Source organism: Streptococcus australis, assembly GCF_015553625.1.
Lineage (GTDB): Bacteria > Bacillota > Bacilli > Lactobacillales > Streptococcaceae > Streptococcus > Streptococcus australis_B.
Genome location: NZ_JADNGY010000006.1, coordinates 2,288 through 117,630, shown reverse-complemented (window position 1 = coordinate 117,630; position 115,343 = coordinate 2,288). Strand labels below are relative to the sequence as shown.

Below are 115,343 nucleotides of genomic sequence, written 5' to 3'. Positions count from 1 at the left end.
GTCTTAGAAAACACCATTGTCGCTCAAACAACTGTCCTAAAACGGGACAGAGAAACGGCAGAGAAGATTGCTAAAGCGAATTTAGAGAAAGTTGGTATGGGAGAACCTTATTGGGCTGCTCGTCCAAAACAACTTTCAGGAGGGCAAAAACAACGGGTCGCTATCGCTCGTGCTCTCTCTATGGATCCTGATGCCATTTTGTTCGATGAACCAACCTCTGCTCTGGACCCTGAAATGGTCGGAGAAGTGCTTAAAATTATGCAAGACTTAGCCAAAGAAGGCTTAACCATGATCGTGGTCACCCACGAAATGGAATTTGCACGAGACGTCTCAAGTCGTGTTATCTTTATGGACAAGGGGGTCATCGCTGAACAAGGTGATCCTAAAGAAATCTTTACCAATCCAAAAGAAGAACGGACCAAAGAATTCTTACAACGTTTCTTAAACTAAAACAAACTCCCTCACTGGAAATCCTTCCGATGAGGGAGTTTTTAAATACCATCAATTGAAAGCTCGATTCCACACATAAACTTGTTGAAATCCTTTGATAGATATGAAGAAATCTAGTGATACTTTCCTACGATATCCTGATTTATACTATATAAAAAGAAGGGAAGCTTTTTCCCTTCTTTTTTATATCTAAGTTTAATTTTCGAATTTTTGATGATTCTTATCATAAAAATCGATCAAGCCAAGCGCAGTTTCAAACGAAATGTTTTTCACTTTTGCACGACCTTGCGCAAGTGCAATGATAGACATTTCACGGGCGTTCGTTTCTTTACTGATACGATAGCCAGTGATCTTTTTATCACGTACCCAACCAACAACTGATTCCACTTTTTCGAAGTTCGATTTAGCCATGATTCTTCTCCTATATTATTATTTCCAATACTAATATAAAATTTTTTGCATATTTTGTCAACCATAATAGCTGAAAATACGAACAATTTTAAAAAAGTCAGATATTTTGTTATTTAGCTTTTAAAGCTGAGAGGATTTGGGTGCGAATATTCTCTACGCCATCCGGATTTGCTGGTAAGAAGAGGGTATTGGTACCTTGTTTTTCTGCAAAATTATTCAAAGTATCCAAATATTGGTTGGTCAAGAGAATCGACATAATCTGTTCTTCTGTCAAATTCACATTGGTGTCTTTCAATTCCTTGATAGAATCTGCCAAACCATCTACAATGGCCTTCCGTTGCTCTGCAATCCCGACCCCGTGAAGGCGATCTTTTTCAGCCTCCGCTTCGGCTGCGGTAACAATTTTAATCTTGTCCGCTTCAGCCAATTCTTGAGCAGCCACACGTTTCCGTTGAGCAGCGTTGATCTCATTCATTGACTGCTTGACTTCCGCATCTGGTTCAACCTTGGTAATCAAGGTTTTTACAATGATATACCCGTAGGTTGACATTTCTTCAGCTACTTGTTTTTGAACCTCAAGGGCGATTTCATCCTTTTTCTCAAACAATTCATCCAAGGTCAACTTTGGAACAGATGAGCGCAGAGCATCTTCGATGTAAGATTTGATCTGAGCTTCTGGGCGCATCAATTTGTAGTAAGCATCCGTTACATTGTTTTCATTTACACGGTATTGTGTTGCGACATTCATGGTAACGAATACGTTATCTTGTGTCTTAGTTTCGACCACAATCTCGCTTTGCAAGAGACGCAATTGCACACGTGCAGCAATTTTATCGATACCAAATGGTGCACGGACATGAATCCCACTGTTGCTGATCTTTTGGTAGCGTCCAAAACGCTCAATAATCGCAACAGATTGTTGTTTCACCACATAGAGTGAGCTAATGAATACAGTAGCTCCAACTACTAGAATAGCCAATAGAAAAATCCAAATCATTTCCTGATTCTCCTTTATATTTTATTACTTTTTTGAAGTGACTCTTTGTTAAAGAAGCCATCATACCAACATGTTATAGAGGGTTTCATTTCCATTTAGGTTAATGAAAGAAGGGTCAAATTGTTCAATCCGATTGATCAGACCTGCATAGTCATGCTTATCTGCCAAAGCAACCCCAATCAAGACTGGGCCAGTCCCCTTACTTGCTCGTTTGATGTACTCAAACCGCGTGATATCGTCATTTGGTCCTAAGATATCATTTACAAATTCTCGAAGAGCTCCTGGACGTTGCGGGAAGTTGACGATAAAGTAGTGTTTGATACCATCATAGATCAAAGCTCGCTCTTCCATCTCTGGCATCCGGTTAATATCATTGTTCCCCCCAGAAATCACACAGCAAATGGTCTTTCCTTTGATATACTCTCTCAACACTTCTAAAGCCGCTACACTGGCAGCTCCAGCTGGTTCTGCAACCAAGCCTTGCTTAGAATAAAGATCAATCAAGGTCTCAGAGATCAAGCCCTCGTTGACGCCAATCAAGGTCTCAACATTTTTTTTCGTTGCCTCATAAGTCAACTGGCCTACCTTTTGAACAGCAATCCCATCCGCAAACTTATCAATCTGTTTGAGTTTTACCGGGCCTCCAGCTTCAAAGGCTGCCTTCATCGACCGAGCCCCATCTGCTTCAATTCCAATAACCTCGATGTCCGGCGCTTGTTCCTTGATATAGGTAGATACTCCGGCGATGAGGCCACCTCCACCAACTGGTACTAACACCGCATCGAAGTCGATGGACTCTTTTTTAGCTTCCTCTAGAATTTCGTAGGCTACAGTTCCTTGACCTGCTTGGACATTGGCATCATCAAATGGATCAATGAAGGTACAGTTTTTAAGCTCGGTATATTCCTGCGCAGCCTTAGAAGAAGCATCAAAAGTATCTCCTACTAATTTAATGGTCACATATTCTCCACCGAAGAAACGAACCTGGCTAATCTTTTGCTGAGGTGTCGTAATCGGCATAAAGATGGTCGCTGGGATTTTCATCTCCCGGCAGGTGTAGGCAACTCCTTGAGCGTGGTTGCCCGCTGAGGCACAGACCACTCCTCGTTCTCTCTCTTTCGCATGTAACTGAGAAATCGCGTAGTAGGCTCCACGAATCTTAAAGGAACGAACCCGTTGCGCATTTTCCTTCTTTAAATAGATTTTTGCTCCATACTTTTCGGATAAATAATGATCATAATCTAAGGGAGTCTCAACAACCACACCCTTTAAGACCTTGTGGGCTTTTATGATATCTTTCGATGTTATCATGGTCTTCCTCTTCTTCTCCTTATTTCATCTAATTATATCAAAAGACTGCAAAAATTTCAGCGTGTTTTCCAAATTTTCAGAAAAATCACCCAAAATGTTCGATATGCCACGTCTCTTCATACAGATTCTGCTAAATGGTTGAAAATACCTTCCAATCCATCTCTGCTATTGATGAAAAAGAAGTTGGGATTTCTCCCAACTTCACCATCACCTCATTAGTTATAGATTTTAAAGGCGTCGTCGTCATTTTTTCCAACGAATGGCATTGCTTTACGCAATTCAGCACCAACTTTTTCGATTTCAAGGTTAGCCGCTTGTTCACGGTAAGCAGTCAATTTTGGACGACCAGCTTTGTAGTCGTTCACAAAGTCGTTGGCGAATTTACCATTTTGGATATCCGCAAGAACGGCTTTCATGTTTTCTTTCACTTGTTCAGTGATGACACGTGGACCTGACACATAGTCACCGTATTCAGCAGTGTTTGAAATTGATTGACGCATTTTCTTGAATCCACCTTCGTAGATCAAGTCAACGATGAGTTTCATTTCGTGAAGTACTTCAAAGTAAGCCAATTCTGGAGCGTATCCAGCTTCCGTCAAGACTTCAAAACCTGCTTCGATAAGGGCAGTCAAACCACCACAGAGAACGGCTTGTTCACCAAACAAATCTTCTTCAGTTTCTTCTTTGTATGTTGTTTCCAAAAGACCAACACGTGCTGAACCAACACCTTTACACCAGTCCATAGCGATATCTTTAGCATTTCCTGTAGCATCTTGGTAGACAGCGTAAAGCGCAGGAACACCAAATCCTTCTTCATACGTACGACGTACCAAGTGACCAGGTCCTTTAGGCGCACACATGAAGACATCTACATCTGCAGGAACTTTGATGAATTCGAAGTGGATGTTGAAACCATGTGCAAATCCAACAGCATTACCAGCTTCCAAGTTTGGAGCAATTTCTGCTTCGTACAATTCTTGTTGGATTTCGTCTGGAGCCAAGATCATGATGACATCAGCCAATTTAGTTGCTTCTGCTACTGTGTAAGTATCAAAACCATCTTCTTTTGCTTTATCAAAAGATTTACCTGGACGTACACCGATAATCACATCATGACCTGAGTCACGCAAGTTTTGAGCGTGGGCATGACCTTGTGAGCCATAACCGATAACGGCGATTTTTTTACCGTCAAGTGCTGCTACTTTTACATCTTTTTCGTATTCCATTTGAACTGCCATAGTTTTTTCTCTCTTTTCTATTTTTATTGCCTCTTAGGCTGTTTTAACAAATTTAGGTTGGATTTTAATCGCGGGTAAAGCCAGTTGCACCAGTCCGTGCGACATTTTTAATCCCATAAGGACGAATGACACGCAAGAGAGCTTCGTTCTTCTCTGCATTTCCTGTCATCTGCACGGTGATGGAGCTTGGAGCCACGTCAACCACAGTCGCGCGGAAGGGCTGGATAATAGCCAACAATTCTGCTCGTTTCTCTGCTGGTGCAGAGACCTTGATCAGAATAACTTCACGCTCTAGGTGAGGTTTATCTGTAATGTCTCGGACGCGAATTACATCGACCTGGCGATTGAGTTGCTTGATGATTTGTTCGACTTCATCATGAGATGCAACATCGATGATGATGGTAATCCGCGATACATTCGGATTTTCTGTCGCTCCCACTGAGATGCTCTCAATGTTGACTTGTCGTCTAGACAAGACACCGGTAAAGCGGTTGAGAACCCCAGACCGGTTTTGAAGTTTGGCTGTTAACATTCTACGCATTAAACTTCACCCCCAACATCTCATGATTGCTCTTACCAGCTGGTACCATTGGTAGAACGTGTTCTTTCCGAGAAATGTCAATCTCGATGAACATTGGTACATCTTCGGTAATGACTTCCAAATCCTTCTCGAGGGTCTCGGGATTGTCAAATTTGTAGTTCTTAATCCCATAGGCTTGCGCCATCAATTGGAAGTCTGGCAAGGTTTCAAAGACGGACTCTGATGTTCGTCCATCATAGAAGGCTTCTTGCCACTGCCGAACCATCCCAAGTGAATGGTTATTGAGCATGATGACCTTGATCGGAATCTTGTAAACATTCAAGATTGCCAATTCTTGGTTGGTCATCTGGAAGCCACCATCTCCGACAAAGAGCACGACTTCTTTGTCTGGATTGGCAATCTTAGCACCAATTGCAGCTGGTACACCGAATCCCATGGTCCCTAGACCACCAGAAGTCACTAATTGCCGTTCGTTTTGATATGGGTAGTACTGAGCTGCCCACATTTGGTGTTGGCCAACGTCTGTCACGACGATGGCATCCCCCTTGGTCAACTCACCCACGCGTTCAATAACTGCTTGGGGTTGGACCACGCGTTCTTTCTTATCGTAAGAACGAACCCGGTTCTTATCTTTTGTGACCTTCTCGATCCATTTCTCCGTATTGTTGTGAACGACTGGCTCTGCCAACAATTGTTGTAGAGCTTTCTTCGCATCGCCAACGACGGGAATATCGACTGCAATGATTTTACCAATCTCTGCTGGGTCAATATCAATATGAGCGACTTTGGCATTCTTCGCAAAGGTCTTTGGATTTCCTGTCAGACGGTCATCGAAACGACAGCCAATACTGATCATGAAATCCGCTTCGGTCATGGCAATGTTGGCCGCAAAGGATCCGTGCATCCCACCCATTCCAAGGAAGAGAGGATGGTTTGTCGCAATCGTTCCCTGACCTAAAAGGCTAGTCACTACAGGGATCTGATAGCGTTCTGCTAAGGCTACCAATTCTTCTGCCGCTTCCGCATAGCTAACGCCACCCCCAGCCAAAAGGACTGGTTTCTTAGCCTTGCCCAATTGCTTCAAGATTTTCTTAATCTGCAATTCATTTGGCTCAATGGTCGGTTGGTAACTTGGAATGTTGATTGCTGGGTTGAATACATAATCTGTTTCTAAGGCAGAGACATCTTTTGGAAGGTCAATGACGACAGGGCCTGGACGACCAGTTGTCGCAATATGGACCGCTTCAGTAATAATCCGTGGAATATCTGCTGTCTCTCGTACTTGGTAATTGTACTTGGTGATCGGCATGGTAATCCCAACAATATCTGCCTCTTGGAAGGCATCCTTCCCGATACCGGAACGGTTGACCTGTCCAGTAAATACAAGAAGAGGGACACTATCACTCATGGCGTCAGCAATACCTGTAATGGCATTGGTTGCCCCAGGTCCACTAGTGACGACTGCGACACCCAACTTTCCAGTTGATTTGGCGTAGCCTTCCGCTTCATGCAAACACCCTTGTTCATGTCGACCAAGAATGTGTTTGATCCCTTTAAAACTATAAATAGCATCGTAAAGGGGCAAAACCGCTCCACCTGGGTACCCAAAAATGGTATCAATCCCAAGATCTCGAAGCGTTTCTAGCACAAGCTCTGAACCTGTCTTTGCAGTTTCTAAGGTAATTTTCTCCATGTCTCTCCTTTCTGTTTCTTTGATTATCAAATGAGCATGCTACTATCATATCATTTTTGGAAAATATTTCAAGTAAAAATCACAAATTTTCTGAATTTTCTATCCAAATCCGAATAATGAGAGCTCTCCTAAAAAATTGACAAATCTAATCAAAAAAGAGGCTGGGACAAAAGTCCTAGCCTCTCAATTGTCTTTGGATTGTCGAGCAAGACGCAGTGGTTGAGTGGGCTCTACTACGCTGATTTCATCAGCTTTTACAGCCCTACTCAACTGTGCGGAGGTGGGACGACGAAATCGAATTCTAACCAATTACCGATTTCTGTCCCACTCTCTTTTCTTCCTTATAACCAACCCTTTTCTTGGGCAATCTTTGCTGCCTCAGTCCGATTCTCTGCATTTAACTTGGTCAGAATGGCTGACATATAATTGCGGATGGTCCCGTTAGAGAGAAATAATCGATCAGCAATTTCTTGGTTGGAAGCTCCTTTGGCGACTTCTTTTAGGACTGCTTGCTCCTGAGAACTTAGAGGATTGGGATGGGTCAAGATTCCCTCCATTAATTCAGGAGAATATTCTTTTTGACCTGCCAAAACCGTATGAAGAGTAGCCATCAAGTCCGTGATGCGGCGTTCTTTTAAGACATAGGCATCGACTCCAGCCTTCAGGGCCCGCTCAAAGTAACCCGGCCGCTTAAAGGTGGTAACGATGACAACCTTGAGCTGGGGTTGTTGACTTTTGGCCCATTCCAACACTTCTAGCCCTGTTTTGATGGGCATCTCAATATCTAAGATAGCAATATCGACTGGATGGGTTTCGAGTAAGCGAATAGCTTCTTGCCCGTCTCCAGCCTGCAAGACTTCTTCTACATCCTCTTGCAAAAGCAAGAGCTGACAGAGGGCATCGCGTAACATACTTTGGTCTTCAGCAACTAATAAGCGCATCTTATTTCCTTTCTTGATAGGGGATCCGTATTTCTATGCGGGTTGGCTTGTGACGACGACTGATCTCTAACTCTCCTCCCAATAAGGCAATCCGTTCGCGGATCGAGTGCAGATCCTTATCGGAAACTTTACTAAAGCCGATGCCATTGTCTTCTGCAACCATTTCTACACCTGTCTCGGTGGAGCAATAAGAGAGAAAGGCCTGCGTCGCTTTGGCATGTTTGATCATATTGGTAGCTAATTCCAGAGACACCATGGCCAGAGCAGACTCTAGGATCGGCGAGATGCTGGCTGTATCGAGATCGTTTTGGATCTCCACTTTGACTTGCGCCACTTCGAGCATTTGCTGGACGGTTTCTAGCTCTCTTGCCAGGGTTCGTTGCTTCAAATTCTCCACAATCTCTCGGACTTGGTGCATGGACTCCTGACTGATAGCTTGAATCTCTTGCACCTGCTCCTGCGCCTTCTCAACCTGACCCAATGCTAAGAATTGATCAGCCAGGTCTGCCTTGACACTCAGCATGGCAAAGGTGTGGCCCAGACTGTCATGTAGATCACGGCCAATCCGATGGCGCTCGTTTTCTGCCAGCAAGAGATTGATCTGGGCATTTTGCTTGGCATGGTCAGCTTTCAACTCTTCCATCATCTCAGCCCGGACCATACTATAGGTCATAATCGCGATGAACAAGCAGATGATCAGTACAAAAAGCCAATCATTTTCTCCCATATCTCTATTAAATAACAAGGCTCCCAAAAGGATCAGTTGTGATAAAAAGGCCGTCCAAAGAAAGGGAGAACGAAAATTGTGGACTCTAAAACGATAAACTAAAATATTGCTTAGATAATAGTAAAACCAACAAAAGCCTGTCCCAACATATAAGGTATTTCCACCTATGTAAGCCAATAGATAAATCCAAAAAATCCAGGTCAGTGTCCTATTTTCAACAATGAGGATTCCTAGATAGCTCATCATAAAGAAGATGGCTAAAAAGAAATGCCACCAGGGAATCTGCCCTAAGAAAATAGAAGCAAAGGGAAAGACCATAAAGATTAGGCCTACGTAAAACATATGGTGAATATGTTTGAGTTTTTCAATCATGAACGAACCTCAGAATGACGACGATAGACGATAACAAGGGCAAACAAGACCAGGGTAAACAAAGTTAAATAGACACTCGCAAAGACATTGACCTGCCCCTTGTTTAAAAAGGTCTTGATCAGTTCCATCAATTGATAGGTTGGTAAGCATTTGCCGATGGCTTGCATCCATTCTGGAAAGAGGCTAATGGGCATCCAAAGACCACCCATGACAGCCAGCCCCATGTAAAGGAGATTGCCCACAACAGACATCAATTGACTGGAAGGAAGCAGGGTCAAAACCAGACCGAGAGCCACAAAAGCTAGACTTCCTAGGATGAGAATAAAGGCTGCTAAGACCCAATCCTGTAGGGGCATATTCACATGCCGCACCACATGGCCCACGGTAAAGACAACTACAATCGATAGGAGAAAATCGACAAAGAGACCCACAACCTTTATTAGATAATATTCTACCATAGATACGGGGGTATGGCGCAAGACTTTTTGCCAATTATTGAGTCGATCGGTTTCAAGAACGGTTGGAAAAGAAAAGATAGCCGTAGACATCATAGAAAATGCCGTCATAGAAAGGAGATAATCCCTCATAAAGTGAGCGGGTGCCCCTGGTGTGTCCTGGTACATCCCTGAAAAGAAGAGATAAAAGGCCGTGGGCATCCCAATTGATAACAAGTAATAAATGGCTTGGCGTCTAGTCAAATGCCACTCAACCACGCCGAGAGCTTTCATGCGTTTCATCTTCTTTACCTACTTCCTTTGTATTTTCAAAAATAGAATCCAATAAACTTCGATTGGTCACTTCGATTTCTTGGATCGAACAGCCTTCTTCTTGTAATCGAAGCCACAAACGATTGGCATCACGTGTCACAATCTGAAGAGCATCGGGTTTAATGATTACTTCACTAACACCTTCCATCTCTGCTGCTAGAGCTTGGTAGCGCAAAGGCAAGGTGAAATGTTTTTCTACCTCTTCGCTTCTCATAGCGAGAGGCGTCGTATCCCGAAGCAAATGTCCCTGATGCAAGACCAAAATCCGATCAGCTGTATGCTCTACTTCCTCGATGTAATGGGAAGAATAGACAATAGTCACACCTTGGTCCTTTAAATGCCCGACGATCTCCCAAAAGCGTTGGCGAGTGGACGTATCCATGGCAGCCGTTGGCTCATCCAAAAATAGGAGACTGGGACGACCAATCAAGGTCAACACAAAGGATAAGAGACGCTTTTGCCCACCAGACAGCTTACTGGCTAATTGCTTCTTTTGTTCTGGAGTAAAACGCAATAAATCATCAATTTCTTCCCCTGTTAAGGGATTAGGATAAATAGAGCGAAAGAAGTTGATCAGTTCCTGCACGGTTAACTTTTGAACGATAGCATTCTCTTGAGGGAGATAGGACACACTAGCCTTTAACTGAGGATGACCAGGTGCCTTCCCCTCTACTTCAATGATTCCAGACGTCGCTTTCATATCTCCCAGAAGACAGTTCATCAAGGTTGTTTTCCCAGCTCCGTTTGGCCCGATCAAGGCCAGACAATCCCCTCTCTCGACTGTAAAAGAAAGATCTTCTAGGATCACCTTTCCTCTGATACTTTTGTTCAAGTTCTCTACTCTAATGACACTCATGAGACTCTCCTTTCAACCAAATCTGGCCAGCTGGAATGATGACATAGACGACCAAGGTCACTCCCCAAACCGTTTGGAAAAACCAGCTAGGAAAATGGGCAGAAAACCAGCCCGTCATCATCTCAGTTACCCAAAGGAGCAAACACAAAACAGCTACCAATCCAATTTCAAGTTTCTTTTTCATTGCTCCATCTCCTTTTTAACAGCCTTGATCATCTTCAATCCTTCTTGGACCGCCCAGCTCATGATGCCAATCCCAGCAAATAATTCCCAAGGAAAATGGTAATAGAGACTATCATCCTTTGAAAAGATCAAATAGACGACCATCCCCACCACTGTTAACGTAAACACTTTATAGAACCATTGTTTCATTTTTCCTTACCTCTTACTTTCTGACTATATTATAGCGAAAGAAAATAACAGCCACTAGATAATTTTGTCACTCGCTCACATGACAAATGTCATGGAAAATAAAAAAAGGCCGGACAAGAGTCCGAGCCTATGGTGCTGGGGTTTCTTCTTTGAAACCATGGAGTTTTAATCCTGTGAAAACGGTCGATGCCTTGATGTCTTTTAGGTCACCGATACCAAGATCTTTAAAGTAAGATAGATCTTTAACCTTGTCCCAATCAATGGTTTCCATATCAACAGAGACTGTTGAGGCTAATTTTTTCTCTGGAGTGACCTTATATTCGATACTGAAGCCAGCTGTGTCTTTCAGAGCCTTGTATTCTGAATCTGACTGCAAACCTTCATTGATAATTTTTGTCATTTCTTCAGGACTTAAATTAGCTGAATTAGTGGCAATTTTTTCTGGTAGGGCCGATAAAACATCTAACTTTAATTTCTGAACCTTATCACCTTTTGTCGTGATGGTGTAGCGATGTTGATTGCCATTGATTTCTGCAGTGAGAACCTTGGTTTCTTCCTTTGCCTCACTGGTAACAGTTTCACTTTTTTCTATCGAAGTAGTGGTTGAGCTTTTTGATGTTTCTGTGGACTGGGACTTAGTAGCACAACCCGTCATCACAAAAAGCAAAGCTCCTAAAAAGCAGATTACCTTTTTCATTTGCTTTTTTCTCCTATTTCTATTTTTCTAAAGTATAACATATCAAATAAAAATTGTCTAAAAACACCTATCTAATCGCTTTCATAAAGCTTTTTTTATCAAAAAAAGGGCCAAAAAATCATTTTTTGGCTCTTTTTCCTGCTATTTTTGAAATTTTTTGATTATTCAACGCTAAACAAATATGGGTAAACTGGTTGATTTCCTTGATGAATTTCGACTTCGACGTCCTCATATTTAGCCATCAAGTTTTGAGCCAAGTCATTGGCTACTTCTTCTTTACCATCTTCACCGATATAAATCGTGACAATTTCACTATCTTCGTCCAACATCTTGTCAAAGGTTGCTGTCAAGGTTTCCATCATATCTGGATTGGAAACGACGATCTTACCATCAACCATTCCAAGATTGTCGTTTTCATGGATTTCAAGACCATCAATAGTGGTATCACGAACGGCTGTCGTCACACTACCTGAAACAACATCTTCCAATGAAGCGCTCATGCGTTCGTAGTTTTCTTCGATCGACTTGCTCTCATCAAAGGCAAGAAGACTGGTCAATCCTTGAGGGATGGTCTTCGTCTCTACGACTGCTGCTGGTTGCTCAATGACTTCTGCTGCAGATTGAGCCGCCATCAAGATGTTTTTGTTATTTGGCAAGATAATGATGTTGCGCGCATTCAACTCTTCAACAGCTTTGACAAAGTCTTCTGTCGAAGGGTTCATGGTTTGACCACCAGAGATGATGTAATCCACTCCTTGCGCTTTGAAGATATCCGCTAAACCGTCACCCGCAACGACTGCAATAATCGCATATTCTTTTGCTTCAGCTGGTTTCGCTTGACGTTCTTCTTTTTCAACTTGTGCTTCGTGCTGGTTGCGCATGTTGTCGACTTTCACCTTAACCAAGCTTCCGTACTTAAGACCTTCTTGCATGACAAGACCTGGATCTTCAGTATGGACGTGGACTTTGACGATTTCATCATCGTTGACGACTAATAGAGAATCCCCAAGATTGTTCAAATAATTACGGAATTCGTCGTAGTCAAAGTCTTTGACATAGGTTGGACCTTGTTTCAAAGCGACCATGATCTCAGTACAGTAACCAAAGGTGATATCCTCGGTTGCCACATGGCCCGCTACGGACTTGTGGTGTTCTGCATTGATCATTTCTGACATGGTTGCTGGAGTCGCCACAAATTCTTCAGAAGCGATGAACTCTCCTGTCAAAGCTGATAGGAATCCTTCATAAATGAAGACCAAACCTTGACCACCAGAGTCCACTACACCAACTTCCTTCAATACAGGAAGCATATCTGGTGTTTTGGCAAGAGCTGTCTTAGCTCCTTCAAGGGCCGCACGCATGACTTCAACAGCATCATTGGTAGATTCTGCTTTTTTCTTAGCACCGATGGCAGCACCACGAGAAACGGTCAAGATGGTTCCTTCGACAGGCTTCATAACAGCTTTATAAGCTACTTCAACCCCTGCTTGGAAGGCTGCCGCAAGAGCTGCTCCATCCAATTCATCCTTGTCTTTGACACTTTGAGAAAATCCACGGAACAACTGAGAAGTAATAACCCCTGAGTTTCCACGCGCTCCCATCAAAAGCCCCTTCGCAAAGATATTTGCTGCTTCTCCGACAGTTGAAGCAGAGCGATCAGCTACTTCTTTTGCACCATTTTCAATGGTCATTCCCATGTTGGTTCCAGTATCACCGTCTGGTACAGGAAAAACGTTCAATGAATTGACATACTCGGCTTGTTTATTTAAGCGAGTAGCCCCTGCTTGGACCATTTCTTGAAATAAACTAGTTGTAATTTTAGACACGATTATTCTCCCACAATTTTAATGTTTTGGATATAGACGTTGACTGTATCCGTTGTGATTCCAAGTTGATTTTCTAAACTGAATTTGACACGCTCTTGAATATTTTTTGAGACTTCGCTAATCTTTGTACCATAGCTCAAAACAGTGTAAACATCAACCGCAATACTTCCTGCTTCCGCTGTTTTCACAACGACACCCTTAGAGTAGTTTTCCTTACCTAAGAGAGCTTGGAAATTATCTTTAATCGCGTTTTTGCTGGCCATTCCAACCACTCCAAAAATTTCAGTGGCTGCACCGCCTACAACAGTTGCGATGACATCATCGGTCAATTCAATTTGACCATCTTTTGTATTGATTTTTACTGTCATAATTTCTACCTCAAAAGTATTTTATATTCTATTTTACCATAAAAGAGGGCGCGTGTAAAAGGGATACACCTTTCTCCTATCGGTTGATACAAATGTCCAAAAAGAGAAAAGAAAAGGATCTCCAAGAGATCCTCATTTCTGATTAAACGCGTTCTACTTTACCAGATTTCAATGCACGAGCTGAAGCCCAAACTTTTTTAGGTTTACCATCGATAAGGACAGTTACTTTTTGAAGGTTTGGTTTTACGGCACGTTTGGTTTGGTTCATCGCGTGTGAACGGTTGTTTCCTGATACAGTCTTACGACCAGTAAAATAACATACTTTAGCCATTCTGTTTTGCCTCCTATTAGATCTAATATTACGGATGTGCTAGCACCACATACCGTACTATATTACCAAAAAAACTTTCTCTTGGCAAGACCTTTGAATAAGTTTTTCTTAGATCGGCTTATGAAAAGTTATTCTCACCTACATAGATGATTTCTAGATTCCCCAGTGAGACCTCTCCGACGATGTAAAAGTCTTTGCTGGTTAAATTGCTAGGATTTTCCTGGTGTTGGATAGCTGACAGAGAACTTTCTACATTGACATGAACCCGCCAGTCGCTCGGGACATAGAGACTCAAACTTCCAAGGGAGACATCCACCGCAAACTGGGCTGAGGGTCCTTCTATCCGGCAATTGTCAAAATAGATAGAAGCTTCTCCCAAGCTCACATCCGCACTCCCACCCGTAAAATTCTGGTCATTCAAATACTTGGTCACTGTAGAGAAGGAGACGTCGATGTCATTGCCAGCAGTTTGCGAAGATGTTCCTGCTGAGTAGGAGTTCCAAGTAGTTTTTGCTTTTTTGGAAGGCTTGAAGAGAATATTGAGACCGATTACCGCTAAAATAGAAGAAAAGATGACCACCGAATTGGATACTGGAAGAAAATGGTATTGGCCATTAAGGGAGAAGAGGGCCAAGATCCCATATAGGAAGCCCCAACCAAAGTGGCGCTTCAAGAAACTAGAGAGGGAAAGGACTGCGAGCAAGACAACCCAAGCCAGCGTCCAGATACTGATCTCCCATTTTACAAAATAGCCTTGTAAGAGCACCAAAGCTGCTAGGAGGATTAAGAAAATCCCAATTAATTTATTTTTCATTTTGTTACCTCATTTCCTTTAACCGTTCTTTTAAGAGTTGATAATAGTGTCGGGACACGTGTACCTGCTTATGGGTTTGATAAAAGTTTACTGTACTGGTTCCCGAAAAAGATTTTTCGATGGAATAAATCTGCTTGGTATTGACGATGGTCGACTTGGAGATGCGACAGAAAGCAATCGGCAAGATTTCTTCCAATTCGTAGAGTTTTTGACGGACCTCATAAGCCTCTTCTCTGGTATGTCCATAGATCTTTTCACCATCTGTCTCAAAGAAGAGAATTTCTGACACATCTACAAAGTACTCGCTTCGATCCTTGTAAAAGGTCAAGGGCGTCATTTTTTGCTCCAAGATCAACTGTTGCAAGCGGGCGACATCCTCCGTCAATCGAGGAGCCCGAATGATCATTTCTGGCTCATCCATCTGCGGATCTAATTCGATACGAACTTTCATAGGACTCCTTTCTTAACCTTTGTTAGTAACATTATAACAGCTGTTCGAAATCTTACAAGACCTTTTCGGTAAGTGGTTCTTTTCAGCCCCTAAGTGGTTCTTTCAGACAGCTAAAAAGGACTTAGTCTGAAGAAATCTCTTCATACCAAGCCCCTGAAGCGAATAAAATTGGAAGCATTATTTTTCTTTTGGTGCGTCTGGAAAAAGAAAACCGAGACCAAGACAAGCCAAGACACCCGCAGTAATCACGACCCCATTTGAAATCGGAAGAAGGTCATAGATGGCATTGGCAATGATAAAACCAATGATGGCACAAATCAAGCTGGACTTGTAGTCTTTCTTGAGTGCATTTTCAAGCGTAAAGAAAGCAAACAAGACAACTGGAACCAAGGGCCAAAGATTGGCATCTATTTTCGGATAACCAACCATACTAAAGGTGATGACAGCAATAGCTGCAAGGATAAATCCAAGCCCAATTAATTTTTTCATGATACTACCTCTTTTTGTAATGTTATCAGAAGACTAGCTTCTTTTGATAAACCTACTATAACAAACAGAGGCAAGGGTGACAAGGAAATTTGGATAAGCGGTCAAATTATCGGACTATCTGGTCACATGAACATGAATGAGCCAGATGAACTAGCCATTTTTAGGGGATGGTTCCCCTCCTTCATGAAACCATTCCAGTCCATGACGATTGAGAAAAGCAAAGATGAGTTTGAAAATTTTTTTAATCATTTGGTACAAATTTTGGTACAAAAAGTGATTCGACATCAAAAAAAGCCCGTCACAAGGGGCTTTTTCTTGTATAGTTTAATGCCGAATGCAGGGATCGAACCTGTGACCTACGCGTTACGAGTGCGTTGCTCTACCAACTGAGCTAATTCGGCGATTACTTTCTCAGTATAGCACTCTGATAGCGGATGTCAAGCACTTTTAGTTGATCTTTTTAATCAAAATCTGACAAGGATTTTGAGGCCCCCAAAGTTGTGGAAAAATCTCTAGTTTTTTAAAACCAAGACTGCGATAAAAGATATTGGTTCGGTCATAATCCTTGTTAGAACCTTCTGCCACTGTTTTTACCTGTAAATAGTCGACTTTTTTGCAGGCTTCACTTTCCAAAGTAGCAAGCAACTGACTTCCAATCCCCCTGCCTTGATGAGCTTTTTTTACACCGAGACAATCAATCTCTGCACAATCTTCACTAGAATAGGACAAGCTTACAAAGCCAAGCAAATCACCCTCCTGATAGGCAGCCCACACTTGCAAGTCCTTGGCTCCTTCGATGTAGGCTTGCGTGCTTTCTGGCATTCCAAACCATTCTGGCAAATCCTTTAAAACCTCGGCGACAACTGCCATTTTTTGCTCTTCATCCTTAACTTCTTTAATAACAAGCATCATAAGTTCCTTTCTTGATTTTAGTCCTACTTTACCTCTTACGAACCAGCACTTTCGTATGAGTCTAATCCCCTATCCCAGAGTTTCAGAGAGATGCAAAAGAAGATAAGAGAAATCAGAATCAAACCACCGATATTAAAGAAGACATCCTTGTCCTGCAAGAAATAGCTGGCAGGATAGTAGGCCGTAAAGGCGAAAGGTACAATAAAGCTAATTAACCAACGAAGGAGCGAATTGTAAATGGAAATCGGGTACTTGGCAAAATCATTAAACATATAGAAAATGTAAATCATGGCGCCTGACTGCTTGGTCCAAAAAGCGATGCTGGCTGTAGCAATTTTCAAGGAAGTGTAAATCAAGGTTGCAAAAGGAATGCAAACTAGAAAAATCAGGAATTTCGGTAGAGTCCAAGCAATGCTAGAGACCGTTGTCGCTAGTAAAATTCCACCGACCAAAAGTTCACCCAAGGCATCAATCTGAAAGGTCTCAACGAGGATGTGAAAGAGAGGATTGATAGGACGAGTCAGATACTTGTCAAACTCCCCTTTTCGGACTAAGCGTTGACCTAGTGCCCAGAGATTGTCAAAAAAGAGGTGGTCCAGTCCCTTGGGAATCAAGGAAAAACCATAGATAAAGGCAATTTCTTGAAAAGTCCAGCCTTCTAGCGAGGGGATGTGTTGAAAGATGACATTGAGAAACAAGAGGTTCAAGCCTTGGGTCAGAAAAACTCCTAGCACACCAACCACAAAATCGACCTTGTATTCCATGATTTGTTTGATGTATTGTCTGATAAAAATCAGATGCATGCGTTGATATTTTTTCATACTAACCTCCCTGAATGGTGATGAAGGACTGGACTCGTTTCCAAATCAACTGAGACAAGCCTAGCATCACTAAGAGCCAGAAGAACTGAAGCAAAAGTGCTTGAAGAATCTGACTAGCATCGTATTTCCCAACAATAATCATGACCGGAGTGTAAATTAAGGATGAGAAAGGTAAGAAGGACAGAATATCTGAAATGACCTTTGGAAAGAAAGCCAAGGGAATCAAACTCCCAGACATAAAGGCCACTATGGAAGTCTTAAGTAGGTTGGAACCCCAAAGATTTTTAAATACAAAGGCTGAAAATCCAAAGCAGATATTAAAGAAAAAGTTAATCAGATAGGCCAGCGTTAAGCTAAAAAGATAAAGGGTAGTTAGTCCCAACACTTCTACAATTCCTTGCCCAGACAAGATTTTCATCAAAACAATGACACTTAAAAATGGCAGTCCAACAGAGATAAAAATCAACCACCTGGAACCAAGCTCCGTAAAGAGGTAAGAAGCCGCAAAATGCACTGGTCGCAACAAGCGCATGATAATGGAACCATCCTTGACCTCATCACCAATCATAAAGGAAGAATCCGACCTAGTCAGAAGATTAGTCACAAAACTCATGATGATGTAGAGGGTGATATCCGCCATACTGAAGCCCTGAATCAAAGGCTCCTGGGAGGAATCAAAGACAGCCTTCCAGAGATAGAAAGCGACAAAAGCCCCCATGACATCACCAATCCGATAGAGAATAAAGTTGACTCGATAGCTAATCAACTCCTGAATCCCTGCATTGATAAAGGGTTTATAACGTCTCCACAATTTGACCATCTTAGAGTTCCTTTCGGTAGAAGCGACGGATAATATCCTCAATATCCGTATCTACCATCTTCAAATCACGGACTTCAAAATCAGATAAGGTTTGCTTGATAATATCGGCCGACTGGTAGCAGGAACTATCGAATTCAATATTGAGAGTATTTCCTTGTCTATCAATGGACATATCAGGCAAGCCCTCATAATGAGAGAGGAGATGATTTTGACCTGGCGTCAGCTCAAAGGAGAGAGTCTTCATCTTGCCAAAGGTCTCCTTGAGCTGGCTAACCGTTCCATCAAAAATCTCTTGCCCCTTATCAATCATAAAAATCCGATCACAGAGTTGCTCAATATCACTCAAATCATGAGTAGTCAAGAGAATAGTTGTCTCTTCCTCCTGATTAATCTGAGTAATGGCCCGGCGAATGTTGTCCTTGACCGACACATCCAAACCAATAGTCGGTTCATCTAAAAAGAGAACCTTGGGATTGTGAAGTAAGGAAGCCGCAATATCCGCCCGCATCCGTTGACCTAGTGAAAGAGTCCGCACAGGATCCTTGATAAATTCCTTCAAATCCAAAACTTCATTCAAAAAGTCCATGCGCTTTTGGAAAAGCGAGTCCGGTACATCATAGATCTCTTTCAAAACCGTGTAGGTCTCTTGCAAAGCCAAATCCCACCATAGCTGGGTGCGTTGTCCGAAAACGACTCCAATATCCTTGACATAATCTTGGCGATTATCCTGGGGAATCTTGCCGTTAATCCGACAAAAGCCAGATGTGGGCTTCAAAATTCCTGTCAGCATTTTGATGGTGGTCGACTTCCCAGCACCATTTGCCCCGATAAATCCTAGAATCTGCCCTTTTGGAACTTCAAAAGTTAAATCCTTGACCGCTTCAAAAGTCTGCTTTTCAGGATGAACAAAGGAGCGCAAGGCCCCCTTTAACCCCGGCTCCTTAACTGTCTTCACAAAATTTTTCTGAAGATGTTGCACTTCTATCATTGCCATATCTATCTCCCTATCGTAAGAAGCAACATTGTATTTTTGACTACAAATATTCTAAATCCTTACTTTCTACACTTTTTCAATATTATTACAGAGGGCTTTATACCAACCTATTATAATCTAATAAAAACAGGAATGCAAGCGTTTGCTTATTGATTATGAAATTAGAGATTTCTCTCTTAAAATGAAACTTTTAATCAGAAATTCTGTTAAATAGTTTCCTTAAGACACCAAAAAACCTGCCCTTAGGGGCAGGCTACGAATTGTAAAAAGGCAAACTATTTTGATCAATATGAATCATAATCTCCTAATATTAACTCAACAATTTAATTATATCATGTAAAAACTATATTGGCCCTTCAAACAAAAAATTATTACTAGAAATGAGTGAATTAGTTTGTTTACAATAAACACTTTTCCAAATAAGAGAACCAAAAAAGACCTACCCTTACGGATAAGCCTTCTTACATGTTTATTTCTTTATTCAATTACTTGGCTTTCTGCTACTTTCTTGTACCAGTGAGCTGACTTCTTCGGATAGCGCTCTTGGGTTTCAAAGTCCACATAAAAGAGACCATAGCGTTTTTCGTAACCATTTGACCAAGAGAAGACGTCCATGAGTGACCAAATGAAGTAGCCTTTGACGTTTGCCCCATCCGCAATCGCATCGGACAGAACTTCCAAGTGTTGTTTCACATAATCAATCCGTCCATCGTCATAAACCGTATTGTCCACAAACTCATCTTTGTAGCCCAGTCCGTTTTCAGTGATGTAGATTTTCTTATAGTTTGGATAATCCGCCTTCACACGCATGATCTGATCATATAGCCCTTGAGGATAAATGATCCAGTCCCAGTCAGTGCGAGGTACATAGTCAGGAGCTACACGACGACCAACACCTTTAATTTGGTACTTAGAGCTTCCTTTTTCCCCTTTACCGTTGTGGATGATTTCAGTTTCACCATCAAATGCTTCCATCCAATCACTCATGTAGTAGTTAATTCCAAGGAAGTCATTCAGGTCTTTAGCTGCTTCAAGTGCCACAAAGTCTTCGTCTCGAAGATCCAACTCACCACCATTAACTGAAAGAATGTGGTTAACGCCATCCATCGTTTCTTTTGAATAGTGGCCAAGGTAGGTTGCATCTAGAATAAACTTGTTATGGATGATATCTTCCAACTCAGCTGCTCGAATATCAGCAGGGTTCTTAGGATCTAATGGATATTTAGTTGGTAACGCGTGCACAACTCCAATTTCACCTTCATACCCTTTGTCTTTATACAATTTCACAGCACGAGCATGAGACACCATCATATTGTGGTGGGATTGGAAGACTTTGGCAAGGTCATACTGAATACCTGGAGGGAATTTTCCGACTAAGTATTGACCATCACCGATTGGTCCAATTTCATTAAATGTTGTCCAGTAGTTTACTTCTGGGAATTCTTCAAAACAGAAGGCAGCATAGTCTACAAAGTGTTCGATATTTTCACGATTCAAGAAGTCTCCGTTTGAGTGAAGAGCTTCTGGTGTATCAAAGTGATGGAGGGTTACAAAAGGCTCCACATGACGTTTATGACATTCTGCAAATAACTTATGATAGAATTCTACCCCTTTTGGATTTACTTCACCATAGCCAGTTGGGAAAATACGTGACCAAGCAATAGAAATACGAATTCCGTTTACGCCATATTCTTCAGCCAACTGTAAGTCTACTGGATATTTATGGTAGAAATCGCTTGCTGGTTCTGCTGTATACCAATAGTTATCAGCTAAGTATTTGTCCCAAGCAACTGGTCCTTTTCCGTCAGTATGGGTAGCTCCTTCTGCTTGATAGGCAGCCGTTGCCCCACCAAAAATAAAATCTTTAGGAAGTGTTTTTGTCATTTTTTCACCTATTTCTTGATTGGATAAAATGAAAAGTGAGGGGAGAGGAGTTAGTGAGCCATCCATCTCCATCTCACTTCTTGTTCCAAGCCACCGAATTGTGACATGAGGAGGTAAAAACGATATATTTTTACCGACGAATTAACAAGTCGATTAGGAAAATCGCCATAGCGATTTCCGTTACGATAGGAGACTGTTTCACAGTCCCTATCGTTAATCGAATTGCGCTTGAACAAAGGCTAGAGCACCTTGTCCATCGCGTGTCAATTTAATGTATTGAGATCCTTCAGTCTTAGCCAATTTGATTCCAAGTTTATCTGTTTCAGCCTTCATATCTTCATAGTTTGAAGCTACTTGAGGAGCAAGAATAACAAGGTCAAATTCTGGCAACATTTCACGGTGAGCTCCGTAGCCACCAGCTGCCGCTTTGACAGGAACATTGTATTCTGCAGCAGCTTTATTCAAAGCATTGGCAAGAAGACCGCTTGTTCCACCACCCGCACAAAGAACGAGGACGTTTGTTTCTTCAGTAATTGTATTTTGTGCTGATTCTACTCCAGCTTTTGCAAGAATAGCATCTGCTTTTGCAGTGTTAAAGTTTGCAGCTACTTTATCTTTTAATTCGTCATTAGCTTTACCAGAACGTTCTTCTTCAAGAATTTGTTCATCATAAACCTTGAGGAATGGATAGTAGATAGCAATATCTACTACAATTAACAATGCTGCAAGAGCGAATGATAAGAACTGGAAGTTTGTACCAAGAACAATACCAAGAGGTCCTGGTGTAGTCCATGGAAGGTTGGCAGTAAATGAGTTCATGCCAAGTGTTTCAATAAAGAACTTAAAGATCCATACGTTTGCAATTGGTGCAAAGATGAATGGGATAAAGAAGATTGGGTTCAAAACAAGCGGTGCACCAAACAAGATTGGTTCGTTTACACCGAAGAATGTAGGAACTACTGAAGCACGTCCAATAGCACGATTTCGTTTTGATTTACACAACCACATAAACATGAATGGAACCACAAGAGTTGCTCCTGTACCACCCATAGTGACGATGAACATTTGTGTACCAGATGTAAGGATCTTATCAGCGTGCATACCTTGTTGAAGGAGGTTCAAGTTGACTTCGGCATTTGCATAAGTGATCGCTGCAATCGCAGGCTCAACGATAGATGGGCCGTGAATACCAATAAACCAGAAGAATGCAAAGGCACCGAAAATAATCGTAATACCAACATAACCGTCTGCTGCTGAGAATAGAGGCGCAAGAAGAGTACCAATAGATTCAGCTACTGTTACACCAAGACTACCCTTCACAATCAGTTCAAGTCCATAAAGGAGAACCACTGATACAGTGAATGGAATCAAGTCTTTAAATACTTGAGAGATATTTGGTGGAACTTCGTCTGGCATGCGAATCGTAACATTGTTTTTCACGCAGACTTTGTAAACATTAACGGTAACGAAGGCTGCAATAAAGGCTGTCAAAAGACCTTTTGTTCCCATGAAGGCAGTCAGAAAACCTCCTTCTTTCGCTGGTTCAGCTGCCATTAGAAGGAAACCAACCATAGATGCCAACATGGTTGACAAGAAGTTGATCTGGTTTGTTGCAGGTAGGTCACGGTTGACAGAATCTGTCAGAGCTTTGGCTGTAGTTCCACCTACGAAGAAAGCCAAAATTCCCATCGAATAGCTATAAGGTGTCATCAAGAAGTTTTCAATTTCTTTTGACCAATGGAAGCCCCATGCATTTGGAACATAGGCAATCAAGATAAAGATAGATGAGAATAAGATGACTGGCATCCCCGCGATAAATCCATCACGAATCGCACGCAGATATTTATTACGAGAAATCTTCTCGAAGAAAGGTTTTCCTTTCTCAATTAATTCAATTAATTTATGCATTATTTTACTCCTCTTTTGTATAGTTCAATGAGATGATGAATCACATCTTTTAATAGGATCGTTGTCATTAAGTGGTCCTGCCCATGCATCATGGTAATGCTGTAAGGGAGGTCTTCTCCGGCTGCTTCTTGCGCTAGCATAGTTGTTTGAGACTTGTGAGCCTCTGCGATGCAGCTTCCTGCTTCTTCTACCAAGCTTTCCGCTTGAGCGAAGTCACCCTTCTCAGCTGCCTTGAGGGCCTCCAAAAGTTTAGAGCGAGCATCCCCTGCATAGGCAACGATCTCAAAACCTAATAGTGTCATTTCTTCTTTGGTCATGACCAATTCCTCCAATTTGAATTTCTTAATTTTTAAAAGTTGTTACAATAATCGTTGAATGTGTAAGACAAGATAGACCCGTTCGCTCTTGTACAAGTCAACTCCAGTCTCCCTAGAAATCACATCATAAATCTTGGAACCAATCTCAAAGGCTTTGGGATAGGAGCTTTTGATGTGCTCCTCCATATCTAGAAGTGATTGATTATCGTCTCGATTGCGATCCAGGTAATCCAAGAAGTAGTTGAGATGAATCATGAAGCGATCATAAAAGTTATTGTTGGTCTCGGTTCGTTTGATTGAGTAACTATCCAAAACCTCTTCCACACCTTTTAAGATTTCTTTGCGCTGGTCCATGGAATCCACGATTTCCACTCCATTTTCACCTTCTGCGTTGATGAAATGATAGGCGATGCGAGTGATCTCATCTTCAGGGAAGCTAGTTGTGAGCTTCTCCCGATAGATATCTACTGCCTCTTTGGCAATCTCAAAAGCCACTGGATAGTTCTCCGAGATATCCAAAAGATTACTTTCCTTATACCTGCCTTGGGTCATTGCTTGGTAAGAGCAAAACATGTGGTCGGTCAAGGTCACATAGATATATTCTTGAACGGGATAGTGATACTTTTTGATCAAGTAATCAATCATCTCGTAGGTCACTGTGATGAAGTCTAACGGAACATCTTTTAGCAGGGTCATAAAGTTCTCTCGGGATTCCTCTGTTTTCATCCGAAAGAGCTTTTCTACCTTTTCTTTAGGGACTAGGTCGCCCTTCTTTTTCCCAAAAACAATTCCTTTTCCAATGACAATCAGTTCTTCCCCTTTGTCATTTCTCACCAGAGCAACATTGTGATTGAGTGGATTTAAAATCCGATACATGGTACTCTCCTTGCTAGTTTATTTAAGGTTTAGGGTATAAAAAATGACCACAAATGAGATCAGAGAGGGTTCTCCCCGATTCATCTGTGATCATGCGTAATCTAACTTACTAACACTCACCTTGTATTCACTTATGGATTAAGTATAGCACACGCTTTTGTTTTTGTAAACCCTTTCTTAACAACTTTTTAACTTTTTTGTTTTTTTCTAACAAATAGCTGTTTATAGCTGTCTTCTCTGGGCTCTTCAAGGAAATTTGAACGCCCATCGTTAAAGGAGTGGTCTACACTTTTAAATACGCTCTTTCCAAGAAGTTGCGACTTGGTCCAAGACTTGGTTGAGTTCTTCAATGTTGCGACGACCTTCGGTACGCAACCATTCACGAGCTGCAGCTTCCCCATTCTTGATGTAGGCTTCTACAGATCCAGCCCAAGTTGCACGTCCGCAAAGAACCCCGTTGAAGTTTGCGCCTGCTTCATGCGCAAAGACTAGGGTTTCTTGGAAGAGTTTGGCAGAAACACCTGCACTCAAGTAGATGTATGGAAGGTTGGTTGCTTCTTCTTGTTCTTTAAAGAAGGCCGCAGCTTCCTCACGACTATGCACAATTTCTCCATCGCCAAATCCTTCTACATATTTGACATTGACTGGCACTTCTACTTTCAAGACATCGATGTTGAAGCGTGGGTCTGAGAAGACTTTCATCGCTTCGATGACCTTGCGAGGTTTCACTTTAGCGTATTCTACAGAACCTGCATCAGCGATTGTTTCATCGTAAGCCAAGATTTCAAGGAAGAATGGAATTTCTTCTGCCGCACATTCTGAACCGATGCGTTCGATGTAGGCTTGTTTTTCTTGGTTGAGTTCGTCTGCACTATCCACATCATAGTAGAGCAAGAATTTCACTGCATCTGCACCCTGCTCTTTGATGCGTTTAGCTGACCAAAGGTTGAGGCAGTCTGGCAGACGCTTGGTGCTAGAAGTGTCATAGCCTGTTTTTTCATATGCCAACAAAAGCCCTGCTTCTGCATCCAAGACCTTGGTCGCTGGAAGTCCATACTCAGGGTCCAAGAGCATAGAAGATGCGAATGGTGTCAATTCTTCAGCCACTAGGACCTTCAATTCTTCCATTTGAGCCACTGTTGGTTCTGTGTCTTGGTATTGGGCCATGAGGCGTTTCAAAGCACCGCGTTGGTCAAAAGCCAAGGCAGAGATCACACCCTCTTTGGTGCTCAATTTTTCTAAATAGTTGCGTTTTTGTTCTGTTAATACCATCTTATACCTCTTTTACATTTATCTGTTGATACAAATCATCATAGTGATGAATATTGATATGGCCTGTCGTTGCTTCTTGAGCATTCAACATGCCAAGGACATTGGCTTTGGTTAAAAGCGCTTGGTCATCTTCCTGATGATAGAGAGCTGAGGCAATCCCAGCAACCGTTGAATCACCAGAGCCCACTGGGTTGACGACTTCAATTTTTGGAATATCCACTTTATAGAAGACATCTCCGTGTTTGGCAAAGGCACCGTCAGCTCCTAGGGAGACGATGATCCAGTCAATGCCTTCAAATAAGTCAGTTTGAAGAACTTCTTTTAATTGATCAAAATCCTTGGTCACCTCATAGCCCAGTAATTGGGACAATTCTTCATTATTTGGCTTGATAACCGTTGGTTTAATAGGGGCTGCTAGAGCTTTTTCTAAGGAAGCACCTGAGCAATCCAGAACGACTGGTTTTCCTGCCTTCTTAGCACGCTCGACCAATTTCACATAATAATCAACTGGTAACCCAGCTGGTAAACTTCCTGAGATAACAACAACTGTTACAGCTGGAAGCAAAGCTTCAAAGTGAGACAGAAAGGCTTTCCCTTCTTCTTCAGAAACAGATGGACCTTTTTCCAGGATTTCAGTTTGTTGCCCTTCGTGGAGAATAGCAATACAATTGCGGGTCTCCCCTTGAATTTCAAAGAATTCTTTGCCGATCTTCTGATCCAGATGTTCCAAGATAAATTGGCCTGTTGAACCGCCAACCAGACCAGTCGCTGAGACAGGATCTCCAATCTCTGCTAGGACCCGTGTGACATTGAGTCCCTTACCTCCTGCAGTTTTGCTTACCTTGCCTACTCGATTGACCGTATCCAATTGTAAGGTTTCTAATGGATAGGAAATGTCAATAGATGGGTTCATGGTTACTGTTAAGATCATAATCCCACCTCTTAGTCGTGGTATTCACCACGATCCCATTTTTCAAGGAATTCTGTGAAGAAATCCTCATCTTCTTGATGGTCGTTGTGGGTTTCCAAATGTTGAATCTTGGCGATCAATTTCTTGTTTTCTTCACTTGGTTTGTATTCTGCATGAATGAAAGCTTCAATAATATCGCACATGAGCAATTCACCAGTTACTTTCCCACCGAAACCAATGACGTTGGCATTGAGTTCTTCTTTGGCATAAAGTGCAGTTGTCATATCGCGGACCAAGGCTGAACGGATTCCAGGGACCTTGTTAACCGCGTTGTTAATCCCAACGCCAGTTCCACAGATACATACTCCAAAATCTGCAAGACCACTAGCTACAGCTTCTCCGACTTTTTTCCCAAAAATTGGGTAGTGGGTGCGCGCATGGTCATAGGTTCCGAAGTCAAGGACTTCATAGCCTTTTGATTTCAAAAATTCAGAAACAGCCATTTTTTCATTTGTGACAATATGGTCACATCCAATTGCAATTTTCATTCGTTTACTCCCCCCTTAGCACATCTTGTTGAGCATATCGACACGGATTTGGTGGCGACCGCCATCATACTTACCGTTTACAAAACCTTTAGCGATATTTTTTGCCAATTGGTCACCCACGATTTGAGCACCCATGGTGATCATGCGAGAATTGTTGTGTCCACGGGTCATGTAGGCAGAGCGTTCATCTGAAACTTCTGCTGCAACCATTCCCTTAATTTTAGTTGCGACCATGAATGGACCAGCTCCGTATGCATCAATGACAATACCCAGATTATCTTCTGCTTGTTTGACTTCTTTAGCAACAGCCAAGGTCACATCAACAAAGTCTTGCCCTTCTTCAGTGACATCCACCACTTGGAAACCTTCTACTTCCAAATATTCTTTGACTACTTCTTTTAAGCGAATACCTGTTGCATCCGCACCAACTACAATTGCCATATACTTCTCCTTTTTGCATTTCTGTCAACAAAGAAAGCTCTCCTCTTTCTTCATTCGACTTCGTTTTGTTATTCACAAACACAGTATAGCGCTAATTTTGTTTGTTGTCAACTATTTTTTGTTTATTTTTTTCTTTTTTCTTCATTTTTTACTATTTTTAGCCCTAAATTGTTTGTAATAAACAAAAAAAGAGAGAATCGCTCTCTCTTTTCAGTTTATTATTTATACAATCACACGTGTATATTCCTCTAATTCTTCATGTGCTTTTTCAGATGCATCGTCCGTTATCACCGCAGTTACTTTTTTCAAGGAACAGATAGAGGTAAAGTCTTCCTTGCCAATCTTGGAGGAATCAATCAGTAGGTAAGCTTCAGAAGAACGTTCTAAGGCTAACTTTTGCGTATAGGCTTCTTCAAAAGAAGAGGTCAGAACGCGTCCATCCACAATGCCATTCCCACTAAAAAACATCTTGTGGAAGTACATTCTTTCCATGAGAGTGTTCGTTATCTCGCCGACAAAAGCTTGACTGGTTTCTCGAAGTTCCCCTCCTAAGAGGATTACCTTAAAGGTATCACTTTTCTTCTTTAACAACTCTTGGAAAATCGGCAGACAGTTGGTCACCACACGCAATTCCTTATTATTAATGGCTTCGGAAAGAACCTCAACAGAGGTCCCCGGCCCAAGGAAGATACTCTCACCTTCTTTTATCAGTTCGCTAGCTTTCTTCGCTACCTCACGCTTAGCCAGAATATTCTTGAGTAACTTCTCTTCATGGGGAAGCTCTCGTGAAGGGAGGAATTGGTTACTTTTGGCTCCATTTCGAACCCGAATAAGGAGCCCTTGCTTTTCCAATTCAATCAAATCCCGACGGACAGTCATATCCGACACCTGCATACTTTCCATGATGTCTTGAACATAAACGGTTCCAGCCTTATTGACCAGATTGATGATCTCATTCAGTCTTTCCTGTTTTTTCATTTCCTACCTACTTGCTTCGTTTTTGTTTATTATAACCTTAAACTGACAGAATCGCAATCATTTTTTGTTTGAAATAAACACTTTTCTAAATAAGAGAACCAAAAAAGGCTTATCCTTACGGATAAACCTCTGGTTAATAACGTTTCAAGCAAGATTAAGCTTTGTTTTCGCTACCAAATACGTCGATACGTTCTTCAACTGAAGCTGTGATTGCTTCGAATCCTGGTTTTAAGAATTTACGTGGGTCGAAGAGTTTCTTCTTGTCGTATTCTGCTTCGTTTGCATCGTATTCACGTACGAATTGACGAGTTGCGTTAGCGAATGCGATTTGGCACTCAGTGTTAACGTTAACTTTCGCAACACCAAGTTTGATAGCTTCTTGGATTTGCTCATCAGGGATACCTGAACCACCGTGCAATACGATTGGGAATCCTGGAAGAGCTTCTGTCAATTTCTTCAAGTGATCAAGGTCAAGACCTTCCCAGTTTGCTGGGTATGGACCGTGGATGTTACCAATACCTGCTGCCAAGAAGTCGATTCCTGTAGCAACCATTGCTTTAGCATCTTCGATTGGTGCCAATTCACCTTTACCAACGATACCGTCTTCTTCACCACCGATTGTACCAACTTCAGCTTCAACTGAGATACCTTTAGCGTGAGCTTTTTCTACAACTTCTTTCGCCAATTTAAGGTTTTCTTCAACTGGAAGGTGTGATCCGTCGAACATGATTGAAGTATAACCAACTTCGATACACTCAAGAGCATCTTCATAGTGACCATGGTCCAAGTGGATTGCAACTGGTACAGTGATACCCATTGCTTCAACAAGGTTAGCGATCATGTTGCGAGCTACTTTGTAACCACCCATGTATTTAGCAGCACCCATAGAAGTTTGGATCAAAACTGGAGCTTTTTTAGCTTCTGCTGCACGCAAGATAGCTTGAGTCCACTCAAGGTTGTTTGTGTTAAATCCACCAACTGCGTAACCATTGTCACGAGCTGCTTGGACAAATTTTTCTGCTGAAACGATTGCCATTAGTTGTAGGCCTCCTCTTATTTTTTGTGGTTAAACCACTTACATTGTTTATTTTATCACTTTTTCATTGAAAATGCTAGCTTTTCCTGTAGCTTTAAGCGCTTTCTTATGATAAATGAGGAGGAATGCTTACTTTCCCAAGACTTCTACAGCCCATAGAAACGCAAAAGAAGGGAGCCCAAGCTCCCTCTTTTTAATCCTCTGCTTTAAAATTTTTTAATGAAACTAAAAATGCAATCCCGGAAATCACTAGGAATCCTCCTGCGACCCATTGAGAATAGAAGAAATAAGTAAATTCATGAACTTTCCCAAAGATTTTTCCAAATAGCCACATCAAGGGACTTTCAAGATACGAAAAACTCCAGGACAAAATAAGGAGATTCGCAAGTAAAAGAATGAGACCCGCTACCAGAAAGAGATTGGAAATCCACTTATGAATCCTCTTTTCATCTTTTAGGAGCCACCTAGAAGCGATGGCTAGAATACAGACAAAGAAGTTCCAGCTAATTAAAGCCATCAAGGCACTTCCGAAATCTTCATGTGCAGCGAGCCCCATGGCCAAAATCATGACTGGAGCAAAAAAATTAATGGCACTTCCTACGAGCGCTAGGAGCCCATTGATCAAAACCAGATAGTTCTTCTTCATATTCACACCTCATCTCACACCTATTCTATCATAAAGTTTTGAAAAACAAAAAAGACAGCCGAAGCTGTCTTGATTATCCGATGCGGAGAGAGGGACTTGAACCCTCACGACCTAAAGCGGTCACAGGATCCTTAGTCCTGCGCGTCTGCCAATTCCGCCATCCCCGCGATTGAGTACCTTACTAGTATATCAATCTTCTACTTTCTTGTCAAGATTTTTTTCAAACTTTTTTCAAAGGTTGCAGATTTTCACAAGTCAAGAAGAGCGTCGGCTACTTCACATCTCTCTTATGTTCAGATGAGGACTCATCCCTAATATAGGAGTTCTTCTTTAAGGGATTGGAATTGTCTCACTGGGGGTAACCAGATATTTTTCAAATTCTAAATCGGGCATACATGAGGACAAATCTTCTCTAATCCGCTCCAGTACTTCCAAGCGCATCTCTACAGAGGTCGCTCTGTTTCCCTGGATGATAAAGAGGGCATTGCGGGTAGTTTCCTCCATCTTATAGCGTTCACCATCTCTCACATCTAGCCAGGCCATAATACCCTCTTGATCTCGGTAGACCGGATCGGTTTCACTAACATGCTTTTCTGTTGATAAGATGGGCAAAAATGTATCCTCTCTTTGACTAATCGTAAACTCAATGGGTCCCTGGATTTTATCCAGATCATGCCCTCCAATGGCTAAAAAGGAACGGAGACATTCAACATTATAGATATCAATCACACTATTGATCGTAGGAAGGAAGCCTCGACTTTGGATATTCTTAATCAAAGCAAGAATAGTCGGCGGGTTCTTCTTGACACTACGCCCCACTTCCTTCAACAAATCCATATAGCCTTGTACAACTGCCTCCTCTTTCACCGAGCTGAGATCACAATTTAAGGCCCAGGCTTCCATCTCCTTCTTTTTAGCTAGAAAAGTTGCAGATAAGGGAGCTTGTGGATCCACCTGTTTGGCCACTCCGATTACAACTGTCTCAATCCCCAAATCCACCAAACTTTGATCAAGTATCCAGTCCATATGTCCTTCCTCCTTCTTCGGTACATCATTCTTACACCCTTATTATACTCCTCCTTGAAGCCTCCTTCAAGCAAACAAAAAACAAGGAACGAATTCCTTGTTTTTTGGATTATTCTTCTTCGTCGTAAGACTCTTCTTCGTCTTCTTCGTCACTTAACTCAACTTCTTCATCCAACTCGTCTGGTGAGATTTCATTGATTTCAGCGTCATAGGCTTCCACTTCATCCTTCTCATCTTCTGGATTTTCATCATCGTAAGTAAGCGCTGGGTCTGCTTCGTAGACATCTTCGTCTTCTGGATCATCCGCATTGTAATCGATCGCGTCTTCGTCTCCATCCATAAAGGCATTGACGCGTTTTTTCTTACGTTTCTTAGGCTCTTCGTATTCATCTGTTTCTTCAAGAGCGATGATTTCTTCATCTACCTCATCGATCGCATACCATGAGCGAAGTCCCCATTTGTTGTCTCCTAGTGGGATAAAGCTTCCGTCCACATTTAATTCTGTATAGAACAATGGAAGAGCTTCACGAATTTCACTGTTTGATTTTTCGAGGTAGTTTTGAATTTCATTGACCAGGTCATTGAAATACATTTCATGATCACGGCCACGTGATTCTAAGATCGCACGGGCTACTTCAATCATTGAAAGTTCACTTTTTTCTTGTCCAGCAAATACTTCTAATTCCAAGGTAGATCTCCTTCATTTTTATCTCAAGGCAACACTCTTTTTCATTAAAAAAGAGGATACCCCTAGAATACATCATTTATCGTTACACTCTATTGTACGATAATTTTCCCCTTTCGTCAAAGGAAAATTCCGTGCCAATAAGAAGAGAAAAGCTGGGACACATGGCCTCAGCTTTTCTTCTTATGACTTGTTTCCATCAAGATGGAAAATCGTCTTTTTTATTTTACTTTTGCAGTGCTTGTGATCACTTCAACAGCTTTCTTCACAGCAATGTCGTGTTTCAACATTTCTGGTGAAAGCAAGCTACGAACTTGTTCAACTGGCATGTTGTAGTCTGCTGCCAATTGTTCGATTTCTGCAGTTACTTCTTCGTCAGTTGCTTCGAAGCCTTCTGCTTTAGCAACTGCTTCTACGACAAGGTTTGTCTTAGTACGTGCTGCTGCATCTGCTTCATATTGTTTGTGAAGATCTTCTTGAGTTGTACCAGTGATTTGGAAGTACATATCTGGAGAGATTCCTTGACGTTGCATGTTTCCAAGGAATTCGTTAACGGCACGGTGTACTTCTTCGTGGATCATTTCTTCTGGAAGGTCAACGATTTCTGCATTTTCTACTGCAAGGTCAATCGCTGCTGACTCAACTGCATCTTTGTATGCTTCTTCTTTCGCTTCAGCCAACTCTTTGCGGTATTTTTCTTTCAATTCAGCAAGAGTTTCAACTTCTTCGTCGATGTCTTTTGCCAATTCATCGTCAAGAGCTGGTACTTCTTTTGCTTTTACTTCGTGGATCGTTGTCACGAATTTTGCTTCTTTACCTGCAAGGTCAGTTGCTTGGTAGTTTTCTGGGAAAGTTACGATGACATCAACTGTTTCACCAGCTGAGTGTCCAACCAATTGGTCTTCGAAACCTGGGATGAATTGGCCTGAACCAAGTCCAAGTGAGAAGTTATCTCCTTTTCCTCCGTCAAACTCAACACCGTCAACAGAACCTACAAAGTCGATCACAACGGTATCACCTTCAGCTGCTGGTCCTTCTTTGATCACCAATTCAGCCAAGTTGTTGCGTTCGCGTTCGATACGTGCATCTACATCTTCGTCTGTTACTTCTTTAGAAACTTCTACAGATACTTCAAGGTCTTTGTAAGCACCCAATTTCACTTCTGGTTTTGTAACAACATTTGCTGTCAAAGTCCAATCTTGACCTTTTTCCATTGATACAACGTCAAAAGTTGGTTGAGCAACAACTTCAAGACCTGCTTCTTTTACTGCTGCTTCATAAGCTGCTGGAAGAAGATCGTTCAAAGCATCTTGATAAAGTGATTCTTCACCAAAACGTTGGTTGAAGATTGGACGTGGAAGGTGACCTTTACGGAATCCTGGTACGTTCAAGTTTTTCTTAACAGATTCAAACACGCGATCTAAAGCTGGTTTAATTTGTTCTTGACTAATGGTGAAAGTCAATACACCGCGGTTTGTTTCTTTGTTTTCAAATGATACAGACATTCTGTCTCTCCTTAAAATAATATAGTCATTCCTAATAATTTTACCATAAAACTTCGAAAATGCAAGTTTTTGGGCATCCTGGTTTTGTGGAAACTGCTTCTTTTTTAGCAATTTTATAGTGGTTTCTGCAGACCAATAGATTTCAAATCCCTTTCCTCTCTCAAAATTGGTCCCGAAACAAAAAAACTAGTCCATGTCTTGAACTAGTTTCCTTCTTATTAAGATTTTCGAAGCGGATCTTCTTGGTAAGAAGCACGCGCCCCTCCGATTAACTTCGGACGACTGGCTAGAGCCGTCACATGAGCGCCCCCCAGTTCTTTCAAGACAGGACGAACAGGTACTTGCACATGCTTGACATGCATCCCGATAGAGGTATCTCCAATATCTAAGCCTGCCTGAGCTGTGATAAATTCAACTTCGACTGGGTCTTTCATATAACTGAAAGCTGCCAACTGACCGGCCCCTCCCGCATGGAGGCTCGGTAGTACATTAACGATTTCTAAGTCTTTCTTTTCAGCTAGTTCACGTTCGACCACCAGAGCTCGGTTAAGGTGTTCACATCCTTGAACCGCTAAATAAATCCCTTTGGGAGTTAGGGTATCTAGGATGGTTTTCACAATGGCTTGCCCAATCTCTAAACTTGAGTTCTTACCGATACTTGCTCCAGCGACCTCGCTGGTTGACAGGCCTAACACAAGGATTTGCCCCTGACGCAGATGAGCCTTGGATAAAAGATCCAGCAAGATCTCCTGGGTTTCTCTTTTTAATTGCTCCAACTCCATCTTCTAATTTCCCTTCTTTGGTAAGAAATGATAAAGAGCATATCCCAAAGCCATACCAACGAAGTTTTGAACCAGATTATGAGGAACCTCTTCAATAGCCGCTACCCAAGTGTTTCCTAAAAAGAGCGCTGAAGCTAGTGCATAGCCACCTACCATGATGACAGTAGCAAGTAACAGACCAATGTAACGAGCTTTTCCTTTAAAGCCAGCAAAGTAGCCTTGAGCTCCGTGGAAAAGAAGACTAAAGAACATCCATTGAGGATAACCAGAGATGAGGTCCAAGAGAAAGGCACCAAGACCACCAACCACTGCTCCTTCTTTGCGCCCCAAATAAAAGGCGGTAAAGTATACACCTAGATCCAGCAAGGTCACCATCCCGGTTGGAGTTGGCAGTTTGGTATAATAGCCCAGCACTACCGTCAAGGCAGATAAAATGGCTAGGTGCGCGATTACTTGGGTACGTTTATTGGTCATATTGAACTACTCCGTATTGATCTGATTTTTGAATGGCTTGGTAGACGAAAGCTTTTGAAGCCTCGACAGCTTCTAAAGGTCCCTTCCCTTGGACTAACTGGCTTGCAATGCTAGATGCAAAGGTACAACCAGCTCCTGTATTATTTTTTTCTAGGACGGCTTCTTCGAAGACCGTAAAGTCCTTTCCGTCATAAAAGACATCGATGGCTTTTTCTTTGTTCAGACGATTGCCCCCTTTGACCACGACATTGGCTGCTCCCAATTCATGGAGTTTACGAGCAGCCTCCTTCATATCATCGAGCGATTGAATTTTGCTTTGGGTCAAGATCTCAGCCTCTGGTAAGTTTGGTGTGATGATGGTCACAGAAGGGAAGAATCTGATTAATTCATCTCGAAGGGCTGATACTTCCACATCATGGGTTTCCTTGCAGACCAAGACAGGGTCTAAGACGACAGGGATATCCGCATGGTCCTTGACGTAGTCCAAGGTCAGATCTGCTACTTCAACATTTGGCAAGAGGCCGAGCTTAATAGCAGAAAAAGGAACATCCTTGAGAGAGTTGAGCTGTTGGGCAAAGGTCGTCGGATCCACCGGAATGACTTCAAAACCATGCTCGGTCATGGCTGTCAAACAAGTCACCGCTACAAAACCATGCTGTTTGTTGGTTGTATAGGTCGCAAGGTCCGCATGAAGGCCTCCCCCGCTAAAAATATCATTTCCTGAAATAGCTAGAATCAATTCATTACTCATAACGGATCTCCTTTAAGTATAAGCCATTTGGCGCTGCTGTAGGACCGGCTAGATTGCGGTCCTTTTTTTCTAAAATCAAGTCAATTTGCTCAACCGGCATTCGTCCATTGCCAATCTTTAGCAAGGTCCCCACCATATTGCGGATCTGTTTGTAGAGAAAGCCATTGCCCGAAAAAATAAAGAGAAGGCGATGATTTGCCGCATCCTCGATCAAGCGAGCCTCTGTAATCGTTCGAACCTTGTCTTCAACACTGGTTCCCGAAGCTGTGAAGCCAGTGAAATCGTGGGTCCCCTCCAATTTTTGGATGGCTTCTTGCATCTTGGCCACATCCAAGGGGTAAGGATAGGGAGTTGCATAGTGGCGCATCATGGGATTCTTGGGGCGGCCATAATCCACGATGAATTCGTAGGTCTTGCTATGCTTCTGGTAGCGCGAATGGAAGTCATCAGGTACTTGCTCCACCCGGATAAAGTCAATATCCTCTGGAGTTTGGGTATCGAGGGCAAAGCGGAGCTTTTCCTCATCCCGCGACTGGGGGAGATCAAAATGGATGACCTGTCCAAGGGCATGGACACCTGCATCCGTTCGGCCAGCCCCGTGAATGGTCACTGCCTGTCCATGGTTCAAACGCATCAAGGTCTTCTCGATTTCTTCTTGCACACTACGCGCATGCGGTTGTCGTTGGAAACCCGCAAATAGAGTTCCATCGTAAGAAATAGTTGCTTTGTATCGTGTCATGTTTTTATTTTATCAAGTTCATCCAAGCGGAACAAGGCAGAAAAGCGACAACTGTCCGGGTACAGTTTTTAGGACAAAAAAAGAACCAAGTCTTTCCTTTTCCATCTCTGGAAAACTAGAAAAACTTAGTTCAATCGGGGGGCTGATTAGTCTTCTTCCCGTCCTTTGAGACTCATACCTGTCGCTCCTAAGATGGCTCCAAGTAAGGCTAAACCTAAGATAGACTCTTGGCCAGTTTCAGGAAGCTGTTGGCTAGAAGGTGCTTGATCTTGCACCGCTGCTGGCTTAGTCTCTTCTACTGGTTTTTGTTTTGAAGCGACTGGAGCTGGTTGAGGGTTCACAAGTGGCTTCACTTCAGGGGCTACTGGTCTAACTTGATGATGACCTCCTTGATCGACTTGAGGTAGGTCTGCTTGAGGACTCGGACTATCCTGTGAACCTGGAGTCGGAGTGACCACTTCTGCCTCCTTGGTTCCCACTTCCACAATCTCAGAAACGGCTTCTTTCGAAACTTCTGTTCCTACTACTTGGCGACTCTGATCAAGGGCAGATACTTCAACAAATTCACGATGTTGGCCTTTGGCACCAGTCTGAATCACTTTCCGTTCGCCCTTAGCTAAGTCTGGATTCGTCCGTTCAACAACTTCAAAGTCCACTTCTTTTTCAACGATTTCCAAGCTTGGTTTGTCTTCTACCAAGGCTCTGACATCATTTTCTGCTTGGCTTCCCACTTGGGTGATTGGTTTCAACTGGCTGAGAGCTTGAGTTAATTGTTCAACCTGTTCTACCACTTTTTCTTGGTGGGCACGACTAATCGTCCAGTTCAATGTATCCAAAACTTTCGCAAGAGCTGAACGTGATTCCTCTGTATAGATGGAAAGATCTGTTGGAACAATGGCAAGGGCTGCACGAAGGGCCGTATAGTCAGCTTTGAAATAGTCCTTATTGTGGTTGGCAAAGGCAGTCATAAGTTCAAAGATTTCTTCTTCCTTGTACTCAGCGCTTGGTCTATCTGCCCAGATAGCTACCATACTACCAACAGTAGGAAGATCAACCTCAGGATATTTAGTTGAAGCTAGCTGGTTGAATGGAGTTTTTTCAGTATTTTCGATAGCTTTCTTGAGGAAGCCACCACCATCTTCAGGTTTTTGACCGAGGATATAGTACCAATCTCCGTTAGTGTTAAGGAACTTATACCCCTTGCTTGCTAGATATTGAGGAGATGCGAGGTTATAGCCCCACCATCCTTTAGACCAGTAAGAAATTAAGACATCCTTGTCAAAGGCAACATCATCTTCGTCTCCATAGTAGAAACCATCGTTAAAGGCCATTGGTTGCAAGCCTTTTTCGCGGGCCATGGCTGCGAGACTGTTGGCATAGTCCGCAAATTTACCATAGAGCTCATACCATTTGAGGTAGTACCAACCTTGGGCATTGGTAGCATCATTGGCGTATTCGTCTGTTCCGTAGTTAAAGATCTTAGACTTACCTTTAAAATAGTCCATGTACTTGCCAATTAGGGCCTTAGTAAAGTTGACTGCTTCTTCGTTGGTCAGGTCCATAGTTGTCTTAGAAACCGTATCAAAGGTCGCTTGTGGATGTTCGATACCTAGTTTTTGCATGGCTACCAAGATGGCATCCATGTGACCTGGACTATTGACTGCTGGGATTAAGCCAATGCCTTTAGAAGTCGCGTAAGCTAGCAATTCATCCATTTCTGCTTGGGTCAAGGCTTGCCCATTTGGATCGTCATAATAGGCCTTGGTTCCTTCAAGGAGAGCAGCCTTCACATCGTCGCTAGCATAGGTTTTGCCATTTGCCTCCAGGGTCATATCATCGAGGACAAAGCGCATGCCATCATTTCCGACAAGGAGGTGCAAATCAGAATACCCCAACTCACTCGCCTTATCAACAATCCGTTTCAACTGATCTAGCGAGAAGTATTTGCGCCCTGCGTCAATGGAAATCACTTTGCTCTTAGTTAGTTTTTCAGCAGCTTCCTTATCCGCCAACTCTTTGGCATAGCTTTCGGTATAAACCAAGGACTCTTGAGCGGCTTTGAGAGAAGCAATCAGCTCTTTAGCTTCTGCTCTAGTCGTGTCTGCTCCTACCCCTTCCAAAGCTTTTTTAGCTTCTGTAAAGGCTACTAGAGACTCTGGTGTATAGTGATCCAAATCAGTTGGAGCTTCTGCAAGAGCTTTTTCAACCACTTCAGGATCTGCTACAAAGTAGTCCGCGTTCTTGTCCGCAAAAGCGTGCATGAGCTTAAAGAGAAGGTCTTTTTTGTAGGTTGCGGATGGCGTATCTGCCCAGGCAGCTACCATTCCACCGATAAAGGGAACCTTAGCCCCATCATTTTTCTGAACGGAATCGATCGCTGATTTAGAAATTCCTTCGAGACCTTGATCAAGATTGTACCAACCTGATCCAGCCTTGTCACGACCGAGGACATAGTACCAAGCATCATTGGTATTAAGAATTTGATGGCCTAGTTCAGACAAGAGCTTGGATGAAGCAACATCATAGCCATTCCAACCACCCGTCCAGTAGGATACAATGATATCCTTATCAAAAGTGCCATAGGAAGTATCGCCATTGTAGTAGATACCATCGTTGAAGGCCATTGGCTTCATCTTGTGTTTTTTCACAATAGCCGCTAGATCATTGGCATATTGGATAAATTTTTCGTATCCTTTGTCTGGATAGCCTTCATCTGGCCAATGCTTGCTGGCTTGAAGGACTTGCCAGCCATGGGCATCTGTTGCATCATTGGCATATTCGTCCAGACCAATGTTAAAGATTTCTGCCTTGCCACTGAAATAAGCTGCATACTTGTCCACCAAGGCTTTGGTGAAATCTAGGGCTTTTTGGTTGTCTAAATCAACAGTCCGTTCTGATTTTTTCGTACCAAAGTAATTGAAGTGAGGGTTTTCGATCCCCAATTGCTCCATAGCTGTCAGAATGGCATCCATATGCCCTGGGCTATTAAGTGTTGGAATGACGCCTATATTCTTGGATTTGGCATAAGCCAAAATGTCATCCATTTGAGCCTGAGTCAAGGCTGTTCCATTTGGATCGTCATAATAAGCTTTGGTGCCTTTTTCGACTGCTTCCTTCACTGCCTGGCTAGAGTAGGACGTATTTCCTACTTGCAAGGACATATCATCAAGAACAAAGCGCAAACCATCATTTCCAACTAAGAGATGCAAATCGGTATAGCCCGTCTTACTAGCTTCATCAATGATTTCCTTGATTTGATCAGGTGAGAAGTATTTGCGACCGGCATCGATAGAGATGACCTTTTTCTTGGCTAATTTTTCTTCTTGCTCTGGATCTTTAGCTGGTGTTTCAGCCACTGCGGTTACCGGTTGAGCTGCCACATCAGCTTCTGTGACAGAGATCGCATCTTCGCGAATCAAGCGATTAAGATCGGATGCGCGCAGTTCTCGATCAGGTAGGGTCGGTTGACTTTGATCAACGATCGGAGCAGGAATGATTGGTTTTTCTACAGCCGGCTGACTAGCTTCCTCAGTAGTAGAGGGAGGCAAGTCTCCTTCACTTGGCTGCGTCGGAAGAGCCGTTGCAGGACTTTCTGTAACGCTCGGCGTATCTGCTGCCACGACTTGACCGCTGGCAAAAAAGCCAACCAATACCGAAGCAACTCCTACAGCATACTTGCGAATAGCATAACGTGGTTGATGTGATTTCATCAGGACCTCCTAAAATTTGTTGTGTGTAAACGCTTACTTTCAGTCTATCTAGAAAGTAGGTCCTCGTCAAGCCTTCTTTGCAAGGTTCTTTAATTAAGAGAAGAAGCTATAAAATTTTATCCCTATATTTCATTAAACTAGAGGACACAAGAAAAAGAGCTTGGCTGTTAAAACCAAACTCTTTATTTTTATTCTCAAAAAACAACCGCTCTGAGTGCCTGATTTTTATTTCTTGGCGCAGTGGTTGAATGCTCAAAACACTGTTTTGAGGTGGCGGATAGGGATTGCGAAGCAAGGCCCTTCCTAAGCAACTGGACGGGGGTACTAAAAAGGTCCGGTGGACCTTTTTTGCCCGAGCCTTAAATCCAAAAAAGTGAGGAAGAAATCAAACTCTTCGAGTTACTGATTTCTGTCTCTCGGCGCAGTGGTTGATTGGAACTACTCCTACCTGCGGTACTCGTACTTCCTAATCAACTGTGCGGGGGCAAAACTACGAAATCAAACTCTTCGAGTTACTGATTTCTGTTTTGCTCCCTATATTGCCCAATCTCCGTTGCGGAATACTGGGACGCGGGTGCCGTCTTCTCGGATGCCGTCGATATCCATTTGACTTGAGCCGATCATGAAGTCGACGTGGACGTCTGAGCGGTTAAGTCCTGCTGCTTCGAGTTCTTCTTCTGTAAACTCTGCACCACCTTCTACACTAGTTGCATAGGCTGCCCCGATGGCCAAGTGGTTAGAGGCATTTTCGTCAAAGAGAGTGTTAAAGAAAGTAATGCCTGATTGGGAAATCGGACTTGGGTCTGGTACGAGGGCACATTCACCCAAGGCACGCGCTCCCTTGTTTTTGAAGACCAAATCTTTCATGACTTGATCGCCTTTTTCAGCTGTAATATCTACAATTTCTCCATTTTCAAAGGTCACTTTGATCCCTTCGATGATATTCCCATTGTAGCTAAGCGGTTTTGTAGAAGTGACATAACCTTCTGCGCGACGGAAGTCAGGAGCTGTGAAGACCTCTTCTGTCGGCATATTTGGCAAGAAGCCTTCGCCTTGGGCATTAATAGCTCCGGCTGATTCCCAAACGTGGTTTTTCGGTAAACCAAGGGTCAAATCTGTTCCAGGCGCTGTGTAATGAAGGGCTGAGAATTGCTCTTTGTTAAGTGTATATGCCTTGCTCTTGAGAATAGCAGCATGCTCTTCCCAAGCCTTAACCGGATCTTCTTCGTAAACTCGACAAGTCTTGAAGATTTGATCCCACAGGAGATCCACTGCTTCTTCGTCGCTAGCCGCATTTGGGAAGACTTTTTTCGCCCATTCTACCCCTGCTGCAGCAGCAACTGTCCAGCTGACCTTATTAGACTGAGTGGCGATGCGCATGGGTTTCATGGCCATGCCCAAAGCCTTAGCAGAGGCAGAAAGCTTCTCTGCATCGACACCATTTAAAGCACCTGGGTCAGACGAGCGAACACCCAAGCGACTCGCCTTGTGGTCCAAGAGGTAGTTCATCTCTGCAATCTTGTAGTCAGGTACATTGTCCAAGCGATCCATCGGGGCATGGAGGAATTTTTCCCGATTAGTGAAGTCATCCGCCCATTGGACAATGACTTCGTGCGCCCCCAAGGCATAGGCTTCCTTCACAATCAAGTGGGCTAATTCTCTTTGTTCCACATCGATGTTCAAAGCCAAGGTATGGCCAGGCTGCACGTTAACTCCGTTCGCAACCAACAATTTAGCATATTTTTCTAAGTTTTCTTTAAAATTTGGTAAAACCATTTTTCAATCCTTTTCTATATTAATCCTTTAAGAGTGACAAGAGATTTGCTACCACGACAGTGGAGCAGACCAAGCCAGTGACTTTTAAAATTGTATCGGTATCTAGCTCTAATTGATAGCTAAATGTTTTTTGAGCAGGTTTGTCTTCTGCAAAAATTTTTACTCTCATCGTTCCATTCCTTTCTTAGTCATCCTCCTCACCTAGATAGAGGCGTCTTGCCTCTGGGCGTTGGTAAGAATATCGATATAGGTTTCATAATCATCGGGCAGGGGCTTTCCCAAAGAGATATCTAGCTCTGGATTCACATTTTTCCCATGGAGAAAGCAGAGATAAAGACGTTCATTGAGCGTCGGAAAGACTTCGATGGACATGAGCTCAGCCTGACCTACCCGCTCCCAATCTTTCTCTTGGATATCTGGTAAGATATAGGCTTGGAAGAGTCCCATTAGAGGATTATCCTCTGGTAGGCCACTTTCCTTATCCGCCTGAACTAAGGAAAGCCGTTGGCCAAAACCAGCTACTTGGCGCTCCCGTCCCTTCACCGAAACCGTAATCGGATGCCCTCCCATATGGCTGTAAATCCATTCTTTAGGTAGCCGATAATCTAACAGAGGCTCAAGATCTTTGACAATCGTTACAGGACTATAGCGTAGAAACTGACGAGTGACTGCTTTACAAAAGAGAATATTCTCCTCTTTCAAGGTCACTCCCTTCCAACTATTTTCCTCCTTAAAATGGTTAAAAAATACCAGATAGGGCTCTCGGACCATTTGCGCTAAGACATAGACGCCATTCCGTAGGCGAATGGAAATGACTTTCCCTGACTTCCAGGGTGTTGCTCTTTTTTTCTTTTCTATCATTAGCCAACCTCAAAACGAGCGAGGATCCTTGAATCCATCAAAACAAATCACTATGACTTCCTGTCCTCAGCAAGTTTAAAATCAATTCATCCTTGTCCACTTTATACACCAAAAGCCAATCCGGCTGGATATGACACTCACGAACACCTTGAAAATGCTTGGAGTTGGTCAGTTGATGGTCACGATATCTGACAGGAAGTTCTTTTTCTTGAATCAGAAAATGCAAGACTTCTTCTAACAAATCTGCTTTCAATCCACGCCTCATTGCCAACTTAAAATCTTTTTTAAACTGTTTATGATAGCGAATCTTAAGCACGCAAGTCCTCCATCAAGTCTGAGACAGATTCAAAAGACCGACTCATATTCCGATTTTGATCTACATCCGTTACTACTTGAAGCAATTTCCGATTATCGTCTATTCTAACATCAAAAGGTAAGCCCTGATATTGAATAGCCTGACGGAGAAAAATGTTGATGGCTGTTGTCATATCCATCCCTAAATGATTAAAAACCTGTTGAGCCTGTTCCTTAACCTCACTATCCAAACGAATACTCATACTCGTCTTAGACATATTCTCACCTTCTTTCTATTGATTATTATAACAAAAAAATAAGGCTAATGTAAACTCATTGGATATACAATGGATAGCTGTTAGCTAAAATATAGTAAAGAAATAAAATTAATGTCCCAAATATGGGAGATCTCAGCCTGAGTTTTAGTTTTAGAATATAATGTTGCTATCATAGATTAAGAGGTGAAAAATATGAACCAGATTATGAAACAATATAAATTACTATATTTCTTGATTATTTTATTAAGTTTGACAAGTGCTCTTTTAATGACATTCTTCTCTCTTCAATTAGGAAGAATACTTGATAGTATAACTAATTCAAATAGTGGATTACTCTTTCATATCACTATTTGTGTAAGTTTAATTTTACTGTGGTTCTTTATCTCTTGTTCTTATTCCTATCTTAAAAATCAATATGTAAAAAAAGTTATTATAGATCTAAAAAAGGGTCTCTTATTACATTATTTATCGCGTGAATTTAACCAAATTGACAACCGTAACCATTCAGATTTCTTAAATAATATCACCAAAAATAGTGACCTTATTCAAGAAAATTTATTGATTCCTAGAATCTCTCTAATTGCAAATTTAGGGACCCTTATCATGAGTGTTGTTGCCATTATCTATATAGAATGGCGATTAGCATTAGTCTTTCTTTTATTGTCGAGTATAACGATTTTTCTATCTCAAATTCCTGGAAAGTTAATGACTAAAGCAACTAATAATTATTCCCTACAAAATAGTCACTATTTGTCAAAAATGACAAACTTTATTAATGGTTTTGAACAAATTAAGTTATTAAATATTCAAAGCTGGACCCAAGAAAAAATTCAGGGAATCAGTTTAGAATTTGAAGAGTCCAGAAAGACATATCAATTCTTAAAAGACTTAGCTTCAACTACTGGAATTTTACTAAGTTTTGGCTCTCAACTATCCTGTATGGTCGCTGGTATCTTTTTTGTAAGAAATAACTTACTGACTATTGGACTACTAGTAGCAAGTATTCAATTATTAAACGGTGTTTTTGCTCCATTACAATCTATTCTTTACAATAAAAATTTAATCAGCAGTAGCAAGTCCATTATTGATAATATCCAAGAAAATCTATATGAGACAAATCATGGAACTTTCCATAAAACAAGTACAATTGATTGTGATAACATTTCGACTATTTCTATTAGCCAATTATATTATGAAATTGAAAATAGAATATTATTTGATCATTTTTCCTATGAATTTAAAAAAGGCAAGCGCTATGCGATTATCGGTGCTTCAGGAACTGGGAAAACAACTTTAGTAAAATTAATACTAAATTATTATCCAAAAAATCTTTATGATGGAGAAATAAAAATCAACGGAAAACAGAATATTGATATGCCCTCAGAGGAGTTATATAAAGATATTGCGTTTGTGCAAAAAAATGACTTTCTAATTGAAGGCAATATTCTAGAGAATATCAAATTGGCTAGAAACCTTCATTTAACTGAAAAATTAAGAAAATCCTTAGGTTTTAATGAAGACTTCCTTCGTAAAAACCTAGCTCAATCAAACAAAATCATTTCAGAAGGAGAAAAGCAACGAATTGATTTAGCTAGGTTTTTAGTCAAAACATATTCAGTTTATATATTTGACGAACCTACAAGTAACCTTGATCCAATAAAAGCAAAAGAAATAATGGACTACATTCTATCCATTAAAGATGCAATTGTTATTGTCATTACTCATGATCAAAATCCAGAAATATTGGAAGAGTTTGATCACGTTATTACCTTATAGATAAATGGCCTAGTCTACTAAATGAATGATGTGTTTCTCAAAGTATTGTTTGTAATTTTTGTAGATTGTTTTATTGAAGAGTTCGAAAATTTTTAAAGCTTCTTTGATTTTTAAAAGTGATTTTTGATTATGATAGAATTTCAGTTCCAAATATCCATCTAAATATAGCAAAATAGTTTGTTCAAAAAAATCTGTGGAATCCGCTAATATATTCTTCGTAGCCTGTTTTAAAAATAAAGATTCCTCATATAAGTCGTTCTCAATCATTATAATCAAAGAATTGAGAAGTAGTTGAATGAGAGATTGTCTATTTCTAGGTATAGGACTATACAACTTCCCTTTTTTGAGCGCCTCTTTGGCATATCTAAATAATAAATCTGGAGATAGAACACGACAGCAATTTCCAAGGATGAGCGTTTCGTAATAACCCCAGTTTTCAACGGAAAATAAATAGTTTGTAAGATAAGAGGCGTCTTGACGACTCAATTGATGATTCTTATCCATTCCCGAAACAATACTTTCGATGAAAATAGCATTTAATTTATGGTAATGAGAATTTGTCTCATGAAAAAGTTCTATTTCTTTCTCTACCATATCTAGTAATGCTTGAGCATCTTCATTATATGTGGCCTGTTTAACAGAAGCTATTAAGGTATTAAAATCCGAAGGTTGATAATGATTACAGATAAGCAGAAATTCTTCTAGTGTTACTCCTATTCTTTCAAGAAGATACAATAACTTAAAGACAGAAATCTCTGTTTCTCCTAATTCAAATCTAGATATTTGAGATTTTGAAATTTCAGCACCTGCTAATGAAGAAATAGAAATCCCCTTTTCTTCTCTTATTTTCCTATAAGTTTCACCTAAAATCATACTTATCTCCATTCCATATCGAAAAGTTATTAAGGTATAGCAAACACTACTTCCATTAAGCTTACTCTTGTTTGAGAGTATCATTATTAGTAATTTATAGCAATCATTTTTGATAATTTCAATATATAACTTCCTAAAGTTTTAGTCTTTGTATAAAAACTTACTTATATTCTATCATATCTAAAAACCAGTAGAAATGAAAATCATAAAAATTCATCTCTACTGGTTTTACTGTTAAGTCTTAATTAGATGAAACTTAGTCGGCTTATTTGAACAAGTTGACTTTAAATTAAAACAAATCATCAAAGAGACTGAGCTGGTTGTCTTCTGGCATATTGCCAAGGATTCCCATCTCGTCCATCTTTTCCACTAAGGTTGAGGAGACACCGCCACGTTTGCGCAACTCTGTTTTAGAGAGGAATTCTCCTTCTTTGCGAGCTCGCACAATCTGCTTGGCTACGTTTTCTCCCAATCCATCCATGGCGACAAATGGTGGAATAAGGGTATCTCCATCGATGATGAATTCCGTCGCATCACTACGATAGAGATCTAGCTTGCCAAACTTGAAACCTCGCTCCCACATCTCATTGACAATTTCAAGCGTCGTGTAAAGGTCAATTTCTACGTTGGAAGCTTCGTTGTTCTTGCGTTTTTCAGCAATCTCCTTCATCCGCGCTTTCACGGCTTCTAGTCCTGCGCCCATGGTCTTGATATCAAAGGCCTTGGCACGGATTGAGAAGTAAGCACAGTAATAGTAGAGAGGATGATGAACCTTAAAGTAAGCCACCCGCAAGGCCATCATAACGTAGGCTGCCGCATGGGCTTTGGGGAACATGTACTTGATTTTCCCACAAGATTCGATGTACCATTCAGGTACATTGTTAGCCTTCATGGCCTCGATATAGCCATTGCGCTCTTCTTCAGGAATCTTGAGCCACATGCCTTTCCGCACCCGCTCCATGATGGTAAAGGCCATTTTTGGATCTAGGCCAGCGTGCATGAGGTAAACCATGATGTCATCTCGACATCCGATAACGGTTGATAGGTCAGCAATACCCGCCTTGATCAAGTCTTGGGCATTTCCCAACCATACGTCGGTACCGTGAGACAGACCAGAAAGCTGAAGCAACTCGGCAAAGGTGGTCGGATGAGTCTCATCGACCATGCCCCGAACAAAGTTGGTCCCAAACTCTGGGATCCCCAGCATACCAGTCGAGGTACCGATTTGCTCCGGTGCGACTCCTAAGATATCGGTTCCTGAGAAGAGGGCCATGACACCTGGATCATCCATAGGAATATCGTTTGGATCAATGCCTGATAAGTCCTGGAGCTTGCGAATCATAGTCGGATCATCATGTCCCAGGACATCGAGTTTAAGTACGTTCTCGTCGATATCGTGGAAGTTAAAGTGAGTGGTCTGCCATTCGGCTGTCACATCATCTGCTGGGTACTGCACAGGGGTGAAGTCATAGACATCCATATAGTTAGGGATAACAACGATTCCCCCTGGGTGCTGACCGGTCGTCCGTTTAACCCCAGCTGCTCCCTGGGCTAGCCGTTCCACCTCTGCATCCCGGTAATACTTGCCGTAGTCCCGCTCATAGCCTTTAACAAACCCATAGGCGGTCTTGGCTGCAACTGTACCTACTGTTCCTGCCCGGAAGGCATATTCTTCTCCAAAAATATCACGGACATCCAAGTGGGCACTCGGCTGATCTTCCCCTGAGAAGTTCAAATCGATATCGGGTACCTTGTCCCCATCAAAACCAAGAAAGGTCTCGAAAGGAATGTCTTGGCCGTTTTTGCTGAGTTGGTGACCACAGTTTGGACAGTCCTTATTGGGCATATCAAATCCTGAACCATAAGAACCATCCGTGATAAACTCACTGTATTTACACTCCCCGCAGACATAGTGAGGAGAGAGCGGATTAACCTCGGTAATCCCGATCATGGTCGCAACGAAACTGGAGCCGACAGATCCCCGGGAACCAACCAAGTAGCCCCGTTCATTGGAACGGTGCACCAAGAGTTGGGAAGCCAGATAGATCACGGCGAAGCCATTCCCCAGGATAGAGGTTAATTCTTTTTCAATCCGTAAATCAACAATATCAGGTAGCGGATTGCCATAGATTTCAAAGGCCTTCTGATAGGTCAATTCGGCAACCGTTTCTTCGGCCTTGTCGATAAATGGGGTATAGAGGTCCCCCTTAACCACTTCGACAGGTTCAAAGATTTCTGCCAGAGCATTGGTGTTTTCAATGACCAGTTTTCGTGCTAAGTCTTCCCCTAGAAAAGCAAATTCATCCAGCATTTCATTGGTTGTACGGAAATGGGCTTTTGGTAGGGGTGCAGGTTGGGCGTTTTCTCCATGACCGATGGTCCGGTTAATCATGGCCCCTTGCCCAAGACTGCGGACAATGATTTCTCGATAAATCTCATCCTCGGGCTCAAGGTAGTGGACATTTCCTGTCGCGAGGACTGGCTTGCCAAGGCGATCTCCCACCTCAATCAAGCTCTTGATGATAGTCTGGAGCTCGTCCATGTCTTTGACCTGCTCTTTAGCAATGAGGGGCGCATAGATGGCTGGAGGCATGACCTCAATAAAGTCATAATACTTGGCCACTTCCACTGCCGCATCAACTCCTTGAGAGACGACCGCGTCAAAGACTTCTCCTTCAGAACAAGCCGTTCCCAGGATTAAACCTTCCCGGTGGGCATCTAAAACTGTTCGCGGAATCCGAGGAACTCCCTCAAAATATTGGGTATTGGAAAGGGAGACCAATTTGAACATGTTTTTCAAGCCCGTCTGGTTCTTGACATAGATGGTTGCGTGTTTGACCCGAGCCTTTTTGTAGGAATCCGGACTAATCAAATCCAAATTCAGCTTGGCAAGATTAGTCACGCCATGCTTTTCTGCTACATCCTTGATAAAGATAAAGAGCAAGCGACCCGTCGCTTCTGCATCATAGTTGGCCATGTGGTGGTGTTCCAAGGCAACCCCAAACCGCTTGGTCAAGGGGCCCAAACCATGACGCTTGTACTCTGGATAAAGGTTCCGAGCAAACTCTAACGTATCAATTACTGGCTGGGTGATTTTGGGAAGGCCATGACGCTCATAGTTGGCATTCATGAAGCCCACGTCAAAAGTGGCATTGTGGGCAACCAAAACCGCATCCTTGCAGAATTCCTGGAACTCCTCCAAGACCTGTTTCAAAGGTTTGGCATTGCGAACATGGTCATCGGTAATGCCTGTCAGATCCGTTGTAAAGGCGGAAATGGGGTGCCCTGGATTGATAAACTCATCAAATTCAGCAATGATATTGCCCTTGTGCATTTTAGACGCGGCAACCTGAATCAGATCATTGTAAATTGCTGAGAGTCCTGTCGTTTCCACGTCAAAAACCACATAGGTCGCTTCATGAAGGTCTAGATCGACTTCATTGTAGGTAATCGGTACACGGTCTTCAACGATATTGGCTTCCATCCCATAGATGAGTTGGATACCAGCTTTTTTAGCTGCCTTGTAACCATGAGGGAAGGACTGCACATTGCCATGATCGGTAATAGCAACTGCCTTGTGGCCCCATTTGGCTGCTTTTGCGACCAACTCCTCTACCTCAGGTAGGGCATCCATGGTCGACATATTGGTATGGGCATGGAACTCGACTCGACGCTCGCCTTCTGGCATCAGATCCTTACGCTCATAATGGACAACCTCTTGAACATCTTGAACATTCATGGTCAAATCTCGTGTAAAGTTATTGACCTCAATGTTCCCGCGAACTCGTAACCAAGAGTTTTTCTTGATCATATCAAACTTCTGAGCTTCTTCTTCATTTTTAGCCCATTTCTGGAGCGAAAAACTAGAGGTATAGTCGGTCATCTTGAAATTGATCAAAACCCGACCTGTCCGAGTCACCTTTTGCTCGACATCAAAGACTACCCCTTCAAAAACGATGCGGTTCTCTTCTGTCGTGATATCAATCATAGGAGTGATTTCTGCCTTATCCAGCTTGGGCTTGGCCGCAGCCTTTTTGGCTTTGAAATCAAAGGCTGGTTTTTCCTCCGCTGGTGGAGGAGCCATTTGAGACAAGGACTCCATAGCCCGCAAAGTTTCTTCGTTGGCTGCTTGGAAGATTTGATCCTTCTCAGCTTCGAAGGCCTGTTGGAGTTCTTCTGTCAACTGGTCATCAGCTTCTACCCGACACTGAAAATGAGGAAAACCAAACTTGGTCAATTGACTAGCAAGATTTGGCAGATGGTTTTTCCGGTGATGCTCCGTATCCACAGATGAAGGGCCACTAATGATCAGCTCTTCTCCCTGTGCACGAACCTGCAAGTGTTGATACATGCTCTTAAAGCCCTGGCTCGCACAGGGACCATCTTCAAAAGCTTCCTGGTAATAGGCTTGCAAGAGGTCCTCACTAAAAGTTGGATTCTTTACCTGAATCTCAAACACCGCTCGATTGCCTGTCTTTGAAAACTCCTCAGCCAAGCGGTTTTTGAGCTCCCGAAAAATCGTGATGGGAAGAATTTCGGCAAAAACAAAACGAAATTCCCAAACACGACTGAGCTTATGGACGATGACCTCTTGGATTTCAGCCCCTTCAAAAGCGCCTGATTCACGCATTTCCAAAGGCATCCCTAACTGATTCATTAAGATTTCAAAGCTAGTTGACATGATTTCTCCCTGACGAATTACTAGCCTTTATTTTATCATATTTCGCCTAACTTTTCGACTGTCAGAAGGTCCTTTCGTCTAGCTGGCTCAGCTTACAAAAAAGAAGGCTAGGGTGTTGAGCATCCTAGCCTTCTACTATTGCTTATTTATTTAAAATTGAAAGGGTTTCAAGCAGGTTGTCTGCATGCACTTCAATCGTGTCTCCTGAAGCTTTGATTTTCACTTCTACGATACCGTCAGCTGCTTTCTTCCCAACAGTGATGCGGATTGGCAAACCAATCAAGTCACTATCGCTAAATTTAACACCTGCACGTTCGTTACGGTCATCCACCAAGACTTCGTAGCCAGCCTTGACCAATTGGTCTTCGATCTTGCTAGTCAACTCAAGAGAAGCTTCATCTTTGACATTCACTGGAATCAAATGCACATCAAACGGCGCCAATTCTTTAGGGAAGTTGATGCCCCAAGCGTAACGGTATTCACCTTTTGGTGTCTTGTTAACGAAGAGGCGAGCGTGTTGTTCCATGACTGCTGAAAGGAGACGACTCACACCGATACCATAGCAGCCCATGATGATTGGCACAGCACGGCCATTTTCATCCAAGACATCTGCACCCATACTTGCTGAGTAGCGAGTACCGAGTTTGAAGATGTGACCAATCTCGATCCCACGCGCAAAGTTGAGAACACCTTGTCCATCTGGAGAGATTTCACCCTCACGCACTTCACGGATATCCACATATTCGGCAGTAAAGTCGCGACCTGGATTCACACCCGTCAAGTGGTAACCATTTTGGTTAGCACCCACAACAGCATTGCGGCTATCTTGCACTTTGCGATCTGCAATAATTTTGACAGTTTCTGGAAGATTGACTGGACCAAGAGAACCAAAGTCAGCTCCCAACAATTCTTTCACTTCTGCCTCAGTTGCAGGTTCCAAGAAGTCAGCTCCAAGGTGGTTTTTCAACTTGACTTCATTGAGTTGGTCGTTGCCAACCAATAGAGCTACAACTGGCTCTTGGTCTGCAATATAAACCAAGGTCTTGATTGTTTGGTCTTCAGAGATATTCAAGAAGGCAGCTACTTCATCAATTGATTTGACACCTGGTGTTTCTACACGAGCCACTTCTTCTTCCGTCACAACACGGTTGCTTGGTTTGTAGGCGTTTGTCGCCATTTCCAAGTTAGCTGCATAGCTTGACTCACTTGAGTAGGCAATCGTATCTTCACCAGAAACCATCCATTTCAGTAATTCTGCCTTAATTTCTTCTTGCACTTCTGCAGGAATCTCGTCAAATGATGCGACTGACTTGTCTAAGACCACCCAACGGTCAAGGTCTGTTCGTGAAGGAGTGATGGCCATAAACTCTTGGCTATCCTTACCACCCATGGCTCCACCGTCACCGATGATGGCTTTGAAGTCCAAACCACTGCGAGTGAAGATACGCTCATAGGCTGCCTTGTACTCATCATAGGTCACATCCAAGCTATCGTAGTTAGCGTGGAAGCTGTAACCATCTTTCATGATGAACTCACGAGTACGAAGAAGTCCATTACGAGGACGTTTTTCATCACGGTACTTAGGCTGGATTTGGTAGAGATTCAGTGGCAACTGCTTGTAAGACTTAACAGAATCACGGACAATAGCTGTGAAAGTTTCTTCGTGAGTTGGCCCCAAGATAAAATCTGACTTCTCACGATTTTTCAATTTGTACAAGTCTTCCCCGTAAGTTTCATAACGGCCAGATTCGCGCCAAAGGTCAGCGCTGAGAAGGGCCGGGGCCAACATCTCAACGGCACCAATCTTATCAAATTCCTGACGCATGATCTTCTTAGCTTTTTCGATTACACGGTTGGCAAGTGGTAGGTAAGAGTAGACACCTGCTGATACTTGACGAACATAACCAGCACGGAGCATCAAAGCGTGGCTGATGACCTGGGCATCACTTGGCATTTCGCGAAGTGTTGGAATAAGCATTTTACTTTGTTTCATTCAGATTCATTCCTTTTCTATTTCAAAAATAATTTCATGATATCGTTCCAAGTCACAGCAATCATCAAAATAACCATGACCGCCACTCCAGCAAGGGTCAAGTAGGTTTCTACCTCCTGTTTAAGAGGTTTTCTACGAACAAGCTCGATCAGATTGATCAAGATTTTCCCACCATCCAAAGCCGGAATAGGAATCAAGTTAAAGATTCCGATATTAATAGACAGCATGGCCATCAAGGATAGGATAGCTGGAAGTCCTAGCTCCGCAGCTTGCGAACTAGCTTTGTAGATCGCTACCGGACCACCCAACTTGTTCAAACTAAAGTGGAAGATGATATCCTTCAAGGCCGTCAAAATACGAGTTGCTGTGTACCAAGTATCTGTCACACCTGAGAAAAGCTTATCTAGGAAGCCTGTCTTGACAGCATTGGTCACACCGATATAATACCGTCCCCCATCTTCTTCTGGTTGAACCGTCACTTTTTGAGTTTTCCCGTCTCGTTCATAGGTAATCGTTACTTCTGGATTTTTTCCTTGGTTACGGGTCGCCTTCTGGACAGAATCTGTCAACTCATCCCAGTTGGAGACCTTGTATTCATTGATTTGAACGATCTGGTCATTGTCTTTCAAACCAGCCTTGGCCACCACTCCTTGGGGAACGACCTGAACATGGTTGCTATAGTAGTCCACTGCACCTCCCTGCATAAAGGCAAGGAGAGAGTACACGACAATACTTAAGATAAAGTTGTTCATTGGACCAGCAAAGTTGGTCATCAGGCGTCCCCAGATACTAGCGTTTTGATACTGCACATCCAGAGGAGCAATCCGTACTTCTGTCCCATCTTCCTCAACGATGGTTGCATCATGGTGGACAGGATAAGTTTTGGTCTCTTCGATAACGATTCCTGTAATTTGAAGTTTATCCTCAAAATCAAAATCTGTAACATTCATGGGAAGAGCTGTCTGGTCGATATTTTTTCCAGAAAGGTTAATCCGAACAACTGTTCCCTCAGGGTTCAAAGTCAGACTGACAGGAGTTCCTGTCTTAATCTCTGTCGTGTCTTCGCCCCAACCTGCCATTCGGACATAGCCCCCCAATGGAAGGATTCGAATAGTATAGGCTGTTCCGTCCTTGCCTACATGGGCAAAAATCTTAGGCCCCATCCCAATCGCAAACTCGCGGACTAGGATGCCTGATTTTTTTGCAAAATAGAAATGACCGAACTCATGCACTAGGACAATGACGCCAAAAATGATAATAAAGGCAATAAATTGCATACACGCTCCTTTGTTTTATCTGATGATTGGATGATTTCTGTTTAAAACAGACCGAAGAATAGCATCAGTGGGAAGACAAAAATCAAGCTATCAAATCGATCCAAGACACCACCGTGGCCAGGAATAAAACGGCCAGAGTCTTTCACTCCAAAATGGCGCTTGATGGCACTTTCAACTAAGTCACCAAACTGAGCTGCTATACTGAAAAGAATAGTAAAGAGAATCATGGTCACCCAACCGTAAGATCCCGCAACTGTACGATCTAGTATCATAAAGATCAGCGTCACGACGACAGCACAAGCGATCCCGCCTAGACTTCCTTCAACAGTCTTATTGGGCGATACTCTTGGCAAGAGTTTTTTCTTACCGAACTGGCTCCCAATGAAGTAGGCCCCTGAATCCGTTGCCCAAACAATAAAGAGGGCCAAAAGAATTTTATCCACACCTGCTAAGCGCGCTTGAATCAAGGCATGGAAGCCAAAGCCAACATAAAAGCTTGAAGCAATCGGATAGACAACCTCGTCATAGGTATAGCCTTGCGCCAAGACAGTTGTCCCCATCAATAATAAGACCAAAAGGCCGTAGGCGATGAAATTCCCACCTGCTGGCAAGAAAGGGAGGTAACTTTCTAAAGGCAGAGCCAACACAAGAGCTGCTAGCATAGCCAAGGCTCCTTCGATGGTTTCGGTCTGCAATCCTTTCATCTTCAGCAATTCATGAACACCCAACATAGCGATGAGTCCCACTACAATCTGAAAAACAACTCCTCCAATAAGGACGACTGGAATAAAGAAAGCTAAGGCGATTCCTCCAAAAATCACTCGCTTCTGTAAATCTTTTCTCATATATTTCTCTCCTATACACCACCAAAGCGTCGATGACGATGGCTGTATTCTTCTATTGCATCATGCAAGGCCTTTTCTCCAAAATCCGGCCACATCACATCGGTAAAGTAAAGCTCACTATAGGCCGCTTGCCAAGGCAAAAAGTTACTCAAGCGAAGCTCCCCACTGGTCCGAATAATCAGGTCAGGATCTCGTAAGTCCTTGGGTAGACTACTGGTATACAAATAATTGGCAATCATCTCTTCTGAAATATCGCCTGGATTCAAGCGCGCATCTAGGACTTCCTGGGCAATTTGTTTGACTGCTTGGGTCAGTTCTGCCCGTCCTCCATAGTTCAAGGCGAAATTCAATATTAAGCCTGTATTGGAGCGTGTTAAGGCCTCTGCCTTTTCCAGAGCCTCCAAGGTTTCCTTCGGAAGACGGGAAACCTCGCCAATCATCTGGATCTTCACATTATTTTTGTGAAGCTCTGGAACAAAGCGGTCATAGAATTCAACTGGAAGATTCATGATAAAGCTCACTTCCTGTTGAGGACGTGTCCAGTTTTCAGTTGAGAAAGCATAGACCGTTAGGGCTTGCACACCCATCTCCTTGGCTGCAATGGTTACTTCTTGCAGAGCCTCCATACCAGCTTTATGCCCAAAGACACGAGGTTGCATCCGTTTTTTGGCCCAACGACCATTCCCATCCATGATAATTCCAATATGCTTGGGCACTTCTAGGGGAACACTTAACTTTTCTTTCTTTTTAAAACGAAACATGTTTTTCTACCTATTTCACTGTTTTTATCGCTTCATTATATCATAAATCCGCTTAAAATGGCAGTCTTGTCCCTTTTCTAGGGGGATCTAGCTAAAAATAAAAAAAGCGACCTTTTGATCGCTCCTTCTTATTATTCACCGTCGATGATAGAATCTGATTCGCCAGCGCCTTCAACTGCACCAGCTGTCACTCCTTCTGAAACTGGCAAAACTGTTTTAATAGCTGTCAATTCAAATGTGAGGTATACGCCATCCACATCCAAGACAACGGTTTTCCGTTCAGTGTCTACTTCATCAACTGTTCCATACAAACCACCGATGGTAATCACTTCATACCCTTTTTGAAGCTTGTTCAAGCTTTCCATCCGTTTTTGGTATTGTTTCTTTTGGCTACGGCTCATGAAGAACATCATTCCGACCATTAGCGCAAGCATAAATAGCAAGGTTGTACCACTTTGCATCCCATTTCTCCTTTTTAAATCATATATGCTCTACTATAGCAAATTTTATAGTGATTTTCAATATGAACCCCTGATTTTCAAAAAATAAGTCGGTAGATGGAGATGGTCTACTCACTATTCGATCCAGACAGCTTTCCTAGTGATTCCTTTTTTTAGAAAAAGAAAAAACCATAAAAAATAGGTTTTTGCTAATCGATTGTGATTCCATATTTTTCATGATTTTTATCATACCATTCAATCAACAACATCGCTGTTTGATAGGTGATGTTTTTAATTTTACTGGTTCCTTTTGTCAAGGTAGCTAGACTCATCTTACTAATATCTGTCTCAGTTGCTACTCTATAACTTGTCACCTTTCCATCCACCATCAATTGAACGACAGCTTCAACTTTCTTATAATCTTTTGTCGAATAAATATCAATTGGATTTTTCATAAAATCATCCTATCCCCTTAAATTTAGTCTTTTATATATTATATAATTTATTTGTTCATTTATATGGAAATCTTGCTTACAGACGCTTTCTAAGGCATTTTCACGCTGTATTTAGCATCAATTCATGAAAAAACATACCTATTTTTTATCATTTTTCACTTTCTGGGAAAAAAAACGATAAAACTATACCTTATATATTTTTCTTTTATTGACATAAAAAAGGCTAAGAATTTCTTCTTAGCCTTCTTTTTCAAACTGATTTTCTCTCGTTTATGGTGCTAGATGTCCTAGTTATTCTTCTGAGTTTGTATTCTCTTTAATAACCAATTCTCCATCTTCCATATCCGCTAACAAGTGTTTAGCATCAAGGTGATCCAAGTGGAAGTCGGTTACCTTGTCACGGATTTGTTGTTCAACCACCCGACGGAGTGGACGTACGCCCATGACTTCATCGTATCCTTCTTCGGTCATGTATTCTTTGGCAGCATCGCTCACCACCAAGTCAATGTCTTTCTTAGCAAGAGTTTTGTTCACTTCTACTAACATCAAGTCAACAATCTTAGAAAGGTCTTCCTTGCTCAAGTGTGAGAATTCGATCACTGCATTAAAGCGGTTCAAGAATTCTGGACGGAAGAATGGTTTCAAACGATCCAAGAGTTCTGGTTTGTCAGCATCTTCTGTCAAGTTAGCCTCATAACCAAAGCCAGCGTTTGAAGTAGCGATAATGACCGTATTCTTGAAGTTAACGGTGTTTCCTTGACCATCTGTCAAACGACCATCATCCAAGACTTGAAGGAGTAAAGTGATCACTTGAGGATCCGCCTTTTCAATCTCATCAAGAAGGACGATAGAGTAAGGATTGCGACGTACACGTTCTGTCAAAGTATTATTGTTATCATCGTAACCAACATAACCGGCAGTGGTACCAATCAACTTAGAAACGGCTGTACGATCGCTGTATTCTGACATGTCCAAACGGATGATGGCATCTTTGGTACCGAACATATCAAGGGCCAATTGTTTAGCCAACTCAGTCTTACCGACACCAGTAGGTCCTACGAAGAGGAAGCTACCGATTGGACGGTTGCCTTCGTCAAAGCCTGCGCGATTCCGACGGATGGCTTTTGCAACAGCTTCAACAGCCTTATCTTGACCGATAACTTTCGTTTGCAAACGGTGTCCCATATCTTTCAAGCGTTCGATATCGGTTGCTCCCATTTGAGAAACTGGAATACCCGTCATCCGTTCTACTGATTCAGCCACATCGTTGATTGTTGCTGTTACTTTATGGTCTTCCGTATGGTTAGCAATTTTCTTTTCCAGTTCTTCGATGCGAACTTTTGCTTTCAAAGCTGCTTCGTAATCTTCTTTAGCTGCAGCTTCTTCTTGTTTTGCTTTTTCTTCATCAATTTCATGTTCCACTGCGTGCACATCTGTTACTGGATGTTGAGCTGCCAAGTGAGCAGCTGTCACATCAACCAAGTCGATGGCCTTATCAGGCAAGCTCCGTTGTGGAATGTATTGAACAGAATAATCAACTGCTGCTTTCAAGACTTCATCTGGCAAGACAACATTGTGGTGTTTTTCATAAAGATCACGGATTCCTTGGAGAATCTTGAAGGTATCTTCAGCAGAAGGAGCATTGACCTTGACTTCGTTGAAACGACGAGCAAGGGCAGCATTTTTCAAGATGGTGTTACGGTATTCATCTTGAGTAGTTGCCCCAATCACGGTTAATTCACCACGAGAAAGAGCTGGTTTCAAGATATCCGCAAGACCTTTAGATCCTTGTCCATCTCCTGTGCTACCTGCACCAAGAATTTGGTGGATTTCATCGAAGAAGAGGATGACATTGCCCATTGCTTTGACTTCTTGGATCATATTTTGGATATTTTCTTCGAAGCTACCACGGTATTGCGTACCAGCTTCTAGACCAGAAATATCAATCGAGATGATTTCTTTGTTCTTGATAGCTGCTGGAACATCACCGTTCACGATAGCTTGAGCCAATCCTTCTACAACAGCCGTCTTACCAACACCTGCATCCCCGACAAGGACAGGATTGTTCTTGGTACGACGAGACAAGATTTCAGCTGTTTCTTGAATTTCTTTGTTACGTCCAATGACCGGATCCAACTTTCCTTCACGTGCTTCTTCGGTCAAGTTGCGACCAAGCTTAGCAAGAATCCCATCTTGCTTCATACCTTTAGCTTGGCTGTGTTGAGCTTGTTCGCCACCATCAGATGGAAGTTGACCTGTTTGGCGGTAAATAGCGAATTCTTCCGGTGTCACTTCACGACCATTGATCATGTAGCGGCGGCTTTCAGAACGGAAACCACCCATGTTTCCCATTAGTTGATTGAAAAGATCGTCCATATTGTTAAAGTTGTTGTTCATAGTTGTTACCTCGTTTTACATAATTTTAATTCGTTCTTGAAAATGGTAGCCAGACTGGCTACTTTAAGTTTGTTTACATAATTTTATTTTCTCTTTTAAATGAATAGCCTCAAGGGCTAGGATCTTAAATTCCTTCTTTTATCAATTAGTTTTCTATATTTTGGAAATAGCATCACACCATCTCCTTTCTACTATTGATCCTGTAAACTCTTGAGATTTTCTCAACCTCTTTTTGTTTACATAAATTATTATAATCCAGACTGATTTTTTTGTCAACACTTTTTACATAATTTTTTACTTTTTTTAAAAAAATTTTTCCAGAATCAAAAAGAGGCTGGGACAAAAGTTCTAGCCTCTCAATTGTCTTTGGATTGTCGAGCAAGACGCAGTGGTTGAGTGCTCAAAGCACTGCTTTGAGGTGGCGGATAGAACTTGCGAAGCAAGTATCCTAAGTCTTTATTCGCTTTTCAAGCTTCAAAGATGCCCTATGTTGACGGAAACTATGTTTCCTTTATCTGCAACCTTCAACAGTCTCCCAGACTGTTGAAGCTGTGCGGAGGTGGGACGACGAAATCGAATTCTAACGAATGACCGATTTCTGTCCCACTCTCCTCTTGTTAAATCATGTATTCGACGCTGTAGGTAGCGTCGGATAGAATCCGTGATAGGAATTGTTTGGTTCGCTCTTCCTTTGGACTATTGAAGAATTCATGGGGTTCGTTTTCTTCGATGATATGCCCGCCATCCATAAAGATGACGTGGTTGGCCACATCACGCGCGAAGCCCATCTCATGGGTTACGACAACCATGGTTACGCCTTCTTGAGCCAATTGCTTCATGACATCTAAGACGTCCCCGACCAATTCTGGGTCTAGCGCTGAAGTTGGCTCATCCAGCAAGATCACGTCGGGTTTCACTGCGATGGCACGCGCAATCCCGATCCGTTGCTGCTGACCACCTGACAATTGAGAAGGATAGTAATCCTTATAAGCGAGGAGGCCGACTTTTTCAAGGGCGGATTCTGCCCGTTGGATGGCTTCTTCTTTTGGAATCTTCCGAGCCACAATCAGGCCCTCTAAGATATTTTCAATCGCTGTTTTATTAGCAAAGAGATTGTAATGCTGGAAGACAAAGGCTGTCTTTTGGCGGATTTCTAGAATTTCTTTTTTGCTGAGCTTTGAGAGATCATACTCTTTTCCACCCAAAGTCAAACGGCCTGTGTCTGCCTTTTCCAAGTGATTGAGGCAGCGAAGGAAGGTTGTTTTTCCTGATCCAGATGGACCCAAAATAACGACGACATCCCCTTGGTTGACCTTGAGATTAACATCTACCAAGACTTGGTGGTCCTTAAATTTTTTCGATACGTGTTCTACTTCTAACATCTTCTCATTTCTCCTTCTTCTATGCGAGTGTCAGGCGTTTTTCTAAGAGGTTGAATCCCCACTGAATCACCCCACAAATGACAATATAAAGAATAAAAATCACTAAATAGGATTCAAAATATTGATAGCCATAAGAGGCTTCGACCTTGGCAATGGCGGTGATATCCTTGATGGTCATGACAAAGACAAGGGAGGTTCCTTTGACCAAGTTGATGACCAGGTTACACAGATTAGGCAGGGCCGCACGCAAGGCTTGTGGAAAAACAATGCGGATATAGGCTTGGCGGTTGGTCAAGCCAATGGCTTGCGCTGCTTCTAGCTGGCCCTTATCCACCGTCAGAATGGCTGACCGTAAAATTTCAGCCAGACTTCCTGTCGTCATCAAGCTAAAGATGATAAAGGCATAGTAAATGGGATTGATCTCAAAGACATTAAAGTGACTGCCTATGCTCTTAAAAAAGCTATTTAAGAGACTGGGAAAGAGACTATAAAAGAAGAGAATCAAGAGAATTGGAGGTGTCGCGCGGATAAAGGCTAAGTAAACCACTGAGAAACTGCGAACCCCTTTGACCTTATAGATCTGGCCGAGTGCCAAAAAGAGGGCTGGAAAAAAACTCAAGAGAATCGATACGACCATGATCAGAAGGGTCACTGGAACACCACCCAAGGTGGCTAGAAACGTTTTACTAATAAAATTGAAATCCATAAGCTACCTTTCTGTTACACTGAGTCGTTTTTCAAGCAATTGAGCGGAGAAGGAAATCACAAGGGCAATAGCCCAGTAGATCACTGCTACGGCTGTATAGGTCTCGAGGGAATAATTTCCAAGATTGCGACTGATCAAGTTGTTTCCTGCTCCCATGATATCGATAAAGCCAATGGTATAAGCCAATGCCGCATCGCGCATGAGGTTCAAGATGGCAGTCGTCATATTTGGAAGAGCCACGCGAAAGGCTTGTGGAAGGACAATCCGCCAAATAGTCTGAGCTGGTGTCAAACCAATACTCAAGCCCGCTTCCATCTGACCTTTTGGAATGGCCAAATAGGCTGCCTTAAAGACCTCGGAGATCATTGCCGCAAAGAGAAGAAACATGGCAATCAGGACAAAGACAAACTTGGACCAGTGGTCAATGTCAATGCCCAACCACCAGTTCAAAAATTGGGGCAGTCCATAAAAGACCAAAAAGAGCAAGACAATCGGAGGGGTACAACGCAAGGTAAAGACATAGCCTTTGGCCAGACCTGCTCCTACCTTATCTTCTGATACTTGTGCCCAGGTCAAAACCAAGCCAAATGCCGAACCTAGAAGCGTCGTTAACACCATCAAAGCTAGGGTCGCTGGTAGGGCTTGGACCAAGGTTGGGAGAAAAGTCCAGACCTTGGAAATGTCGTATGAGACCATGTTTCTTTTCCTTTCTGTATCCGTATAGAAATAAGGAAGCTGGGGCTATGCGCACCCAGTTTCATCTTATTTTTCTTTATCTACATAACTGAAGACATCTTCACCGAAATATTTTTCGGATAGTTTAGCAAGCGTCCCATCTTCTTCCAATTCTTTGATGGCCTTGCTGTAGGCTTCCGCAAATTTTTCGTTTTTCTTATCCTTATGAATCAATGGGTAAGTTGGAATTCCTTTGTAGGCAAACCAGCTAAGTTTGTCTGCATATTGGTGGTAAGAACCATCTTTATCTGTGACAGCTTTTTCAAAGGAAAGTTTAATGTCAAAGAAGCCATCGTAACGTCCTTCCAGAACCCAAGCATAGGCATCTGCAACTTTGAAAGATTCGGCAGCTGTTAATTCGATTGGTTGGTCCTTATGCTTTTCATTGTATTCTTTAATAACATTCCATTGGGCATTTTGTGGTGAAATCGGAACCAATTTTCCTTTTTCTTTAGCGAAATCATCGATGTTCTTGTATTTATCCGCATCTTCTTTCCGTACGGTAAATCCAATGATACTGGCTCCGATTGGTTCTTTTGGAATGATAAATTTCTTGGCGCGCTCTTCGGTATACCAAGCTCCTTTGGTTCCGATATCGTATTTACCAGATTCTAGACCAATCAAGAGATCGTCGTCACTGGTTCCAGTGTACTCAAACTTGTAGTCTGGTAGTTTTTCGTCAATAGCTTTGAGCACAGCTACTTCATAGCCATCTGATTCCCCTTTTTCATCGACGAAATCATACGGCACGTAGTTTTGAGTATGGGCCACTTTCAAGGTTGTTACCTTGTTCGATCCTGTTGATCCTTTACTTTCGTTTGCGTGGTTCAAGCTCCGACCAATAATCGTTGCACCTGCAAGGGCAAGAACGGCCACCCCACCAATAATCCATGTTTTTTTACTCATATTCTCTTTTCTCACTTTCTATTTTCCTTATTCTGCTGCAGCTTCACGAACCCATTCGATTCGTTCTTCATCAATGTCACTTGGAATGGTACAATCCGCACCGATGACCAAGCCTGTCGTTCCTGTCTCTGCGATGATGCGTTTGGTTTCTGCTTGGATGGCAGCCTTGTCTCCTGTGTAGAGAAGACCAGTTTTGCCATTTTCAAAACCACCGAGAACCGTGCGTCCACCGAAGATTTCGCGTCCTTCTGCTAGGCTGATGCCTTCTGGTCCGACTGCCCAGTTAATGACTGGGGCTGGATAGTCTGTGAAGAGATGGATATCATTGCGAGCTCCTTCGTAGCCACAGATATGAAGAATGTTTACTCCACCAGCTTCATTGGCTGCCTCTAAGACATGGAGTTCACTCGGCGCGATGACTTGTTTGTAAACTTCCTGACTGACACGCGCATCTTGGATGCTTTGAACACTGAGGTAGATCCCGTCTGCTCCAGCTTCTTTAATGATTCGTTGGCTTAAACTTGCGATATCTTGGCCAATGGTATCCAATACTTTTTTAAGAGTGGCTGCATCTTGATCGATAAAGTTGGCGATCAAGTCATCTCCACCTGACACTTCTCCGACCAACCATTTGAAGTAGGTCACTGGAGCAAAGATGTTGTAGATGGCTACAATGTCCTCTTCAAAACCGGCCCGGATTTTTTTCACAAGCTCTACCTGTTCTGTGATCCATGGATGATCTGCTCCGAGCGGTTCAATCCCTGCTAAATCCGAGATGTTTTCAAGGCCTTTGTGAATGGCTGGGTTTGGATAAGCAAAGTAGCCATCGCTCATGAGTTTGACAAAGTCTGGTTTGACCTTGTGAAGGAAGTTTTTATGGCCATTGAGGTTTTTTTCGATAATTTCTGGATTAGAAAATCCTTTTAACCATTCATCTTCTCTTGTAAAATGATGCCAAAATCCAACTGGCACACGGTCAACCGCTTCCCCTCTGAAAGCTTTTAAGACTAATTCTCTTTTTGTGGACATGTTCTTACCTCGTTCTGTTCTGTTCTTTTCTTGCTAGTTATCTTAACACTTGGACTTTTATTTGACTAATATATATTTTTTATCAAGCCCTTCATCTTTTTTTATCACTGATCTTCTAGGAGCAGGACGCCCGCTAGATCAGACGGGCGAATGAGGGAGATACTATGGGCTGGAATTTTCTCCAGTCTTTCCACATCCGGATCCTTTTTGCTTTCCTCTTGACTGCTAGCGGCAGCAACTTTTACGAGTCCTAAAACTAGGAACAAAGCTACCAGCATCAGACACCAAATATTGATCTTTTTCATCTCCCTCTCCTTTCTTCTTACAATACAGCTGCTTGGCGCACCCAATCTAAGCGTTCCAATTGGAAATCGTCTGGCACGGTGCAATCTGCCCCAAGGATCAAACCGCGACTTCCAGCTTCTGCCACCAAGCGGCGGGTTTCTTGCTCGATAGTTGCTCGTTCCCCTTGGTAAAGCAAGCCTTTCTTACCATTGACAAAGCCACCCAAGACGGCACGATCACCAAAGAGTTTGCGCCCTGCTGCTAGGCTCAGGCCTTCATGATGGGTCGCCCAGTTGATAACCTGAGCTGGATAATCCTTGAAGAGTTCCACTTCATTGCTAGCTCCTTCAAAGCCACAGATATGAAGGATATTGATGCCACCCGCTTCATTGGCCGCTTCTAGGACAACGATGTTACTCGGTTCAATGATCTTGCGGTATTCTTCATCTGTCACGCGCTCATCTTGGATCTGCTGAGTTGAGAAGTAAATCCCTTCAACACCTGCTTCTTGGATCAAGCGGCGACTTAAAGTAGCGATGTCTCCTGCAATCACGTCAAGGACATGAGCTAAAGTTTCTGGATCTTCCTTGATAAAGTCTGCAATCACTTGGTCTCCACGGGATTTATCCGTACGGAACCAGCGTTTCAAATAAGAAATAGGCGAGAAGATATTGTAGAAAGAAGCAATCTCCTCATGGAAATGGGAACGAATCTCCTTGACTACTTTAATCTGCTGTTCAATCCAAGGATGATGCTCTCCAATTGGTTGAATGTCCTTCAATTCTTGGATTGATGTGATCTCTCTCGAATAAAGGGCACTCGGATAGCGGAAGAAGCCATCGCTCATGATCTTGACAAAATCAGGTGATATTTCTTCAACATAGTGTTGGTGTCCTTTGATACTCTTTTCAAGTACGGCTGGATTGTCTAACCCCAATTCTTTTTCTTCTTGGGTCACATAATGGAGCCAAAATCCTACAGGGATTCGCTCTACTGCTTCACTTCGAATGGCACGAAGCACCAACTCTTTTTTACTCATACTGTGAAACCTCCTCAATCTCTTCTTCAAAAAGAAAACTGACTGACCGCTTCCCTTCTGAAATTTGTAACCATGATATCACCTCGGAAAGTAGCTGACTAATATATTTTCCCTATCAAGGCCTTAAAATTTCTTTATTGAGGCAGGTATCAAAAAAAGCGCAAGCCCTTGAAAATAAAGCCTTGCGCGCATTCTGATCTATTATTTTATTTTTAAAGAAAGGGACCTACTTTGAAAATTACTTGACTCCGTTATAAGAAACAACTATACCCCTCCTTTTCATTCTCCTAAAATATGGTATACTAAAGAAAAAGGAGGTGCCTATGTCTTCCATTCGTTTAATTGTCAGTGATATTGACGGAACCATTCTGGACCCGCAGCATCAGGTCGATCCCGACCTCATCGAACTCATCCCTCAGCTCCAAGAAAAAAAGATTCCTTTTATCTTGGCATCGGCTCGCTCTCCTATCGGGATTGCCCCTATCGCAAGAAGTTTGGGCGTCCATCAGGAACCTATCGCTTGCTACAATGGGGCTCTCATCGTCAAGGAAGAAGAGATTCTATTTGAACACAGCCTGGACAAAGATGAGATCCGCACCTTCCTCCATCGTGTGGACGAACTAGATCCCAGCATTTCAATTAATTGTTATAGCGGGGCAGTCTGGTTCAACTCCAGAGAGGACCAGTGGACCCAAGTTGAGGCTGCTATTACGGGTGAAACTCCCCAGATACAATCACTTTCTCAGACCCTCTCTGATGATACTCTCCATCTACATAAATTGCTCTTGATTGGAGAGACTCAGAATATTCAAGAACTCTATCAGAAGCTGGATCCGCAAGAATTTCCGCAGACTGCTTTTTACCTTTCAAAGGAAAACTACCTAGAAGTCACTGCCAAATCCGTCTCAAAAAAGGATGCTGTCCTTGAACTCGCGGCTTACTATCAAATTCCCTTAGAACAGGTCATGACCATCGGAGATCACTTCAATGACCTCCCCATGATTCGTCTGGCTGGACTTGGAGTTGCCATGGGAAATGCTCCTGAAGCCGTCCAGAAGGAAGCTCAAGTTGTCACCACCAGCAACCAAGAACACGGCGTAGCACAAGCTATCCAAGAGTATGTCTTACCGCCATCAAACAAATGAGAGTGGGACAGAAATCGGTCATTCGTTAGAATTCGATTTCATCGTCCCACCTCCGCACAGTTGAGTAAGGCTGTAAAAGCTGATGAAATCAGCGTAGTAGAGCCCACTCAACCACTGCGTCTTGCTCGACAATCCAAAGACAATTGAGAGGCTAGGACTTTTATCCCAGCCTCTTTATAACTCTTCCTTCTCTTTTCTAACTCACTGTTTGTAACCCAGCCTCTAATAAAAAAAGAAGCTAGGACTGGATCCTAGCTTCTTTTTTTATTCTACTGTTACGGATTTAGCAAGGTTCCGTGGTTTGTCTACATCAAGTCCACGGTGAAGGGTTGCAAAGTAAGCGATCAATTGGGTCGGTACCACCATTGAAATTGGTGAGAGGTAAGGGTGTACGGTCGTAAGAACGATATCGTCTGTATCTTTGGCAACATTTTCTTCTGCGATGGTAAGGACCTTAGCACCACGGGCAGCAACTTCTTGGATATTTCCACGAGTGTGGTTAGCAAGGACTGGGTCTGACAAGAGGGCCAAAACAGGTGTTCCATCCTCGATCAAAGCAATGGTTCCGTGCTTGAGTTCTCCTGCCGCAAAGCCTTCACATTGGATGTAAGAAATCTCTTTGAGTTTGAGACTAGCTTCCATGGCTACATAGTAATCTTGACCACGTCCGATGTAAAAGGCGTTGCGTGTTGTTTCAAGAAGCTCACGAACCTTACTCTCAATCAATTCTTTTTCTGAAAGAGTTGACTCGATAGACTGAGCGACGATAGACAACTCATGAACCAGATCAAAGGCTTGCGCTTTTTCGTTGCCATTTGCTTCACCAACTGCTTTTGCAAGGAAGGCAAGGGCTGCGATTTGTGCTGTATAGGCCTTGGTTGATGCTACGGCAATTTCAGGACCTGCATGAAGAAGCATAGTATAGTTAGCTTCACGAGAAAGAGTGGATCCCGGAACATTTGTAACAGTCAAGCTTGGGATCCCCATTTCATTGGCCTTGACTAAAACCTGACGGCTATCAGCTGTTTCACCAGACTGACTGATGAAGATGAAAAGTGGTTTCTTGCTAAGAAGTGGCATACCGTAGCCCCACTCAGATGAAATTCCCAATTCAACTGGCGTATCTGTCAATTCTTCCAACATCTTCTTAGAAGCAAATCCTGCGTGGTAAGATGTTCCAGCTGCAAGGATGTAGATACGGTCTGCCTCTTGAACAGCCTTGATGATAGCTGGATCTACGACTACTTGACCAGCCTCATCAGTATAGGCTTGGATCAACTTACGCATCACCGTTGGTTGCTCATCGATTTCCTTGAGCATGTAGTAAGGGTAGGTACCCTTACCGATATCTGACAAGTCAAGTTCAGCAGTATAGCTAGCACGTTCACGGCTGTTGCCATTATAGTCTTGCACTTCAACACTATCAGCCTTAACGATAACCAACTCTTGGTCATGGATTTCCATGTATTGGTTGGTTTCACGAATCATAGCCATGGCATCAGAGCAGACCATATTGTAACCATCTCCAAGACCAATCAAGAGTGGTGATTTGTTTTTTGCCACATAGATGACATCTGGATTTTCAGAGTCAATCAAGGCAAAGGCATAAGAACCGCGGATGATGTGAAGAGCTTTTTTGAAGGCTTCAAGTACTGACAAGCCCTCTTCTTCGGCAAATTTCCCAATCAAGTGAACAGCGATTTCTGTATCTGTTTGTCCCTTGAAGTGGTGACCTGCAAGGTATTCTTCCTTGATTTCAAGATAGTTTTCAATCACCCCATTATGCACCAAGACAAAACGTCCTGTCTCAGAGCGATGTGGGTGAGCATTGTCTTCTGTCGGTTTTCCGTGAGTGGCCCAACGAGTATGTCCGATACCAGTTGTCCCCTCAACACCGGCAGTTTTAGCAGACAATTCTGCAATACGACCAACTGCTTTCACCAAATGGCTTTCAGCACCACCTAGAACAAAAATTCCAGCCGAATCATAACCACGGTATTCGAGTTTTTCAAGTCCTTGAATCAAAATATCCGTTGCATTTGTATTTCCAACAACACCAACAATTCCACACATAGTTTTTACGACACAGACAAGCTGTGCTTTCTCCTTCTATAAAAATGAAAGAAAATAGGTATCCATACTTGAGTTCCCTTATTTTCTTAGCCAATTTATAAAATTGGTCTAGTCTGATTTGATAGAAAAATCATCAGCGGAGTCAGTATACAATGCTTTTTCCTGTTTGTCAACCTAAAAAATACCAGAAATTGGTCTAGTTAAGAAAGGGTTAAGAAAAACCTACCAACATGTCGGTTGATAGGGTAGGATGATTGGCTTCATTTAAGATAGTAATTGATTTCAACTAATCTAGATGCCTATCCAATAATTTCATGAGCTTCACTTCATTTTTTTACCTTTTTAATTATAAAATGAACTCCCAGCAAAACAACTATGATAATAGAAATATAGGCAAACATGAACTGATTCGATAGATGTTCACCACTCGCATTCTGCAAGATAATCCCATAAGATTCTTTGTAGTTCGTAATGACCGAAGATGGGGCGTCATTAAATACTTGAGCAATTGAATCTTTCATCAAAACTTGTTTTAAGAGTGCATTCACCTGTGTTAGAGGGAACCAGGTCATGACCTGGTGCAAGGTTTCTCCTACGGATCCAATTGAAAGATAAACACCAGAAATGAAGCCGATAAAGGTTCCAACTATTGTACTCAAAGTTGTAAAAGCTGAACTAGTTCGGATAAAAGTCAAAATTGGAAGAATAATAGCCGCAGATAAGATCGTTCCTAATGAGGTAACCCCCAAAATTGATAAGTAATCAGTCATTGAATAATCAAGAAGAGAACTAAAACCATTAAAAATACCAATTGCAAAAACACAAGAGAACATGGTCATAATAATCCCAAATAGAATTGCAAAAACTGCATAGGCTAATTCAACCTTAAAGTTAGATACTGGACTGACTTTAAAGTCCTCACTCAACTTCTTTTCTCTATCTGAAACCATTACGCCAAATGCACCAAGAGTACTTGTCATTGAAATAATAGTTGTTAAACCTGAGATTAACCAATAATTGACCATCTGAATGGTATCCGTAGAGGCGGTATCACTATTCAAAGCCTCCTTGATGGCATCAATCTGAATTTGTCCTAGAAAGACTTGATAAACCAAGATTAAGATGATGACCGATAAGAAGGACATCAAGAAAGCTAATCGATCTCGTGTATAGACTTTCCGATTTCTAGAAATTAATTCAAGCATTCCCCTCTCCTCCTTTAGATTTTAGTAAGTTCAAATAAGCTGCTTCCAAATTGGAGTACTCCACATTAAATGTTTCAATAATTGATTTTCCTTGATTTTCTGAAATAATCTCCATCATCTCTTCAACCGAGACATCCTTAAATACGACTTCTGCCTCAGAGAGAACTTGACACTTATTTACAAATTTAGATACAGATAACGATTTTACTGATTGACCAGGTTTTAAAGTGACATTCAAGTTAGTGGTTGAATGCTGTTTAATAAAATTAGCAATATCTCCTGAATAATACAAATTACCTTCGATTAAAACATTTAAGATATCACAAGCAGCCATCTCTTCCAAATAATGAGTGATAAGAACGACAGTCATATTACCTTTTTTGTTCAGCTGATGGATCGCTTCCCATAAATCATGACGAGATTGTGGATCTAAACCAGTTGTTGGCTCATCTAACAACAGCAAAGACGGTTGTGGCAATAAAGCTCGGGCAATATCTACTTTTCGTTTTTGTCCTCCTGATAAACTGCCATATTTTTTCTTTTTTAGAGTAGCTACATCCAAATAGGATTGCAAATCTGTAATACGCGTTTGTACTTGTGATTTTGATAAGCCGTACAAGGATCCACGAGATACTAAGTTTTCCTCTACCGTTAAGTTATCATCTAAACGATTACTTTGAAATACAATACCGATATGTCGATAAAAATCTTTCGTTGGCAAAGATTTTCCATCCACTTCCCAAAGAATCTCTCCTGAACTTGGCTTGAAATTTTTAATCAACAAATTAAAGAGTGTTGTTTTCCCTGCACCATTCGGTCCAAGAAGTCCATAAAATTTTCCTTCCTCAAGAACTAAATCAATTCCTTTCAAAGCCTCAAAGGAACCATAGCTTTTCTTTACATTGTGTAATCTAATTTCCATTTTCTGACACCAACATCCTTCCTGAAGCAACTTCTTCCTTCCTTTCTTCTACTCTCAGTATATCCAATTTCTATCATTTAACGTGAGGACATTCATGTCCAAGTCTAACCATTATTTTCACCAACAAAAGAGGCTGGGACAAAAGTCCCAGCCTCTCAACTGTCTTTGGATTGTCGAGCAAGACGCAGTGGTTGAGTGAGCTCTACTACGCTGATTTCATCAGCTTTTACAGCCCTACTCAACTGTGCGGAGGTGGGACAACGAAATCGAATTCTCACCAATTACCGATTTCTGTCCCACTCTCTCAATGTTCATTTTATATTTTTCAAGAACAACAGACGAAAGGATAAATACTTCTCTATACCTCAGTGTAGTTTAGACCCTTTTTCTCAAGGTCCTCTTTCCATTCTTCTTGCATGTTTTTCTTCACTAAATTCTCAGATAATAAGTCTGCCATCAAGCATACTTTTTGATAATCATTTTTTGCTTTTTCTAGATCATCTTCTATAAATAAAGCAACTTTCCAATTTAAAGCATAAACAAAAATATTATCCTGAAAATCATGTCTCTTTGTCATAATATCATTTAAGGCTTTAACAATGTCTGGCAACCTGTCGTATATCCCATAATGGGCTAACACGCCTGCAGCTGAGATGAGCGTATTTTGTAGCATTTCCAACTCTGATAAGGGGTAATAATCTATCGCAAGTATAATCTTCTCCACTAAGTGTATAAATTCTTCTTGATCAAAGACCCCCAAAGCCAAAGAAAGCAAGCGCAATTTAATTATTTCCACATCGTTAGGACTTAACTCTTTTTTCTTCATGGCTTGCCCTAGATACTCATCTAATAAACCTTGATCAAAAGAAGGATTTTTAGATCCAATCATATCAACCGTAGCTTGGGCGACCTGGACAGACAGTTTTTCTTCCTCTGGCAGGTGATCAAAATAATTTTCATAAATGTCCTCAATAATTTCTTCATGCCGATGAAGACGATCTTGATCTCCATAATGGTATAAAGTCCGTAATTGATACTTGAGGTTCAGATATTCTGCCGGCAATTCTAAACTCGTTTGATTCGTTAGCGTATCTAGGGAAACACCTAGTTGCTCAGCAATATACTTTGCTGTTGCAATTGTTGGTAAAGACTGACCCTTTTCAATTCGCTGGAGTTGGCGTGTCGTTAATATGTCCTCAATACCACAGATTGCTTGTCTACTTAATCCCTTACTTTCACGTAGAGTTTGTACTTTTTTCCCTAATTCTGTTTTAAAATCCATCATACAAGCTCCTTTTCTTCTGGTTTTATTATAGCACATATTAAAGTTGAACGTTTTTTAACTTTTTCCAGTACTAAATGAAAAATCGGAAATGAAGAATGCCATCAGAAACAGCTGCATCTGATGGAGTTCTGCACTTCCGAAAATAAAACTAATTAGTCAACTACTGAAATGAACGAATTCTATCATACTTGGACAATAAATTCCTCAACCATCTTCAAAAACTTACTCTTCAAATCCATTCTGCTGGCTCAACTCACGGAACCAATGGCCCGATTTTTTCAGGCGTCTTTCTTGAGTGGCTAGGTCTAATTCGACAAGGCCGTAGCGGTTTTTATAGCCGTTGAGCCAAGACCAGCAGTCGATAAAGGTCCACATGAGGTAGCCCTTACAGTTGGCCCCTTCTTGAATAGCCCGGTGCAATTCACGCAAGTGATCTTTGACGAAGTCAATCCGGTAGTCATCTTGGATTTCCCCATTTTGACGGAATTTTTCTTCCCCTTCAACTCCCATTCCATTCTCTGTTAGGAGCCACTCGATGTTGCCATAATTTTCTTTGATGTTTTGCGAAATGTCATATAAGCCCTGCTCATAGATTTCCCAACCTCTGTGTGGGTTAATCTTTCTACCTGGCATGACATAGGGTTCGTAGAATTGCTCAACCAGCATTGGAGACTCTGGGTTTGGCGCATAACGGGGCACAGAGACCCGCATTGGCTGGTAATAGTTGACCCCTAAGAAGTCAACTGTATGTTCTTTTATCAGCTCTAAGTCACTTGAATCTACCTCTGGCAAGAGATCGCGTTCTCGCAGGATTTCTACCAACTCTGGTGGGTAAGTCCCAAGCACAGATGGATCGAGAAAAGACTTGGCTTGGAAGAGTTCAGCGATTCGTGCTGCCTTGACATCTGCTGGATGTTGGCTCCGTGGATAGGCTGGTGTCAAGTTCAATACCACTCCGATTCGATAGTTTGGATCCACCTCGTGGCAGGCCTTGACAGCAAGGCTACTTGCCAACTGGGTATGGTAGGCAACTTTGACTGCTGCAGCGGCATCCACCTTATGTGGGTAATGGGCATCATAAAAATAGCCAAACTCTACAGGAACAATAGGCTCATTAAAGGTAATCCACTGATCGACCAAGTCCCCATAGGTTTCAAAGCAGAAACGAGCATAGTCGCGATAGGCATAGACCGTCTCCTTGTTCTCCCAACCATCTCCTTGTTCTTGCAAGGCAAAAGGAAGATCAAAGTGATAAAGATTGACCATCAAATGAATGCCTTTGGATTTGATGCGTTCAAACACTTGGCGGTAAAAGGCCACTCCTACTGGATTGACTTCTCCACGCCCCTCAGGGAAGATTCGAGACCATTGGATAGAAGTCCGAAAGGCGGTATGTCCAGTCTCGACTAGAAGCTCAATGTCTTCTTCCCAATTTTCATAAAAGGTCGAAGTTAAGCCGGGCCCTTCTTGGAAACGAAAGCGATGAGGCTCTACTTGATACCAGTAGTCCCAGAGGTTGTCCCCCTTGCCATCTCCGGCAAAGCGCCCTTCTGTCTGAGGACCAGATGTCGAAGTCCCCCATAAAAAATCTTGTGGAAAGTTGATCATGTGTTTATCCTCTCTCATTGTCTTCCTCTCTATTATACTCCCTTTCAGCCCTCTTCCTAGAGACTATTTTCAGTCATTTTTACGCAGATTATAGAAAAAACACGCTAGCTATCAGAAGACCCGATTTCTAACGTGTTTTGTTTCCATTATAGTTGATTAACGACATAATCAAAGAGAGCCTTGTCTCCTTCACTTATCTGATAACGCAGTTCTGGATGCCACTGAACCCCGAGAAAAGCTGTCCCGTGGGATGATTGCACCGCTTCGATGATCTGATCTTCAGAGCTAACAGCAATCACTTCTAGATGAGGGGCTAAATCCTTGATCGCTTGATGGTGGTAGGAATTAATCTGACCAACTTCCCCGAACAAGTCTCGCAAAACGGTCCCCTCGACGGTTTCGATTGAATGACTAGCTTCGCTGGAAGGATTTTCCTGCCAGTGATGATCGATATCTTGGTAAAGCGTCCCGCCCATAGCTACATTATAGAGCTGCATGCCTCGGCAAACTGTAAAGATAGGCTTCTTAGCAGCTACTGCTTCCTTAATCAAGGCCAATTCAAAAAGGTCGCGCTCAAGCAAGTAATCGTCACTGACAATTTCCTTTTCTGCCCCATAAAACTGAGGAGAAACATGCTGACCACCTGTGATGATCAGCTTGTCAATCAAGGAAATATAGTGCTCAGCCGTTGCTGGGTCTCCAATCGGAAGGATGAGGGGGATGCCCCCCGCTTCTTGAACCCCTTGGACAAAGCCTGTCGGTGTGTAACTGAGGTACATTCCTTCCTCTTCACGAAAAGGGCGTTGGTTACCCGTAATCCCAATCACTGGTTTCTTCATCGCTCATTCTCCAATCTCTTCATAGCTAATATAGTTTCTTATTTTATCACACTCCGAAGGTGACTTTCAACTTTTTTCATGATTTTGAAAATAAGGAGAGATTTTCTGGAATTTTTACGAATAATACAGGTGAAGAAACAATTTTCTTCAAAGAAAGGAGAAGATAGATGAACACAATTTCTATTCATTCTGATGACATACTATCAGATCACGAACTATCCTCTATTCAAGGTGGATTTATACCAGCTGTCATTGCAGGGGTAGCTACATGGAAAATTGCTGCAACTGCTGTCAGTAGTATTGGACTCGTTTTTGCTGCAGGAGCAGGACTAGGATATCTAGCTAACCGTCCATAGGTAAGAACGATGAAAAAAAGACGCATATTCCATATCATCACGATATCTACTTTACTTTTTTCTAGAATCTTTTTAGCAGTTCTACAAATCTTACACGACCTTCACTATCTCACACTCCCATTTGAAACTTATGGAGTGAGTGATTTACTTTCTGGGATTCTTGTTATTTGGATCCTCATCATTGCATATCGGGGAATCAGAAAGGAGAAAAGCAATGAACAATTTACAACTTTTAACAACTGAAGAATTAGAAAACACCAAGGGCGGTGTTGGTCTAGCTGAAATCGTTGCGATTTCAGGAGTTGCAAACTTTTTTGTATCCGTCTTTAATGCAGGATATAAATTCGGAGCTGACTTAGCCCGACGTCATTAAGATAGAAAAACAGTTGAAATAATTTTCAACTGTTTTTTATTGGTTATTTCACAACAATGTTGACAAGCTTGTTAGGTACCGCAATCACCTTCACGATTTCCTTGCCATCGATCTCTGCTTTGACTTTTTCGTCAGCCAAAGCGACTTCTTGCAATTCTTCGCGTGACAGGTCCTTCGCAACCATGAGTTTAGCACGGACTTTACCTTTGATTTGAACGACGATTTCGATTTCGTCTTCAACCAATTTACTTTCGTCCCATGTTGGCCAAGCCACATAAGAGATAGACTCACCTGTTGCTGCGACTGTTTGCCAGAGTTCTTCTGCCAAGTGAGGCGCAAATGGAGCGATCAATTGGATAAAGCCTTTAGCGTAGTCTACATAAAGTTTATCTTCCTTGTTAGCTGCATTGACAAAGACCATGAGTTGGGCAATGGCTGTGTTGAATTTCATCGACTCAATTTGCTCTGTGACAGCTTTAACGGTTTCGTTATAAACCTTGTCTAGAGCGCCATTGTTTTCCGCAACGATTTCCTTGGTTGTGATCAAACGGTACACACGATCGAGGAATTTACGGCTTCCTTCCAATCCTTCTTCAGACCAAGCGATGGAAGCATCAAGTGGTCCCATGAACATTTCATAGACACGAAGGGTATCCGCACCGTATTGTTCCACCACATCGTCTGGATTGACAACGTTCTTGAGGGATTTAGACATCTTAGCTGGTGCTTGCTCCAACTCTTCCCCTGTTTCCACATGGAAGAAGGAACCGTCACGTTTTTCAACCTTGTCAGTTGCCACAAGAGCGCCACGGTGGTCACGGTAGCTTGTTCCCAAAATCATTCCTTGGTTAAAGAGTTTTTGGAATGGCTCTTTGGTTGGAACAACACCGATATCATAGAGGAATTTATGCCAGAAACGAGCGTAAAGCAAGTGGAGCACGGCGTGTTCTGCCCCACCCACGTAGATATCGACTGGCAACCATTGTTTGAGGAGATCCTCGTCAGCCAATTTCTCAGTGTTGTGTGGATCGATATAGCGGAGGTAGTACCAGCTTGAACCTGCCCATTGTGGCATCGTATTGGTCTCACGACGACCTTTGACACCATCCTCACGAGTCACTTCAAGCCAGTCTGTCAAGTTAGCCAATGGGCTTTCACCAGTACCTGAAGGGCGGATGTCCTTGGTTACTGGCAAGACAAGTGGGAGTTCACTTTCTGGAACAGCTGTTGAAGTTCCATCTTCCCAATGAATGATTGGGATTGGTTCACCCCAATAACGTTGACGGCTAAAGAGCCAGTCGCGGAGACGGTAAGTCACCTTCTCTTGACCAAAGCCTTTTTCTTCCAACCAAGCCACAATCTTGGCAATCGCTTCTTCTTTGTTGAGTCCGTTCAAGAAGTCAGAGTTGACGTGAAGGCCATCCTCTGTGTAAGCAGCTTCTGCTACGTTTCCACCTTCCAAGACTTCTACGATTGGAAGGCCGAATTGTTTAGCAAATTCCCAGTCACGTTGGTCATGAGCAGGTACAGCCATAACAGCACCAGTTCCATAGCTAGACAGAACGTAGTCGGCAATCCAGATTGGAATTTCCTTGCCATTGACAGGGTTTATGGCATAAGCACCAGTCCAAACCCCTGTTTTTTCCTTGGCAAGGTCTGTACGAGCCAAGTCTGACTTGAGGCTTGCTTGGTGTTTGTAGTCAGCTACAGCCTCTGCTTGTTCTGGACTTGTGATGGCATCTACTAACTCATGCTCAGGAGCTAAGACAGTGAAAGTCGCACCGAAAAGGGTATCTGGACGAGTCGTAAAGACGGTGAATTCCTTGTCTGTTCCTTTCACCTTGAAAGTGACATTGGCACCAGTTGATTTCCCAATCCAGTTGCGTTGCATGTCCTTGATAGACTCTGGCCAATCCAGGTCATCCAAGTCATTGAGCAAGCGTTCCGCATAGGCAGTGATTTTGAGCATCCATTGGCGCATTGGTTTGCGGACAACTGGATAGCCACCACGCTCAGAGGTTCCGTCAGGGAGGACTTCTTCGTTGGCGATAGCTGTTCCTAGTTCCTCAACCCAGTTTACTGGCACTTCTGCTTCATAAGCAAAGCCTTTTTCGTAAAGCTTCGTGAAAATCCATTGCGTCCACTTGTAGTAGTTCGGATCTGTCGTATTGACTTCACGGTCCCAGTCGTAAGAGAATCCAAGCGCATTGATTTGGCGTTTGAAGTTAGCAATGTTTTCTGCTGTGAATTCCGCTGGGTCATTCCCTGTATCCATAGCGTATTGCTCTGCAGGCAAACCAAAAGCATCCCAGCCCATTGGGTGAAGGACATTGTAGCCTTGCGCACGTTTGAAACGGCTAAGGATATCTGTCGCTGTGTAGCCTTCTGGGTGTCCTACGTGAAGACCCGCTCCAGATGGGTAAGGGAACATGTCAAGCGCATAAAACTTAGGTTTTGAAGCGTCTGTTCCTGTCTTAAAGGTGTGATGGTCAGCCCAGTGTTTCTGCCACTTAGGCTCGATTTCTTTATGATTGTAAAAACTCATGCTGTCTCTCCAATTTTCGTGATGCTCCTATTATACCATTTTTAGGGGATTTTTAAAGGTTCTATCCACCAAAAAGAGGCTGGGACAAAGTCCTAGCCTCTCAATTGTCTGCGGAGGTGGGACGACGAAATCAAATTCTAACGAATTACCGATTTCTGTCCCACTCTCTTCCCTGTTCAATATACAATCGCTCTTAAACTCCTAGTCTTCTACGTGACTTTCTAGTTCTTTTTGAGCTTTCTTATTGGATTCTTCTTTTTCTTTCTTCCATTGTTCACGCGCTTCATCGTACTCCTTGGTTGTCAAAACTTTGTCTTGCAATTCCAAGTACTTGTAGTTGAAGGTTTGACCCTTGTGTCCTGTCCAAGCAAAGGCAGCTGTGTATGGAACTGTCTTACGAACACCTGGAGAGGCACCATCTGAATGAATCGGGATTAAGAGGGCACTATCAGTCAACCAAGCCTGAGCCTTAGCATATTTTTCATAGCGGTCATTGACATCTTTTGTTTCATTATGTGCATCTTCAATCAATTGATCGTATTCATCAAAACCAGCTTCTTTAGCAGCTGCGTTATTAGTACCAGCATCAAATCCGAAGTAAGAATTTGCATTTTCACCATTCTTAGAGTTTGTGATATCTAGGTAAGAAGATGGATCGGTATAGTCTGGACCCCAACCCAAGTTGTTGTTCAAATCCCAGTCTTGTTGAGAAGCATTTTCAGCAAAGTAGGTCACTCGATTAAGATCGTCCTCAGATACCATATTCAAGTCGATGACGACATTTTCTGCTCCTAGGGTAGATTCGATCGACTGTTTAAAGGATTGAGCTTGCTTGACTCCTTCTGTATAGGTGGATGAAACAGGGAGGTCCAAATGAATCGGGAACTCTACCCCTTGGCCTTGAAGAGCTTCTTTGGCCTTGGCAAACTCTTCCTTGGCCTTGGTTGGATTGTAAAGGGTATCTTTTCCATCTTCGACAGAAACACCTTTCCATTCATCACCATATTCTTCTAAGTTTTTCTCTACAGACTCACCGAAATCTTTGCCATCAATTTGAACAAAGTTTGGAGGAGTGAAGGTGTTGCGGATGACCTTGTCTGCAGATGCTTCCCCATTGGCTTGCGCTACATAGGCCTTGCGGTTGAAGGCAAACATAATGGCTTGACGGAAGTCTTTATTCAAGATTGCTTTCTTGGTTGAGCTCTTTTGAGCATCTGTAGTTTTAGTCGTAATCTCATAAGCTTGACGGTCAATGTTGAAAGACAAGTTATAAGTAGAGGATCCTTGGTCACTGAAGACAATGTCATCTTTGTGTTTCTTCTCTACACTCTTATAGTTAGAGCCATTTGGGAAGACACGGGCAAAGGTATAGTCTCCGTTATCAAATCCACGGATCAAAGATTCTGAATCTTGTCCATCATAATAGGTCAGCTTCACCTTAGAAATTTTAACATTATCCGCATCCCAATAGGTTGGGTTCTTTTCAAGCGTCACAACAGATTTAGATGTGATGGCTTTGATCAAATAAGGACCACAATAGAGGATACTGGAAGGGTTAGTACCTTGACCGTAGTCATCTCCCTTAGAATCTAAGAATTCTTTATTGACTGGCATCAAAATACCCATGGTCGTTTTTGAATTCCAGAAACTTTCTGGTTGGTTCAAGGTGTATTGAACCGTATAGTCATCAATGGCTTTGATACCAACCGTTGAGAAGTCTTTGGTTTTCCCTGAGACATAATCATCCAATCCTTTAACGGATTGTTGGACGAGATAGAGGGCCGAAGACTTCTTATCCGCCGCATGCTGAAGCCCTGTCACAAAGTCTTGAGCCTTGACTTCTCCGAATTCTTCCCCCTCAGCGGTTACCCATTTAACCCCTTTACGAAGTTTGTAGGTATAAGTCAGACCATCTTTTGAAACAGTCCAATCCTTAGCGAGAGATGGGATTAAGTTGCCGTATTTGTCAACTTCTAATAAGCCATCCACAGCATTTCCTGTAAATTCTGAGGTTGACTTCTTGTTAGAGAGTGAATAATCCAAAGTATCCGGGTCTTGCGTATAGACATAACTAAAGACCTGGTTGTCCGAACTTGAAGATTTCCCTCCTTGTGAGCAGGCTACCAGTGCGCTTACAGACAAAAGCAGAGCGCCGGTGGCTAAGAGTAGCTTCCCTTTTTTCATATGGATCACCTCTGTATAAAATGTTATTCTTCATATTAAATTATAGCACTTTACGGAAAAATGTAAACGCTTAACTGTATAATATTTCAAAAGTTAAGAAAAAATAATGATTTTGCCTCCATACAAAAAAGCAGTAGAGACTGCTTCTTTGATGATGGATAAAGCTCTCTGACACTAGCTCCCCTTGCTTAAATCCCACTGACCATGAGGGATACGAGGGTAAGGAAGCTATTCCAAGAGGCATGCTGAAGGATGGTCCAGTAGATCGATTTGGTATAGCGCAGGACCGCACAAAATAGCAAGCCTGGTACCAAGTAGACGATAAAGCTTGGCAAATCCCAACCATGCTGCCAGACATGCGAGAGGCTGAACAAGGAAGCAGACACCAGTATATCCAGCTTATACTTCTGATAAGATGCCAACGCCGTCATGACCAAATCACGAAAGACTAGTTCCTCCACAATAGGAGCCAGCAAGCAGGCATAAACATAACGTATCAATACCAAGGCCCAGCCTGACAAACCACTAGATACTTCTGCAAGGGCTATGGAATTCTTAGTCGGTGGAAATGCCTCTGCAGAAAACATATCCCATAAAAAGTGAGCAAGAAAAACAAGCACAAAAACCGCCAAATAGGACGCTTTAAAGGTAAATTTCCCGTACAACTCCCAACGACGACTCTTTACCAAGAGTGTAACGGCTAACCCCCCAATCAATCCGATCAACAAAAGGAGCAAACTATAATAAGAAGCATCCGATAGATGGCCCACTAAATCCGTTGGAAGCCCCACGTTAAAAAGCGCAAAATTGATGCAGAGAATCCCTAGTGTCGCGAGTTGAAACGGTCTGTCTGTCTTTCTCATTGCATTCACCTTTCTATCTTACTTTCTTTTTCTACTAAATATTGGGGCAATTTGCATCAGCCAGCTAAAGCTGCCACCCGAAGGAGACATTCCTTGATTTCCCCACCCCGGGTAAATTCCAGAGGTCCCCCAACCACCGCCACCATATGTTAGTTCAGGACTTCTGGTCGGACGGATCATTCCTCCAACGGTTTGTTCGAGTTCATTTGTCGTTAATTCTGTTTCTGCATAGATTTTCATTTTTTCTCCTATTCTTTCTATCTAGATTTCAAAACACCATGATCAAGATTGCTATCATGTCTTAAATACGAGCGAGCGGTGGTCGCTTCACAAAGCCAGGACGACCAATCTCAATCTTATCTGACTGACCTGGAATCACATTTGGGCGAGAACCCCCACCACCTACAATTTTTGCTAATTCTTTTTGACTACATTCTGTCATTTCATTTCCTCCAATTTGTATTTGTAACGCTACCTCCTGAGTCTATCAAAAATCGGAGCATTTGCCTTTGATCCTTCTATATGGTTGCATTTGTCAGCTATGTGGGAGGGAAGACACTATCAGAATGGCAGAATCCTTAATAAGCACTTCAAAGTCTCTAACTCATAAATATGATATTCTAAACAGTTAGTTGATTTGGATCCTAGCAAAAATGACACAGAAATCCTTGAAAAAGAGAGCTTATTTCATGATATAATACTGATAAATATTAATTCTAGGAGTAAGGTATGACTATTGAAGATAAAGATGCTGAATTAAAATTGAAAATCGGTAACAATATTCGAGGAGCTCGTCTGAACCAACATATGACTCAAGCAGATGTTTGTGGAGATGAATCTGAATTAACCATTCGTCAACTTGCTCGTATTGAAAACGGCCAAGTATTAGTATCTCTTTCTAAATTAATGTTTTTATCTCAGAGATTGAATTGTCCAATAGAGGACATCATAGATGTAGACAAAATAGAAATACCCAAGCGGTATCTGGAATTAAAAAATAAATTAGTACGAGCTCATAGTTATGGGGACGAAAAACGTATTGGCATTTTAGAAGAAATGTTTGATGAAATATATGAGAATTTTTATGACAATCTACCAGAAGAAGAACAATTACTAGTTGAAGTTTTACAAGTTCAATTAGATGTTTTTAGCAGTCGAGATGTTACGTATGGTTTGACATTGCTAGAGGAATATTTGCATCAAATTTTAAAGAAAAAAAAGTATAGTTATAATGATCTTCTAATAATCAATCTGTATTTCCTATGTTGTGCTATTGGGTTAGAAGATAAAACTTATTTTGAAGAATTATCTAAAAAAGTTTTATTATATATTGATTATAGTGATAATGAACGTATCTATATACTCGAAAGAATATTGATAGGAATTTTAACACAAGTAAAAGTAGAAGATTACTTAATTTATACAAAAGTTTTTCGAGAGATAACTGAGAGTACAAATAATTTTCAACATAAACCTGTTATCTATGCCTTTGAAGCTAAATATTATTTGGAAGTAGAAAAAAATCATCATAAAGCAGAACAGTCCTATAATAAATCCATTGAGTTTGCTAGGATGCTAAACGATCAGGTTCTAGTGAATAACTTGACCAAAGAAAAAGAACGAGATTTAGGTGGGAATGTATCCATTACATAAACAAGAGAAGTTTACGAACTTCTTTTTTTATTGCTCTTGCTAATCTTGTTAGTAAACCGACTTGACTCTTGCAAATCCCAGCTGATGGCCAACCTGACCTAGATGTCATGTTCTTTTTATTTTCTTTGAACTACAATAGAAGCATCAAAAGGAACACACAAAGAAAGGAAGAATCTGATGGTATTTACTAACACATTAAATCTATTTTGTGATGGGATGATGTATCTATGAATAAGGAGTTAACATACGAGATATCTTCTCATTTTATCGAACAAAAAAGAATTACCATCACAAACCAATCAAAAACAAGACGTCTCTGTAAGGTGATGGTCAATCATAAACTTTTTAAAATTCTATTATTAGCTCCTAATGAAAAAGAGACATTGGTCTATGAAAAACCGGAAGGCATTGAAATAATTGAAATGACTGATTTAACAGAAAGCGAGGAAAATAAATGACTTCAATGGTTGTTGCAAAAAATATCGTGAAAACATTTGGCAGTAAGACTGCCCTAAATTCTATTAATTTTGAGATTAAAGAGGGAGAGATTTTCGGATTTCTGGGACCATCCGGATCTGGGAAAACAACGATGATCAACATTCTTACTGGGCAACTACTACCAGACAGTGGAAAAACTCAATTGTTAGGAAAAGATTCTCAGGATCTACATCCGACAGATTTAGAAAAAATTGGGATTGTTAGTGACCAAAGTGGCTTCTATGAAAAACTATCCTTAGAAAAAAATCTCCTTCTATATGCAAAGCTTTACGGTATTAATTTGAATAGAGTAGATGAGTTACTTGATCAGGTAGGACTGTTAGCTAGCAAAAAGATATTAGCTGAACAATTATCTACTGGAATGAAGCAACGGATGTTACTAGCTCGCGCTTTAATCAATCAACCTAAAATTCTATTTTTGGATGAGCCAACAAGTGGTTTGGACCCAACAACTTCAAAATCGATTCATGAGTTGTTAGTTCAATTAAAAGAAAGTGGGACCACAATCTTTCTAACCACTCATGATATGAACGAAGCTACTTTATTATGTGATCATTTGGACTTATTAAATAAAGGAAAACTCATTGAACAAGGTAGCCCAGCGGATATCATTCAAAAATATAACACAAATAAACGGATAAAAGTTATTTATAAAAATCACCAAGAAAGAATCTTTGATTTTTCAGAATTATCGACATTAGCTACAAATGATCTTATTTCTATCCACTCATGTGAGCCAACTTTGGAAGAAATCTTTATAAGATTAACGGGGGAAAAATTAAATGTTTAATCGAATGAAAGCATTGCTATGGTTAAGAAACCAAACCATTATCGCAAATAAAAACTTACTGGTACAAGTGTTGATGCCCTATGGCTTGCTCATTATTTATAAGAATTTTATGAATTTAGGGAAGGACAAAGGCCTTGACTTAATGTTCCTCTGCTTATCCACAGCAATTGCCATGTCTGTTGGCAGTACTGTTTCCACTATTATTGCTGAAGAGAAAGAAAAGAAGAATCTTAAAACGCTTTTACTAAGTGGTGTACGACCATACGAATATCTCATCTCAGTTTTAATACACCCAGTTGTCATTACTGTTTTGAATATGGTTTTATTTCCTATTATTGCAGGTGCAGATCTTTCTAAAATTTACCTTGAATATACTTTAGTCGTTATTTTGACAGCTATGGCTGTTATTCTCATTAACCTATGCATCGGAGCTTTTTCTTCGACACAATCAAAAGCGCAAATCAATGGCTTACCTGTTATGTTGATTATTGCAATGGGACCAAACTTGTCTCAAATGAATCCTGATATCGCTGATTTTATTAAATATACTTTTCTTGGAGCTTATACTGAATTATTCACAAAAGCAGAGTTTAGTTTAACGAGTTGTTCTTTTCAAATATTAATCGCTTGGATAATCTGTTTGTTCATTCTTACATCCTTGTCACTCAAGCTTCATAAACATTCAAAACCGCGAAATAAGTTACCCAAAGAGCGGGCTGTGAATACTGAATGTGTGTAAACAAAAAGATAATTCCTATTTCACATACACCTTCTAAAATGATGGTCGGATTCAACTAGTATATAATTTGAAACAGCTAAACTTGATTTATCTCCCGAACTCTTAAAGAGTCGGACCCCAGAAAACGACCAACCATCAAAAAAACCATCGCCAACAGACGATGGTTTCTGTATTTCTTTGATTAGCCTAAGGAGTTGACATAAGCATCCACTGCTACAATGGCTTGAGCAATATCAGATGCTTGTACCTTGAATGGCATTTGATGGATGGTTTCTCCTTCAATGGTGGCTTGTTGGCCAACCTTGAGAAGATCTTCGTAGCTTGCATTTTCAAGATGCATTTCTTTCAGAGTCGTTGGCATACCGATTTGTTGATAGAAACGAATGTATTTGTTCAATTCTTCTTTTGGACGGTTTTCCAAGAACAATTGAACTAGCGTTCCGTAGGCTACTTTTTCACCGTGTGTCAAATGGTGGATGTCTCCAGTAAGGGCTGTAAAGCCATTATGGATGGCATGAGCTGCTGCCAAGCCACCACTTTCAAATCCAATCCCGCTGAGAAGGGTATTGGCTTCAATGATGTTTTCAAGAGCAGGCGTTACCACTTTGGCTTCACAAGCAGCCATGGCTTGAAGTCCGTCTGCAAATAAGATTTCTTCACAACGTTGCGCAATCGCGACACCAGCTAAAGTTTGGTGTTTGCCTAGCATGGTTTTTCCGTTAGCTTGCATCACTGCACGCGCTTCAACCCAAGTCGCTAATCCATCTGCGATACCAGAAGCGAGCAAACGTTTTGGTGCTTGAGAGATGACTTTGCTATCCACCAAGACCAATTCTGGGTTTTTAGAATAGAAGATATAGCGAGCAAAAGCACCTTCATCCGTATAGATAACTGACAAGGCTGAAACCGGAGCATCTGTAGAGGCAATGGTCGGAGCAATGACAACTGGTGATTTTAGAAGATCGGCAATGGCTTTTGCACTATCGATGGTCTTTCCTCCACCAAGTCCGATGACTAAGTCACAGCCATTTTCTTCTGCCAGACTGACCACACGATTGATTTCATTATCAGAAGCTTCACCATTGAAGAATACTGGCAAGACTGTAAAGCCATACCGAAGGAGATACTTTTCAAAACGTTCCCCTACGATATCATAGACCACTGAATCACAGAGTAAAACAGGATGACTCCCCAGTTCTAAAATAGGTTTTGCATTTTCAAATAAAGCATTTTCCCCTTGAATGTAACGAGATGGGCTTGCAAAATTTCTCATACACTCCTCCTTTATCAAATTGTATTCTTATGATGAACGGCTGACCAATCTGCTTCGAAGTCATCTACTGCTTTTGCAATAGAAGGCATTCCAAAAGCTGCTTCAAATACATCTGCCCCTGCCGTAATTGCTTGTGTTCCTTCTTTAAATGCTCGATTAACTTGAGCCACATTTTTAAAGGAAGCTGCTAGAATTTTGCTTGATGAATGATCACGCTCTATGGCACTCGCTAACTGAGAAATAACCTGAGCTGAATCAATGTTTAAGTTTTCCATACGATTGTAATAAGGTGCTAAATAGTCGGCTCCTGCCTCAATCGCTAACAGCCCTTGAAAAACAGTATAGATTGCTGTTGCAGTAATTTTGTAACCCTCTGCTTTTAACACTTTAATTGCAGCAAGTCCTTCAGGTGTTACTGGGACTTTAATATAGGTGTTTTCATCGCATTGTTCGCGAATTTTAGCCGCATCTTTCAAAATTCCTTCATAATCTTTTGCGACAACTTGAACATGGATGGAAGGAGAGCCCCCAATGATTTCTCGCACCTTATGGATACGATCAAAAAAATCAATGTCCCCTTCTTTTTTAGCAATTGTTGGGTTCGAAGTTACCCCAGCAAGGGGTAACACTCGTGCCCATTTTTTTATCTCATCTAAATTTAAAGTATCAAGCATAAATTCCATATACATACCTCTTTACTATAGAGTATGCTCTGTCCGTCCAATAATATCATCTTGTGTAGCTCTTGATAGTACATTGAAGAAAGCTGAGTAGCCTGCAACACGTACAATTAAGTCACGGTGTTTTTCCGGATGTTTTTGAGCATCTAACAACGTTTCTCTAGAAACCACATTGTATTGAATATGGTATCCATGTAGACGATTAAAGAACGTACGGAGTAAAGCAATAAGTTTTAATTTATCTTCTTCTTTGGCTAAAGTTTGTGGGTTTACTTTTTGGTTCAGTAAAACACCACCAACAATTTCATCTGTTGGCAATTTAGAAACAGATTTTAGAACAGATGTTGGGCCATGTTGGTCCATATTGTGGGATGGAGAGCATCCTTCTGCTAGTGGAGTTCCGGCATTACGACCGTCCGGAGTAGCTAATGTTCCACGACCTTGTCCTACATTGGCTGAAATAGAGGACGTTCCTGAGTAACGGATACCACCGATTGGCCCACGTCCATAACGAGTATTTGGATATTTAGCAATTTCATCCACATAAATATCGTATGCTTCTCGAACTAAGCTGTCTGCATAGTCATCATCGTTTCCATACTTCGGTGCATCATGGATAAGCATCTCTTGGATTTCTTTTCCACGTTCGCCCTCGTAATCGGTTTCCAGAGCATGCCATAGCTCTTGTGGCGTTAAGCGTCCTTCTTCGAATACCAGTTTCTTGATTGCTGCAAGTGAATCGGATAAGTTTGCAATACCCACTTGTAAACCAGAAATATAATCGTAGACAGCTCCACCTTCTTTTAGGTGTTTTCCACGTCCAATACAGTCATCTGTCAAAGCTGAGCAGAGGATATCTGGCACTTCTCTTTCAAGAGATAGGTCGATCGAGTTTTCTACGATCACACTCATGCGGGTTAAGTGGCGCAAAGTCTTGTCCCAAGCAGTCTGCAATTCATCGAAGCTCTTCATGTCTTTAAAATGACCGAAGCTTGGTGCAAAGCGCTTGCCAGAAGCAGGATCGATTCCATCGTTCATCGTGATGAGCAAAACTTTAGGGAAGTTCATATAACTCATACCTGTACAGCGATATCCCCATTTACCTGGAACAGCTGTTTCTACACAACCAATTGCACTGTAATCATAAGCATCTTCTTCAAGAACACCTTTTGAAATAAAGGATGGAATAATGATCTCATCATTATTGAAAGCAGGCATACCGAATCCGAGCTTCATAACTTCAATACATTCGTTCATGAAGCGGGCATCCAAACCAGCATGGTAACGAACAGTTAAGTTTGGTTGAGGAAGGTGAGTTTGAGCAACAGACTTCAACACTAAATAAGACAATGGGTTAACGGCATCTTTCTTATCACGCGTTTGACCACCAATCGTAACGTTTTGATATAGCGGACTACCTGCAGATGAGAAGGTATGTGCTTGACTACGTACTTTGTTAATTGTAATAGTCTTAATCCAAAGGTTGGTCAAGCGTTCAACAATACTCTCTTCAGTTTCCCGTCCACTTTCCAAATCAGCTTTAACGTATGGATACATATATTGGTCAAAACGGCCATATGAAAGTGAGTGTCCATTTGATTCAATCTGAAGAATACATTGAATAAACCAAACAGACTGAACAGCCTCTGCAAATGTACTTGCAGGCTCGTATGGAACTTTCGAGCAAATCTCTGCAATTTCAAGCAATTCCTTCTTACGTTCAGGAGTTGCTGTTTCAGCAAGTTGTTTAGCAAGTTCCACAAATCGTTGAGCATAGGTCTTAACAGCATCAACTACGATAAAGATAGAATCGTAAAAATGGTACTTATCAATGCTAGCTGGATCCGTTAGATCTAGGGCTGCTTTAGCTTGGCGAGCTCTTTCTTCAAAACCTTTCAAGCCATATTGCAATAATTTTTGATAATTGACTGCTAAGTGGGCATCTCCAGAATTCATCTTCCCTTCCATACCGAAGAATCCTGTTTCCATATAGACAGATACTTCTTCAGGTAGAAGAGCTCCAGCTCTTGCACGTAAGTTATTATTTTCCCAGAACGGTGCGATACTACGGAGCTGCTCTTTCGTTTCTTCCGTAATATAGAAGACGTCACCATCCCGCTTTTCAAAAAGATCCAATTCCTTCAGAACGAACTCTAAAGTATATTCTGGGAAGATCGGAGCATCTTTATTAGAGGATGCTTGGTTTCCAGCAATCATGGATTCATCCTCAATATAGATGGTCATATTTTCAAGAATCTCTTTCAACATATAGGCACGTTTAAGAACATTTGGTTGTTCCTTATAACGATCATATGCCTTAGTTGCAAGAACAGCACGTTCAGCATCGATGTAAGGCTTCTTGTTTAAGACATCTTCACGATACTTATTCATGCGTTCAGTAAGGCTTCCAAAATATTCTGTTTTAATGCTTGTACTTGCTACTTCTACTTGTTTCATTTTTTCAAAACCTTTCTTTTGAAATTATTTTGTTTTCTTTCGTAACTATAGTAGCATTAAATTTTACGAATTTCAATGAATTATGGATTATACCTATAAATTCTATTCTAGTCGCACATCTGTGCATTCCTAATAAACGCACTATTTTTCAGCTTGTAATTCATTGTTATAAGCAAGATTATCTTGGAATTTAAAGAATGGGAAGTATACAACTGTCGAGGTCACAAGAACAAGTACTTGAACTACTGCTCCTTGCCAACCTCCGACCATAAATCCAGATATAATGGCTGGTGTACTCCAAGGAAGGGTCACACCTGAGAATGGATGCATAAATCCAATAGCAATTGATGCATAAACAATTATTGCTGCTAAAATTGGAACGATAATAAATGGAAGGAACATCACTGGGTTCATTACAATTGGGAAGCCAAATACGACAGGTTCATTAACATTGAAGATTGCAGGAAAAGCTGCAACTTTCCCAAGTGCCTTATATTGTTTTGACTTAGCAGCAAATAACATAGCAATAACCAAACCAAAGGTTATACCTGATCCAGACAAAATAAGGAAACTATCTAGGAATTGTTGGGTTACAATGTGGGCACCATTTTCAACGGATAACTTCCCAGCTGCCAACATTGATTTATTAGCATCCAGGTTAGAAAGTAGCAAGGCTGTTACTACCCCATTGACAACTGATTGTCCGTGCACACCAAACCACCACAAGAATGAAATAAAGAAGGCAATTCCAATCGCTCCGTAAAGGGATCCTGTTAGACCTTGTAAAGGAACCTGAATGACATCATAAATCATTTCAATGAAGGTACCGCCACTTGTCACTACTTTTGATACGATATAGACAATCATTGATAGTAAGAAAATCACGAAAGCAGGAATCATCGCTTCAAATTGTTTGGCAATGGCTTGAGGTACTTGTTCTGGCATTTTAATAACAATATGTCTTTGGATAAACACAGTATAAATCGCACCAACTACCAGACCAATAATAATGGCCCCGATAATCCCTTGACCACCAAACCATACTTTTGCAATGGCATCACCAATCGGTTCTCCCTTAGCTGGTACATAAGAAGATTTTAACAAGATAAAGAATGAAGATAGGGACAAAACTCCTGCTGGCAAAGGTTCTACTCCACTGTTTTTAGCATATGAATAACCAATGGAGAAGCAAGAAATTAATCCCATGATGGCGAATGTTCCTGAATAAACCTGCATAAATGGCTCTGTCCATGTATCGCCAAATACACTAGCAATAGCCTGATTAAGACCTTCAAATGGTAATTGCCCAATAATAAGAAACAAACTACCAACTACCGTTAATGGAAGGATCGCTAACATCCCATCTTTAAGAGCAATAATTCCTTTCATGTTTACAAAACGCATGATTGGAGCGATAATTTTCTGAGAATTAAAATTAGACATGGGAAGCCTCCTTATTTTTCTCCTAGCAATTCTAGAGCTAGATTTAGTACCTTCTTACCATCTAACATCCCATAATCCGCCATAGGAATGACAGCAATAGGGATATGGTTTGCCTCACAAATCGCTTTTGATTTATCCAAAGTATAAGCTACTTGAGGGCCCAACAATGCAACATCGATTTCTGGGGCAAAATCTGCTAATTTCGCTTGAGAATAGGCATCGATCTCAGCATCAATCCCTAATTCCTTAGCCGCCACCTTCATATTATTTACCAACATTCCTGTTGAAAATCCTGCTGCACAAAACAATCCAATTTTCATCTTCTTTTCCTCCTTATTGTTTCGCTGAAAGTTCTTTACGTAAGTCAATCATTTCTTTAATCAAGTTAATCTCTGTGATTGAAGTCATTAAGTGATCTTGTGAGTGCACAAACAGAGCTGTAATATCTGTCTTTGTCCCACCTGCTTCCTGGGCTAAAAATTGTGTTTGCAGGTTATGCGCTTCTAGCAATGCTGCATCTGCTTTTGCAATTTCGCCTTCAGAAGATGTAAAATCGCCCTCCTTAGCATATGATAAAGCTTGGTAAATATGCTGTTTAGCATCACCCGCATTTAAAATCAATCCCATAATAATTTGGTCTGCAACAATTATTTCCATGTGCACTACACTCCTTTGTCAATCTACTGAAAGCGCTTTTTCTATTGTCAATATACCATTTATATTTTTGCCGGTCAATAAAAACCGCAACATTTGATTGTTGTTTTTGATTTTTGCACATTTGTGCTATTCAACTAAAAAAAATAAGGACTGCATCCTTGCTGTCCTATTTTTTAGTAAATTGCTGATCACCATCTAATTCTAAGACTTTTAAGATCGTTGCTTCATCTGTGACTAAATGATTGATATAGTTGGCTTTCAAAACCGATAAAATTGCTTTTGCTTTCTGATCACCGTAGGCCAAAGAGATGGTGTTTGGTACCTTTCTCAATTCCTCTAATGTGATTGATATTGTTCTTTCCTGTAATTCAGGATAAACTGGGATACCTTCTTGATCAAAGAAACGACAGCATACTTCTCCTACAGCATGTTCTGACTCCAATTTCTTAAAATCATTCGATGTCAGCATATCAAACCACTGAGGATTCTTGCTATCTGCATAGCCACCAATCCCTACAGCCGCAACATCCAAACAACGCCAACTAGCTTTCAAGTCCTCAAAATACTTAGAAGATAAGATGCCTTCCGTCACCTCAGAATTTTCTTGAATGACACTCGCGTTTATAAAATGACATTCCCCATGAAATTTACTCGCCATACTGTAGATCAGCGTATTGACATGGTAGCGAGCATGAATATGACTGGGACCTCCAGCTAGGGGATAAAACTGAACACCATCCAAGCGCTTCGTTCCAACTTGTTCTACCATTAATCTGAGAGACTTGCCCCATGAAAATCCGACTGTCATTCCATCTTCAATCAAATTACGAAGCATGACCGCACTTGCTTGCGCCAGTCGCTTTTCAAGGCTTTCTCGAGGCTCATCAACTAGATTCGGTATAATCTCAATAGCTTTTAAGCCATATTTTTGTTTGATATAATTTTCTAAATGGAAGAGGCGAGTATCAAAGTTTTCGATTTCAATTTTTACTACGCCCTCTTTCTTGGCCTCTGCTAGCATTCTGCTGACAGTTGTACGGTAGATTCCAGTTTCTGCTGCGATTTGCGATTGACTTTTGTCTTCAACATAGTATAGATAGGCTAATTTAGCAAGTAACTTTTTCCGTTCATCTTTCAATTGGCTTCTCCTTCTTATACTAAGGTTAAAATCGTTTGCGAATCCTCAAGTTTTTCTTTCGCTTCTTGAGATATATTCTTATCTGTTATGACTCTCGAAACTTGTGAAAGTGCAAATCGTCTGACAGTTCCACATTTCCCAAATTTACTTGAATCTGTTAAGACAATCACTTCTTTAGAAACATCAGACATAGCTTGAACAACTTCACTTCTCATCATATCTTTCCCAGTAAAGCCAAGTTCGTCATCATATCCGTCTACCCCTACAAAAGCAAAGGGAACTCTAAACGAGCGGATTAATTCTTTCAAAAGCGGACCTACAGTCACTCTCGATTCTTTTTGAAATTCACCACCAAGTAGGATGATTTTACAAGAATCATATTCCTGAATATAATCTGCAATAAAGTAAGAATTTGTCACAATCTTGACATTCTTTTTTGTTTGGCAAATTTCTTCTGCTAGCAAGGCACATGTAGAGCCCGATTCAATCAAAACCGTGTCGTTATCCTTAATTAATTTAGCAGCTTCCCTGGCTATTCTTTTCTTGGTATCATATTGAAAGGACAATCGAACATTGATATCATCTCCACTATTTAAAACAGCATAGCCGTGTTCTCTATGCAATAATCCTTTGGATTCTAGCTTGTCCAAATCCTTTCGAATGGTCACTTTAGAGACTTGTAATTTCTCAGACAAGCTATTAACATCAATCTTTTCAAATTCCGATACTAATTTCAATATTTCATCTAAACGTTGCATTGTTTTTACCTCTTCTCTATTTTAGCAAATTTTCGAGTGAATTCAAAACAAAATAAACTTTCGTTCGTAATTGAAATAGTTTCTTAAATAATGTATAATGGACTTACTAGATTGATAGGAGAGCAAAAATATGGAACAAAATCGTGGCATAATCTTTAATATCCAACACTTTAGTATCCATGATGGCCCTGGAATCCGAACTACTGTATTTCTAAAAGGATGTCCCCTGCGTTGTCCATGGTGCTCCAATCCTGAATCCCAGCGTGCAAATCCTGAAAAAATGTTGGATGCTGTTACTAAAAAGGAAACCATCACAGGAGAAGAAAAAACAGTTACAGAAATCATAGATGATGTCTTAAAAGACGTTGACTTCTACGAAGAATCTGGTGGTGGCCTTACCCTGTCTGGTGGAGAAATCTTCGCTCAATTTGAATTTGCCAAAGCAATCTTAAAAGCTGCGAAAGAAGTTGGACTTCATACTGCAATCGAAACGACAGCTTTTGTTGAACATGAGAAATTTGTCGATCTCATTCAGTATGTTGATTTTATTTATACAGACCTTAAACATTACAATACACTTAAACATAAGAAGGTTGTCGGAGTCAACAATCATCTGATTATTAAAAATATTCATTATGCCTTTGCTCAAAACAAAACAATCGTTTTACGTATCCCAGTCATCCCTAATTTCAACGACTCTTTAAATGATGCTGAAGAATTTGCTTCTCTTTTTAATTCTCTCGATATCGATGAAGTACAACTTCTCCCATTTCACCAGTTTGGAGAAAACAAATACAAGCTTTTAGGACGTCGCTATGAAATGGAAGGAATAAAAGCCCTGCATCCAGAAGATTTATATGACTACCAGCAAGTTTTTTTAGATCATGACATTCACTGTTATTTCTAATCCACTCAAAAATCCCCAAAGCTAGTTTCAGTAGATTGAAACTTGGCTTTGGGGATTTCTTATTCTTTCACGAGCATCGAGAAAATCAATCAATCGCCTAACTGAAGTCGAGACTACTTCCTTTGAAAAAATGATAAATCACTATCACAAAATTGAACTCGCCCTAAAAGCGTCGAGAAAAAGAGAGATTGCCTGGTGAGCATGGCCCACATGGTCAAGAAAGTCAAGCAATCACTCAACTGAAGTCGAGACTACTTCCTTTTGAAAAAAGATAAATCAATTGGCATTCATGGAATGCGGCATTGATTTCCTATTTTTCTGCAGGAAGTTTCGGTAAACCGAATCGTCTCTCCTATCTTAATTTACCAAATAATCACACGGTCTTCTGGTGCGCGCCACATGCCGTCGCCTTCTTTGACATCAAAGGTTTCAAAGAATTCGTCAAAGTTTGGTAATTGGACATTGGTGCGGAGTTTTCCTGGTGCGTGGACATCGACACTTGCGAGGAGTTGCATGTACTCTGTTCGGGCTTTCATGCGCCAGATGCGAGCAAAGTTGGTGAAGAATTCTTCTGCTGAGAAATCTTCCTCTTTCTTAGCGGCTTCAAGAGCTGCAGCGATACCACCGAGGTCTGCTACGTTTTCAGAAACGGTCAATTTCCCGTTGATCTTGGCACCGTATGAGTCTTGTCCTTCAAACTGATCGATGACTTTTTGAGTACGAGCGGTAAAGGCTTCGTAATCTTCTGGCTTCCACCAGTCTTTCAAGCTACCGTGCTCGTCAAAGGAGGCTCCATTGGTGTCAAAGGCGTGGGAGATTTCATGGGCAATGACCGCACCGATTCCGCCGTAGTTGGCTGATGATGATTGGTGAAGGTCATAGAAAGGTGCTTGTAAAATCGCTGCTGGGAAGACGATTTGGTTTTGTTGCGGATCATAGTAAGCATTGACCATATTAGCTGGCATGTGCCATTCGCTCCGATCGACTGGTTGGTTCCACTTGCTCCAAGTATGGGCAATGGAAATTTCATAGAGAGCTTGAGCATTTTCCACCAAGGTCTTGCTCTCGTCGATAATCTTTTTGGCGTATGTTTCTGGTAATTTTTCAGGGTAGCCAATATGCGGTGTAATGACATTGAGTTTGACAATGGCTTTTTCACGAGTTTCAGGAGCGAGCCAGTCTGCTTTTTCTAAGCGCTCCTTGTAGACGTCAATCATGGTCGCTACTTTATGCTCTACGTCTGCTTTTGCTTCTGGTGAGAATTTTTCGCCCGCATACCAAAGGCCAAGTGCTTGGCTATAAGGTCCTTCTGCCAAAGCCAAAGCGGCTTTTTCTTTCGGACGAGCTTCTGGAATCCCCGTGATGATCCGTCCATATTCACCAGACAGGACACGGATTTCTTCGGTCAAGAAAGATGTCCAATCTAAGGCTGCACCGAGTTTCAATTTGGCATGAATGGTTTCCCAGTTGGCTGCCGAGTAGTATTTTGGAGCGAATTCCTTCCAGAAACGCTCTTCCGGCACGATGATTTTATCTGGTGTTTGTCCGATCACTTCTGTAAAGAAGGCATCGAGTGGCAATTCTGGAACCAAGGCCTTGAAATCTGCCCACTCATAAGGATGGTAGAGTTTGTTGTACTCTGATCTTTCTTCATTTGACAAGACATATTTGGCTAATTCTGCGTCCGCTGCAATGACCTTATCCAGGATATCCTTGATTTCTTCCTCTGAGAATTCAAATTTAGGTAAGAGTTTTTCCATCATTTGGCGCCAGATAGCCAGCAATTCTGGACCCTTTTCGTTGCCTTCTTCATAGTAGGTCGTATCTGGCAAGATGAGAGCAAGAGACTCTCCCCACAAGACATTCATTTGGGCATTCATAAAGTCTGGTGACACGCTAAATGGCATGAGATTTGGTTTGCCAGCTAGCTCATAGGTCCCCAACTTACTGGTATAGTCTTCAAAAGAAGACAAGGCCTTGATTTCATTGATCAAGGGCATAGCTGGAGCCACACCAGCTGCTTCTCGCGCATCAAAATCTGCCACCATCTTGTGGTATTTGACAAAGTTTTGGAGAATACTGTCTTCTGGCAGCTCTTCTCCTCGTTGCCATTTTCCGGTAATATCCAACATCAAGTTTTCGATCTCTTGGATCAAGTCCATAAAACCACCGGTTGACGGTTTGTCATCTGGAATCACAGCTGTCTCAGCCCATTTCCCGTTGACGTAATCATAAAAATCATCTTGTAAACGTACCATGATCTTCTCACTTTCAATCTTTTGTAATAACCTTATCAAAAATAGGTCTATTTTTCAATGATTACAAGTGAGTTAATCTAAATTATTTAAAAAAATTAACTTGACTTAATTTTTTAATTTATGTATATTAATGGTAAAGGAGAAAAATCATGATTCAAATTGAACATCTAAGTGTTGCTTACCAGCAAACACTGGCCTTGGAGAATCTTTCTCTCACCATCCAGGGTCCAACCATCCTAGGAATTCTTGGACCCAACGGAGCTGGAAAATCAACCTTGATCAAGGCTATGCTAGGACTTCTCCCTCATTCGGGAAAAGTCCTACTCGATCAAAAAGATCTCGACCAAGTTCTTCAACGAGTGGCCTACGTCGAACAAAAGACAGCTATTGATTTCCACTTCCCCATCACGGTGCGAGAGTGTGTCTCACTGGGCCTCTACCCCCATCTTTCTATCTTCAAGCGAAAAAGCAAAGAGGATCTCCAAAAGGTGGAAGATGCCTTAAAACTTGTCAATCTCCTTGATCTCGCGGATCGCCAGATTGGCCAACTCTCGGGAGGGCAATTCCAACGGGTCCTAATCGCCCGCTGCTTGGTCCAAGAAGCAGATGTCATCTTTTTGGATGAGCCCTTCGCTGGAATTGACTCTGTTAGCGAGGACATCATCATGCAGACACTCCAAACCCTGAAAAAGGAAGGCAAGACCATCCTGATCGTCCATCACGATCTCAGCAAGGTTCCAGCTTACTTTGACCAAGTCCTCCTCCTTCATCGCAAACTGATTGCTTTTGGGAAAACAGAGGAAACCTTTACCAAAGAGAATCTGCATGCAGCCTACGGGCATGAACTCTTTATAGGAGGTGAAATCAGATGATTGCAGAATTTATCGATGGATTACAACAATTTCATTTCCTCCAAAACGCTCTCATTACAGCTATTGCCATCGGGATCGTCGCCGGTGCGGTCGGATGTTTCATCATTCTGCGAGGCTTGTCTCTCATGGGGGACGCTATTTCGCACGCAGTCCTTCCAGGGGTGGCTTTGTCCTTTATCTTAGGTATCAACTTTTTTATTGGCGCCATCATCTTTGGCCTCTTAGCTTCCATCCTGATCACCTATATCAAGAGCAACTCCATCATCAAGAGCGACACTGCGATTGGGATTACCTTTTCTTCTTTCCTCGCCTTAGGGGTCATCTTGATTGGAGTCGCTAAAAGTTCCACTGACCTCTTCCACATCCTCTTTGGGAATATCTTGGCCGTGCAAGACCAGGATATGTGGATGACCATTGGTATTGGTGTGGCTGTCTTACTGGCGATTTGCCTGCTCTTTCGACCCTTGCTACTTACTTCCTTCGACCCTGTCCTCGCTCAATCCATGGGCGTTCGGGTCAAGGTCTATCACTACCTTCTCATGGTGCTCTTGACCTTGGTTTCTGTCACTGCTATGCAGAGTGTCGGGACCATTCTCATCGTCGCCATGCTCATCACACCTGCTGCGACGGCCTATCTCTATGCCAATAGCCTCTGGTCCATGATGCTCCTTTCATCCGGATTAGGTGCTCTTGCATCCATCCTAGGACTTTTTATTGGTTATAGCTTCAACATCGCTGTCGGATCTTGTATTGTCATCACTTCTGCCGTCTTCTTTCTCATTAGCTTCTTTATCGCTCCCAAGCAGAGAAAGAACAGACATTCCCCTTCGTACTAAGATTAATCTCATAAAGGAGAAAAAAATGAAAAAACTAACTTCCGTCTTAGCCCTCTTTGTGGCTCTCTTATTTGGTTTACTGGCTTGTAGCAAAGACTCTTCTTCCAAGTCCTCATCCGATAAATTGAAAGTGGTCACCACCAACTCCATCCTCGCAGATATGACAAAAAATATCGCTGGAGATAAAATCGAGCTACACAGTATTGTCCCTGTCGGCCAAGATCCCCATGAATACGAACCACTCCCAGAAGATGTCAAAAAAACTTCACAAGCAGACCTCATCTTCTACAACGGCATCAACCTCGAAACGGGTGGCAATGCTTGGTTTACCAAGTTGGTCAAAAATGCTAATAAAGTAGAAAACAAGGACTATTTCGCTGCCAGCGATGGCGTAGAGGTCATCTACCTAGAAGGCCAAAACCAAGCTGGAAAAGAAGACCCTCACGCTTGGCTCAATCTCGAAAACGGGATCATCTATGCTAAAAACATTGCTAAACAATTGATCGCCAAAGATCCAAAAAATAAGGACTTCTACGAAAAAAATCTAGCAGCCTATACTGAAAAACTGAGCAAGCTGGATCAAGAAGCCAAGCAAGCATTCAATAACATCCCAGCAGAGAAGAAGATGATCGTAACCAGTGAGGGTTGCTTCAAGTACTTCTCCAAAGCCTACGGCGTCCCATCTGCCTATATCTGGGAAATCAACACTGAAGAAGAAGGGACACCTGAACAAATCAAAACGCTGCTAGAGAAATTGCGTCAAACCAAAGTACCGTCCCTCTTTGTCGAATCCAGTGTCGATGAGCGTCCTATGAAAACTGTGTCTAAGGATAGCAATATCCCTATCTTTGCAAAGATCTTTACTGACTCGATCGCCAAAGAAGGCGAAGAAGGCGACAGCTACTACAGCATGATGAAATGGAATTTGGAGAAAATCGCAGAAGGTTTGAACAAATAAGATTCCAAACTGATTAGATTCTCAAACAAATCAGTGGCTCTTCCCCCTTCATTAATGTACAATGAAAAGAAAAAAGGAGTCTTTGCTATGACAACATTTTTAGGAAACCCTGTTACCTTTACCGGATCTCAACTTCAAGTTGGCGATACTGCTCATGACTTTTCACTGACTACACCAAACTTAGAGAAAAAATCTTTGGCTGATTTTGCTGGGAAGAAAAAAGTCCTCAGTGTGATCCCATCCATTGACACAGGTATCTGTTCTACTCAAACACGTCACTTCAACCAGGCCCTCTCTGACATGGAGGACACTGTGGTCTTGACAGTTTCTGTCGACCTTCCTTTCGCTCAAGGTAAATGGTGTGCTGCTGAAGGGATCGAAAATGCCATCATGATCTCAGACTACTTCGACCATTCCTTCGGAAAAGCCTATGGCCTCTTGATCAATGAATGGCATTTGCTCGCACGCGCTGTCTTGGTCCTAGATGCAGACAACAAGGTCACTTACGTCGAATACCTAGACAACATCAACAGCGAACCCAATTACGACGCGGCAATCGAAGCCGTCAAAGCACTTGGATAAAGTAAAAAGAGGTCTAGGACCTCTTTTTACTTTATCTACAAAATCTGTTCAGAGACTTTCCTTAGGTGAGTTTCTAAGAGGCCTTTTTCTTCAATCCGAAAGAGGACTACTATAAAATCCGATGGAGCCCATTCTTGAGTAAAAGTCGCCAGCGTAAGCGTGGGATGCCTCTGAGGAAACTCCGCACGCGCTTTGCTACTTGTTGCTTATAGCTCTTGCCTCCTTGTGCAAAGGTTCCCTTCCGACTCCAGTAGCCTTCAATACTGCGATCATTCTTCGGAGCTAGATAGCGAACACCTTGCTGATAGAGAACCTTCTTGCGAAAAGCTGGATCCCACGGTTTAACGGGATCGATATCCAAGTCCTTATGGGTATGGCCTTTGGCTAAGCCATAGTTGAAACTGGCTCCATTGACAATGCCATTTTCAGAAATCTGATACGGATCCACTTCGTTGAGAAACTGGCCACCCTGATCCAGGATATACTCTGTATAAAAGTTGAGCAATACCTTAAAATTCAACTGGGCCTGAGCACGAGATGGGAAAGCAAGTTGGCCATCTTGATCCACATAGACCTTATTATGGAGACGAGCTGCTGCATAAGCATCGATTTTGATCCCTTTTGTCTCCTGCAAGTAAGCTTGTAGCGCCTCTTCATCAGTCTGCCCCGCTCTGGCATAATGCTCCCGAATCCACTGGGCCTGGTAGGCAGAGAGCAGATAGCGAAACTGGTGAACCTGTCGTTTTAAGAGCTGATCTCCTGCTTTGCTGGCTAATGGATCCTGAGCAAATGCTACTTGAACCACTCTTGAAAAAGAGGACCAAAAAGACGAATGAGGCGGGCAATCTGGCCAGAACCGCTTCAGTAAGAAGGCAGTCTCCTCACAGGTTCCCGATAAATCCCGTGGCATGAGACAGAGGTGCATGACCCCTCTTAAGAGGGCCTGGGCACGGCCTTCCGTCAACCCTTGCAGTTCTCTCTGCCACATCTCTTGGAAAAGAGGACTGGCAAAGACGAAGACAGAGCGGTAAGAGTCTTGCCTTGTTGCTTCATCTTCGCAAGACTGCAGTTGTTTTTCTAAGTAGCTGAGACCTCTGGTCGTCCAGCCCAGTTTTTCCAATTCCTGTCGCTGCATTTGCACCCTCCTTTCCATATTGTTCTCGGTTTATGCTTCTATACTATCATCTTTCTCCCTCCCAGACAATTCCTATCCACTGGCCAAGCCATTTCGCGCTTTTTTTGATATACTAGAAGAAGCGAAGAAAAGAGGACCCTATGACACCAAATAAAGAAGATTACCTCAAGTGCATCTATGAAATCGGCACGCAACATGAAAAAATTAGTAACAAAGAGATTGCGGCCCGGATGCAGGTTTCGCCTCCAGCCGTGACTGAGATGGTCAAACGCATGATCTCGGAGAATCTCCTCATCAAGGACAAGACCCACGGCTATCTGCTAACCAAGCTCGGCCTCCAAACGGTTTCCGATCTCTTTCGCAAGCACCGCTTGATTGAAGTGTTCTTGCTCAAAAAACTGGGCTATACGACTGAAGAAGTCCATGAAGAGGCTGAAGTGCTCGAACATACTGTCTCCGACCGCTTTATCGATAAACTTGACCAGATGTTAGACACTCCCAAAACCTGCCCCCATGGAGGAACCATTCCACCCAAAGGAAAACTTCTCATCGAGGCTTACCAGGACCGTTTGAGTGATGTCAGCGAACCGGGAACCTATCGTTTGCGAAGAGTCCAGGATAGCTTTGAATTGCTGAATTTTTTAGACCAGATCCAGCTGACCATTGGAGATGTCATTCTCTTCAAAGGCTATGATGATTACACCGGCCTCTATCATCTCCAGATCAAAGACCAAGACATCCAAATCAATCATCTGATTGCCCAACAACTTTACATAGAAAAACATGCCCTTTGATAAAGGGCATGTCAGATTGAAGAAATAGTATTCCTAGAAACTTTCCTTAGGTGAGTACGGACGTCAGCGAACTTCTACGAAGTTCCATGACTTAGTTTTGAACCTAAGGTTTCAAAACTCCCGAATGCTTGAAACAACAATGTTTCAAGCATTTTTCTCACAGCGGAAAGTTTCGGATTTACTTTGACAATCCAGAGTAATATAAGAATTTTTTTGAAAAATTATCCAGCTATCCTAAGTAAAAAGTAATTTGTCTACATTCAAACATGCCTTTTAATCAAGGGCTTGTTTTTTTATGGATTTTTCGTATCGAGGATGATGGTCACTGGGCCATCATTGATGAGTTCAATTGCCATATCTGCAGCGAAGACCCCTCGTTTGACAGGGACTTCCTTTTCTAACAAATCATTAAAATCATCATAGAGCTGGCTGGCCATCTCTGGATTGGCTGCCCCGATAAAGGCTGGACGATTGCCTTTTTTTGTCTGGGCAAAGAGGGTAAATTGAGAAATCGAGAGGATTTCTCCTTGAATATCCTTGACAGATAAGTTCATCTTCCCTTCTTCATCCGAGAAAATCCGCATTTGGGTGACCTTGCGCACCGCATACTCCAAATCCTTCTGGTCATCCTCAGGCCCCACTCCCACCAAGAGAAGAAGTCCTTCTTGAATCTGACTATAAACTTGACCGTCAATAGAAACCGAGGCCCTTTTGACCCGTTGAATTACTAATTTCATCTTATTATCCTATTATACAATCTATTGGGCTCACCACTAAGCTTCAAAGAACATCGACTTCAAACAAGGCGATGAAAAGCAGGCAGACTATCCGAAAACCAAAGGCTGTTCAGTTGCTTTTAGGGCAAGGCAGCGAGACGAAGACAGTACTGGAGTACGGCGAGGCGAGCTAACGAAGCAATAAAAGATAACTGAGCAGCCGACTAGCCGTTGGTACGCTTAACAGAGTACACCTCCGGCACACTCTTAATCTTATCCACAACCGTTGTCAACATAGACAGGTTTGGAATCCCGAAGGAAATGTGGATATTGGCAAATTTCATATCTTTGGTTGGTTGGGCATTGACGGTTGAGATCATCTTAGCCGTATTGGACAAGACTTGTAGGACATCGTTGAGGAGGCCCGCACGGTTGAGGCCGTAGATATCGATATGGGCGATGTAGTCCTTGGTCGTGTTATTGTCTTCCCACTCGACGTCGATCAAGCGTTGCTCGTAGTTGTCTTGGGCCCGCAGGTTCATACAGTCTTGACGGTGAATGGCAACCCCACGTCCTTTGGTAATGTAACCGACAATTGTATCTCCTGGGACGGGATTGCAACACTTGGCAATCCGGATCAAGAGACCAGAAGCCCCTTGGATGACCACGCCACCTTCATGGCGGACCTTGAGGGTGTCTTTTTTGTTTTCAACTTTGACTTCGCCGCCTTTGACCAGCTCCTCAGCTTCTGCACGCGCCTTGGCCTTTTCCTCTTCTCGACGCTCTTCCTCCGTCAAACGATTAAAGACAGAGATGGCTCCGATTTCTCCAAAACCGATGGCCGCAAACAAGGCCTCTTCGGTCTTGTAGCTGGTCTTTTGCAAGACCTTGTCCATGTGCTTCTTATCCATGAACTTGTTGGCAATCATATCATGCTCATGGAATTGGGCCATGAGCAACTCTCGTCCACGGTTGATCGAGAGTTCCTTGTCTTGGTTCTTAAAGAATTGGCGGATCTTATTGCGGGCCTTGCTGGTCTTGACGATATTGAGCCAGTCACGACTTGGTCCAAATGAATTTGGATTGGTGATGATTTCAACCTGGTCACCCGTTTTTAGCTTGGTAGTCAAAGGAACCATACGGCCATTAACCTTGGCACCAGTCGCTTTTTCCCCGATCTTGGTATGAATCTCATAGGCAAAGTCAATCGGTCCAGAATCCTTTGGAAGAGAACGAACCGCTCCATCTGGGGTAAAGACATAAATCTCTTCGGCTAGATAGTTTTCTTTGACCGTATCGACAAATTCTTTGGCATCATCCGCCTGGTCTTGGAGTTCCATCATCTCCTTGATCCAGTTCATCCCAATAGCCGATTCTTTGCTATTGACTTGGCCCTTGATTCCTTTCTTATAAGCCCAGTGTGCCGCAACCCCGTACTCAGCAACCTCGTGCATTTCCTTGGTACGGATCTGGAACTCGATGGGACCTTTTGGTCCGTAAACAGTGGTATGGATGGACTGGTAACCATTGGCCTTCCGATTGGCGATGTAGTCCTTGAAACGGCCTGGCATAGGCTTCCACAACTCGTGGATATAGCCCAGCATGGCATAGACATCGCTCGGTGATTCCAGGATACAGCGAATGGCAATCAAATCATAGATTTCATCAAAGCGTTTCTTCTTATCCTGCATCTTGCGGTAGATGGAGTAGATATGCTTAGGACGACCATAGATTTTCCCATAGAGGTGGCGTTCTGCTGCATAGGACTCGATCTTTTGGACAACTTCTTCTACCAAGGCTTCCCGCTCGCGACGCTTCTCCTTCATCATATGGGAAATTTTATAGAACTCGACTTCATTCAGATAACGGAAGGATAGATCTTCCAATTCCCACTTGACGCTGGAAATCCCGAGACGGTGGGCTAGCGGCGCATAGATTTCCATGGTTTCCTGGGAAATCCGTTCTTGCTTGTCCTTGCGTAAATGCTTCAAAGTCCGCATGTTGTGCAAGCGGTCTGCTAGCTTGACCAAGATGACACGGATATCCTGAGACATGGCCATGAGCATCTTGCGGTGGTTCTCTGCCAGCTGCTCTTCATGGGACTTGTATTTGACCTTCCCGAGCTTGGTCACTCCATCAACAATCACTCGGACATCGTGCCCAAATTCACGTTCTAAATCATCCAGGGTCGCGTTTGTATCCTCGACAACGTCGTGCAAAAAACCACAGGCAACCGTCACAGCATCCAACTTCAATTTTGCCAAAATGCCGGCAACTTGAATAGGGTGGATGATATAGGGTTCACCTGATTTACGGAATTGCCCACTATGGCAGTCGACTGCATAAAGGAGAGCTTTTTCTACAAATGCAACATCCTCTCCCGACAAGTATTTTTTGGTAAGGGCAATAACCTGGCCCCCTGTTAAAGGTTCTTCTTTCGGCATCTAGTTTTCTCCACTTTCTTGCCTTCTATTCTATCACTTTTAGCTCTATATGAAAACTAGTCCGATTGACTTTCATGCTATTTGAGGAGCTTTCCAGCACTATCAGCCAGAAATCCCAAACGTAGGCTCCTTTTTTATACAAATACTCCATTTTTTATAAAAAATCCATTAATTTGTAATATATAAAAAATAAGAAAACGAATAAATTCTGAATAAAATAAGATATAGAAGAAACGCGTGAAGATCTACCTTCACGCGTTTTTCATTAATTCTGTAACAACACTCACTGCGCTAAGGGCATAGAGTGGGGCGGTTTCTGCACGGAGAATCCGAGGGCCAAGGCCTGCAAGGACTGCTCCTTTAGCTTCAAAACTTTCAATTTCAGCAGGTGAAAGACCACCTTCTGGACCAAAGATAAAGAGAACCTTGCTCCCTTTTTTAAGACCACTTACAGCTTGTACAAGAGCAGCGCTTTCGCCTTCTTTGGCCGACTCTTCATAGGCCACCACGATGCGGTCAAACTGGTCGAGTTGGGCTAGAAAGTCTGCCTTTTTCTCAAAAAGGGTAATGCTTGGAACAAGATTCCGCTTGCTTTGCTCTGCTGCTCCAAGGGCGATTTTTTCTAGTTTTTCAACCTTTTTACCCAATTTCTTGCCATCCCACTTGGCAACTGACCAATCGGCAGGAAAGGCCCAAATTTGACTAGCACCTAGCTCTGTTACTTTTTGAGTGATAAACTCCAGCTTGTCTCCCTTGGGAAAGCCTGAAGCGATGGTCACTTGAATAGGTAGTTCCACATTGTCAGCTAATTCTTTGGTTAGCTCCAACTGACGAGCCTCCACATTGACCACGCGCGCCAAACGCTTGATCCCATCATCAAAGACTAAAGCGACCTCATCATCTTCTTTCAGGCGCATAACCTGAAACATGTGCTTGCTGGTCTCCTTGTCCTCGATGGTGACAGGTGATGTGGCAAGACCTTTGACAAAATACTGCTGCATGCTAGCCTCCAATCACACCTGAGACATCCTTGGTCTTCTTGAAGACGCAGGCATTCCATTCCCCTTGAATCATGTGGGTTTCAAGGAAAAATCCAGCTGCTTCCGCCGACTCACGGACCATGTCCCACTTGTCCCTGATAATGCCACTCATGATCAGGTAACCTTCATCCTTGACCAAGCGATAAGCATCATCTGTCAGATGAATGAGGATATCCGCCAAGATATTGGCCACGATGACATCTGTTTCAATCTCCACCCCCTTGAGCAAATCGCCTGGCGCCACATGGATATTTTCCATGCCAGGGTTGAGTTCAATATTCTCCTGAGCGACGCGAACTGCCACATCATCTAGATCATAGGCAAAGATTTCCTTGGCACCCAGAAGTGAGCTAGCAATAGAAAGAACTCCTGAACCAGTCCCCACATCTAGCACTGTTTCGCCACCACGAAGAACCTGCTCCAAGGCAAAAAGACTCATCTTGGTTGTTGGGTGGGTCCCAGTTCCAAAGGCCATACCTGGATCTAACTTGATAATCTTTTCTCCCGCAGTCGCCTCATAGTCCGTCCATGACGGCACGATGGTCAAGTCATGAGTGATACGAGCTGGTTCATAGTACTTTTTCCAATTATCCGCCCAGTCTTCCTCAGCCAAGGCAGTAGTACCAATCTTGACTTCTCCTAAGTCCATAAAATCCGTCAATTCTGCTAAGCGAGCCTGCAAGTCCGCTTCAACCGCTACCACATCAACCGTTTCAGGATAGTAGGCTGTCACCACAATTTCTTCTTGTTGCTCGACCTCAGGGAAAATCTCACCAAAGCGATCGACGTTGCCCACATAGTCCATACTGTCTTCAATCGCAACACCCTGGGCACCTAACTCAATCAAGAGATTGGAGACCAACTCCTCTCCCTCACGCTTGACTGTAACTTTTAACTCTTGCCATGTTTCCATTATTAAGATACCAAGCCCGTAAAACACAAAGCCAAAATAGGAAACTCTCTGAAGACGTTTGTGTCTAAGAGAAGTTTATCTTTTTGGCACCGTGTTTAGGGCGGGTTCAGTTTAAAAATTTAACTGAACCGTCCTTTCTATTTCTCTATCAATTTTTTCATGTAGACCATATCCATGCCTTCTTTTTCAGGCTCGATATGGGTTTGATGGTAGCCATTCTTCTCGTAGAACGCAACCATGCCTGCATCCTGTAACACCGTACACAAGTCCCATTGTCTAACAGTTGAAAATTCCTCTTCTAGTAAGCGCAATCCTTCAGATCCATACCCTTTTCCCTGATACGGAGGCAGAATCGCTGCGGTCCCCAACCAAGCTTCCGTTAACTCGGCATTGGTCTGAACTCGTAAAAATCCGATGTTTTCTTCATCTTCTTTTACAAAGTAGTAATAGCTATTGGGACGTTCGACTAGTTTCCATTTGATTCGTTCGCGGTCCTCGAGATAAGGGTCATATTCATCATGGTATTTTTCATAAACAGCCTTAAAGCTAGCTCTCTGAATTGCAATAATAGTTTCTAAATCCTCTGCTCCCGCTCGAACAAGTGTTATCATAAACCTTCCTCCAAATAATCCCTCAATCTCCCCTGTAGCTGAGGCACTGCCTGTTTAGACTTCAAAAATTCCTCAATAGGCATCAGTTTATAGGCCTGTCCTTCATTCCCAAAGGTAATATTGTCAAATTGTTCTTGTCTTAGCTGACCAACCATAAAGACCGATTGCTTGTCTTTAAAGATTACGCTAGGATAAATCTTGCTCCAAAGCAGACAGTCTTCATCTAAATGAATTCCCAATTCCTCATAAACTTCACGCGCTGCGCACTCGAAAGGGCTTTCGTTTCCTTCACGACCACCACCTGGCAACTCCCACATGTTGGGACAAGGGATATCGTCCTTGTCATCACGTAAGATAGTCAAGACCTTATCCCCACAAATCAAGGCAATCTTGCAACCTTGGAAATCCATTCTGCTATCCAATAATTCCATGATATTTACTCTTTTCTATGATAACAATTACTCTCTAGGAAAATACGAGCTAGCTTTCTTCGATTACTTTTTGGCACTCTGCATCCCAGTACGCCAGCCATCTGCCATGTCTTTTCGCAAAATAAACCGTAAACTCATCGTTTACATAATCTGCAACATAGCGAAGATTAGGCGGGTTTTCCTCACCGCTTAATATCCAAGGATGGAAGCAAAAGGTTTTCTCCCACCTCTTCTGAGTATAACCGAGATTCTTGGCATACTGAGGGATAGGTTGTTGCATCTCACTTTCCAAATGGGACTGAATGGCATTGTCAAAACTATTCAAACTAGCTAATAGTTGCTGAAACTGCTCTTCTTCCTCCGTATTAAAACCAACTAGAAATTCAAATTCCGCAAAGTCTTCAGGAAATTCAAGTTCTGTGACTGTACCATCTTCTGCATAGCGCCCCTCCTCATCGACAAGTCGACGAGTTCCAGACTTCAATACTCGCTCGAAATCTAGGTCCGCAAAGCGATTGCGGGGAAGAATATCAACTGACGGCTCAGTTTTAGCTGACCTTCTCCTGAAAAACTGTTTGACTTTTTCTAGCATAGTCTCCCCCTTCTCCTTGAATTCATTATTTAAAAATGTCCACTTAGAATCTTTTCTAATACCTCGGGTAAGGGTAAAATTTTCCTTCTTCCAATCCAACTTTTCCTTCTTCAAAAACTTCTTGGTTCCAGACGATCTCAAAGCTCTCTGCTTCTTCGTCTGCTAAGAAATCCATGAGGTCATCCAAGGCCAGCTCGGCTGTATCCTTTAGGAAGGTCGCAAAATAAGCTAGAAACTCCCGAGACAAGCCTTTTTTCGGCTCATACGGAAGGGCTGTTAAATAGGCATCTTCTTCCACATGCGACTTGGCTGGATTGTAGAAGATGACGGCTTCTTCAAAGAAGATATCCTCGTCAGACTCTTCCCCCGACTCATCGACCAAGGCAACCCCTCCTGTGTTTTGTACTTCTAAGAGAAAAGCCACTTCTACCGCATGATTCTTCTTATCCCAATTGATCTCAAAGTCAAAGGGAAAGACCTTTTCCATTTCCTCTTCTAAAACATCCAAAAATCCATATTTAGACATCATGTCCTCTTTCTAATTTCCCACTCTTAGAGCGGAATATGATACAATAGTTACTACAATCTTACCATAAAAACTGCCTCTTTTAAAGGAGACAAAGCTAGAAAGGAGACCCTCATGCCGGACAATCTCGCCCTGCGCATGCGCCCCAAAACCATTGATCAGGTCATCGGACAAGAACACCTGGTCGGCCCAGGGAAAATCATCCGCCGCATGGTGGAGGCCAATCGTCTCTCGTCCATGATTCTCTTTGGCCCACCAGGGATTGGCAAGACCAGTATTGCTTCTGCCATCGCAGGCACGACCAAGTATGCCTTTCGGACCTTCAATGCAACTGTCGACAGTAAAAAACGCCTGCAAGAGATTGCAGAGGAAGCTAAGTTTTCAGGTGGTCTAGTCCTGCTCTTGGACGAGATTCATCGCTTGGACAAGACCAAACAAGATTTTCTCCTGCCTTTATTGGAGAGCGGTCTGGTCATCATGATCGGCGCTACAACCGAAAATCCTTTCTTTTCCGTGACGCCTGCCATTCGCAGTAGGGTGCAGATCTTTGAGCTGGAACCCTTGACCAATGAGCAGGTCAAAGAGGCGATCCAGTTGGCACTGAGCGACCCTGAGCGGGGCTTTGACTTCCCTGTTACCCTCGATGAGGAAGCCTTGGATTTCATCGCCACTTCGACCAATGGAGACCTGCGTTCTGCCTATAATTCTCTCGATTTGGCTGTTCTCTCTACCAAGGAAGGGGAGGATGGCGTTCGCCACATCAGTCTCGACATCATGGAAAACAGCCTCCAGCGCAGCTATATCACCATGGACAAGGATGGAGACGGCCACTACGATGTCCTCTCTGCTCTGCAAAAGTCCATCCGCGGATCCGATGTCGATGCTAGTCTCCACTACGCCGCACGCTTGATTGAAGCGGGCGATCTCCCTAGCTTAGCCCGTCGCTTGACGGTCATTGCCTACGAAGATATCGGCCTGGCCAATCCAGATGCACAGATCCATACGGTGACAGCCCTTCAGGCAGCGGAGCGCATCGGCTTTCCCGAAGCCCGCATCCTCATCGCCAACATCGTCATTGACCTGGCACTTTCGCCTAAGTCCAACTCGGCCTACGTCGCCATGGATAAGGCCTTGTCTGATCTCCGGAAATCGGGCAATCTTCCTATCCCTCGCCACCTCCGTGACGGTCATTATGCTGGAAGCAAGACCTTGGGAAATGCCCAAGACTACAAGTACCCTCACAATTATCCTGGCAATTGGGTCCAACAGGACTACCTACCAGACAAGCTTAAGGGGGTCTCTTATTTCACTCCCAATGAAAATGGCAAATACGAGCGAGCCCTAGGGGCGACAAAAGAGAAGATTGATCAACTCAAGAAAAGGTGATATCGGTTCCAAAAAATTGAGATTTTCCCTTGAAATTTTTTTGAAATATGGTATCATATACATATAGAAACGCTGTGGTGTACGACTTCACACTTAAGTGTTGACCGACTATTTTTTGTATTATTAGGGAAACAAAGGACTTCTAACAGCATGCAGGCCGTATCACGCGGAAGCAGCTTCAGTTAGAGCAAGTTGCCCACCTGCTTAATTGCGCGGGTTCAATACAAACCGTGAAGTTTCGGCACCAATACAGCTTTTTTTTGCCTCCTTAGCTCAGTTGGTAGAGCAGTAGACTCTTAATCTATGGGTCGCAGGTTCGAGCCCTGCAGGGGGCATCTAAATCAACAGGAAAAAGCCTTGATTTATAAGGCTTTTTTGCTTGTCTATAACTGATTTGCCCCATCATTTGCCCCACATTTTTTTATGAGCAATCTTTCCAGACATCTCTAATTTGATTAAATTCTTCAAAAATTTTCTCTTCTAAAGTGTGTCCATATACTTCTACTAACATTGAAATATCTCTATGCCCTAGAATTTTTGCAATAACTCCAAGGTCAAATCCTTTGTGCCAGAGGTAGCTTCCATAGGTATGACGTGCTCCTTTTGTCGTGATAATTGGATAAATATCTAATTCATTTAAAAGAACACTCAAAGCTTTATTGACACTTGCAATGTCTGGTACCAAGTGAATATATCCATAATGCTGAAAAATCATTTTATACCTATTCTTGATTCCTAGCTCTTTATTAGCTTTCTCTTGTTCAATTTTTAGGACTTGTAATATCTTAATACATTCTTCGTCTATCGGTACCATCCGAATAGACGTTTTATTTTTTGGAGGGACAAATTTATGAGAAAGGGTATTGAACCTCCTATATGTTTTTAGCAGTCCTCTGTCAAAGTCAACTTCATTCCAAGTTAACGCTATTAACTCTCCAAACCTCATGCCTGTTTTTAATAGAAAATAGACAATATAAGGAACAATTGAACGTTGGTAATCAAATTTTCTCTTTACTGCTAAAAGTAAATCCAGATAGTCCTTTTCTGTATGTAAATATTTCTCTTCTGTCATCTGTTGTTCTTTGGATGAAAATAACTCGACATGTTGTGTAAAATCATCTATTAGAACTTTGTCTGCAATTGCCATTTGGATGCTCTGATGAATCCCAGTATTCAATCTACCAAGAAAATTTCTACCAACTGTTTGTCCATACTTATTCATAATTCTTTGGTATTCACTCGCACGAATTTGAGTGACTTTTTTATTTCCAAATAATCTTTCAATTGTGTTTTTACGGAGAAGATATTTTTTCTTTGTCTCTTCCGACCTACTACTCGGTAGAATTTTTAGTTCAAGCCATTCTTGATACAGATCTACAAGAGAAATATCTCTAGAAATTCTTTTTCCTAAACGAAGTTCTTGCAGAATCGGTTCAGCTTCTGACTCTGCAAGTTTTTTTGTTTTAAAACCGCTATTATGAACAACAGTTTTCCCTTCGCTACGAATTTCATAGGTCCATAAATTACTATCTCCTCGCTTTCGATAACGAACACTTGCCATATTACGCCACCTCAGTTCCTAGAATCTCATTTACAACACTTTTTGGAACAACCATCAAACGTTTGCGATTATAAAATGTATAGCCTCGTGAGACAAGTAATTCTCTTGCCTGATGAATGATATCATTCGCTGTATGAGGGCGATAGCCCATTTCAATTAATTCTTTGTTACTAATTAAATTATTGTCCATAGTTATCCTCCTTATTTATTTTCTAAATTCAGAAACTCGCCTACAAGTAGTTGTAATTCTGCATTTAATTTAGGGAGATTCTGTATTAATACTTCTTTTAATTCTTCCGCAAATTGGTTCGTTTCTTCTCTCAATAGTTTGCGGACTCTTGTTTTTTTCTTTTTGATGCTGTCTGATTTTAAATTTGGAAAAGCCAATGATAACAGTTCAGGATTGTTGAGAAAGATAATAGTAAATGCTCTTTGATCCACTCGAATATGTTCTAGTTTATAAAATCCGAAATTATCAAGTCGATTCATAATATCTTGGACCATCTCCTCACCAATCGCTTTGGTTCTGAGTTGGAACTCCAGTCTCCACCAAAACGGATTTACAGCCAAATCTAGCTTCTCTTCGCGCTTGTGAGCAATGATTTCTTTATTCTTATCATATAACCTAACTTGTACATTACTGCCACTAGAACCCCAATATTTCGTCTCTAATTCGCCCCCTCTACCATAGAAGACCTTATGGGTAACACCACCTTTAATATGTTGCAAATTAACGATTTCAGGCCTATTGAAAATGTCAAATGCCAAATCAAAACGAGACAAACGTACTGTCAATGAATTCAATCTAGCAAAGTACATTAATTGCCTCCATACTTTCATTCCATCAAATTCTTTTAAAGTATTAGGATTGAAATCAATTCGAATCAATTGTTCATTTCCATAAGTGGATAATTGAAAAAATATAATATTGATTGAATCATACTCATTAAAATCTTTAGCTAAAGTAAATACATCATCTCGTACGTTATCATGTATTTCAAATGAATCAACTCTTGTACTTATTGCCTGTTTCAGATTTTTAAAAATTTGTCTTAGGGAACCAATGTCTGTATCCCAGATAACCGTTAATCTATCAATACTGACATCTAACCGCTGTACTAATTCTCCTACATCACATCGTTCTTGAATACTTCTTAAATCTTGTATAGAAACCAACAAAATTGTCCCCCCTTCTTTTAGATTTTTTAGGTTTCAGAAACACCGTCAAATCAACGATTGCTCGTTCCGTCGTTCTTTGGGCGTTGCCCTAAGTGTCCCTTTTTGCTGGCTGTTAGAATAGCCAGCTTTTGCTTGGCTAGAAATTGTCTGGACGGCAGTCTGCAGGACTTCGCCTGACTTCCCGTCAGGCTCGTCCCTTGTCCTTGTCCACACAATTTCTAGCTCCAAGGCTTCGAATAGTCATCAGTCATAGTCATAGTCATAGTCTCGTCCTCAAATTCCTCCTCACTCACTATTCCTAAACATATGAGTTATTTGTATCGTTTATAACTTATTTGTAAGTTATAAATATATTTTATAAAAAATATTTTGAGTAGTCAACTAAAAACTTGATTTGTAAGTTTATAGGTGATAGAATAAGTTTAAAATACAACATAGGAGTTTATCATGACCTTTATTATTCAAAATTTTGGACCCAATTTGGCACGACTACGCATAGAAAAAGGAGTAAGTCAAACTCAACTTGCGGAAGATTTAGGAATCGGTAAACAGTCCATCTCTGATTACGAAAAACAAAAAAGCTATCCTACCTTTGCAAATTTGGATAAGATAGCAGAATATTTTAATGCAACTCCAACCCAACTATTTGGAACTAGTAAAGAGATTGAGTTAGAAAAGAGTGTTCTTGAATCTAATGAATACTCTGATAAAGTAAGTGAGATTTTAAAAGCTGTCAAATACATCGAAGATTTTCTAGAAACTGATGGACAGTACTTAGAGGATTTACTTTACTTAACAAGAGGCAACCAACTATACACAGAAGATGGAGATGAGTTGTATATTGATCCAACTTCTCAGAAAAGAACACTTCATAACCAATATGAACCTGGTTTTATTGAAGCAAGGGATAAATCTCCACTAGAGCTCTTAATTGAAAATAAGGAGCTATTAGATTAAATAAAAAAAGCGAGGATATCCTCGCTTCAGATTGAAGTTAAAATCTTTAGAAGACACTTTTATAAGGACTTTGTCTTAAATCTGTGAAAAGGAGTGAAAACTCCTTTTCTTTTTGTAAGTCAGACTGAAACTTCCAAATTGTTTATTTATTTTATTGACATTTTCTATAAAAATAAGTATAATAGTTTTATTAGAAAACTATACTATATAGGGGGTATTGAAATGAAATTTTCTAATCGTTTACTGCTATTCCTTGCAGGAGTTGTTTTTGTCCTTTTAGGACTTTTCCTATTTACAAACCCAGTAGCTAATCTTGTTGCTTACAGCTGGTGGATTTCATTTGGTTTACTGGTTTCTTCTATAGCAGCTATTTTAGGCTATTTCTCTGCACCAAAAGAGCTTCGCTCACCTGTTTATCTTTTCCAAGGATTTGTTAGTCTTCTCTTAGCTCTTTACCTCGTTGCTTATGGCTTTGTGACCCTGCCGGTCGTCATTCCGACCATTGTAGGAATTTGGTTAATTGTAGAAGCCATTATTGCTTTCTTTAAAGGCAATCGTCTAAGATTGACTTTCCCTATTATTGGTAGCAATATCACGTGGGTAGCCTTGCTTGAATTTTTACTAGGTCTAGTGATTCTGTTCAATCCAGTGGCTACAGGTGTCTTTGTCGTTTATGTCATTGCCTTTTCAGTTTTAGTTACTGGCTTCACCTACATTATTGAGGCCTTTCGTAAATAGTCTAGTTGCTATTTCTATCGCATTCAAAAAAGCTGGGAAATCATATTCTCAGCTTTTTTGTCTCTTTAATTATCACTTTTTCGCATTCCATTCTACGTAGAAATTTGTTTTTCCATTTTATTCTCCAATTTGATCTCGCACTGACATTTATTTATAACAAAACTATATATCTAGAATAGCATAATCATTAGGTATTATAGGTTTTCAAACAAAATACGAGTCATTCGTTTTTGCCCCGCTTTTGCCCCATTTTTAAATCCTGACATTGAAAATACCTAAAAGTATTTCCCTAAAATCAGCTATATTTCAACATTTTTGTTTATTTTCAATATGAAAAGTTCTTACAAATTCATGCAGGGGGCATCCAATAAATCAACAGGAAGCCTGATATATCAGGCTTTTTTGTTTGTCATTTTGTTTTTTGTACCAAAATTTGTACCAAAAAATTTTACATTAACAAAATAAGCGAGTCTCATCCAAAGACTCACTATTTATCTAACACTCGTTTTCATCGAAAAAACCACCGCGAGGGTGGTTCTTTTTTATCAATCGTCAAACACTCCGCCTGTGAGTTGGTACATGAGGTAAATGTGCTCCAGGACTTTAACTTTATCCATATGATCCACATCTTTAAAGCCTCCTAATGCTAGGAGCGGGACAAAACCGAAACATTGGTTATAAGACAGAGCACCATGTTTTGACACAGCTTGTCTGTATAAATCAAGTTCAAATTTTTTTGTAATATATTCGTTATCTAAATATTGAACGAATAAATCCATCCCCTTACAAATAATATCCAAATCCTGAATATTATATTGGACAATTCCCACATAGGCGTTCTTTTCCCAAGTAACAATATCTCCAAACGCTGTTACGAACATAGGAAAAGCGACATCTCCTCTGAAATAACTATCTTGGAGAAGTTCAAGATAGTCATCTGGATTAATGACTTTGAGATAACCATCTAAAAAGGTTCCCAAGCCATCTTCCTGCCAAATCTGTAACAACTCAGCAGGGACTTGGTCCTTGTATTTTTCAATAACTTCTTGGGGCATATCTGCCACTTTGATAAAGTTTTCTAGCATGTTTTCCTCCGATTTGATTTTTAGCATCATTTCTCTACAACCATAGTATACCATAAACCATATGTACCAACATTTGTTAAACAACAAGAAAACCACCGCGTAGGTGGTTTATTCTTTAGATATAACTATTTGCCATTATGCTCTCTTTGGAAGGCTTTCATAGCCTTGAACTGTTCTAGTTCTTTTTCATTAGCTGGTTGCTTTCCGAGATATTTATATTCAAAAAAGTCCATTTGTTGACCTGAACTATAATCACTTTCATTCCAAGGTGCATAGTCAAATTCAGCAGATAATTTCGTGCCAATTACTTTTATAGTACAAGAAGTCCACAAAGGTTGGCCTTCTTTCTCAAAAATTTCTCTCAACTCCCAAGCTAATCTAAAGGTGCGTCTTTCTTGATTCCGAAATTCTAAATTAGGAATACCATACCGCTTTGGAATATATAGATTGTAGATATACTCATTTTTCCCCTCTTCATTAAAGAAATAATATACCTCTCCTCCATCAAAAGCTAAACTTATGTTAATAAAAAGATTATCCCATGCTACTGGTATTGTCTCATTAACACTCTGTGCAATCTCACGAATTTTTTCATTAATTTGTTTTTCCATTTTATCCTCCGATTTGAACTCGCACTGACATTTATTTATAACAACACTATATATCTAGTATGGCATAATCATTAGGTATTATAGATTTTCAAACCAAATGCGAGTCATTCGTTTTTCCCCACTTTTGCCCCATTTTTAAATCCTGACATTGAAAATACCTAAAAGTATTTCCCTAAAATCAGCTATATTTCAACATTTTTGTTTATTTTCAATATGAAAAGTTCTTACAAATTCATGCAGGGGGCATCTAA

Annotated in this window: 116 protein-coding genes and 3 tRNA genes (1 of these 119 cut by a window edge); 19 read left to right on the top strand and 100 right to left on the bottom strand. The window is 41.8% G+C overall.

Annotated features, from left to right (window positions below; all coding sequences use genetic code 11):
* On the top strand, window positions 1-450 hold the 3' portion of the coding sequence (locus I2D56_RS06775) for an amino acid ABC transporter ATP-binding protein (protein ID WP_009732258.1). 291 nt of this gene lie to the left of the window's left edge; only the last 450 of its 741 coding nucleotides appear in the window; its start codon lies off the left edge, out of view; the stop codon is at window positions 448-450.
* Window positions 451-645: 195 nt separating this feature from the next.
* Here the strand turns inward: I2D56_RS06775 and I2D56_RS06770 are convergent, their stop codons facing one another.
* The 49 genes from I2D56_RS06770 to I2D56_RS06530 all read right to left on the bottom strand — a co-directional run bounded on the left by I2D56_RS06770 (window position 646) and on the right by I2D56_RS06530 (window position 42,896).
* On the bottom strand, window positions 646-861 hold the full coding sequence (locus I2D56_RS06770; RefSeq protein WP_006594972.1) for a hypothetical protein: 216 nt from the start codon (window positions 859-861) through the stop codon (window positions 646-648).
* 109 nt (window positions 862-970) lie between these two features.
* Window positions 971-1,858, bottom strand: a complete 888-nt coding sequence (locus tag I2D56_RS06765) for an SPFH domain-containing protein (RefSeq protein ID WP_023022202.1) — start codon at window positions 1,856-1,858, stop codon at window positions 971-973.
* A 60-nt stretch (window positions 1,859-1,918) separates the two neighbouring features.
* Window positions 1,919-3,169 (bottom strand): threonine ammonia-lyase IlvA, encoded by a 1,251-nt coding sequence (gene ilvA / locus I2D56_RS06760; protein ID WP_195324786.1) that lies wholly within the window; start codon window positions 3,167-3,169, stop codon window positions 1,919-1,921.
* 215 nt (window positions 3,170-3,384) lie between these two features.
* Window positions 3,385-4,407, bottom strand: a complete 1,023-nt coding sequence (gene ilvC, locus I2D56_RS06755; RefSeq protein ID WP_023027688.1) for a ketol-acid reductoisomerase — start codon at window positions 4,405-4,407, stop codon at window positions 3,385-3,387.
* Window positions 4,408-4,471: 64 nt separating this feature from the next.
* The gene (gene ilvN / locus I2D56_RS06750; protein WP_006594976.1) at window positions 4,472-4,948 is read right to left on the bottom strand and encodes an acetolactate synthase small subunit; all 477 of its coding nucleotides are present in this window, start codon (window positions 4,946-4,948) and stop codon (window positions 4,472-4,474) included.
* Window positions 4,941-6,641 (bottom strand): acetolactate synthase large subunit, encoded by a 1,701-nt coding sequence (locus I2D56_RS06745; protein ID WP_048788759.1) that lies wholly within the window; start codon window positions 6,639-6,641, stop codon window positions 4,941-4,943. The genes ilvN and I2D56_RS06745 overlap by 8 nt, the downstream gene beginning before the upstream one ends.
* Window positions 6,642-6,982: 341 nt before the next feature.
* Complete coding sequence (locus I2D56_RS06740) at window positions 6,983-7,582, bottom strand: response regulator transcription factor (RefSeq protein WP_120701243.1); 600 nt, start codon at window positions 7,580-7,582, stop codon at window positions 6,983-6,985.
* A gap of 1 nt (window position 7,583) precedes the next feature.
* On the bottom strand, window positions 7,584-8,309 hold the full coding sequence (locus I2D56_RS06735; RefSeq protein ID WP_229050199.1) for a sensor histidine kinase: 726 nt from the start codon (window positions 8,307-8,309) through the stop codon (window positions 7,584-7,586).
* A 368-nt stretch (window positions 8,310-8,677) separates the two neighbouring features.
* A complete protein-coding gene (locus I2D56_RS06730) occupies window positions 8,678-9,418 on the bottom strand; it encodes an ABC transporter permease (RefSeq protein WP_195348241.1) in 741 nt (246 codons plus the stop codon).
* Window positions 9,387-10,304: an ABC transporter ATP-binding protein gene (locus I2D56_RS06725; RefSeq protein ID WP_195348240.1), complete on the bottom strand. Its 918-nt coding sequence runs from the start codon at window positions 10,302-10,304 to the stop codon at window positions 9,387-9,389. The genes I2D56_RS06730 and I2D56_RS06725 overlap by 32 nt, the downstream gene beginning before the upstream one ends.
* Window positions 10,291-10,488, bottom strand: coding sequence for a hypothetical protein (locus I2D56_RS06720; RefSeq protein WP_048714779.1), 198 nt, complete (start codon window positions 10,486-10,488; stop codon window positions 10,291-10,293). Before I2D56_RS06720 ends, I2D56_RS06725 begins: the two co-directional genes overlap by 14 nt.
* Window positions 10,485-10,676, bottom strand: a complete 192-nt coding sequence (locus tag I2D56_RS06715) for a hypothetical protein (RefSeq protein ID WP_014712940.1) — start codon at window positions 10,674-10,676, stop codon at window positions 10,485-10,487. The genes I2D56_RS06720 and I2D56_RS06715 overlap by 4 nt, the downstream gene beginning before the upstream one ends.
* Window positions 10,677-10,803: 127 nt before the next feature.
* Entirely contained in the window at window positions 10,804-11,373 is a 570-nt protein-coding gene (locus I2D56_RS06710) for an SP0191 family lipoprotein (protein ID WP_154854537.1), read from the bottom strand.
* 161 nt (window positions 11,374-11,534) lie between these two features.
* A complete protein-coding gene (locus I2D56_RS06705; protein ID WP_048691480.1) occupies window positions 11,535-13,199 on the bottom strand; it encodes a DAK2 domain-containing protein in 1,665 nt (554 codons plus the stop codon).
* 2 nt (window positions 13,200-13,201) lie between these two features.
* Complete coding sequence (locus I2D56_RS06700; RefSeq protein WP_006594986.1) at window positions 13,202-13,567, bottom strand: Asp23/Gls24 family envelope stress response protein; 366 nt, start codon at window positions 13,565-13,567, stop codon at window positions 13,202-13,204.
* Between the two features lie 142 nt (window positions 13,568-13,709).
* Window positions 13,710-13,898, bottom strand: a complete 189-nt coding sequence (gene rpmB, locus I2D56_RS06695; RefSeq protein WP_001140948.1) for a 50S ribosomal protein L28 — start codon at window positions 13,896-13,898, stop codon at window positions 13,710-13,712.
* Between the two features lie 118 nt (window positions 13,899-14,016).
* Window positions 14,017-14,712 carry a LiaF transmembrane domain-containing protein gene (locus tag I2D56_RS06690; RefSeq protein ID WP_195348239.1) on the bottom strand — a complete coding sequence of 232 codons (696 nt, stop codon included), beginning with the start codon at window positions 14,710-14,712 and terminating at the stop codon, window positions 14,017-14,019.
* 4 nt (window positions 14,713-14,716) lie between these two features.
* The gene (locus I2D56_RS06685) at window positions 14,717-15,163 is read right to left on the bottom strand and encodes a LytTR family DNA-binding domain-containing protein (protein WP_048788766.1); all 447 of its coding nucleotides are present in this window, start codon (window positions 15,161-15,163) and stop codon (window positions 14,717-14,719) included.
* Window positions 15,164-15,340: 177 nt separating this feature from the next.
* Window positions 15,341-15,652: a LiaF transmembrane domain-containing protein gene (locus tag I2D56_RS06680; protein WP_195348238.1), complete on the bottom strand. Its 312-nt coding sequence runs from the start codon at window positions 15,650-15,652 to the stop codon at window positions 15,341-15,343.
* 328 nt (window positions 15,653-15,980) lie between these two features.
* Window positions 15,981-16,053 (bottom strand) — tRNA-Thr (locus tag I2D56_RS06675).
* A gap of 46 nt (window positions 16,054-16,099) precedes the next feature.
* On the bottom strand, window positions 16,100-16,561 hold the full coding sequence (locus I2D56_RS06670; protein ID WP_195348237.1) for a GNAT family N-acetyltransferase: 462 nt from the start codon (window positions 16,559-16,561) through the stop codon (window positions 16,100-16,102).
* Between the two features lie 38 nt (window positions 16,562-16,599).
* Entirely contained in the window at window positions 16,600-17,385 is a 786-nt protein-coding gene (locus I2D56_RS06665; RefSeq protein ID WP_195348236.1) for an ABC transporter permease, read from the bottom strand.
* Window position 17,386: 1 nt separating this feature from the next.
* Complete coding sequence (locus tag I2D56_RS06660; protein WP_195348235.1) at window positions 17,387-18,205, bottom strand: ABC transporter permease; 819 nt, start codon at window positions 18,203-18,205, stop codon at window positions 17,387-17,389.
* Between the two features lies 1 nt (window position 18,206).
* Window positions 18,207-19,199: an ABC transporter ATP-binding protein gene (locus I2D56_RS06655; protein WP_195348234.1), complete on the bottom strand. Its 993-nt coding sequence runs from the start codon at window positions 19,197-19,199 to the stop codon at window positions 18,207-18,209.
* Between the two features lie 477 nt (window positions 19,200-19,676).
* The gene (lacG, locus tag I2D56_RS06650; protein ID WP_324250353.1) at window positions 19,677-21,083 is read right to left on the bottom strand and encodes a 6-phospho-beta-galactosidase; all 1,407 of its coding nucleotides are present in this window, start codon (window positions 21,081-21,083) and stop codon (window positions 19,677-19,679) included.
* A 213-nt stretch (window positions 21,084-21,296) separates the two neighbouring features.
* The gene (locus I2D56_RS06645; protein WP_195348232.1) at window positions 21,297-22,991 is read right to left on the bottom strand and encodes a lactose-specific PTS transporter subunit EIIC; all 1,695 of its coding nucleotides are present in this window, start codon (window positions 22,989-22,991) and stop codon (window positions 21,297-21,299) included.
* Entirely contained in the window at window positions 22,991-23,308 is a 318-nt protein-coding gene (locus I2D56_RS06640; protein ID WP_117745228.1) for a PTS lactose/cellobiose transporter subunit IIA, read from the bottom strand. The genes I2D56_RS06645 and I2D56_RS06640 overlap by 1 nt, the downstream gene beginning before the upstream one ends.
* A 42-nt stretch (window positions 23,309-23,350) precedes the next feature.
* Window positions 23,351-24,184 (bottom strand): PRD domain-containing protein, encoded by an 834-nt coding sequence (locus I2D56_RS06635; protein WP_023027667.1) that lies wholly within the window; start codon window positions 24,182-24,184, stop codon window positions 23,351-23,353.
* A 291-nt stretch (window positions 24,185-24,475) separates the two neighbouring features.
* A complete protein-coding gene (lacD, locus tag I2D56_RS06630) occupies window positions 24,476-25,456 on the bottom strand; it encodes a tagatose-bisphosphate aldolase (protein WP_125374755.1) in 981 nt (326 codons plus the stop codon).
* Between the two features lies 1 nt (window position 25,457).
* Window positions 25,458-26,387: a tagatose-6-phosphate kinase gene (locus tag I2D56_RS06625; protein ID WP_117745227.1), complete on the bottom strand. Its 930-nt coding sequence runs from the start codon at window positions 26,385-26,387 to the stop codon at window positions 25,458-25,460.
* Between the two features lie 11 nt (window positions 26,388-26,398).
* Window positions 26,399-26,914 carry a galactose-6-phosphate isomerase subunit LacB gene (lacB, locus tag I2D56_RS06620; RefSeq protein ID WP_023027663.1) on the bottom strand — a complete coding sequence of 172 codons (516 nt, stop codon included), beginning with the start codon at window positions 26,912-26,914 and terminating at the stop codon, window positions 26,399-26,401.
* Window positions 26,915-26,929: 15 nt separating this feature from the next.
* Window positions 26,930-27,355, bottom strand: a complete 426-nt coding sequence (gene lacA, locus I2D56_RS06615; protein WP_195348231.1) for a galactose-6-phosphate isomerase subunit LacA — start codon at window positions 27,353-27,355, stop codon at window positions 26,930-26,932.
* 222 nt (window positions 27,356-27,577) lie between these two features.
* Window positions 27,578-28,333, bottom strand: coding sequence for a DeoR/GlpR family DNA-binding transcription regulator (locus tag I2D56_RS06610; protein ID WP_006595008.1), 756 nt, complete (start codon window positions 28,331-28,333; stop codon window positions 27,578-27,580).
* 154 nt (window positions 28,334-28,487) lie between these two features.
* Window positions 28,488-29,369, bottom strand: a complete 882-nt coding sequence (locus I2D56_RS06605) for a class II fructose-bisphosphate aldolase (protein WP_006595009.1) — start codon at window positions 29,367-29,369, stop codon at window positions 28,488-28,490.
* A 193-nt stretch (window positions 29,370-29,562) separates the two neighbouring features.
* Entirely contained in the window at window positions 29,563-30,015 is a 453-nt protein-coding gene (locus tag I2D56_RS06600) for a hypothetical protein (protein WP_195348230.1), read from the bottom strand.
* An 81-nt stretch (window positions 30,016-30,096) separates the two neighbouring features.
* Window positions 30,097-30,182: transfer RNA gene (locus I2D56_RS06595), tRNA-Leu, on the bottom strand.
* A 163-nt stretch (window positions 30,183-30,345) separates the two neighbouring features.
* The gene (locus I2D56_RS06590; RefSeq protein ID WP_195348229.1) at window positions 30,346-31,041 is read right to left on the bottom strand and encodes a B3/4 domain-containing protein; all 696 of its coding nucleotides are present in this window, start codon (window positions 31,039-31,041) and stop codon (window positions 30,346-30,348) included.
* 109 nt (window positions 31,042-31,150) lie between these two features.
* The gene (gene rpoE / locus I2D56_RS06585; RefSeq protein WP_195348228.1) at window positions 31,151-31,729 is read right to left on the bottom strand and encodes a DNA-directed RNA polymerase subunit delta; all 579 of its coding nucleotides are present in this window, start codon (window positions 31,727-31,729) and stop codon (window positions 31,151-31,153) included.
* Window positions 31,730-31,947: 218 nt separating this feature from the next.
* Window positions 31,948-33,231: a trigger factor gene (gene tig / locus I2D56_RS06580; RefSeq protein ID WP_048691525.1), complete on the bottom strand. Its 1,284-nt coding sequence runs from the start codon at window positions 33,229-33,231 to the stop codon at window positions 31,948-31,950.
* A 218-nt stretch (window positions 33,232-33,449) separates the two neighbouring features.
* On the bottom strand, window positions 33,450-34,013 hold the full coding sequence (locus tag I2D56_RS06575) for a TIGR01440 family protein (RefSeq protein WP_023022168.1): 564 nt from the start codon (window positions 34,011-34,013) through the stop codon (window positions 33,450-33,452).
* A gap of 3 nt (window positions 34,014-34,016) precedes the next feature.
* Window positions 34,017-34,487, bottom strand: a complete 471-nt coding sequence (locus tag I2D56_RS06570) for an ECF transporter S component (RefSeq protein WP_117744908.1) — start codon at window positions 34,485-34,487, stop codon at window positions 34,017-34,019.
* Window positions 34,477-35,238, bottom strand: a complete 762-nt coding sequence (locus I2D56_RS06565; protein ID WP_195348227.1) for a bifunctional hydroxymethylpyrimidine kinase/phosphomethylpyrimidine kinase — start codon at window positions 35,236-35,238, stop codon at window positions 34,477-34,479. The genes I2D56_RS06570 and I2D56_RS06565 overlap by 11 nt, the downstream gene beginning before the upstream one ends.
* Complete coding sequence (truA, locus tag I2D56_RS06560; protein WP_195348226.1) at window positions 35,231-35,977, bottom strand: tRNA pseudouridine(38-40) synthase TruA; 747 nt, start codon at window positions 35,975-35,977, stop codon at window positions 35,231-35,233. Before truA ends, I2D56_RS06565 begins: the two co-directional genes overlap by 8 nt.
* Before the next feature lie 146 nt (window positions 35,978-36,123).
* Window positions 36,124-39,687, bottom strand: a complete 3,564-nt coding sequence (locus I2D56_RS06555) for a family 20 glycosylhydrolase (RefSeq protein WP_195348225.1) — start codon at window positions 39,685-39,687, stop codon at window positions 36,124-36,126.
* Between the two features lie 534 nt (window positions 39,688-40,221).
* Entirely contained in the window at window positions 40,222-41,463 is a 1,242-nt protein-coding gene (locus I2D56_RS06550) for an aminopeptidase (protein WP_195348224.1), read from the bottom strand.
* A 19-nt stretch (window positions 41,464-41,482) separates the two neighbouring features.
* Complete coding sequence (locus I2D56_RS06545) at window positions 41,483-41,632, bottom strand: hypothetical protein (RefSeq protein WP_023022162.1); 150 nt, start codon at window positions 41,630-41,632, stop codon at window positions 41,483-41,485.
* 32 nt (window positions 41,633-41,664) lie between these two features.
* Window positions 41,665-42,324, bottom strand: a complete 660-nt coding sequence (locus tag I2D56_RS06540; protein ID WP_224781596.1) for a hypothetical protein — start codon at window positions 42,322-42,324, stop codon at window positions 41,665-41,667.
* Between the two features lie 37 nt (window positions 42,325-42,361).
* Window positions 42,362-42,640: a type II toxin-antitoxin system YafQ family toxin gene (locus I2D56_RS06535; RefSeq protein ID WP_023022161.1), complete on the bottom strand. Its 279-nt coding sequence runs from the start codon at window positions 42,638-42,640 to the stop codon at window positions 42,362-42,364.
* Window positions 42,633-42,896: a type II toxin-antitoxin system RelB/DinJ family antitoxin gene (locus I2D56_RS06530; protein ID WP_023022160.1), complete on the bottom strand. Its 264-nt coding sequence runs from the start codon at window positions 42,894-42,896 to the stop codon at window positions 42,633-42,635. Before I2D56_RS06530 ends, I2D56_RS06535 begins: the two co-directional genes overlap by 8 nt.
* 192 nt (window positions 42,897-43,088) lie before the next feature.
* Here I2D56_RS06530 and I2D56_RS06525 point away from each other — a divergent pair, with 192 nt between their 5' ends.
* Complete coding sequence (locus I2D56_RS06525; protein WP_023022159.1) at window positions 43,089-44,672, top strand: ATP-binding cassette domain-containing protein; 1,584 nt, start codon at window positions 43,089-43,091, stop codon at window positions 44,670-44,672.
* A gap of 9 nt (window positions 44,673-44,681) precedes the next feature.
* Here the strand turns inward: I2D56_RS06525 and I2D56_RS06520 are convergent, their stop codons facing one another.
* The 16 genes from I2D56_RS06520 to I2D56_RS06445 all read right to left on the bottom strand — a co-directional run bounded on the left by I2D56_RS06520 (window position 44,682) and on the right by I2D56_RS06445 (window position 64,476).
* A complete protein-coding gene (locus I2D56_RS06520) occupies window positions 44,682-45,545 on the bottom strand; it encodes a helix-turn-helix domain-containing protein (protein ID WP_023022158.1) in 864 nt (287 codons plus the stop codon).
* Window positions 45,546-45,834: 289 nt separating this feature from the next.
* Entirely contained in the window at window positions 45,835-50,226 is a 4,392-nt protein-coding gene (locus I2D56_RS06515; protein WP_195348223.1) for a PolC-type DNA polymerase III, read from the bottom strand.
* A gap of 142 nt (window positions 50,227-50,368) precedes the next feature.
* A complete protein-coding gene (locus tag I2D56_RS06510) occupies window positions 50,369-52,219 on the bottom strand; it encodes a proline--tRNA ligase (protein WP_023027646.1) in 1,851 nt (616 codons plus the stop codon).
* Between the two features lie 17 nt (window positions 52,220-52,236).
* Window positions 52,237-53,496 carry an RIP metalloprotease RseP gene (gene rseP / locus I2D56_RS06505; RefSeq protein WP_023022155.1) on the bottom strand — a complete coding sequence of 420 codons (1,260 nt, stop codon included), beginning with the start codon at window positions 53,494-53,496 and terminating at the stop codon, window positions 52,237-52,239.
* 41 nt (window positions 53,497-53,537) lie between these two features.
* On the bottom strand, window positions 53,538-54,341 hold the full coding sequence (locus I2D56_RS06500) for a phosphatidate cytidylyltransferase (protein WP_023022154.1): 804 nt from the start codon (window positions 54,339-54,341) through the stop codon (window positions 53,538-53,540).
* An 11-nt stretch (window positions 54,342-54,352) separates the two neighbouring features.
* Window positions 54,353-55,102, bottom strand: a complete 750-nt coding sequence (locus tag I2D56_RS06495; protein WP_023022153.1) for an isoprenyl transferase — start codon at window positions 55,100-55,102, stop codon at window positions 54,353-54,355.
* Between the two features lie 131 nt (window positions 55,103-55,233).
* Entirely contained in the window at window positions 55,234-55,563 is a 330-nt protein-coding gene (gene yajC, locus I2D56_RS06490; RefSeq protein ID WP_023022152.1) for a preprotein translocase subunit YajC, read from the bottom strand.
* Window positions 55,564-55,751: 188 nt separating this feature from the next.
* Window positions 55,752-55,997: a hypothetical protein gene (locus tag I2D56_RS06485; RefSeq protein WP_023022151.1), complete on the bottom strand. Its 246-nt coding sequence runs from the start codon at window positions 55,995-55,997 to the stop codon at window positions 55,752-55,754.
* Window positions 55,998-56,288: 291 nt separating this feature from the next.
* Complete coding sequence (locus I2D56_RS06480; RefSeq protein ID WP_195348222.1) at window positions 56,289-58,394, bottom strand: ATP-dependent Clp protease ATP-binding subunit; 2,106 nt, start codon at window positions 58,392-58,394, stop codon at window positions 56,289-56,291.
* Window positions 58,395-59,011: 617 nt separating this feature from the next.
* Entirely contained in the window at window positions 59,012-59,776 is a 765-nt protein-coding gene (locus I2D56_RS06475; RefSeq protein WP_006595036.1) for an amino acid ABC transporter ATP-binding protein, read from the bottom strand.
* A 19-nt stretch (window positions 59,777-59,795) separates the two neighbouring features.
* The gene (locus I2D56_RS06470; RefSeq protein WP_006595037.1) at window positions 59,796-60,482 is read right to left on the bottom strand and encodes an amino acid ABC transporter permease; all 687 of its coding nucleotides are present in this window, start codon (window positions 60,480-60,482) and stop codon (window positions 59,796-59,798) included.
* Between the two features lie 3 nt (window positions 60,483-60,485).
* Window positions 60,486-61,178: an amino acid ABC transporter permease gene (locus tag I2D56_RS06465; protein ID WP_006595038.1), complete on the bottom strand. Its 693-nt coding sequence runs from the start codon at window positions 61,176-61,178 to the stop codon at window positions 60,486-60,488.
* Between the two features lie 66 nt (window positions 61,179-61,244).
* Window positions 61,245-62,123, bottom strand: a complete 879-nt coding sequence (locus I2D56_RS06460) for a transporter substrate-binding domain-containing protein (RefSeq protein WP_195348221.1) — start codon at window positions 62,121-62,123, stop codon at window positions 61,245-61,247.
* A gap of 27 nt (window positions 62,124-62,150) precedes the next feature.
* Window positions 62,151-63,152, bottom strand: a complete 1,002-nt coding sequence (locus tag I2D56_RS06455; protein WP_195348220.1) for a uroporphyrinogen decarboxylase family protein — start codon at window positions 63,150-63,152, stop codon at window positions 62,151-62,153.
* A gap of 104 nt (window positions 63,153-63,256) precedes the next feature.
* Complete coding sequence (locus I2D56_RS06450; RefSeq protein WP_154858917.1) at window positions 63,257-63,457, bottom strand: hypothetical protein; 201 nt, start codon at window positions 63,455-63,457, stop codon at window positions 63,257-63,259.
* A gap of 17 nt (window positions 63,458-63,474) precedes the next feature.
* Window positions 63,475-64,476, bottom strand: coding sequence for a uroporphyrinogen decarboxylase family protein (locus I2D56_RS06445; RefSeq protein ID WP_195348219.1), 1,002 nt, complete (start codon window positions 64,474-64,476; stop codon window positions 63,475-63,477).
* A 323-nt stretch (window positions 64,477-64,799) separates the two neighbouring features.
* Between I2D56_RS06445 and I2D56_RS06440 the strand changes: the two genes are divergently transcribed.
* Window positions 64,800-65,621, top strand: a complete 822-nt coding sequence (locus I2D56_RS06440; protein WP_195348218.1) for a Cof-type HAD-IIB family hydrolase — start codon at window positions 64,800-64,802, stop codon at window positions 65,619-65,621.
* 264 nt (window positions 65,622-65,885) lie between these two features.
* Here the strand turns inward: I2D56_RS06440 and glmS are convergent, their stop codons facing one another.
* From glmS to I2D56_RS06410, 6 genes are all read right to left on the bottom strand, one after another.
* Window positions 65,886-67,694 (bottom strand): glutamine--fructose-6-phosphate transaminase (isomerizing), encoded by a 1,809-nt coding sequence (glmS, locus tag I2D56_RS06435; protein WP_195348217.1) that lies wholly within the window; start codon window positions 67,692-67,694, stop codon window positions 65,886-65,888.
* 326 nt (window positions 67,695-68,020) lie between these two features.
* Complete coding sequence (locus tag I2D56_RS06430; RefSeq protein ID WP_117744927.1) at window positions 68,021-68,899, bottom strand: ABC transporter permease; 879 nt, start codon at window positions 68,897-68,899, stop codon at window positions 68,021-68,023.
* Complete coding sequence (locus I2D56_RS06425) at window positions 68,892-69,821, bottom strand: ABC transporter ATP-binding protein (RefSeq protein ID WP_123159789.1); 930 nt, start codon at window positions 69,819-69,821, stop codon at window positions 68,892-68,894. Before I2D56_RS06425 ends, I2D56_RS06430 begins: the two co-directional genes overlap by 8 nt.
* Window positions 69,822-70,179: 358 nt before the next feature.
* Window positions 70,180-71,106, bottom strand: coding sequence for a helix-turn-helix domain-containing protein (locus I2D56_RS06420; protein ID WP_229050198.1), 927 nt, complete (start codon window positions 71,104-71,106; stop codon window positions 70,180-70,182).
* A 222-nt stretch (window positions 71,107-71,328) separates the two neighbouring features.
* Complete coding sequence (locus I2D56_RS06415) at window positions 71,329-72,714, bottom strand: glycoside hydrolase family 1 protein (RefSeq protein WP_195348216.1); 1,386 nt, start codon at window positions 72,712-72,714, stop codon at window positions 71,329-71,331.
* Between the two features lie 146 nt (window positions 72,715-72,860).
* Window positions 72,861-73,553, bottom strand: coding sequence for a gamma-glutamyl-gamma-aminobutyrate hydrolase family protein (locus I2D56_RS06410; protein WP_195348215.1), 693 nt, complete (start codon window positions 73,551-73,553; stop codon window positions 72,861-72,863).
* 167 nt (window positions 73,554-73,720) lie between these two features.
* On the opposite strand from I2D56_RS06410, the gene I2D56_RS06405 reads away from it, so the two are divergent.
* Both I2D56_RS06405 and I2D56_RS06400 read left to right on the top strand, forming a co-directional pair.
* Window positions 73,721-73,909, top strand: a complete 189-nt coding sequence (locus I2D56_RS06405) for a class IIb bacteriocin, lactobin A/cerein 7B family (RefSeq protein ID WP_195348214.1) — start codon at window positions 73,721-73,723, stop codon at window positions 73,907-73,909.
* Window positions 73,910-74,123: 214 nt separating this feature from the next.
* Window positions 74,124-74,282, top strand: coding sequence for a class IIb bacteriocin, lactobin A/cerein 7B family (locus I2D56_RS06400; RefSeq protein WP_048717604.1), 159 nt, complete (start codon window positions 74,124-74,126; stop codon window positions 74,280-74,282).
* Window positions 74,283-74,325: 43 nt separating this feature from the next.
* On the opposite strand, the gene leuS is transcribed toward I2D56_RS06400, so the two are convergent.
* From leuS to I2D56_RS06375, 5 genes are all read right to left on the bottom strand, one after another.
* Window positions 74,326-76,827 (bottom strand): leucine--tRNA ligase, encoded by a 2,502-nt coding sequence (gene leuS, locus I2D56_RS06395; protein WP_195348213.1) that lies wholly within the window; start codon window positions 76,825-76,827, stop codon window positions 74,326-74,328.
* Window positions 76,828-77,028: 201 nt separating this feature from the next.
* Window positions 77,029-79,011, bottom strand: coding sequence for a peptide ABC transporter substrate-binding protein (locus I2D56_RS06390; protein ID WP_195348212.1), 1,983 nt, complete (start codon window positions 79,009-79,011; stop codon window positions 77,029-77,031).
* 188 nt (window positions 79,012-79,199) lie between these two features.
* Window positions 79,200-79,874: a CPBP family intramembrane glutamic endopeptidase gene (locus I2D56_RS06385; RefSeq protein WP_195348211.1), complete on the bottom strand. Its 675-nt coding sequence runs from the start codon at window positions 79,872-79,874 to the stop codon at window positions 79,200-79,202.
* A gap of 18 nt (window positions 79,875-79,892) precedes the next feature.
* A complete protein-coding gene (locus I2D56_RS06380; protein WP_135783222.1) occupies window positions 79,893-80,114 on the bottom strand; it encodes a hypothetical protein in 222 nt (73 codons plus the stop codon).
* 61 nt (window positions 80,115-80,175) lie between these two features.
* On the bottom strand, window positions 80,176-80,316 hold the full coding sequence (locus I2D56_RS06375) for a bacteriocin (protein WP_154858942.1): 141 nt from the start codon (window positions 80,314-80,316) through the stop codon (window positions 80,176-80,178).
* Between the two features lie 287 nt (window positions 80,317-80,603).
* Here I2D56_RS06375 and I2D56_RS06370 point away from each other — a divergent pair, with 287 nt between their 5' ends.
* From I2D56_RS06370 to I2D56_RS06355, 4 genes are all read left to right on the top strand, one after another.
* Entirely contained in the window at window positions 80,604-81,527 is a 924-nt protein-coding gene (locus tag I2D56_RS06370) for a helix-turn-helix domain-containing protein (RefSeq protein WP_195348210.1), read from the top strand.
* A 227-nt stretch (window positions 81,528-81,754) separates the two neighbouring features.
* Window positions 81,755-81,985 (top strand): hypothetical protein, encoded by a 231-nt coding sequence (locus tag I2D56_RS06365; RefSeq protein ID WP_195348209.1) that lies wholly within the window; start codon window positions 81,755-81,757, stop codon window positions 81,983-81,985.
* Entirely contained in the window at window positions 81,982-82,815 is an 834-nt protein-coding gene (locus I2D56_RS06360; RefSeq protein ID WP_229050197.1) for an ABC transporter ATP-binding protein, read from the top strand. The genes I2D56_RS06365 and I2D56_RS06360 overlap by 4 nt, the downstream gene beginning before the upstream one ends.
* On the top strand, window positions 82,808-83,554 hold the full coding sequence (locus I2D56_RS06355) for an ABC transporter permease (protein ID WP_120701316.1): 747 nt from the start codon (window positions 82,808-82,810) through the stop codon (window positions 83,552-83,554). The genes I2D56_RS06360 and I2D56_RS06355 overlap by 8 nt, the downstream gene beginning before the upstream one ends.
* Window positions 83,555-83,735: 181 nt before the next feature.
* Here I2D56_RS06355 and I2D56_RS06350 read toward each other — a convergent pair whose 3' ends face one another.
* From I2D56_RS06350 to I2D56_RS06315, 8 genes are all read right to left on the bottom strand, one after another.
* Window positions 83,736-84,827 (bottom strand): glycerol dehydrogenase, encoded by a 1,092-nt coding sequence (locus tag I2D56_RS06350; RefSeq protein ID WP_061564682.1) that lies wholly within the window; start codon window positions 84,825-84,827, stop codon window positions 83,736-83,738.
* A gap of 14 nt (window positions 84,828-84,841) precedes the next feature.
* Window positions 84,842-85,510 (bottom strand): fructose-6-phosphate aldolase, encoded by a 669-nt coding sequence (locus tag I2D56_RS06345; protein ID WP_048717592.1) that lies wholly within the window; start codon window positions 85,508-85,510, stop codon window positions 84,842-84,844.
* Window positions 85,511-85,525: 15 nt separating this feature from the next.
* A complete protein-coding gene (locus tag I2D56_RS06340; RefSeq protein WP_023027619.1) occupies window positions 85,526-87,964 on the bottom strand; it encodes a glycyl radical protein in 2,439 nt (812 codons plus the stop codon).
* Between the two features lie 141 nt (window positions 87,965-88,105).
* Window positions 88,106-89,407 carry a PTS sugar transporter subunit IIC gene (locus I2D56_RS06335; protein ID WP_195348208.1) on the bottom strand — a complete coding sequence of 434 codons (1,302 nt, stop codon included), beginning with the start codon at window positions 89,405-89,407 and terminating at the stop codon, window positions 88,106-88,108.
* An 11-nt stretch (window positions 89,408-89,418) separates the two neighbouring features.
* Window positions 89,419-89,727, bottom strand: a complete 309-nt coding sequence (locus tag I2D56_RS06330; RefSeq protein WP_013904534.1) for a PTS sugar transporter subunit IIB — start codon at window positions 89,725-89,727, stop codon at window positions 89,419-89,421.
* A gap of 13 nt (window positions 89,728-89,740) precedes the next feature.
* Window positions 89,741-90,064 (bottom strand): PTS lactose/cellobiose transporter subunit IIA, encoded by a 324-nt coding sequence (locus tag I2D56_RS06325; protein WP_048691622.1) that lies wholly within the window; start codon window positions 90,062-90,064, stop codon window positions 89,741-89,743.
* A 166-nt stretch (window positions 90,065-90,230) separates the two neighbouring features.
* A complete protein-coding gene (locus I2D56_RS06320; protein ID WP_048717591.1) occupies window positions 90,231-91,202 on the bottom strand; it encodes a sugar-binding transcriptional regulator in 972 nt (323 codons plus the stop codon).
* 14 nt (window positions 91,203-91,216) lie between these two features.
* Window positions 91,217-91,960, bottom strand: a complete 744-nt coding sequence (locus I2D56_RS06315; protein WP_048717589.1) for a DeoR/GlpR family DNA-binding transcription regulator — start codon at window positions 91,958-91,960, stop codon at window positions 91,217-91,219.
* Between the two features lie 130 nt (window positions 91,961-92,090).
* On the opposite strand from I2D56_RS06315, the gene I2D56_RS06310 reads away from it, so the two are divergent.
* Window positions 92,091-92,867 (top strand): glycyl-radical enzyme activating protein, encoded by a 777-nt coding sequence (locus tag I2D56_RS06310; RefSeq protein ID WP_006595065.1) that lies wholly within the window; start codon window positions 92,091-92,093, stop codon window positions 92,865-92,867.
* A gap of 362 nt (window positions 92,868-93,229) precedes the next feature.
* On the opposite strand, the gene I2D56_RS06305 is transcribed toward I2D56_RS06310, so the two are convergent.
* Window positions 93,230-95,125, bottom strand: coding sequence for a M13 family metallopeptidase (locus I2D56_RS06305; protein WP_195348207.1), 1,896 nt, complete (start codon window positions 95,123-95,125; stop codon window positions 93,230-93,232).
* 149 nt (window positions 95,126-95,274) lie between these two features.
* Here I2D56_RS06305 and I2D56_RS06300 point away from each other — a divergent pair, with 149 nt between their 5' ends.
* The 4 genes from I2D56_RS06300 (at window position 95,275) to tpx (ending at window position 98,373) form a co-directional block, all read left to right on the top strand.
* The gene (locus I2D56_RS06300; protein WP_048788741.1) at window positions 95,275-95,997 is read left to right on the top strand and encodes a metal ABC transporter ATP-binding protein; all 723 of its coding nucleotides are present in this window, start codon (window positions 95,275-95,277) and stop codon (window positions 95,995-95,997) included.
* A complete protein-coding gene (locus I2D56_RS06295; protein WP_009732123.1) occupies window positions 95,994-96,833 on the top strand; it encodes a metal ABC transporter permease in 840 nt (279 codons plus the stop codon). Before I2D56_RS06300 ends, I2D56_RS06295 begins: the two co-directional genes overlap by 4 nt.
* Window positions 96,834-96,858: 25 nt before the next feature.
* Window positions 96,859-97,791: a metal ABC transporter substrate-binding protein gene (locus tag I2D56_RS06290; RefSeq protein ID WP_048788740.1), complete on the top strand. Its 933-nt coding sequence runs from the start codon at window positions 96,859-96,861 to the stop codon at window positions 97,789-97,791.
* Between the two features lie 87 nt (window positions 97,792-97,878).
* Window positions 97,879-98,373, top strand: coding sequence for a thiol peroxidase (gene tpx / locus I2D56_RS06285; protein ID WP_048717579.1), 495 nt, complete (start codon window positions 97,879-97,881; stop codon window positions 98,371-98,373).
* Window positions 98,374-98,482: 109 nt separating this feature from the next.
* On the opposite strand, the gene I2D56_RS06280 is transcribed toward tpx, so the two are convergent.
* Window positions 98,483-99,508 carry a DUF3114 domain-containing protein gene (locus I2D56_RS06280; protein ID WP_195348206.1) on the bottom strand — a complete coding sequence of 342 codons (1,026 nt, stop codon included), beginning with the start codon at window positions 99,506-99,508 and terminating at the stop codon, window positions 98,483-98,485.
* Between the two features lie 140 nt (window positions 99,509-99,648).
* Here I2D56_RS06280 and I2D56_RS06275 point away from each other — a divergent pair, with 140 nt between their 5' ends.
* Entirely contained in the window at window positions 99,649-100,302 is a 654-nt protein-coding gene (locus I2D56_RS06275) for a metal-dependent transcriptional regulator (protein ID WP_023027609.1), read from the top strand.
* Between the two features lie 293 nt (window positions 100,303-100,595).
* On the opposite strand, the gene dtd is transcribed toward I2D56_RS06275, so the two are convergent.
* From dtd to I2D56_RS06235, 8 genes are all read right to left on the bottom strand, one after another.
* Window positions 100,596-101,039: a D-aminoacyl-tRNA deacylase gene (dtd, locus tag I2D56_RS06270; protein WP_048691599.1), complete on the bottom strand. Its 444-nt coding sequence runs from the start codon at window positions 101,037-101,039 to the stop codon at window positions 100,596-100,598.
* Between the two features lie 203 nt (window positions 101,040-101,242).
* The gene (locus I2D56_RS06265; protein WP_135783201.1) at window positions 101,243-103,462 is read right to left on the bottom strand and encodes a RelA/SpoT family protein; all 2,220 of its coding nucleotides are present in this window, start codon (window positions 103,460-103,462) and stop codon (window positions 101,243-101,245) included.
* Window positions 103,463-103,713: 251 nt separating this feature from the next.
* Entirely contained in the window at window positions 103,714-104,463 is a 750-nt protein-coding gene (locus I2D56_RS06260; protein WP_195348205.1) for a 16S rRNA (uracil(1498)-N(3))-methyltransferase, read from the bottom strand.
* A gap of 1 nt (window position 104,464) precedes the next feature.
* Window positions 104,465-105,415: a 50S ribosomal protein L11 methyltransferase gene (gene prmA, locus I2D56_RS06255; protein WP_129270388.1), complete on the bottom strand. Its 951-nt coding sequence runs from the start codon at window positions 105,413-105,415 to the stop codon at window positions 104,465-104,467.
* A 137-nt stretch (window positions 105,416-105,552) separates the two neighbouring features.
* Window positions 105,553-106,026: a GNAT family N-acetyltransferase gene (locus I2D56_RS06250; RefSeq protein WP_117744950.1), complete on the bottom strand. Its 474-nt coding sequence runs from the start codon at window positions 106,024-106,026 to the stop codon at window positions 105,553-105,555.
* Window positions 106,023-106,457, bottom strand: a complete 435-nt coding sequence (locus I2D56_RS06245) for an NUDIX hydrolase (protein WP_031574864.1) — start codon at window positions 106,455-106,457, stop codon at window positions 106,023-106,025. The genes I2D56_RS06250 and I2D56_RS06245 overlap by 4 nt, the downstream gene beginning before the upstream one ends.
* A gap of 49 nt (window positions 106,458-106,506) precedes the next feature.
* Complete coding sequence (locus I2D56_RS06240) at window positions 106,507-107,049, bottom strand: hypothetical protein (RefSeq protein ID WP_195348204.1); 543 nt, start codon at window positions 107,047-107,049, stop codon at window positions 106,507-106,509.
* Between the two features lie 55 nt (window positions 107,050-107,104).
* Complete coding sequence (locus I2D56_RS06235; RefSeq protein WP_195348203.1) at window positions 107,105-107,575, bottom strand: DUF3013 family protein; 471 nt, start codon at window positions 107,573-107,575, stop codon at window positions 107,105-107,107.
* Window positions 107,576-107,689: 114 nt separating this feature from the next.
* On the opposite strand from I2D56_RS06235, the gene I2D56_RS06230 reads away from it, so the two are divergent.
* Together I2D56_RS06230 and I2D56_RS06225 are read left to right on the top strand one after the other, a co-directional pair.
* Window positions 107,690-108,961, top strand: a complete 1,272-nt coding sequence (locus tag I2D56_RS06230) for a replication-associated recombination protein A (protein WP_129270382.1) — start codon at window positions 107,690-107,692, stop codon at window positions 108,959-108,961.
* A gap of 262 nt (window positions 108,962-109,223) precedes the next feature.
* A tRNA-Lys gene (locus I2D56_RS06225) sits at window positions 109,224-109,296 on the top strand.
* A gap of 86 nt (window positions 109,297-109,382) precedes the next feature.
* On the opposite strand, the gene I2D56_RS06220 is transcribed toward I2D56_RS06225, so the two are convergent.
* The 4 genes from I2D56_RS06220 to I2D56_RS09895 are packed head-to-tail and all read right to left on the bottom strand — an operon-like array spanning window position 109,383 to window position 111,929.
* The gene (locus I2D56_RS06220) at window positions 109,383-110,522 is read right to left on the bottom strand and encodes a site-specific integrase (protein ID WP_002911106.1); all 1,140 of its coding nucleotides are present in this window, start codon (window positions 110,520-110,522) and stop codon (window positions 109,383-109,385) included.
* Between the two features lies 1 nt (window position 110,523).
* Window positions 110,524-110,712, bottom strand: a complete 189-nt coding sequence (locus tag I2D56_RS06215; protein ID WP_000369785.1) for a DUF3173 domain-containing protein — start codon at window positions 110,710-110,712, stop codon at window positions 110,524-110,526.
* An 11-nt stretch (window positions 110,713-110,723) separates the two neighbouring features.
* Window positions 110,724-111,701: a replication initiation protein gene (locus I2D56_RS06210; protein ID WP_195348202.1), complete on the bottom strand. Its 978-nt coding sequence runs from the start codon at window positions 111,699-111,701 to the stop codon at window positions 110,724-110,726.
* Between the two features lie 45 nt (window positions 111,702-111,746).
* Complete coding sequence (locus tag I2D56_RS09895; protein WP_002916824.1) at window positions 111,747-111,929, bottom strand: hypothetical protein; 183 nt, start codon at window positions 111,927-111,929, stop codon at window positions 111,747-111,749.
* A gap of 219 nt (window positions 111,930-112,148) precedes the next feature.
* Here I2D56_RS09895 and I2D56_RS06205 point away from each other — a divergent pair, with 219 nt between their 5' ends.
* Both I2D56_RS06205 and I2D56_RS06200 read left to right on the top strand, forming a co-directional pair.
* Window positions 112,149-112,658 carry a helix-turn-helix domain-containing protein gene (locus I2D56_RS06205; protein ID WP_023027597.1) on the top strand — a complete coding sequence of 170 codons (510 nt, stop codon included), beginning with the start codon at window positions 112,149-112,151 and terminating at the stop codon, window positions 112,656-112,658.
* A 222-nt stretch (window positions 112,659-112,880) separates the two neighbouring features.
* The gene (locus I2D56_RS06200; protein WP_023022109.1) at window positions 112,881-113,396 is read left to right on the top strand and encodes an HdeD family acid-resistance protein; all 516 of its coding nucleotides are present in this window, start codon (window positions 112,881-112,883) and stop codon (window positions 113,394-113,396) included.
* A gap of 545 nt (window positions 113,397-113,941) precedes the next feature.
* Here the strand turns inward: I2D56_RS06200 and I2D56_RS06195 are convergent.
* Both I2D56_RS06195 and I2D56_RS06190 read right to left on the bottom strand, forming a co-directional pair.
* Complete coding sequence (locus tag I2D56_RS06195) at window positions 113,942-114,481, bottom strand: T6SS immunity protein Tdi1 domain-containing protein (RefSeq protein WP_009732101.1); 540 nt, start codon at window positions 114,479-114,481, stop codon at window positions 113,942-113,944.
* 125 nt (window positions 114,482-114,606) lie between these two features.
* Window positions 114,607-115,092, bottom strand: a complete 486-nt coding sequence (locus I2D56_RS06190) for an immunity protein YezG family protein (protein ID WP_009732100.1) — start codon at window positions 115,090-115,092, stop codon at window positions 114,607-114,609.
* Window positions 115,093-115,343: the final 251 nt, after the last annotated feature.

What these genes read in the sequence shown, in the direction of transcription:
- I2D56_RS06260 (WP_195348205.1), bottom strand. Translation starts at nt 104,463, where the DNA reads ATGCAGCAGTATTTTGTCAAAGGTCTTGCCACATCACCTGTCACCATC.
- I2D56_RS06500 (WP_023022154.1), bottom strand. Translation starts at nt 54,341, where the DNA reads ATGAGAAAAGATTTACAGAAGCGAGTGATTTTTGGAGGAATCGCCTTA.
- I2D56_RS06445 (WP_195348219.1), bottom strand. Translation starts at nt 64,476, where the DNA reads ATGAGTAAAAAAGAGTTGGTGCTTCGTGCCATTCGAAGTGAAGCAGTA.
- I2D56_RS06770 (WP_006594972.1), bottom strand. Translation starts at nt 861, where the DNA reads ATGGCTAAATCGAACTTCGAAAAAGTGGAATCAGTTGTTGGTTGGGTA.
- I2D56_RS06600 (WP_195348230.1), bottom strand. Translation starts at nt 30,015, where the DNA reads ATGAAGAAGAACTATCTGGTTTTGATCAATGGGCTCCTAGCGCTCGTA.
- lacB (WP_023027663.1), bottom strand. Translation starts at nt 26,914, where the DNA reads ATGAAAATTGCAATTGGATGTGACCATATTGTCACAAATGAAAAAATG.
- ilvA (WP_195324786.1), bottom strand. Translation starts at nt 3,169, where the DNA reads ATGATAACATCGAAAGATATCATAAAAGCCCACAAGGTCTTAAAGGGT.
- glmS (WP_195348217.1), bottom strand. Translation starts at nt 67,694, where the DNA reads ATGTGTGGAATTGTTGGTGTTGTTGGAAATACAAATGCAACGGATATT.
- I2D56_RS06230 (WP_129270382.1), top strand. Translation starts at nt 107,690, where the DNA reads ATGCCGGACAATCTCGCCCTGCGCATGCGCCCCAAAACCATTGATCAG.
- I2D56_RS06550 (WP_195348224.1), bottom strand. Translation starts at nt 41,463, where the DNA reads ATGGTTTTACCAAATTTTAAAGAAAACTTAGAAAAATATGCTAAATTG.
- leuS (WP_195348213.1), bottom strand. Translation starts at nt 76,827, where the DNA reads ATGAGTTTTTACAATCATAAAGAAATCGAGCCTAAGTGGCAGAAACAC.
- I2D56_RS06640 (WP_117745228.1), bottom strand. Translation starts at nt 23,308, where the DNA reads ATGACCAAAGAAGAAATGACACTATTAGGTTTTGAGATCGTTGCCTAT.
- I2D56_RS06355 (WP_120701316.1), top strand. Translation starts at nt 82,808, where the DNA reads ATGTTTAATCGAATGAAAGCATTGCTATGGTTAAGAAACCAAACCATT.
- I2D56_RS06405 (WP_195348214.1), top strand. Translation starts at nt 73,721, where the DNA reads ATGAACACAATTTCTATTCATTCTGATGACATACTATCAGATCACGAA.
- I2D56_RS06470 (WP_006595037.1), bottom strand. Translation starts at nt 60,482, where the DNA reads ATGGATTTCAATTTTATTAGTAAAACGTTTCTAGCCACCTTGGGTGGT.
- I2D56_RS06475 (WP_006595036.1), bottom strand. Translation starts at nt 59,776, where the DNA reads ATGTTAGAAGTAGAACACGTATCGAAAAAATTTAAGGACCACCAAGTC.
- I2D56_RS06190 (WP_009732100.1), bottom strand. Translation starts at nt 115,092, where the DNA reads ATGGAAAAACAAATTAATGAAAAAATTCGTGAGATTGCACAGAGTGTT.
- I2D56_RS06545 (WP_023022162.1), bottom strand. Translation starts at nt 41,632, where the DNA reads ATGAGAGTAAAAATTTTTGCAGAAGACAAACCTGCTCAAAAAACATTT.
- I2D56_RS06400 (WP_048717604.1), top strand. Translation starts at nt 74,124, where the DNA reads ATGAACAATTTACAACTTTTAACAACTGAAGAATTAGAAAACACCAAG.
- tpx (WP_048717579.1), top strand. Translation starts at nt 97,879, where the DNA reads ATGACAACATTTTTAGGAAACCCTGTTACCTTTACCGGATCTCAACTT.
- I2D56_RS06485 (WP_023022151.1), bottom strand. Translation starts at nt 55,997, where the DNA reads ATGAAAAATCCAATTGATATTTATTCGACAAAAGATTATAAGAAAGTT.
- I2D56_RS06555 (WP_195348225.1), bottom strand. Translation starts at nt 39,687, where the DNA reads ATGAAATCACATCAACCACGTTATGCTATTCGCAAGTATGCTGTAGGA.
- I2D56_RS06625 (WP_117745227.1), bottom strand. Translation starts at nt 26,387, where the DNA reads ATGATCTTAACAGTAACCATGAACCCATCTATTGACATTTCCTATCCA.
- I2D56_RS06390 (WP_195348212.1), bottom strand. Translation starts at nt 79,011, where the DNA reads ATGAAAAAAGGGAAGCTACTCTTAGCCACCGGCGCTCTGCTTTTGTCT.
- I2D56_RS06375 (WP_154858942.1), bottom strand. Translation starts at nt 80,316, where the DNA reads ATGACAGAATGTAGTCAAAAAGAATTAGCAAAAATTGTAGGTGGTGGG.
- I2D56_RS06385 (WP_195348211.1), bottom strand. Translation starts at nt 79,874, where the DNA reads ATGAGAAAGACAGACAGACCGTTTCAACTCGCGACACTAGGGATTCTC.
- I2D56_RS06240 (WP_195348204.1), bottom strand. Translation starts at nt 107,049, where the DNA reads ATGCTAGAAAAAGTCAAACAGTTTTTCAGGAGAAGGTCAGCTAAAACT.
- I2D56_RS06345 (WP_048717592.1), bottom strand. Translation starts at nt 85,510, where the DNA reads ATGGAATTTATGCTTGATACTTTAAATTTAGATGAGATAAAAAAATGG.
- I2D56_RS06610 (WP_006595008.1), bottom strand. Translation starts at nt 28,333, where the DNA reads ATGAAAAAACAGGAAAGACTGAATGAGATCATCAATCTGGTCAATAAG.
- I2D56_RS06415 (WP_195348216.1), bottom strand. Translation starts at nt 72,714, where the DNA reads ATGATCAACTTTCCACAAGATTTTTTATGGGGGACTTCGACATCTGGT.
- I2D56_RS06300 (WP_048788741.1), top strand. Translation starts at nt 95,275, where the DNA reads ATGATTCAAATTGAACATCTAAGTGTTGCTTACCAGCAAACACTGGCC.
- I2D56_RS06575 (WP_023022168.1), bottom strand. Translation starts at nt 34,013, where the DNA reads ATGGAGTTGGAGCAATTAAAAAGAGAAACCCAGGAGATCTTGCTGGAT.
- ilvC (WP_023027688.1), bottom strand. Translation starts at nt 4,407, where the DNA reads ATGGCAGTTCAAATGGAATACGAAAAAGATGTAAAAGTAGCAGCACTT.
- rpmB (WP_001140948.1), bottom strand. Translation starts at nt 13,898, where the DNA reads ATGGCTAAAGTATGTTATTTTACTGGTCGTAAGACTGTATCAGGAAAC.
- I2D56_RS06605 (WP_006595009.1), bottom strand. Translation starts at nt 29,369, where the DNA reads ATGGCAATCGTTTCAGCAGAAAAATTTGTCCAAGCAGCTCGTGACAAT.
- I2D56_RS06310 (WP_006595065.1), top strand. Translation starts at nt 92,091, where the DNA reads ATGGAACAAAATCGTGGCATAATCTTTAATATCCAACACTTTAGTATC.
- lacD (WP_125374755.1), bottom strand. Translation starts at nt 25,456, where the DNA reads ATGGTATTAACAGAACAAAAACGCAACTATTTAGAAAAATTGAGCACC.
- I2D56_RS06245 (WP_031574864.1), bottom strand. Translation starts at nt 106,457, where the DNA reads ATGGAATTATTGGATAGCAGAATGGATTTCCAAGGTTGCAAGATTGCC.
- I2D56_RS06290 (WP_048788740.1), top strand. Translation starts at nt 96,859, where the DNA reads ATGAAAAAACTAACTTCCGTCTTAGCCCTCTTTGTGGCTCTCTTATTT.
- yajC (WP_023022152.1), bottom strand. Translation starts at nt 55,563, where the DNA reads ATGCAAAGTGGTACAACCTTGCTATTTATGCTTGCGCTAATGGTCGGA.
- I2D56_RS06460 (WP_195348221.1), bottom strand. Translation starts at nt 62,123, where the DNA reads ATGAGTAAAAAAACATGGATTATTGGTGGGGTGGCCGTTCTTGCCCTT.
- I2D56_RS06365 (WP_195348209.1), top strand. Translation starts at nt 81,755, where the DNA reads ATGAATAAGGAGTTAACATACGAGATATCTTCTCATTTTATCGAACAA.
- I2D56_RS06725 (WP_195348240.1), bottom strand. Translation starts at nt 10,304, where the DNA reads ATGAGTGTCATTAGAGTAGAGAACTTGAACAAAAGTATCAGAGGAAAG.
- I2D56_RS06740 (WP_120701243.1), bottom strand. Translation starts at nt 7,582, where the DNA reads ATGCGCTTATTAGTTGCTGAAGACCAAAGTATGTTACGCGATGCCCTC.
- I2D56_RS06440 (WP_195348218.1), top strand. Translation starts at nt 64,800, where the DNA reads ATGTCTTCCATTCGTTTAATTGTCAGTGATATTGACGGAACCATTCTG.
- I2D56_RS06645 (WP_195348232.1), bottom strand. Translation starts at nt 22,991, where the DNA reads ATGCATAAATTAATTGAATTAATTGAGAAAGGAAAACCTTTCTTCGAG.
- I2D56_RS06720 (WP_048714779.1), bottom strand. Translation starts at nt 10,488, where the DNA reads ATGAAAAAGAAACTTGAAATTGGATTGGTAGCTGTTTTGTGTTTGCTC.
- I2D56_RS06250 (WP_117744950.1), bottom strand. Translation starts at nt 106,026, where the DNA reads ATGATAACACTTGTTCGAGCGGGAGCAGAGGATTTAGAAACTATTATT.
- I2D56_RS06340 (WP_023027619.1), bottom strand. Translation starts at nt 87,964, where the DNA reads ATGAAACAAGTAGAAGTAGCAAGTACAAGCATTAAAACAGAATATTTT.
- I2D56_RS06335 (WP_195348208.1), bottom strand. Translation starts at nt 89,407, where the DNA reads ATGTCTAATTTTAATTCTCAGAAAATTATCGCTCCAATCATGCGTTTT.
- I2D56_RS06410 (WP_195348215.1), bottom strand. Translation starts at nt 73,553, where the DNA reads ATGAAGAAACCAGTGATTGGGATTACGGGTAACCAACGCCCTTTTCGT.
- dtd (WP_048691599.1), bottom strand. Translation starts at nt 101,039, where the DNA reads ATGAAATTAGTAATTCAACGGGTCAAAAGGGCCTCGGTTTCTATTGAC.
- lacA (WP_195348231.1), bottom strand. Translation starts at nt 27,355, where the DNA reads ATGGCAATTGTAGTTGGTGCGGATGCAACAGGTATTCGCTTAAAAGAA.
- I2D56_RS06515 (WP_195348223.1), bottom strand. Translation starts at nt 50,226, where the DNA reads ATGTCAACTAGCTTTGAAATCTTAATGAATCAGTTAGGGATGCCTTTG.
- I2D56_RS06265 (WP_135783201.1), bottom strand. Translation starts at nt 103,462, where the DNA reads ATGCCGAAAGAAGAACCTTTAACAGGGGGCCAGGTTATTGCCCTTACC.
- prmA (WP_129270388.1), bottom strand. Translation starts at nt 105,415, where the DNA reads ATGGAAACATGGCAAGAGTTAAAAGTTACAGTCAAGCGTGAGGGAGAG.
- lacG (WP_324250353.1), bottom strand. Translation starts at nt 21,083, where the DNA reads ATGACAAAAACACTTCCTAAAGATTTTATTTTTGGTGGGGCAACGGCT.
- I2D56_RS06520 (WP_023022158.1), bottom strand. Translation starts at nt 45,545, where the DNA reads ATGATTTTAGGTGAAACTTATAGGAAAATAAGAGAAGAAAAGGGGATT.
- I2D56_RS06370 (WP_195348210.1), top strand. Translation starts at nt 80,604, where the DNA reads ATGACTATTGAAGATAAAGATGCTGAATTAAAATTGAAAATCGGTAAC.
- I2D56_RS06715 (WP_014712940.1), bottom strand. Translation starts at nt 10,676, where the DNA reads ATGAAACAATGGTTCTATAAAGTGTTTACGTTAACAGTGGTGGGGATG.
- I2D56_RS06295 (WP_009732123.1), top strand. Translation starts at nt 95,994, where the DNA reads ATGATTGCAGAATTTATCGATGGATTACAACAATTTCATTTCCTCCAA.
- rseP (WP_023022155.1), bottom strand. Translation starts at nt 53,496, where the DNA reads ATGCAATTTATTGCCTTTATTATCATTTTTGGCGTCATTGTCCTAGTG.
- I2D56_RS06215 (WP_000369785.1), bottom strand. Translation starts at nt 110,712, where the DNA reads ATGGACAATAATTTAATTAGTAACAAAGAATTAATTGAAATGGGCTAT.
- I2D56_RS06655 (WP_195348234.1), bottom strand. Translation starts at nt 19,199, where the DNA reads ATGGCAATGATAGAAGTGCAACATCTTCAGAAAAATTTTGTGAAGACA.
- I2D56_RS06565 (WP_195348227.1), bottom strand. Translation starts at nt 35,238, where the DNA reads ATGAGTAATGAATTGATTCTAGCTATTTCAGGAAATGATATTTTTAGC.
- I2D56_RS06735 (WP_229050199.1), bottom strand. Translation starts at nt 8,309, where the DNA reads ATGGGAGAAAATGATTGGCTTTTTGTACTGATCATCTGCTTGTTCATC.
- truA (WP_195348226.1), bottom strand. Translation starts at nt 35,977, where the DNA reads ATGACACGATACAAAGCAACTATTTCTTACGATGGAACTCTATTTGCG.
- I2D56_RS06430 (WP_117744927.1), bottom strand. Translation starts at nt 68,899, where the DNA reads ATGCTTGAATTAATTTCTAGAAATCGGAAAGTCTATACACGAGATCGA.
- I2D56_RS06745 (WP_048788759.1), bottom strand. Translation starts at nt 6,641, where the DNA reads ATGGAGAAAATTACCTTAGAAACTGCAAAGACAGGTTCAGAGCTTGTG.
- I2D56_RS06425 (WP_123159789.1), bottom strand. Translation starts at nt 69,821, where the DNA reads ATGGAAATTAGATTACACAATGTAAAGAAAAGCTATGGTTCCTTTGAG.
- I2D56_RS06665 (WP_195348236.1), bottom strand. Translation starts at nt 17,385, where the DNA reads ATGAAAAAATATCAACGCATGCATCTGATTTTTATCAGACAATACATC.
- I2D56_RS06540 (WP_224781596.1), bottom strand. Translation starts at nt 42,324, where the DNA reads ATGATAGAAAAGAAAAAAAGAGCAACACCCTGGAAGTCAGGGAAAGTC.
- I2D56_RS06680 (WP_195348238.1), bottom strand. Translation starts at nt 15,652, where the DNA reads ATGAAAAAATTAATTGGGCTTGGATTTATCCTTGCAGCTATTGCTGTC.
- I2D56_RS06570 (WP_117744908.1), bottom strand. Translation starts at nt 34,487, where the DNA reads ATGACCAATAAACGTACCCAAGTAATCGCGCACCTAGCCATTTTATCT.
- I2D56_RS06275 (WP_023027609.1), top strand. Translation starts at nt 99,649, where the DNA reads ATGACACCAAATAAAGAAGATTACCTCAAGTGCATCTATGAAATCGGC.
- I2D56_RS06765 (WP_023022202.1), bottom strand. Translation starts at nt 1,858, where the DNA reads ATGATTTGGATTTTTCTATTGGCTATTCTAGTAGTTGGAGCTACTGTA.
- I2D56_RS06200 (WP_023022109.1), top strand. Translation starts at nt 112,881, where the DNA reads ATGAAATTTTCTAATCGTTTACTGCTATTCCTTGCAGGAGTTGTTTTT.
- I2D56_RS06360 (WP_229050197.1), top strand. Translation starts at nt 81,982, where the DNA reads ATGACTTCAATGGTTGTTGCAAAAAATATCGTGAAAACATTTGGCAGT.
- I2D56_RS06220 (WP_002911106.1), bottom strand. Translation starts at nt 110,522, where the DNA reads ATGGCAAGTGTTCGTTATCGAAAGCGAGGAGATAGTAATTTATGGACC.
- I2D56_RS06495 (WP_023022153.1), bottom strand. Translation starts at nt 55,102, where the DNA reads ATGTTTCGTTTTAAAAAGAAAGAAAAGTTAAGTGTTCCCCTAGAAGTG.
- I2D56_RS06450 (WP_154858917.1), bottom strand. Translation starts at nt 63,457, where the DNA reads ATGAAAAAGATCAATATTTGGTGTCTGATGCTGGTAGCTTTGTTCCTA.
- I2D56_RS06635 (WP_023027667.1), bottom strand. Translation starts at nt 24,184, where the DNA reads ATGTATCGGATTTTAAATCCACTCAATCACAATGTTGCTCTGGTGAGA.
- ilvN (WP_006594976.1), bottom strand. Translation starts at nt 4,948, where the DNA reads ATGCGTAGAATGTTAACAGCCAAACTTCAAAACCGGTCTGGGGTTCTC.
- I2D56_RS06685 (WP_048788766.1), bottom strand. Translation starts at nt 15,163, where the DNA reads ATGAAAGTTCGTATCGAATTAGATCCGCAGATGGATGAGCCAGAAATG.
- I2D56_RS06670 (WP_195348237.1), bottom strand. Translation starts at nt 16,561, where the DNA reads ATGCTTGTTATTAAAGAAGTTAAGGATGAAGAGCAAAAAATGGCAGTT.
- I2D56_RS06660 (WP_195348235.1), bottom strand. Translation starts at nt 18,205, where the DNA reads ATGGTCAAATTGTGGAGACGTTATAAACCCTTTATCAATGCAGGGATT.
- I2D56_RS06690 (WP_195348239.1), bottom strand. Translation starts at nt 14,712, where the DNA reads ATGAAAAATAAATTAATTGGGATTTTCTTAATCCTCCTAGCAGCTTTG.
- I2D56_RS06195 (WP_009732101.1), bottom strand. Translation starts at nt 114,481, where the DNA reads ATGCTAGAAAACTTTATCAAAGTGGCAGATATGCCCCAAGAAGTTATT.
- I2D56_RS06455 (WP_195348220.1), bottom strand. Translation starts at nt 63,152, where the DNA reads ATGTCCACAAAAAGAGAATTAGTCTTAAAAGCTTTCAGAGGGGAAGCG.
- I2D56_RS06305 (WP_195348207.1), bottom strand. Translation starts at nt 95,125, where the DNA reads ATGGTACGTTTACAAGATGATTTTTATGATTACGTCAACGGGAAATGG.
- I2D56_RS06590 (WP_195348229.1), bottom strand. Translation starts at nt 31,041, where the DNA reads ATGGACTGGATACTTGATCAAAGTTTGGTGGATTTGGGGATTGAGACA.
- I2D56_RS06205 (WP_023027597.1), top strand. Translation starts at nt 112,149, where the DNA reads ATGACCTTTATTATTCAAAATTTTGGACCCAATTTGGCACGACTACGC.
- I2D56_RS06235 (WP_195348203.1), bottom strand. Translation starts at nt 107,575, where the DNA reads ATGTCTAAATATGGATTTTTGGATGTTTTAGAAGAGGAAATGGAAAAG.
- I2D56_RS06730 (WP_195348241.1), bottom strand. Translation starts at nt 9,418, where the DNA reads ATGAAACGCATGAAAGCTCTCGGCGTGGTTGAGTGGCATTTGACTAGA.
- I2D56_RS06710 (WP_154854537.1), bottom strand. Translation starts at nt 11,373, where the DNA reads ATGAAAAAGGTAATCTGCTTTTTAGGAGCTTTGCTTTTTGTGATGACG.
- I2D56_RS06480 (WP_195348222.1), bottom strand. Translation starts at nt 58,394, where the DNA reads ATGAACAACAACTTTAACAATATGGACGATCTTTTCAATCAACTAATG.
- I2D56_RS06350 (WP_061564682.1), bottom strand. Translation starts at nt 84,827, where the DNA reads ATGAGAAATTTTGCAAGCCCATCTCGTTACATTCAAGGGGAAAATGCT.
- I2D56_RS06325 (WP_048691622.1), bottom strand. Translation starts at nt 90,064, where the DNA reads ATGGAAATAATTGTTGCAGACCAAATTATTATGGGATTGATTTTAAAT.
- I2D56_RS06330 (WP_013904534.1), bottom strand. Translation starts at nt 89,727, where the DNA reads ATGAAAATTGGATTGTTTTGTGCAGCAGGATTTTCAACAGGAATGTTG.
- I2D56_RS06525 (WP_023022159.1), top strand. Translation starts at nt 43,089, where the DNA reads ATGAACCAGATTATGAAACAATATAAATTACTATATTTCTTGATTATT.
- I2D56_RS06700 (WP_006594986.1), bottom strand. Translation starts at nt 13,567, where the DNA reads ATGACAGTAAAAATCAATACAAAAGATGGTCAAATTGAATTGACCGAT.
- I2D56_RS06380 (WP_135783222.1), bottom strand. Translation starts at nt 80,114, where the DNA reads ATGAAAATCTATGCAGAAACAGAATTAACGACAAATGAACTCGAACAA.
- I2D56_RS06280 (WP_195348206.1), bottom strand. Translation starts at nt 99,508, where the DNA reads ATGCAGCGACAGGAATTGGAAAAACTGGGCTGGACGACCAGAGGTCTC.
- I2D56_RS06510 (WP_023027646.1), bottom strand. Translation starts at nt 52,219, where the DNA reads ATGAAACAAAGTAAAATGCTTATTCCAACACTTCGCGAAATGCCAAGT.
- I2D56_RS06465 (WP_006595038.1), bottom strand. Translation starts at nt 61,178, where the DNA reads ATGGTCTCATACGACATTTCCAAGGTCTGGACTTTTCTCCCAACCTTG.
- tig (WP_048691525.1), bottom strand. Translation starts at nt 33,231, where the DNA reads ATGTCTGTATCATTTGAAAACAAAGAAACAAACCGCGGTGTATTGACT.
- I2D56_RS06315 (WP_048717589.1), bottom strand. Translation starts at nt 91,960, where the DNA reads ATGCAACGTTTAGATGAAATATTGAAATTAGTATCGGAATTTGAAAAG.
- I2D56_RS06420 (WP_229050198.1), bottom strand. Translation starts at nt 71,106, where the DNA reads ATGATGGATTTTAAAACAGAATTAGGGAAAAAAGTACAAACTCTACGT.
- I2D56_RS06530 (WP_023022160.1), bottom strand. Translation starts at nt 42,896, where the DNA reads ATGTCTAAGACGAGTATGAGTATTCGTTTGGATAGTGAGGTTAAGGAA.